General features: G+C 60.7%; 102 protein-coding genes and 1 pseudogene (1 of these 103 only partly in view). 55 read left to right on the top strand and 48 right to left on the bottom strand.

What is annotated here, in order from left to right; all coding sequences use genetic code 11:
* The 5 genes from QCBJ_RS12735 to QCBJ_RS12715 form a co-directional block, all read left to right on the top strand.
* Positions 1-785: the 3' portion of a glutamine synthetase family protein gene (locus tag QCBJ_RS12735; protein ID WP_093547005.1), read on the top strand. The gene continues 586 nt to the left of window position 1, outside the view; 785 of the gene's 1,371 nt are visible here — the last part of the coding sequence; the start codon falls outside the window, past its left edge; the stop codon is at positions 783-785.
* A gap of 101 nt (positions 786-886) precedes the next feature.
* A complete protein-coding gene (locus QCBJ_RS12730) occupies positions 887-1,486 on the top strand; it encodes a class I SAM-dependent methyltransferase (protein WP_046036821.1) in 600 nt (199 codons plus the stop codon).
* A gap of 122 nt (positions 1,487-1,608) precedes the next feature.
* Positions 1,609-2,742, top strand: a complete 1,134-nt coding sequence (rnd, locus tag QCBJ_RS12725) for a ribonuclease D (protein WP_012722809.1) — start codon at positions 1,609-1,611, stop codon at positions 2,740-2,742.
* Positions 2,739-3,032, top strand: coding sequence for a YcgL domain-containing protein (locus QCBJ_RS12720; protein WP_003189597.1), 294 nt, complete (start codon positions 2,739-2,741; stop codon positions 3,030-3,032). The genes rnd and QCBJ_RS12720 overlap by 4 nt, the downstream gene beginning before the upstream one ends.
* A gap of 107 nt (positions 3,033-3,139) precedes the next feature.
* On the top strand, positions 3,140-4,072 hold the full coding sequence (locus QCBJ_RS12715; protein WP_012722810.1) for a D-2-hydroxyacid dehydrogenase: 933 nt from the start codon (positions 3,140-3,142) through the stop codon (positions 4,070-4,072).
* A gap of 125 nt (positions 4,073-4,197) precedes the next feature.
* Here the strand turns inward: QCBJ_RS12715 and QCBJ_RS12710 are convergent, their stop codons facing one another.
* Entirely contained in the window at positions 4,198-4,782 is a 585-nt protein-coding gene (locus tag QCBJ_RS12710; protein ID WP_012722811.1) for a nitroreductase family protein, read from the bottom strand.
* Positions 4,783-4,935: 153 nt separating this feature from the next.
* On the opposite strand from QCBJ_RS12710, the gene QCBJ_RS12705 reads away from it, so the two are divergent.
* Together QCBJ_RS12705 and QCBJ_RS12700 are read left to right on the top strand one after the other, a co-directional pair.
* Positions 4,936-5,385, top strand: a complete 450-nt coding sequence (locus tag QCBJ_RS12705) for a YcgN family cysteine cluster protein (protein WP_003172524.1) — start codon at positions 4,936-4,938, stop codon at positions 5,383-5,385.
* A 13-nt stretch (positions 5,386-5,398) separates the two neighbouring features.
* Positions 5,399-6,619, top strand: a complete 1,221-nt coding sequence (locus QCBJ_RS12700) for a hypothetical protein (protein ID WP_102060941.1) — start codon at positions 5,399-5,401, stop codon at positions 6,617-6,619.
* Between the two features lie 69 nt (positions 6,620-6,688).
* Here QCBJ_RS12700 and QCBJ_RS12695 read toward each other — a convergent pair whose 3' ends face one another.
* From QCBJ_RS12695 to QCBJ_RS12685, 3 genes are all read right to left on the bottom strand, one after another.
* Positions 6,689-7,039, bottom strand: a complete 351-nt coding sequence (locus QCBJ_RS12695; RefSeq protein ID WP_012722814.1) for a DUF2892 domain-containing protein — start codon at positions 7,037-7,039, stop codon at positions 6,689-6,691.
* 68 nt (positions 7,040-7,107) lie between these two features.
* Positions 7,108-7,575, bottom strand: a complete 468-nt coding sequence (locus QCBJ_RS12690; RefSeq protein ID WP_003189607.1) for an RNA methyltransferase — start codon at positions 7,573-7,575, stop codon at positions 7,108-7,110.
* Between the two features lie 167 nt (positions 7,576-7,742).
* Positions 7,743-8,117 (bottom strand): YajD family HNH nuclease, encoded by a 375-nt coding sequence (locus tag QCBJ_RS12685; RefSeq protein WP_003210675.1) that lies wholly within the window; start codon positions 8,115-8,117, stop codon positions 7,743-7,745.
* Between the two features lie 98 nt (positions 8,118-8,215).
* Here QCBJ_RS12685 and QCBJ_RS12680 point away from each other — a divergent pair, with 98 nt between their 5' ends.
* Complete coding sequence (locus tag QCBJ_RS12680) at positions 8,216-9,136, top strand: ParB/Srx family N-terminal domain-containing protein (protein WP_093546993.1); 921 nt, start codon at positions 8,216-8,218, stop codon at positions 9,134-9,136.
* 677 nt (positions 9,137-9,813) lie between these two features.
* Here the strand turns inward: QCBJ_RS12680 and QCBJ_RS12675 are convergent.
* The gene (locus QCBJ_RS12675) at positions 9,814-10,500 is read right to left on the bottom strand and encodes a spermidine synthase (RefSeq protein ID WP_046035159.1); all 687 of its coding nucleotides are present in this window, start codon (positions 10,498-10,500) and stop codon (positions 9,814-9,816) included.
* 78 nt (positions 10,501-10,578) lie between these two features.
* Between QCBJ_RS12675 and QCBJ_RS12670 the strand changes: the two genes are divergently transcribed.
* Positions 10,579-10,857 carry a hypothetical protein gene (locus tag QCBJ_RS12670; protein ID WP_025858461.1) on the top strand — a complete coding sequence of 93 codons (279 nt, stop codon included), beginning with the start codon at positions 10,579-10,581 and terminating at the stop codon, positions 10,855-10,857.
* Here QCBJ_RS12670 and QCBJ_RS12665 read toward each other — a convergent pair.
* Positions 10,854-11,327: a cyclic nucleotide-binding domain-containing protein gene (locus tag QCBJ_RS12665; protein WP_012722819.1), complete on the bottom strand. Its 474-nt coding sequence runs from the start codon at positions 11,325-11,327 to the stop codon at positions 10,854-10,856. The genes QCBJ_RS12670 and QCBJ_RS12665 overlap by 4 nt on opposite strands.
* Positions 11,328-11,397: 70 nt before the next feature.
* Positions 11,398-13,440 (bottom strand): S9 family peptidase, encoded by a 2,043-nt coding sequence (locus QCBJ_RS12660; RefSeq protein WP_102060940.1) that lies wholly within the window; start codon positions 13,438-13,440, stop codon positions 11,398-11,400.
* Positions 13,441-13,464: 24 nt separating this feature from the next.
* On the opposite strand from QCBJ_RS12660, the gene QCBJ_RS12655 reads away from it, so the two are divergent.
* Genes QCBJ_RS12655 through QCBJ_RS12645 form a run of 3 tightly spaced genes read left to right on the top strand, consistent with a single transcriptional unit; the run spans position 13,465 to position 15,362 of the window.
* Positions 13,465-14,001, top strand: a complete 537-nt coding sequence (locus tag QCBJ_RS12655; protein ID WP_102060939.1) for an MFS transporter — start codon at positions 13,465-13,467, stop codon at positions 13,999-14,001.
* 30 nt (positions 14,002-14,031) lie between these two features.
* Positions 14,032-14,808, top strand: coding sequence for a class II glutamine amidotransferase (locus QCBJ_RS12650; protein ID WP_012722822.1), 777 nt, complete (start codon positions 14,032-14,034; stop codon positions 14,806-14,808).
* 11 nt (positions 14,809-14,819) lie between these two features.
* Positions 14,820-15,362, top strand: coding sequence for a DUF2937 family protein (locus QCBJ_RS12645; RefSeq protein WP_012722823.1), 543 nt, complete (start codon positions 14,820-14,822; stop codon positions 15,360-15,362).
* Between the two features lie 124 nt (positions 15,363-15,486).
* On the opposite strand, the gene QCBJ_RS12640 is transcribed toward QCBJ_RS12645, so the two are convergent.
* On the bottom strand, positions 15,487-16,410 hold the full coding sequence (locus QCBJ_RS12640; RefSeq protein ID WP_012722824.1) for a LysR family transcriptional regulator: 924 nt from the start codon (positions 16,408-16,410) through the stop codon (positions 15,487-15,489).
* Between the two features lie 176 nt (positions 16,411-16,586).
* Here QCBJ_RS12640 and QCBJ_RS12635 point away from each other — a divergent pair, with 176 nt between their 5' ends.
* The 3 genes from QCBJ_RS12635 to QCBJ_RS12625 are packed head-to-tail and all read left to right on the top strand — an operon-like array spanning position 16,587 to position 18,933.
* Entirely contained in the window at positions 16,587-17,327 is a 741-nt protein-coding gene (locus tag QCBJ_RS12635; RefSeq protein ID WP_012722825.1) for a 5-oxoprolinase subunit PxpA, read from the top strand.
* Positions 17,324-18,028 carry an allophanate hydrolase subunit 1 gene (locus QCBJ_RS12630; protein WP_102060938.1) on the top strand — a complete coding sequence of 235 codons (705 nt, stop codon included), beginning with the start codon at positions 17,324-17,326 and terminating at the stop codon, positions 18,026-18,028. The genes QCBJ_RS12635 and QCBJ_RS12630 overlap by 4 nt, the downstream gene beginning before the upstream one ends.
* Positions 18,025-18,933: a biotin-dependent carboxyltransferase family protein gene (locus tag QCBJ_RS12625; RefSeq protein WP_102060937.1), complete on the top strand. Its 909-nt coding sequence runs from the start codon at positions 18,025-18,027 to the stop codon at positions 18,931-18,933. Before QCBJ_RS12630 ends, QCBJ_RS12625 begins: the two co-directional genes overlap by 4 nt.
* Before the next feature lie 72 nt (positions 18,934-19,005).
* On the opposite strand, the gene QCBJ_RS12620 is transcribed toward QCBJ_RS12625, so the two are convergent.
* From QCBJ_RS12620 to QCBJ_RS12610, 3 genes are all read right to left on the bottom strand, one after another.
* On the bottom strand, positions 19,006-20,184 hold the full coding sequence (locus QCBJ_RS12620) for a VWA domain-containing protein (RefSeq protein ID WP_012722828.1): 1,179 nt from the start codon (positions 20,182-20,184) through the stop codon (positions 19,006-19,008).
* Positions 20,184-21,029, bottom strand: coding sequence for a MoxR family ATPase (locus QCBJ_RS12615; protein ID WP_012722829.1), 846 nt, complete (start codon positions 21,027-21,029; stop codon positions 20,184-20,186). The genes QCBJ_RS12620 and QCBJ_RS12615 overlap by 1 nt, the downstream gene beginning before the upstream one ends.
* 99 nt (positions 21,030-21,128) lie before the next feature.
* Complete coding sequence (locus tag QCBJ_RS12610) at positions 21,129-22,205, bottom strand: DUF748 domain-containing protein (RefSeq protein WP_012722830.1); 1,077 nt, start codon at positions 22,203-22,205, stop codon at positions 21,129-21,131.
* Between the two features lie 126 nt (positions 22,206-22,331).
* Here QCBJ_RS12610 and cysK point away from each other — a divergent pair, with 126 nt between their 5' ends.
* Both cysK and QCBJ_RS12600 read left to right on the top strand, forming a co-directional pair.
* Positions 22,332-23,306 carry a cysteine synthase A gene (gene cysK, locus QCBJ_RS12605; protein ID WP_012722831.1) on the top strand — a complete coding sequence of 325 codons (975 nt, stop codon included), beginning with the start codon at positions 22,332-22,334 and terminating at the stop codon, positions 23,304-23,306.
* Between the two features lie 391 nt (positions 23,307-23,697).
* Entirely contained in the window at positions 23,698-24,636 is a 939-nt protein-coding gene (locus QCBJ_RS12600) for an aspartyl/asparaginyl beta-hydroxylase domain-containing protein (protein ID WP_012722832.1), read from the top strand.
* Between the two features lie 69 nt (positions 24,637-24,705).
* Here the strand turns inward: QCBJ_RS12600 and acnA are convergent, their stop codons facing one another.
* Positions 24,706-27,447 (bottom strand): aconitate hydratase AcnA, encoded by a 2,742-nt coding sequence (gene acnA / locus QCBJ_RS12595; protein ID WP_102060936.1) that lies wholly within the window; start codon positions 27,445-27,447, stop codon positions 24,706-24,708.
* A gap of 190 nt (positions 27,448-27,637) precedes the next feature.
* Between acnA and rlmM the strand changes: the two genes are divergently transcribed.
* Together rlmM and tusA are read left to right on the top strand one after the other, a co-directional pair.
* Positions 27,638-28,714: a 23S rRNA (cytidine(2498)-2'-O)-methyltransferase RlmM gene (gene rlmM / locus QCBJ_RS12590; RefSeq protein WP_012722834.1), complete on the top strand. Its 1,077-nt coding sequence runs from the start codon at positions 27,638-27,640 to the stop codon at positions 28,712-28,714.
* A gap of 160 nt (positions 28,715-28,874) precedes the next feature.
* Positions 28,875-29,108 (top strand): sulfurtransferase TusA, encoded by a 234-nt coding sequence (gene tusA, locus QCBJ_RS12585; protein WP_320400769.1) that lies wholly within the window; start codon positions 28,875-28,877, stop codon positions 29,106-29,108.
* Here tusA and QCBJ_RS12580 read toward each other — a convergent pair.
* Positions 29,105-30,499, bottom strand: a complete 1,395-nt coding sequence (locus QCBJ_RS12580; RefSeq protein ID WP_012722836.1) for an MATE family efflux transporter — start codon at positions 30,497-30,499, stop codon at positions 29,105-29,107. The two genes, tusA and QCBJ_RS12580, sit on opposite strands and share 4 nt — an antisense overlap.
* A gap of 140 nt (positions 30,500-30,639) precedes the next feature.
* Here QCBJ_RS12580 and pdxB point away from each other — a divergent pair, with 140 nt between their 5' ends.
* A complete protein-coding gene (gene pdxB / locus QCBJ_RS12575; RefSeq protein WP_102060935.1) occupies positions 30,640-31,782 on the top strand; it encodes a 4-phosphoerythronate dehydrogenase PdxB in 1,143 nt (380 codons plus the stop codon).
* Positions 31,783-31,833: 51 nt separating this feature from the next.
* On the opposite strand, the gene QCBJ_RS30195 is transcribed toward pdxB, so the two are convergent.
* On the bottom strand, positions 31,834-32,007 hold the full coding sequence (locus QCBJ_RS30195; protein WP_043204960.1) for a PA1571 family protein: 174 nt from the start codon (positions 32,005-32,007) through the stop codon (positions 31,834-31,836).
* 245 nt (positions 32,008-32,252) lie between these two features.
* Here QCBJ_RS30195 and QCBJ_RS12570 point away from each other — a divergent pair, with 245 nt between their 5' ends.
* Positions 32,253-34,040 carry an ABC transporter ATP-binding protein/permease gene (locus QCBJ_RS12570; RefSeq protein WP_177410660.1) on the top strand — a complete coding sequence of 596 codons (1,788 nt, stop codon included), beginning with the start codon at positions 32,253-32,255 and terminating at the stop codon, positions 34,038-34,040.
* A 249-nt stretch (positions 34,041-34,289) separates the two neighbouring features.
* Here the strand turns inward: QCBJ_RS12570 and QCBJ_RS12565 are convergent, their stop codons facing one another.
* Positions 34,290-36,218 carry a transglycosylase SLT domain-containing protein gene (locus tag QCBJ_RS12565; RefSeq protein WP_102060933.1) on the bottom strand — a complete coding sequence of 643 codons (1,929 nt, stop codon included), beginning with the start codon at positions 36,216-36,218 and terminating at the stop codon, positions 34,290-34,292.
* Between the two features lie 213 nt (positions 36,219-36,431).
* Here QCBJ_RS12565 and QCBJ_RS12560 point away from each other — a divergent pair, with 213 nt between their 5' ends.
* Positions 36,432-38,351 (top strand): ATP-binding cassette domain-containing protein, encoded by a 1,920-nt coding sequence (locus QCBJ_RS12560; protein WP_012722841.1) that lies wholly within the window; start codon positions 36,432-36,434, stop codon positions 38,349-38,351.
* 183 nt (positions 38,352-38,534) lie between these two features.
* Here the strand turns inward: QCBJ_RS12560 and QCBJ_RS12555 are convergent, their stop codons facing one another.
* Entirely contained in the window at positions 38,535-38,975 is a 441-nt protein-coding gene (locus QCBJ_RS12555) for a universal stress protein (RefSeq protein ID WP_093545994.1), read from the bottom strand.
* Positions 38,976-39,080: 105 nt separating this feature from the next.
* Here QCBJ_RS12555 and QCBJ_RS12550 point away from each other — a divergent pair, with 105 nt between their 5' ends.
* The 7 genes from QCBJ_RS12550 to QCBJ_RS12520 all read left to right on the top strand — a co-directional run bounded on the left by QCBJ_RS12550 (position 39,081) and on the right by QCBJ_RS12520 (position 47,494).
* Positions 39,081-39,518, top strand: coding sequence for a hypothetical protein (locus tag QCBJ_RS12550; protein ID WP_046035153.1), 438 nt, complete (start codon positions 39,081-39,083; stop codon positions 39,516-39,518).
* 481 nt (positions 39,519-39,999) lie between these two features.
* Positions 40,000-42,147, top strand: coding sequence for a fatty acid oxidation complex subunit alpha FadB (gene fadB, locus QCBJ_RS12545; protein ID WP_012722844.1), 2,148 nt, complete (start codon positions 40,000-40,002; stop codon positions 42,145-42,147).
* 29 nt (positions 42,148-42,176) lie between these two features.
* A complete protein-coding gene (gene fadA, locus QCBJ_RS12540) occupies positions 42,177-43,352 on the top strand; it encodes an acetyl-CoA C-acyltransferase FadA (protein WP_012722845.1) in 1,176 nt (391 codons plus the stop codon).
* 97 nt (positions 43,353-43,449) lie between these two features.
* Positions 43,450-43,686, top strand: a complete 237-nt coding sequence (locus QCBJ_RS12535) for a DUF1653 domain-containing protein (protein ID WP_010212074.1) — start codon at positions 43,450-43,452, stop codon at positions 43,684-43,686.
* A 114-nt stretch (positions 43,687-43,800) separates the two neighbouring features.
* On the top strand, positions 43,801-46,422 hold the full coding sequence (topA, locus tag QCBJ_RS12530) for a type I DNA topoisomerase (RefSeq protein ID WP_012722846.1): 2,622 nt from the start codon (positions 43,801-43,803) through the stop codon (positions 46,420-46,422).
* 198 nt (positions 46,423-46,620) lie between these two features.
* Positions 46,621-47,142, top strand: coding sequence for a DUF6586 family protein (locus QCBJ_RS12525; RefSeq protein WP_102060932.1), 522 nt, complete (start codon positions 46,621-46,623; stop codon positions 47,140-47,142).
* Between the two features lie 118 nt (positions 47,143-47,260).
* A complete protein-coding gene (locus QCBJ_RS12520; protein ID WP_010212068.1) occupies positions 47,261-47,494 on the top strand; it encodes a hypothetical protein in 234 nt (77 codons plus the stop codon).
* 371 nt (positions 47,495-47,865) lie between these two features.
* On the opposite strand, the gene sulA is transcribed toward QCBJ_RS12520, so the two are convergent.
* Both sulA and lexA read right to left on the bottom strand, forming a co-directional pair.
* Positions 47,866-48,339: an SOS-induced cell division inhibitor SulA gene (gene sulA, locus QCBJ_RS12510; RefSeq protein ID WP_012722849.1), complete on the bottom strand. Its 474-nt coding sequence runs from the start codon at positions 48,337-48,339 to the stop codon at positions 47,866-47,868.
* 10 nt (positions 48,340-48,349) lie between these two features.
* Entirely contained in the window at positions 48,350-48,958 is a 609-nt protein-coding gene (gene lexA, locus QCBJ_RS12505) for a transcriptional repressor LexA (RefSeq protein WP_003172575.1), read from the bottom strand.
* 263 nt (positions 48,959-49,221) lie between these two features.
* Between lexA and QCBJ_RS12500 the strand changes: the two genes are divergently transcribed.
* Together QCBJ_RS12500 and nagZ are read left to right on the top strand one after the other, a co-directional pair.
* Positions 49,222-49,929: a TetR/AcrR family transcriptional regulator gene (locus QCBJ_RS12500; protein ID WP_012722850.1), complete on the top strand. Its 708-nt coding sequence runs from the start codon at positions 49,222-49,224 to the stop codon at positions 49,927-49,929.
* Positions 49,930-50,065: 136 nt separating this feature from the next.
* On the top strand, positions 50,066-51,076 hold the full coding sequence (gene nagZ / locus QCBJ_RS12495; RefSeq protein WP_012722851.1) for a beta-N-acetylhexosaminidase: 1,011 nt from the start codon (positions 50,066-50,068) through the stop codon (positions 51,074-51,076).
* Positions 51,077-51,188: 112 nt separating this feature from the next.
* On the opposite strand, the gene QCBJ_RS12490 is transcribed toward nagZ, so the two are convergent.
* Genes QCBJ_RS12490 through mfd form a run of 3 tightly spaced genes read right to left on the bottom strand, consistent with a single transcriptional unit; the run spans position 51,189 to position 57,919 of the window.
* Positions 51,189-53,882, bottom strand: coding sequence for a DEAD/DEAH box helicase (locus tag QCBJ_RS12490; protein ID WP_102060930.1), 2,694 nt, complete (start codon positions 53,880-53,882; stop codon positions 51,189-51,191).
* A gap of 9 nt (positions 53,883-53,891) precedes the next feature.
* A complete protein-coding gene (locus tag QCBJ_RS12485) occupies positions 53,892-54,458 on the bottom strand; it encodes a CsiV family protein (protein WP_046035149.1) in 567 nt (188 codons plus the stop codon).
* Positions 54,459-54,469: 11 nt separating this feature from the next.
* Entirely contained in the window at positions 54,470-57,919 is a 3,450-nt protein-coding gene (gene mfd / locus QCBJ_RS12480) for a transcription-repair coupling factor (RefSeq protein ID WP_012722854.1), read from the bottom strand.
* A 340-nt stretch (positions 57,920-58,259) separates the two neighbouring features.
* On the opposite strand from mfd, the gene QCBJ_RS12475 reads away from it, so the two are divergent.
* Positions 58,260-59,723, top strand: coding sequence for a glyceraldehyde-3-phosphate dehydrogenase (locus QCBJ_RS12475; RefSeq protein WP_012722855.1), 1,464 nt, complete (start codon positions 58,260-58,262; stop codon positions 59,721-59,723).
* Positions 59,724-60,245: 522 nt separating this feature from the next.
* Here the strand turns inward: QCBJ_RS12475 and QCBJ_RS12470 are convergent.
* Positions 60,246-60,779, bottom strand: a complete 534-nt coding sequence (locus QCBJ_RS12470) for a chalcone isomerase family protein (RefSeq protein ID WP_102060929.1) — start codon at positions 60,777-60,779, stop codon at positions 60,246-60,248.
* 260 nt (positions 60,780-61,039) lie between these two features.
* On the opposite strand from QCBJ_RS12470, the gene sthA reads away from it, so the two are divergent.
* Positions 61,040-62,434 carry a Si-specific NAD(P)(+) transhydrogenase gene (sthA, locus tag QCBJ_RS12465; RefSeq protein WP_012722857.1) on the top strand — a complete coding sequence of 465 codons (1,395 nt, stop codon included), beginning with the start codon at positions 61,040-61,042 and terminating at the stop codon, positions 62,432-62,434.
* Between the two features lie 42 nt (positions 62,435-62,476).
* Here the strand turns inward: sthA and QCBJ_RS12460 are convergent, their stop codons facing one another.
* Positions 62,477-63,199, bottom strand: coding sequence for a glycerophosphodiester phosphodiesterase (locus QCBJ_RS12460; RefSeq protein WP_012722858.1), 723 nt, complete (start codon positions 63,197-63,199; stop codon positions 62,477-62,479).
* A 46-nt stretch (positions 63,200-63,245) separates the two neighbouring features.
* Complete coding sequence (locus QCBJ_RS12455; RefSeq protein WP_102060928.1) at positions 63,246-63,830, bottom strand: PilZ domain-containing protein; 585 nt, start codon at positions 63,828-63,830, stop codon at positions 63,246-63,248.
* A gap of 94 nt (positions 63,831-63,924) precedes the next feature.
* Between QCBJ_RS12455 and QCBJ_RS12450 the strand changes: the two genes are divergently transcribed.
* The 3 genes from QCBJ_RS12450 to QCBJ_RS12440 all read left to right on the top strand — a co-directional run bounded on the left by QCBJ_RS12450 (position 63,925) and on the right by QCBJ_RS12440 (position 67,172).
* A complete protein-coding gene (locus QCBJ_RS12450; protein ID WP_012722860.1) occupies positions 63,925-65,175 on the top strand; it encodes a lipoprotein-releasing ABC transporter permease subunit in 1,251 nt (416 codons plus the stop codon).
* Between the two features lie 7 nt (positions 65,176-65,182).
* Positions 65,183-65,866 (top strand): lipoprotein-releasing ABC transporter ATP-binding protein LolD, encoded by a 684-nt coding sequence (gene lolD / locus QCBJ_RS12445; protein ID WP_012722861.1) that lies wholly within the window; start codon positions 65,183-65,185, stop codon positions 65,864-65,866.
* Positions 65,867-65,927: 61 nt separating this feature from the next.
* Complete coding sequence (locus QCBJ_RS12440) at positions 65,928-67,172, top strand: lipoprotein-releasing ABC transporter permease subunit (protein WP_012722862.1); 1,245 nt, start codon at positions 65,928-65,930, stop codon at positions 67,170-67,172.
* A gap of 106 nt (positions 67,173-67,278) precedes the next feature.
* Here the strand turns inward: QCBJ_RS12440 and QCBJ_RS12435 are convergent, their stop codons facing one another.
* Positions 67,279-68,625 (bottom strand): heavy metal sensor histidine kinase, encoded by a 1,347-nt coding sequence (locus QCBJ_RS12435; protein ID WP_102060927.1) that lies wholly within the window; start codon positions 68,623-68,625, stop codon positions 67,279-67,281.
* On the bottom strand, positions 68,622-69,302 hold the full coding sequence (locus tag QCBJ_RS12430; protein WP_102060926.1) for a heavy metal response regulator transcription factor: 681 nt from the start codon (positions 69,300-69,302) through the stop codon (positions 68,622-68,624). The genes QCBJ_RS12435 and QCBJ_RS12430 overlap by 4 nt, the downstream gene beginning before the upstream one ends.
* Before the next feature lie 154 nt (positions 69,303-69,456).
* On the opposite strand from QCBJ_RS12430, the gene QCBJ_RS12425 reads away from it, so the two are divergent.
* Together QCBJ_RS12425 and queF are read left to right on the top strand one after the other, a co-directional pair.
* The gene (locus QCBJ_RS12425; protein ID WP_043204967.1) at positions 69,457-69,969 is read left to right on the top strand and encodes a plastocyanin/azurin family copper-binding protein; all 513 of its coding nucleotides are present in this window, start codon (positions 69,457-69,459) and stop codon (positions 69,967-69,969) included.
* Between the two features lie 69 nt (positions 69,970-70,038).
* Entirely contained in the window at positions 70,039-70,869 is an 831-nt protein-coding gene (gene queF / locus QCBJ_RS12420; RefSeq protein ID WP_102060925.1) for an NADPH-dependent 7-cyano-7-deazaguanine reductase QueF, read from the top strand.
* Between the two features lie 62 nt (positions 70,870-70,931).
* Here queF and QCBJ_RS12415 read toward each other — a convergent pair whose 3' ends face one another.
* Positions 70,932-71,198 (bottom strand): DUF4404 family protein, encoded by a 267-nt coding sequence (locus QCBJ_RS12415; protein WP_012722867.1) that lies wholly within the window; start codon positions 71,196-71,198, stop codon positions 70,932-70,934.
* A 110-nt stretch (positions 71,199-71,308) separates the two neighbouring features.
* Entirely contained in the window at positions 71,309-71,917 is a 609-nt protein-coding gene (locus QCBJ_RS12410) for a hypothetical protein (protein WP_012722868.1), read from the bottom strand.
* A gap of 195 nt (positions 71,918-72,112) precedes the next feature.
* Between QCBJ_RS12410 and QCBJ_RS12405 the strand changes: the two genes are divergently transcribed.
* Positions 72,113-72,802, top strand: a complete 690-nt coding sequence (locus QCBJ_RS12405; RefSeq protein WP_102060924.1) for a VacJ family lipoprotein — start codon at positions 72,113-72,115, stop codon at positions 72,800-72,802.
* 63 nt (positions 72,803-72,865) lie between these two features.
* On the opposite strand, the gene QCBJ_RS12400 is transcribed toward QCBJ_RS12405, so the two are convergent.
* Entirely contained in the window at positions 72,866-73,162 is a 297-nt protein-coding gene (locus tag QCBJ_RS12400) for a PilZ domain-containing protein (protein WP_012722870.1), read from the bottom strand.
* A gap of 276 nt (positions 73,163-73,438) precedes the next feature.
* Here QCBJ_RS12400 and rssB point away from each other — a divergent pair, with 276 nt between their 5' ends.
* Both rssB and rssC read left to right on the top strand, forming a co-directional pair.
* Positions 73,439-74,620, top strand: coding sequence for a two-component system response regulator RssB (rssB, locus tag QCBJ_RS12390; protein ID WP_012722871.1), 1,182 nt, complete (start codon positions 73,439-73,441; stop codon positions 74,618-74,620).
* Positions 74,620-75,102: an anti-sigma factor antagonist RssC gene (gene rssC / locus QCBJ_RS12385; protein WP_003172602.1), complete on the top strand. Its 483-nt coding sequence runs from the start codon at positions 74,620-74,622 to the stop codon at positions 75,100-75,102. The genes rssB and rssC overlap by 1 nt, the downstream gene beginning before the upstream one ends.
* Positions 75,103-75,302: 200 nt before the next feature.
* On the opposite strand, the gene tal is transcribed toward rssC, so the two are convergent.
* Positions 75,303-76,229, bottom strand: coding sequence for a transaldolase (gene tal / locus QCBJ_RS12380; RefSeq protein WP_012722872.1), 927 nt, complete (start codon positions 76,227-76,229; stop codon positions 75,303-75,305).
* Positions 76,230-76,482: 253 nt separating this feature from the next.
* Entirely contained in the window at positions 76,483-77,478 is a 996-nt protein-coding gene (dusA, locus tag QCBJ_RS12375; RefSeq protein ID WP_102060923.1) for a tRNA dihydrouridine(20/20a) synthase DusA, read from the bottom strand.
* Between the two features lie 722 nt (positions 77,479-78,200).
* Here dusA and QCBJ_RS12370 point away from each other — a divergent pair.
* The 4 genes from QCBJ_RS12370 to QCBJ_RS12350 all read left to right on the top strand — a co-directional run bounded on the left by QCBJ_RS12370 (position 78,201) and on the right by QCBJ_RS12350 (position 81,206).
* Positions 78,201-79,847 (top strand): S-type pyocin domain-containing protein, encoded by a 1,647-nt coding sequence (locus QCBJ_RS12370; protein ID WP_102060922.1) that lies wholly within the window; start codon positions 78,201-78,203, stop codon positions 79,845-79,847.
* Position 79,848: 1 nt separating this feature from the next.
* Positions 79,849-80,118: a hypothetical protein gene (locus QCBJ_RS12365; protein ID WP_102060921.1), complete on the top strand. Its 270-nt coding sequence runs from the start codon at positions 79,849-79,851 to the stop codon at positions 80,116-80,118.
* Positions 80,119-80,480: 362 nt separating this feature from the next.
* A complete protein-coding gene (locus QCBJ_RS12355) occupies positions 80,481-80,840 on the top strand; it encodes a DUF6124 family protein (RefSeq protein ID WP_102060920.1) in 360 nt (119 codons plus the stop codon).
* Positions 80,841-80,984: 144 nt separating this feature from the next.
* Entirely contained in the window at positions 80,985-81,206 is a 222-nt protein-coding gene (locus QCBJ_RS12350) for a hypothetical protein (protein WP_102060919.1), read from the top strand.
* A 374-nt stretch (positions 81,207-81,580) separates the two neighbouring features.
* Here QCBJ_RS12350 and QCBJ_RS12345 read toward each other — a convergent pair whose 3' ends face one another.
* Both QCBJ_RS12345 and QCBJ_RS12340 read right to left on the bottom strand, forming a co-directional pair.
* Positions 81,581-82,237 (bottom strand): Wzz/FepE/Etk N-terminal domain-containing protein, encoded by a 657-nt coding sequence (locus QCBJ_RS12345; protein WP_102060918.1) that lies wholly within the window; start codon positions 82,235-82,237, stop codon positions 81,581-81,583.
* 193 nt (positions 82,238-82,430) lie between these two features.
* Entirely contained in the window at positions 82,431-83,618 is a 1,188-nt protein-coding gene (locus QCBJ_RS12340) for an MFS transporter (protein WP_102060917.1), read from the bottom strand.
* A 156-nt stretch (positions 83,619-83,774) separates the two neighbouring features.
* On the opposite strand from QCBJ_RS12340, the gene QCBJ_RS12335 reads away from it, so the two are divergent.
* The 4 genes from QCBJ_RS12335 to QCBJ_RS12320 all read left to right on the top strand — a co-directional run bounded on the left by QCBJ_RS12335 (position 83,775) and on the right by QCBJ_RS12320 (position 91,480).
* Positions 83,775-86,597, top strand: coding sequence for an ATP-binding protein (locus QCBJ_RS12335; RefSeq protein WP_102060916.1), 2,823 nt, complete (start codon positions 83,775-83,777; stop codon positions 86,595-86,597).
* Positions 86,594-87,793 carry an EAL domain-containing protein gene (locus QCBJ_RS12330; protein ID WP_064052312.1) on the top strand — a complete coding sequence of 400 codons (1,200 nt, stop codon included), beginning with the start codon at positions 86,594-86,596 and terminating at the stop codon, positions 87,791-87,793. The genes QCBJ_RS12335 and QCBJ_RS12330 overlap by 4 nt, the downstream gene beginning before the upstream one ends.
* Before the next feature lie 124 nt (positions 87,794-87,917).
* A complete protein-coding gene (locus tag QCBJ_RS12325; protein WP_102060915.1) occupies positions 87,918-90,833 on the top strand; it encodes a hybrid sensor histidine kinase/response regulator in 2,916 nt (971 codons plus the stop codon).
* Entirely contained in the window at positions 90,833-91,480 is a 648-nt protein-coding gene (locus QCBJ_RS12320; protein ID WP_102060914.1) for a response regulator, read from the top strand. The genes QCBJ_RS12325 and QCBJ_RS12320 overlap by 1 nt, the downstream gene beginning before the upstream one ends.
* Here QCBJ_RS12320 and QCBJ_RS12315 read toward each other — a convergent pair whose 3' ends face one another.
* From QCBJ_RS12315 to QCBJ_RS12290, 6 genes are read right to left on the bottom strand one after another with little or no spacing between them, the layout of a single operon-like run.
* A complete protein-coding gene (locus tag QCBJ_RS12315; RefSeq protein WP_102060913.1) occupies positions 91,481-91,969 on the bottom strand; it encodes a fimbrial protein in 489 nt (162 codons plus the stop codon). It lies immediately after the preceding gene.
* Entirely contained in the window at positions 91,966-92,433 is a 468-nt protein-coding gene (locus QCBJ_RS12310) for a fimbrial protein (protein ID WP_102060912.1), read from the bottom strand. Before QCBJ_RS12310 ends, QCBJ_RS12315 begins: the two co-directional genes overlap by 4 nt.
* A gap of 10 nt (positions 92,434-92,443) precedes the next feature.
* Entirely contained in the window at positions 92,444-93,337 is an 894-nt protein-coding gene (locus tag QCBJ_RS12305; RefSeq protein WP_256581502.1) for a fimbrial protein, read from the bottom strand.
* A gap of 2 nt (positions 93,338-93,339) precedes the next feature.
* Positions 93,340-95,916, bottom strand: a complete 2,577-nt coding sequence (locus tag QCBJ_RS12300) for a fimbria/pilus outer membrane usher protein (protein WP_102060911.1) — start codon at positions 95,914-95,916, stop codon at positions 93,340-93,342.
* A gap of 30 nt (positions 95,917-95,946) precedes the next feature.
* Positions 95,947-96,645: a molecular chaperone gene (locus tag QCBJ_RS12295; RefSeq protein WP_046035086.1), complete on the bottom strand. Its 699-nt coding sequence runs from the start codon at positions 96,643-96,645 to the stop codon at positions 95,947-95,949.
* Positions 96,646-96,703: 58 nt separating this feature from the next.
* Complete coding sequence (locus tag QCBJ_RS12290) at positions 96,704-97,276, bottom strand: fimbrial protein (protein ID WP_046035085.1); 573 nt, start codon at positions 97,274-97,276, stop codon at positions 96,704-96,706.
* Positions 97,277-97,657: 381 nt separating this feature from the next.
* On the opposite strand from QCBJ_RS12290, the gene mqo reads away from it, so the two are divergent.
* Positions 97,658-99,304 carry a malate dehydrogenase (quinone) gene (gene mqo, locus QCBJ_RS12285; protein ID WP_012722900.1) on the top strand — a complete coding sequence of 549 codons (1,647 nt, stop codon included), beginning with the start codon at positions 97,658-97,660 and terminating at the stop codon, positions 99,302-99,304.
* Positions 99,305-99,389: 85 nt separating this feature from the next.
* Here the strand turns inward: mqo and QCBJ_RS12280 are convergent, their stop codons facing one another.
* On the bottom strand, positions 99,390-100,055 hold the full coding sequence (locus tag QCBJ_RS12280) for an NADPH-dependent F420 reductase (RefSeq protein WP_102060910.1): 666 nt from the start codon (positions 100,053-100,055) through the stop codon (positions 99,390-99,392).
* A 100-nt stretch (positions 100,056-100,155) separates the two neighbouring features.
* Here QCBJ_RS12280 and QCBJ_RS12275 point away from each other — a divergent pair, with 100 nt between their 5' ends.
* The gene (locus QCBJ_RS12275; protein WP_102060909.1) at positions 100,156-101,052 is read left to right on the top strand and encodes a LysR family transcriptional regulator; all 897 of its coding nucleotides are present in this window, start codon (positions 100,156-100,158) and stop codon (positions 101,050-101,052) included.
* A 176-nt stretch (positions 101,053-101,228) separates the two neighbouring features.
* Entirely contained in the window at positions 101,229-101,558 is a 330-nt protein-coding gene (locus QCBJ_RS12270; RefSeq protein ID WP_043204977.1) for a YXWGXW repeat-containing protein, read from the top strand.
* A 7-nt stretch (positions 101,559-101,565) separates the two neighbouring features.
* On the opposite strand, the gene QCBJ_RS12265 is transcribed toward QCBJ_RS12270, so the two are convergent.
* The 4 genes and pseudogenes from QCBJ_RS12265 to QCBJ_RS12250 form a co-directional block, all read right to left on the bottom strand.
* Complete coding sequence (locus tag QCBJ_RS12265; RefSeq protein ID WP_046035083.1) at positions 101,566-101,940, bottom strand: hypothetical protein; 375 nt, start codon at positions 101,938-101,940, stop codon at positions 101,566-101,568.
* Positions 101,941-102,139: 199 nt separating this feature from the next.
* Positions 102,140-102,250: pseudogene (locus tag QCBJ_RS30375) on the bottom strand (AbrB family transcriptional regulator); the annotation flags it as partial.
* Positions 102,251-102,403: 153 nt separating this feature from the next.
* Positions 102,404-103,777, bottom strand: a complete 1,374-nt coding sequence (ppnN, locus tag QCBJ_RS12255) for a nucleotide 5'-monophosphate nucleosidase PpnN (RefSeq protein WP_025856956.1) — start codon at positions 103,775-103,777, stop codon at positions 102,404-102,406.
* A 149-nt stretch (positions 103,778-103,926) separates the two neighbouring features.
* A complete protein-coding gene (locus QCBJ_RS12250) occupies positions 103,927-104,751 on the bottom strand; it encodes an aspartyl/asparaginyl beta-hydroxylase domain-containing protein (RefSeq protein WP_102060908.1) in 825 nt (274 codons plus the stop codon).
* 310 nt (positions 104,752-105,061) lie between these two features.
* Between QCBJ_RS12250 and fabV the strand changes: the two genes are divergently transcribed.
* Positions 105,062-106,255, top strand: coding sequence for an enoyl-ACP reductase FabV (gene fabV, locus QCBJ_RS12245; protein ID WP_012722908.1), 1,194 nt, complete (start codon positions 105,062-105,064; stop codon positions 106,253-106,255).
* 78 nt (positions 106,256-106,333) lie between these two features.
* On the opposite strand, the gene QCBJ_RS12240 is transcribed toward fabV, so the two are convergent.
* Entirely contained in the window at positions 106,334-107,563 is a 1,230-nt protein-coding gene (locus QCBJ_RS12240) for a CyaA/EF/ExoY family adenylyl cyclase toxin (RefSeq protein ID WP_256577224.1), read from the bottom strand.
* A gap of 275 nt (positions 107,564-107,838) precedes the next feature.
* A complete protein-coding gene (locus QCBJ_RS12235) occupies positions 107,839-108,744 on the bottom strand; it encodes a LysR family transcriptional regulator (protein WP_012722910.1) in 906 nt (301 codons plus the stop codon).
* A 102-nt stretch (positions 108,745-108,846) separates the two neighbouring features.
* Between QCBJ_RS12235 and QCBJ_RS12230 the strand changes: the two genes are divergently transcribed.
* A complete protein-coding gene (locus QCBJ_RS12230) occupies positions 108,847-110,016 on the top strand; it encodes an aspartate aminotransferase family protein (protein WP_012722911.1) in 1,170 nt (389 codons plus the stop codon).
* Positions 110,017-110,137: 121 nt separating this feature from the next.
* Here the strand turns inward: QCBJ_RS12230 and punR are convergent, their stop codons facing one another.
* Complete coding sequence (gene punR, locus QCBJ_RS12225) at positions 110,138-111,052, bottom strand: DNA-binding transcriptional activator PunR (protein ID WP_102060907.1); 915 nt, start codon at positions 111,050-111,052, stop codon at positions 110,138-110,140.
* 122 nt (positions 111,053-111,174) lie between these two features.
* Here punR and punC point away from each other — a divergent pair, with 122 nt between their 5' ends.
* Positions 111,175-112,359 carry a purine nucleoside transporter PunC gene (gene punC, locus QCBJ_RS12220; protein WP_046035080.1) on the top strand — a complete coding sequence of 395 codons (1,185 nt, stop codon included), beginning with the start codon at positions 111,175-111,177 and terminating at the stop codon, positions 112,357-112,359.
* A 129-nt stretch (positions 112,360-112,488) separates the two neighbouring features.
* Here punC and QCBJ_RS12215 read toward each other — a convergent pair whose 3' ends face one another.
* The gene (locus QCBJ_RS12215) at positions 112,489-113,322 is read right to left on the bottom strand and encodes a nucleoside-binding protein (RefSeq protein ID WP_102060906.1); all 834 of its coding nucleotides are present in this window, start codon (positions 113,320-113,322) and stop codon (positions 112,489-112,491) included.
* Positions 113,323-113,357: the final 35 nt, after the last annotated feature.

Raw genomic sequence — 113,357 nt, 5'->3', positions numbered from 1 at the left:
GCAAACTGCAGGGCATTCCTGCGCGCACGGCGATTTCCGAATACGCGCCGGGCCAAGTGGAAATCACCCTGGAGCATCGCACCGACGCCCTGCAAGCCATGGACGAAGCCGTGCGCTACAAACGCCTGGTCAAGGGCGTGGCACATAAACACGGGATGACCGCCTGCTTCATGGCCAAGCCGTTCGACGACCTTGCCGGCACCGGCATGCACATGCACGTGAGCCTGGCGGATGCCGAGGGCAACAACCTGTTCGCCAGCGAAGCCACCGACGGCACGCCGCTGTTGCGCCAGGCGGTGGGCGGCATGCTCAGCACCTTGCTCGATTCGCTATTGATGTTCTGCCCCAACGCCAACTCCTACCGCCGCTTCCAGGCCAACAGCTACGCGCCGCTGGCCGCCACTTGGGGCGTGGACAACCGCACTGTCAGCCTGCGCGTACCGGGCGGGCCGGCCCACTCCCGGCATATCGAACACCGTATCTGCGGCGCCGACGCCAACCCTTACCTGGCCGCGGCGGCGATCCTGGCCGGCATCCATCGCGGCATCCGTGAACAACGCGACCCCGGCGCCCCGGTAGAAGGCAACGGTTACGCCCAGGCCAAGGAATTGCTGCCCACCGACTGGTTGACCACCCTGCGTGCCCTTGAAGATTCACGCTGGGCGCGAGAGGCATTCGGCAGTGAATTCCTCGGCGTGTACCTGGCGGTAAAACGCGCCGAATACCGCCAGTTCATGGGCGAAGTGGGCGAGCAGGATTGGCGTTGGTACCTGCACCCGGCGTGATCAGGTTTACGGCAGTGAAGGCTTCGACCTTTTTTTGACATTGCAGTGGTTAAGCTACGAATCAAGGTCGTTCACTACCGTTCAACCCACATGAGCCCGCGATGTCGCCACAATCACCTTCCTCCATCGAGATCGAATACGCCGAGCGTTGCGACCGTGAGCACGCCAGGGTCTGCGGCGAAACACATCCGCCCGGGCTGCGACAGCGCCTGGCGTCGTGGCGCGACGAATGGATGGTGCGCCAGGCGCTGAAAGTCGCCGGTGAACCCGGGCTGTTGCTGGACCTGGCCTGCGGCTCGGGGCGCTTCTGGCCGGTGCTGGCCGAACACGTCAACCGGGTGATCCTGGCCTCGGACAATTCCCAGGACATGCTCGACCACGCTCGCACCCACCACCCCGTGTCGTTGCTCAAGCGCGTCAAGACGTTCCAGGGCTCGGCGTTTTCCATCGGGTTGTCGGCGAATGCGGTGGACTGCATTTTCTGCCTGGAATTGTTTCGCCATGTACCCAGCAGCGAAGGGCGACTGGCGTTGCTGCGCGAGTTTCACCGGGTCAGCCGCGACACGGTGATTGTCTCCGTGCCTTCTCGTACCGCCGTAGAGGACGAGTTTCGCCAGTCCGGCTTCAAGGTTCTGCATCATCAGGAATTCATGCCGGGCTCAAGCCTGTGGCGGGTCTATGTGTTACGTAAGAGAGGATAAGTCCCGCCTGTCGGACTATTCTTCACCTCCTGTCTGAGTTTTCATGGTCGCCTGTGCACTGCGAATGCTCGCAAGTCCCTTTCGCGATATATACTGCGCGCCATTCTTCAAGGGAGAGCCGTGTGGCCATCGATATTCACTGGATCTGCGACAACGATAGCCTCGGCCAGCACTGCGCCGAATGGCAGCAGTTGCCATTCGTCGCCCTCGACACCGAATTCATGCGGGTCGACACCTTTTATCCCATTGCCGGGCTGATCCAGATCGGTGATGGCGTACGCGCTTACCTGATCGACCCCCTGACCATCGACAACTGGCAACCCCTGGCCGCCTTGCTGGAAAACCCGGCGGTGATCAAGGTGGTGCACGCGTGCAGTGAAGACCTCGAAGTGCTGCTGCGCTTGACCGGCAGCCTGCCGGTGCCGTTGTTCGACACCCAATTGGCGGCGGCTTACCTGAACCTCGGTTTTTCCATGGGCTATTCGCGCCTGGTGCAAGCCGTGCTGGATATCGAGCTGCCCAAGGGCGAGACCCGCTCGGACTGGCTGCAGCGGCCGCTGTCCGAGACGCAGATCAGCTACGCCGCCGAAGACGCGGTGCACCTGGCCGAGGTTTACACGCGTTTGCGTCCACGACTGTCGGACGAAAAGTACGCCTGGGTGCTGGACGACGGTGCCGAACTGGTCGCCAACCTGCGCCGCGAAGTCGACCCGTACGAGGTGTACCGCGACGCCAAGCTGGCGTGGAAACTGTCGCGTGCCCAACTCGCCGTGCTGCGTGAACTGTGCGCGTGGCGCGAGCAGCAGGCCCGTGCGCGTGACCTGCCGCGTAACCGCATCATTCGTGAACACTCGTTGTGGCCCCTGGCCAAATCCCAGCCGGATAACCTCGCCGCCCTGGGCAAGATCGAAGACATGCACCCGCGCACCGTGCGTCAGGACGGCCAGTTCCTGCTGGACCTGATCAAGCGGGCCGGCAGCGTGCCGATGGACCAATGGCCGCCCGCCGTCGCCGAACCGTTGCCGGTGGATGCCGCCGCTCTGATCAAGCAACTGCGCGCCTTGGGCCAAACGTTCGCCGAGCGCCTGGACATGGCGCCGGAACTGATGCTGCGCAAGAAAACCCTGGAGGCCCTGGTCAAAAGTGGCTACCCCGACGGGCCTTATAAATTGCCAGACTCGCTGCGTGGCTGGCGCCGCGAGTTGATGGGCCAGGCGCTGCTCGACAGCCTGGCCACTGCCGGAGAACAGCCTTGAAACGTATTTGCTCCATCTATCGCAGCAAGAAAAAAGACGGGATGTACCTCTACGTGCTGAAAAGCGATGCCCTGGAGCGGGTGCCTGAACCGTTGATGGAGGCCTTCGGCAAGGCCCATCACGCGTTCGACATGGTGCTGACGCCCGAGCGCAAACTGTCCCGCGAGGACATCGCTGTGGTCCTGGAAAACCTCGACAAGCAGGGCTACCACCTGCAAATGCCGCCGGCCGAGGACGAGTACATCGAACACTTGCCCGAAGAGCTGCTGCGCCGTAACGACCCGATGTGATCGATCCGTGCCCCGTTCGGGGTACTTGCTTTAATGGAATCGTATAAGTGAGCGGTGGCCGTAAGGATGCGGGCGGCCGCTCGTACTGTTTTTGAAAGGTTTTAAGCATGCGTGTTCTGATTGCTGAACAGGATCACCCGCTCTACGCCCAATTACTGGGAGAGGCGGCACCGGACCTGGAAGTGCTGACCAGCGGCGACTCGGCCGAGCTGTCACGCCTGGCCGCCGATTGCCCGGTATGGCTGGGCCAGCCGGACCTGCTGGCGACGTTATTGCGTCAAGGCCATCATCCGCAATGGCTGCAATCGACCTGGGCCGGCATCACCCCGTTGCTGGCCGAAGGCCTGCCCCGCGATTACCGCCTGACCCGTGCAGTCGGCATCTTTGGCCAGGTCATGGCCGAGTTTGTCCTCACCTACATGCTCGGGCACGAGCGCGAAGTGTTGGCGCGTTTGGTCAGCCAGGTCGAACGTAAATGGGACAACCGCATGGGCCAGAGCCTGGCGGGGCGCAAGGCGCTGATCGTCGGCACCGGCGATATCGGTCAGCGTGTTGCCGATTTCCTGCTGCCATTTGGCGTGAAGCTGTACGGCATCGCCAGCACCGCACGCGAACAGGCGCCGTTTATCGAAGTGGCCGGGCTCGACCAACTGGGCCGGCTGGTGGGGGAGGTGGACTACGTGATCAACCTGCTGCCCAACACGCCGAGTACCCATGACCTGTACGACGCGGCGCTGTTCAAGCAATTCAAGTCGACCGGCTTGTTCATCAACGTCGGGCGCGGAGTGGCGGTGGTCGATGCCGACCTGGTCGAGGCGTTGAAAGAGGGCCATTTGGCGGGCGCGGTGATCGACGTCTGCCGGCAGGAGCCGTTGCCGCAGCGTCATCCGTTCTGGACCGCTTGGGGGCTGCTGCTGACCGGGCACAGCTCGGCGCCGACGTCGCCGGAGTTGATGGTGGAGCTGTTTGTGCAAAACCTGCGGGCGTATGAGGCCAAGGAAGCGCTGCGCGGCGAAGTGGATTTCGAGCGCGGTTACTGACACAACGCAACTCCAAATGTGGGAGGGGGCTTGCTCCCGATAGCGGAGTGACAGTCACTAATTGCTTTGACTGATCCACTGCAATCGGGAGCAAGCCCCCTCCCACATTTCGGATTGCGTCAGGCTTAGAGGCTGAAATCACCCTCGGACACCAGCTCGCTCAGCGGCTTGCGCGGGCTGGGTGTTTCGCGGCCTTGCAGGTATTCAGGCAATGTCGACTTATCGCCCAACTTGCCCACGGCCACGGCGGCATGCAGTGCATAACCTTCCGGGATTTTCAGCTCTTTGCGGGTCAGTTCCTGATCGAAGCCGGCCATGCCGTGGGTGTGCCAGCCGCTGAGGCTGGCTTGCAGCGCCAGGTGGCCCCACGCGGAACCGGTGTCGAAGGTGTGCCACAGGGCCGGGGTTTCTTCCGTGGCGCCGGGGGCGATGAAGTCGGTTTTCGAGGCAATGATCACCAGGGCCGACGCATGCTGGGCCCAGCCACGGTTGAATTCATTCAGCAAACCGAGGAAACGCTCCCAGTCCGGCGTGTCGCGGCGCGCGTAGAGGAAGCGCCACGGCTGCGAGTTGTAGGCGGAAGGTGCCCAGCGTGCGGCTTCGAAAAAGCTCAGGAGGGTTTCCTGGGAGATGCTCTCGCCCGTGAAGGCACGAGGCGACCAGCGGTCGGTGAACTGGGTGTGGATCGGATAGTCGGCAACACGGGTCATGAGCAGTTCCTGATCGTCAATTCGGCGCTCAAAGCTACTGCGCGGCCACTAGACTGACAAGTGTTGTTACACCGCCAGTCGCTAGCGCTTGGTTCCAGGCGCCGTGGGCACTAGACTGGCGGCCTTTTCACCTACCGATACTGATGTAGAGCCATGGCCGCCAAAGTCGAACCTTTCTGGATACGCAAAACCCTTGAACACCTCGACCAGGAGGAGTGGGAGTCGTTGTGCGACGGCTGTGGCCTGTGCTGCCTGCAGAAGCTTGAGGACGAAGACGACAACAGCGTTTATTACACGCGTATCGCCTGCAAGCTGCTCGACCTGAAAACCTGCCAGTGCACCGACTACCCCAACCGCCGTGCGTCGGTGCCGGACTGCATCCAACTCACCCCGGGCCAGGCCGACCAGTTCAAATGGCTGCCGCCGACCTGCGGCTACCGGCTGGTCAGCGAACGCAAGGACCTGCCGCTGTGGCACCACCTGGTCTGCGGCGACCGCGACGCCGTGCACCATGAACGTATTTCCCAGTCCGGGCGCATGCTCAGCGAAGGCAGCGTGCCCGAGGATGACTGGGAGGATTACCTGATTTTCCGCGCGGGCTGAACAAGGAGTGGGTATGAGGGGGGGATTCAAGCGGGCGGTACCTGTGGTGCTGCTGGCGCTGAGCACGCCGGCGTGGTGCGCAAAGAAAGTCGACCTGGATTATCACGTCAAACTGTTGCCCCAGAGCGATCAGGCCGAGGTACGTGTAAGCCTGTCCCAGGGCTCGGCGGTACGCAGCCTGAACTTCGACCTGGGCCGCGATGGCGACTACAGCGACTTCAAGGCCGACGGCCAGTGGAGCATCAACGAGCACCGTGGCCTCTGGCAGCCCGGCGCCAGCAAAGCCAGCCTGACCTACCGCGTGCGCCTTACCCACGCGCGCAAACCGGGTATCTATGAAGCGCGCATGACGCCGAGCTGGGCGCTGTTTCGCGGTGAAGACCTGGTGCCAACCGCACGGCTTGACCAGCAGGATGGCGTCGAGTTGGTCTCGCGCCTGGTGTTCGAGCTGCCGGCCGGCTGGAAAAGTGTCGAGACCGCCTGGCCGCGCATCGGCAAGAACACGTTCCGTATCGACAACGTCTCACGCCTGTTTGACCGGCCCACCGGCTGGATGCTTGCCGGCAACCTCGGCAGCCGCCGCGTGCGCCTGGGCGAGACGGAAGTCACCGTGGCCTCGCCCAAGGGCCAGGCGATGCGCCGTATGGATGTACTGACGTTGCTGACCTTCGTCTGGCCTCAGGTGGAAGCCGCGTTCCCGCGGCATCCGGCCAAGCTGCTGGTGGTGGGCGCCAGCGACCCGATGCGCCGCGGGGCGTTCTCGGCACGCGACTCGATCTACCTCAACAGCCGCACGCCGCTGGTCAGCGAAAACGGCAGCAGCCCGTTGGTGCGTGAGGTGGTGCAGGCGATTGGCCGCTTCAATGACCACGACACCAGTGACTGGATCAGCGAAGGCCTGGCCGACTACTACGCCATTGAACTGGTGCGCCGAGCCGGGGGCATCACCGATGAGCGGTATCAGGCGATACAGGCGCGCCTGGCCAAGGAAGGCAAGGACGTGACCAGCCTGCGTGGCGAACACGTCAGCGGCGCGACGGTGTCACGGGCGGTGGTGGTGCTGCAGGAGCTGGACCGCGAGATCCGCGTGAAGACTCACAACAAGCGCTCACTGGATGATCTCGCGCAAGCGGTGATGCGGGCAAACAGCATCACCACTGCGGAGTTCGTGCAACTGGCCGAGAGCATCATCGGCGAGTCGTCAGTGGTGCTGGATTCCAAATTATTGCATTGACGCAAAACCACGGTGGGAGGTGGCAAGCCCCCTCCCACCGTGGGATCTTCAATCTCTTTGAGCGTGGCGTCAGCCAGCGGTTTTGGTGGCTTTCTCAACCGCCACTTCGGCTTTGGTCTTCAAGTTCTTCAACTCTTCCCCGGCTCGTTCGATCTTCGTGCGCACCGTGTTCATTTCATGGCGGCCCTGTTCCAGCTTGTCTTTGAGCGAACTGTGCCCAGTGAAGCCACGTGCCAGCGCCACGCCGCCGATCGCTATCTGGATCAAGCCGAAAAGCCCGCCACGGCGCAGGCCTTTGCCGACCATGATCACGCCACCGGCCACCGAGCCGATACGTTCCCAACCGTGCACGTTTTGCGTGGGCTGAGGTTCAAACGGGGTGTGCTCGATGATAGGGCGCAAGGTTTTGCTGTCGCTCATGGTCTGTCTCCAACAAGGGCTAGTGATAAATAGCTGACTGCCCGCAGGCGCCGGATGTTCCCAAAAAATCAGTACTTGGGGCCCGAGCGGGTGTTGTTGCCCTTGGCCAGGCGGTCATAGAGCACCACGTTGACGGTGGCGGCGAGGTTCATGCAGCCGGTGGTCGGGATGTACACAACGTCTTCACACCAGTCGCGGATCTCTTTGTCGAGGGAGCCGTCTTCCGGGCCGAAAATGTACAGCGCGCGGTCGGGGTGGGTGTATTCCGGCAGCGGGCGGGCGCCTTCCACCAGTTCCACGGCAACGGGAATGCAGCCCAGCGGCAGGATCTTTTTCAGGTCATCGATGCCGATCAGCGGAATGTCGTGGTGGACTTTCTTGGTGTCGGTGATGAAGTCCCGGGCGCGCTCGTAACGCACGCCGGTGTAGAACACCGAGGCCACGCCGTAGCAGCCGGCGGCGCGCATGACCGAGCCGACGTTTTCGGGGGATTTGGGGTTATACAGACCGATGCAGCTGTAGCGTTTATTGCCCACGGGGAAGGGTGCCTTGGAGAAAAACGGCGATTATACGGGGATTGGCCTAAACAATGTGGTGAGCGGGCTTGCCGCGCGCTGGGGCGCGAAGCGGCCCCAACGCCAATTACCGCCTGTTTAGCTGGCTTTATTGGGGCTGTTGCGCAGCGCTAGCCCGCTGACCCCATTCAGTCGTCTTTCTTCATCAACCCCGCCAACGCCGCAAACGGGTTATGCGTGGCCTTGGCAATCGTCGGGCTGCTGGTGGAGCCTTCGCCGAAATACTGCTGGTCGGTATAACGCGAGTGCTCGTTGTCGTGGCAATACAGGCACAACAACTCCCAGTTGGAACCGTCCTGGGGATTGTCATCATGATTGTGGTTACGGTGGTGTACGGTCAGTTCACTCAAGCGTTTGCCGGCAAACTCACGCGCGCAGCGGCCGCACACGTGGGGGTACATCTTCAAGGCTTTGTCGCGGTAGCCCATTTCCCGGTCGCGCTGGGCATCGGCGAGGATGCGGTCCAGCTTGGCGGTGTGGGAGGGCGGGTTGGTTGAGCTCATCATGGCTCCTGGCTATTTGATGGTTCACGGATAGGGTTGATTCTAGCCGCTCGCGTTGTAAATAACCGCTTCACTTTATCGATAAGGATTTGAAACTCATGCGTCTGCATTCATGGACTGTTGCATTGTTGCTGTGTGGGATGGCTGCCCACGCCCAGGCATTCTCTACACCTCAGCCTGGGCAGGTGATCGAGGTGGCCCTCGAACAATTACACCCGACCCAGGCCGTGGTGGGTTTTGACCAGATTTACTACAGCCTCGGGCTGTTTGCCGACAAACCTGCCAAGGTCTTTGATGAATACTGTGAAACCAATGGCCAGGGCGAGGCGGATAAAGTCCCCAAGGGCGCCGACCTGCATAAGCCTGCCAGCTTTACCTGCAAGGACCCGGTGGGCAGCCATCCCGAGGACATGAAAACCGTGGTGGTCGGCCCCGGTGGCCAGTTGTACCTGACCGACGGTCACCACAGCTTCACCACCTTGTGGGAAGTGCCCGGTGGCGGCCCCCGCTTGAAAATGTGGGTCAAGGTTACGGATGACTTCAGCAACAGCCCGGACATGCAGCGTTTCTGGCAGCGCATGCAGGCCGCGCGCAAAGTCTGGCTCAAGGACAATCAAGGCCAGGCCCTGCCGCCTGAGCAGTTGCCGGCTCACCTGGGGTTCAAGCATCTGCAGGACGACACCTTTCGCAGCCTGGTGTATTTCACTCGTAAGGCTGCTTATGGCAAGCCTGATGCTGGCGAAGTTGCGCCGGAGTTCCTGGAGTTTTACTGGGGGAACTGGTTGCGCACGCAGATCGACCTGGGGGCTTTCAATCTGAACAAGAAGGGCGGCTATAGCGACGCCATTGAGGCGGTGGCCAAGCGGATGGTCAGCTTGGCGCCGGGGGCGCAGGTCGGTGACAGCGGGTTTACTGCCCATCAGTTGGGCGGTATGACCAAGCTGGACCGCGATGAGCTGGAGAAGACTTTCGACAAAAAAGTGCCGTATGTGATTGATTACCGTAAATCTCGAAACTGATGCGGGACGAAATGTGGGGGCTGGTTTGGCTGTGATTTGGGCACCTGGGTGTATGAGGTTCACCGTATAGGTATGGGGCTGGACCTATGGCGAGGGAGCTTGCTCCCGCTGGCGGCCTAACGGCCGACCACCATCTAATTGTTAGGCTGCGATCCAAATGTGGGAGGGGGCTTGCCCCCGATGGCGGTGTGTCAGTCGATTCATCAGGTGACTGATTCAGCGCCATCGGGGCCTCGGTATCTACACAATTCTGGGTATGGCGCAGGACCTGTGGCGAGGGAGCTTGCTCCCGTGGCGGCCTGACGGCTGACCTGGATGTTGGATCAGACAGGGTACATATCCGTTATTTAGGTAACGGCCACTATGGGTTCCGCTTTTACAGCGGCTCACTTTTGAAGAGCGCAAAAGTAAGCAAAACGCTCTTGCCCCAACACTCGGCACCTCGCTCACGCTCGGTGTGCCCGTAATCCGACAGGTATTTGGGGGGCCGCCGCCACGCGCCATCCATGGCGTGGGGCGGCTAAACCGGCATCCCTGCCGGTTTACCCCCCAAATCCCTGTCGAATTCCGGCCAGCGTGTTTGACGGGGCGCCTAAGATCAAAAGCTAGATCAAGATCAGGATCAAGAGCGGCTCGCTTCGCATCGTGGTTAGCTTTGGGGGGCTCCCACAGTGCGTTCAGCCTTTGAGCTTCTCGGCAATCCAGATGGTATGCCGCGTGCCCTTGTTGCCGTGGGCAAACACTTGCACTTCTTCGGCCTTGAATCCGGCTTTGCGCAGTTTGTCGCTGAACAGTTTATCGGCGCTGGCCGACCACACGGCCAGTACGCCTTTGGGGCGCAGGGCTTTGGCGCATGCCGCCAGGCCGCCGGCGGAGTAGAGCCAGCTGTTGGCTTTTTGGGTGAGGCCTTCGGGGCCGTTGTCCACATCCAGCATGATCGCGTCAAAGCCCTGGGGCTCGGCTTGCAGCACCTTGGCCACGTCTTCCAGGCGGATCACCGTGCGCGGGTCCAGCAACGGGCGGCCGGATTTTTCTCCCAGTGGTCCGCGGTTCCATTCCACGACGCCGGGCACCAGCTCGGCGACGACTACTTCGGCGGTCTTGCCTAAATGCTTGAGTGCCGAGGCCAGGGTAAAACCCATGCCCAAGCCACCAATCAACACCCGCGAACCGGGGCGGCCGGCGACTTTGCGGCAGGGGATTTCCGCCAGGGCGTCTTCGGAGCCGTGCATGCGCGTGTTCATCAATTGGCCGCCGTCACCGCCCTGGATCTTGATGACGAAATCTTCACCGTATTCGAACAGGCACAAGGCACCGCCGTTGTCGGGGATCGGGGTGGTGTCCAGCAGAACGAAACGTTTCATGGAAATCTCATTGGGAAGGGCATTCTTGCGCGGTTGGGAGTAGCCTTACGACATTCCGGTCAGGCCATGGAGCCATCGATGAAGTGCAGCATTCTAACGGTCATTGTGTTGAGCGCGCTCGCCTTGGGTGCGGCGCAGGCTCAGGAGTTGCAAACCGTACCGGTCGCGCCAGCCCCAACGCCAGGCGCACCGGGCACCCCGACGCCGACGCTGTACCCGCAAGTGACCCCGCCTGCCGTGCCCAAGACGAACGGTTCGCCACCCTTGGTGCCCATCGTGCTGCCAACGCCGCCGAAGGACCAGACCGTGCCCGGCCTGCAGCAAAACGACAGCAAGCCGAAGACGCCCGGCGGTTAAAACTGTTGCGAGAGTAATTGGCCGTCGGCCATGCGCAGGCGTTTGGACAGGGCAATGGCGATCGCTCGGATGATCTTGGCGGCCACCCTGGGCGCTTCGTTGAGCATCTTTTCCAGAGCGTCCTTACCCAGGTTCAACAGCACACAGTCACTCGCCGCCACGCAACTGGCCGAGCGTCGTTCGCCGTCGAGTACCGCCATTTCGCCAAAAGCCCGGCCACTGCGCAGGGTGGCGATCGTCAGGCGCTGGCCATCGTGATGGGTTTTCTGCACCGCCACCTGGCCGCTGTGGAGGATGCACATGAACGTGCCGGCATCGCCCTCGAGAAAAATCACCTCGTCACGGGCAATGCTGCTGATATTGAAGTAGCCGGCGGCGATGTGAAAATCCTCCGGCAACAGCGGGTCGAACAAGCCGCAGTCCATGAGCATGTCACGGATCTCGGTATTCATATGTGTCGGTAGTGCCATGGCTGCAATCTTGGTCCATCAATCATGTAGGGCGGTCCTGTGTTCAGACAGAACCGCCCGGCTAAGTTCCTTAAACCAGCCCCAACGCCTTGAACACAAATCCATATTCGAGCGCTACGTCACGTAATCCCTGGTAACGACCGCTCATGCCACCGTGGCCGGCGCCCAGTTCGGTCTTGAGCAACAGCAGGTTGTCGTCGGTCTTGGTGTCACGCAACTTGGCGACCCACTTGGCGGCTTCCCAATATTGCACGCGGCTGTCGTTGTAGCCGGCGATCACCAGCATGTGCGGGTAGGCCTGGGGGCTGACATTTTCGTACGGCGCGTAGGCCTTGATGCGTGCATACACCTCGGGCTCCTGCGGGTTACCCCACTCGTCGTACTCGGTGATGGTCAGGGGCAGTTCCGGGTCGAGCATGGTGTTGAGCACGTCGACGAACGGCACTTCGGCAATCGCCGCCTGGAACAGTGCCGGGCGCTGGTTCAGTACCGCGCCGATCAGCAGGCCGCCGGCACTGCCGCCGCTGATCGCCAGTTGCTTGGCGGTGGTCAGGCCCTGGGCGATCAGGTGTTCGGCGCAGGCGATAAAGTCGCTGAAGGTGTTCTGCTTGTGTTCCTGCTTGCCCGCGCGGTACCAGGCTTCGCCCAGCTCGCCGCCGCCGCGCACATGCGCAATGGCGAAGGCCACGCCACGGTCCAGCAGGCTCAAGCGGGCATGGGAGAACCACGGGTCGAGGCTTGAACCGTAGGCGCCGTAGCCGTACAGGTACAAAGGCACAGGTTTACCGAGGTGGTCGCGCTTGACCACCAGGCTGATCGGCACTTGGGTGCCATCCGCCGAGGTGGCCCACAGGCGTTGGCTCACATAGTCATCGGCGTTGAACACGCCCAGTACCGGCGTTTCCTTGAGCACCTGCTGCGCACCGCTGGCCAGTTCCAGTTGGCGGACCTGGGCCGGTCGGTTCAACGCTTCGTAGCGCAGACGGATCTTGTTGCTGGAAAACTCCAGGCTGTTCTGTACGTAGAGGCTGTAGGCGGCGTCAGGCAATTCCACGCGATAGGCCGGCAGGCCTTCCGGGTGCACTTCGATCACCGGCAGGCCACCCATGCGCAGGCTCAGGGTCATGGCACTGGTATTCAGGCTCACGCCGTCGAGCATCACCTCGTCGCTGTGGGGGATGAGGTTTTGCCACTCATCCTCGGTCGGCATGTCGCCGATGTCGGTTGCCACGAACAGTGCGTAGTTGATGCCCTCCCGGTTGCTGCGGATAAACCAGGTCCACGCGCCATTCAGCTGGCCGTGGTCGACATCGTATTCGTGGTCCTCGACCCGCGGCGCCAGGCAGGTGAAGTCCAGGTGCGGCTGGTTGGCGTCCAGCGCCCAGACCTCGCTGGTGGTCTTGCTGCCCAGCGACAGCAGCAACTGGCGCTCGGAGCTGGAACGGTAGCAATGCAGGAAAAATCGGCCGTCCGGCTCATGGAACACTTCCTGCGCGGCCGTGCCATCCAGGCGGTAGCGATACAGTTTGTGCGGACGGTGGGTGTCGTCCAGTTCGCCGAAGAACAGCGTCAGGCTGTCGTTGGCCCAGGTCATGCTGCCGTCGCAGTCCTGGAATTCCAGTTCGCTGACCTTGCCGGTCGCCAATTCCTTCACGTACAGGGTGTAGATCTCTTCACCGCTGGTGTCGAGGCTGTAGGCCAGGCGCTGGTGGTCGGGGCTGATGCTGAACGCGCCGAGGGAGAAGAAACCGCCATTGGCCAGCACGTTCGGGTCCAGCAACAACTCCTCGCTGCTGTCATCCACCTGGTTGCTGTCGTCGGCCGGGCGACGGCAGCGGTAGTGACGGGCGTACTCGTCACCGGCGGTGGTGCGGGTGTAGTAGAGGTACGGGCCCCAGGGCGAGGGCAGGGACAGATCGGTTTCGAGAATGCGGCCCTTGATCTCCTCAAACAGGGTTTCGCGCAGCGCCTGCTGGTCGGCGAGCTGGGCTTCCTGCCAGGCGTTTTCGGCCTTGAGGTAGTCGAGCACCTCAGCGCTGTCACGCTCCTGCAGCCAGGCGTACGGATCTGGGCCTGGGGCCTTGCGGGCAATCGGGGGGAGCGATATAGGCATGGATTATTCTCTATCTGGCGGACGGTGGCAGGCATTGCAGCCGCGACACGCAAAAGCCGTTATCATAGCCGCCTGTTTGCCTACCTTGCCATGGACACCATGACCGAGAACGACTATCTGACCGCTTGGGGCCTTTACGCCTTCGCCGCTTTGGGCTGCCTGTTGGTGTGGTGGCGCATGACCCGCTGGATCTGGCGCTGGCTGCGCGAGCCGCTGCAATTGCTGATGGCGGTGCTGTTGTTCAGCCCGACCATCGTCGACCCGGTCAAGACTCAGTTCGCCCCGGCCGTGGCCATCACCGCCCTGGACCTGGTGCTCAAGGTCGGCAACAACGCCTGGCGGGCCATCTCCGATCTGTTCATGTACACCATGATCGCCTTTGGCGTGTACATCGTGTTTGTGCTGATCCGCTGGCCCATCGAGCGCGCCGCCAACGCCCGCCGTGAGCGCAAGGCCGCCGCCGATGCGGCCCTGGCCGCCGAACCGGATGAAGATGAAGACGACGTGTCTTTCCGCCGTCCTGCACCTGTGAGCGGTATGCGCGTAGAACCGCGCCTTTAACGTCGTCCGCCCTGCAGCGAGAGCCCTGGCATGTGTGAATTATTGGGCATGAGTGCCAACGTCCCCACCGACATCGTGTTCAGCTTTACCGGGCTGATGCAACGCGGTGGGCGCACCGGCCCCCACCGTGACGGTTGGGGCATCGCGTTTTACGAGGGCCGTGGCCTGCGTCTGTTCCAGGACCCGGCTGCCAGCAGTGAATCGGAAGTCGCGCTGCTGGTGCAGCGTTACCCGATCAAAAGTGAAGTGGTGATTGGCCATATCCGCCAGGCGAATGTCGGCAAGGTCAGCCTGGCCAATACCCACCCGTTCGTGCGCGAACTGTGGGGCCGCAACTGGTGCTTCGCACACAACGGCCAGCTGGCGGACTTCAAGCCCCGCGCCACCTTTTACCGCCCGGTGGGCGACACCGACAGCGAAGCGGCCTTCTGCGACCTGCTTAACCGCGTGCGCGAGGCCTTCCCTGAACCGGTGGACCTTGAACAGGTGCTGCCGGACCTGATCGCAGCCTGCTCCGAATACCGCAGCAAAGGCGTGTTCAACTGCCTGCTCAGTGATGGCGACTGGCTGTTTTGCTACTGTTCGACCAAATTGGCGCAGATCACCCGCCGCGCACCCTTCGGCCCTGCACGCCTGAAAGATGTCGACGTGATCGTCGATTTTCAGGCCGAAACCACGCCCAATGATGTCGTGACGGTGATCGCCACCGAGCCTTTGACCGACAACGAAAACTGGACCCGCTACGAACCGGGCCAATGGAGCCTGTGGCGACGCGGTGAATGCGTCAGCCAGGGCATCACCGAGTAAGGATATCGCCCATGTTGCTCAGTTATCTGCGGTTGGTGCTGTTTGCCATTGGCCTGTTGGTCGGCGTGCAAGTGCCCGGGTTTATCAACGACTACGCCAAGCGCGTCGAAGCCCACTTGATCGAGGCCCAGACCGGCCTCAGTGGGTTTGAAACCACCGCACGGCAGTTCTTCAACGGTGACTTGAAGGCGTTGGTGGCGCATTACCGTGCCAGTGACGACCCGGTGTTCCAGAGCGACGCCAACAGCCTCGGCGCGATGCTTGACCGCCAGGTGGCGTTGGACAAGCAATTCCAGGCCATGCAAGGCCCGTGGTACATCCGCGCCCTGCAAGTGGCGGTGGCGGCCGACCCCGATATTCGCCAGGAAACCTGGAAGGGCTACAGCTATCAGATTCTGCTGACCCCCGAAGCCATGGGCTGGGGATTGGGCGGGGCGATGCTGTTGTCGTTCGGCATCGAGTGCCTGTTCCGCCTGATCGATTGGGTGGTACTGGGCGGCAAGCGCCTGCGCCAGAGCCGGCCGATCGAAGAGCGAGATCTCAAGGGCCTCTAAAGGTTCAACTCGGGGAAAATGTGGGAGGGGGCTTGCCCCCGATAGGGGAGTGTCAGTCAATAGATCAGTGACTGAACCACCGCCATCGGGGGCAAGCCCCCTCCCACAGTTTTATCCAGTGTCTTCAGTGAGGTTGTGCACTAAGCACCATCCGCTCCGCACCGACCTCCTCGGCATACCGCGCCACCACCTTGTGGCACAACCCCACAATCTCCTCCACCAACTCCACCCCCACGCGCCACGACACCACCACCTGCAAATTCGGCAGTTTCTGCGCCATCGGCAACATCACCAATTCCCCGCGCGCCAGTTCTTCGCGCACCAGCACCGGCGGCAGCGCGCCAATGCCAAAACCATCGCGCAACAACCGCGTAATCGCCGACACCGAATTCACGCAGTTCATCCGTGGCGCGGCCACGCCGTTGGCCTGCATCAGGCTGATAACGTCCTGGTGCGGGTGGGAGTTTTTCGAATACGTGATGATGCGCTCCTGGGCCAGTTCGGCCAGGGAGGCGTAGTCACGGTTGTAGATCGACTGGCTGGCGACGATCCAGGCCATGGGGTGGCTGGCCAGTTCCAGGCTGCGCACGGTTTCGAGGCGCAGCAGGTCGGTTTGCAGGATCAGGTCGAGGAAGCCTTTTTGCAGCTGATCGCTGAGGTTCAGCGCGGTATCGGCGACCAATTCGATTTCCACCAACGGGAAATGGTCCATCAGTTCCGCCACCAGTGGGCTGAGCCAGGTGTGGATCACCGTGTCCATGGCGCCGATCCGAATGCGTCCGACCTTGCTGCTGGTGGTCTCCAGGGACTGCTTCAAGCCCTGCATGGTCACCATCATCTGCTCGGCGTAGTCGAGCACCTTCAAGCCTTCCGGGGTCAGGCTCACGCCACGCGAATCGCGCAGAAACAGCTTCACCCCCAGCTCGCTTTCCAGCACCGCGATGCGGCTGGAGATCGACGCCTGGGTGGTGAACAACTTCTCGGCGGTCAGGCGGAAACTCTTGAGCTTGGCCACCCAGACGAAGGTTTCGAGGAACTTCAAATTCATGGGATCAACTTTTTCTTATGCATGGATCGGTTTTTATTAGTTGGACGCCGTACCGGGCCAGCGCCAAAAATCGAGCCATTCCACGATAAGCGCCGTTGGGGTGTCAGGACAAGTTGCGAGTTCTGTGTAAAAAATCCCACACTACAAAAAAATAAAGCCTACAGGAGCGACAGACCGTGAGCCGACTTTTACTGAATTGCGACATCGGCGAAAGCTTTGGTAACTGGACCATGGGTCTGGACGCCGAGGTCATGCCGTTCATTGATTGCGCCAACGTGGCCTGTGGCTTTCACGCCGGCGACCCGAGCATCATGCGCAAGACCGTCAGCCTGGCGCTCAAGCATGGCGTGCAAGTCGGCGCGCACCCGGCGTATCAGGATCTGCAAGGTTTCGGTCGCCGCTCCATGGCCTACACACCCCAGGAAATCCAGGACCTGTTGCACTACCAGATAGGTGCGCTCGACGGTATTTGCCGGGCCCAAGGTGGGTGTGTCAGCTACGTCAAACCCCACGGCGCGATGTACAACGACATGATGGCCAACCCGGCCCAATTGCGCGCGGTGATCCAGGCCGTGGCGGCCTACGGCGAACTGCCGCTGATGCTGCTCGCCACCCGCGACAACAGCGCGGCCCAGGCCCTGGGCGACGAATACGGTGTAACCCTGTGGTTCGAAGCCTTCGCCGACCGCGCCTACGACAACAAGGGGCACTTGGTCTCGCGTCAACTACCCGGTGCCGTGCACCACGATTCCGACACCATCGTGCAGCAAGCCCTGACCATTTCACGCGGCGAAGCGCTGATCGCCAGCGACGGCAGCCCCCTGGTGCTGCAGGCCAATACGCTGTGCGTACACGGTGACAACGCCAGCTCGGTCGCGGCGGTGCAGCGCATCCGCGAGGCATTGAAGCCAGCATGAAGCCACGGATTGAAGTGGTGGCCATCGACTGCCTGATGGTGCGCCTGTTTGATGCAATCGCCGAAACCAACATGCCGTGGATGCTGGCCGCGACCCAACGCCTGCGCAGCGGTTTTGGCGTCGCATTGGTCGACTTGGTGCCGTCCTACACCACCTTGATGGTGCATTACGACCTCAGCGCAGTGAGCCCGGCCCAGGCACGGGAGCTGATCGACCTGGCCCTCACCGACCTGCAGCCGCAGGCCCAGGGCAGCGGCCAATGTCATGTGCTGCCGGTGTGGTACGACCTGAGCGTCGGCCCGGAATTGACCTTGCTCAGCCAGCGCAGCGGCCTGGCCATCGACGAGGTGATTCGCCGTCACAGTGCCCACGAATACCAGGTGTTTGCCCTCGGCTTCGCCCCCGGCTTTGCCTTTATGGGCCTGGTGGATGAAATTCTTGCCACCCCGCGCCTCAACACCCCTCGCAAACGCGTGGCGGCCGGCAGCGTCGGCATTGCCGAACGGCAAACCGCCGCCTACCCGGTGGTGTCGCCAGGCGGCTGGAACCTGATCGGGCGCACGCCGGCCAAACTCTTCGACCGCGAGCGCGAGGGCTACAGCCTGATGCAGCCGGGCGACACCGTGCGCTTCGAGGCGGTCGACCGCGCTGAATTCATCACATTGGGTGGCGACGACACGCCGTTGGAGGCGCAGGCATGAGCCGCTTGATCATCGAGGCCAGCACGCCGCTGTGCCTGTTGCAGGACGCCGGTCGCTTTGGCGTGCGCCATTTGGGCGTGACCCAGGGCGGGGCGCTGGATTGGGTGTCGATGTCCTGGGCCAACTGGCTGCTGGGCAACGCGCTGGACGCGCCAGTGGTGGAAATCACCTTGGGCGGCTTTACCGTGCAGGCCGAGGAGTATTGCCTGCTGGCCCTGGCCGGTGCGGACCTGGGCGCCTATATCGACGAACGCGCCATCAGCCCCGGCCGCAGTTTTATCCTGCAAAAGGGCCAACGCTTGCGTTTCACCCAGCCGTTCAGCGGCGCGCGTGCCTACCTGGCGGCGCCCGGCGGGTTTGATGCGCCGGAGGTGCTCGGCAGTTGCGCCACCGTTGTGCGTGAGGAACTGGGCGGGCTGGACGGTTTCGGCAAGGCGCTGGCCGAAGGCGGGCGGTTGGCCTATTCCGGTACCGGCGGTGCGATGAAGGTGCTGAGCGCGCAGACGTTGCCGGCCAAGGCGCCGCTGGACGTGATCGTCGGCGCACAGATCGGCCAGTTCAGCGGCCAGAGCCTGTTCGATGCGTTCAACACTGAATGGGCCCTCGACAGCCGCGCCGACCGCATGGGCATGCGCTTGCTCGGCACGCCGTTGCAGTACCAGGGGCCGTCGCTGATTTCCGAGGGGATTCCGTTGGGCGCGATCCAGGTGCCGCCGGATGGGCAGCCGATTGTGTTGCTCAATGACCGGCAGACCATTGGCGGCTATCCGCGCCTGGGGGCGTTGACGCCGTTGTCGCTGGCACGGCTGGCGCAGTGTCTGCCGGGGGAGAAGGTGAGGTTGGCGCCAGTGGTGCAGGAGACGGCGCATCGGCAGCACATCGAGTATTTACGCCGATTTGCATAACACCGCATTTAAAATGTGGGAGGGGGCAAGCCCCCTCCCACATTAGATTTCCTGCATTATTGCGGGCGCCGCCTATTTGGAGAGAAAGCGCATCCCTTCTTCCAGCCCGCGCAATGTCAGCGGATACATCTGATCCTCCACCAACTCCCGCACAATCCCCGTCGACGCCGTATACCCCCACGTGTCCTTCGGGTACGGGTTAATCCAGATGAGCTTCTTGTACTTGGCCATGAAGCGCTGCATCCAGACATATCCCGGCTCTTCATTCCAGTGCTCGACACTGCCGCCCGCCTGGGTGATTTCATACGGCGCCATCGACGCATCGCCGATAAAGATCACTTTGTAGTCGGCGCCGTACTTGTGCAGCAGGTCCTGGGTCGAGGTGCGTTCCGAGGTGCGGCGCTGGTTGTTCTTCCACACCGACTCGTACACGAAGTTATGGAAGTAGAAGTACTCCAGGTGCTTGAACTCGGTCTTGCACGCGGAGAACAGCTCTTCGCAGATCTTCACGTGGGCATCCATCGAGCCGCCGATATCGAACAGCAACAGCAGCTTGATGGTGTTGCGCCGCTCCGGGCGCATCTGGATATTCAGCAAACCGGCGTCGCGGGCGGTGTGGTCGATGGTGCCGTCGATATCCAGCTCTTCCGCCGCACCCTGGCGCGCAAACTTGCGCAGGCGGCGCAGGGCGATCTTGATATTGCGCGTGCCCAGTTCGACCTGATCGTCGAGGTTCTTGTACTCGCGCTGGTCCCAGACCTTCACGGCCTTGCCCTGGCGCTTGCCGGCATCGCCGACGCGGATGCCTTCCGGGTTGTAACCCCCGGAGCCAAACGGGCTGGTGCCGCCGGTGCCAATCCACTTGTTGCCGCCGGCGTGGCGCTCCTTCTGTTCTTCCAGGCGTTTCTTGAATTCCTCGATCAGCTTGTCCAGGCCGCCGAGGGACTGGATCTGCGCGCGCTCCTCATCGGTCAGCGAGCGTTCGAACTCTTTGCGCAGCCAGTCCTCGGGAATCAGCGCCTGCAAGTGGTCGTCGAGTTTTTCCAGGCCGTTGAAGTAGGCGCCAAAGGCCCGGTCGAACTTGTCGTAGTGCCGTTCGTCCTTGACCAGGATCGCCCGGGACAAGTAGTAGAACTCGTCCATGTCGGCGAAGGTCACGCGTTGCTTGAGCGCGTTGATCAAGTCGAGCAGCTCGCGCACCGACACCGGCACCTTGGCGGCCCGCATTTCATTGAACAGGTTGAGCAACATCAGCGATTACCGCGACGGCTCATGAACGCCAGACGCTCCAGCAACTGCACGTCTTGCTCGTTCTTCACCAAGGCACCGGCCAGCGGCGGGATGGCCTTGGTGGGGTCGCGCTCGCGCAGCACGGCTTCGCCGATATTGTCGGCCATCAGCAGCTTGAGCCAGTCGACCAGTTCGGAAGTGGAGGGCTTTTTCTTCAGGCCCGGCACCTTGCGTACGTCGAAGAACACGTCGAGGGCTTCGCTGACCAGGTCTTTCTTGATGTCGGGGTAGTGCACATCCACGATCTTTTGCAGGGTGGCGCGGTCGGGGAAGGCGATGTAGTGGAAGAAGCAGCGGCGCAGGAACGCGTCCGGCAGCTCTTTTTCGTTGTTGGAGGTAATGATGATGATCGGGCGTTTCTTGGCCTTGATGGTCTCGTCGATTTCGTAGACGTAGAACTCCATCTTGTCGAGTTCTTGCAGCAGGTCATTGGGGAACTCGATGTCGGCCTTGTCGATTTCATCGATCAGCAGGATCACCCGCTCCTCGGACTCGAAGGCCTCCCAGAGCTTGCCCTTTTTCAGGTAATTGCGCACGTCGTGCACCTTATCCACGCCCAGCTGCGAGTCGCGCAGGCGGCTGACCGCGTCGTACTCGTACAGGCCCTGATGCGCCTTGGTGGTGGACTTGATGTGCCAGGTGATCAGCCTGGCGCCGAAGGATTCGGCCAGTTGCTCGGCGAGCATGGTCTTGCCGGTGCCGGGCTCGCCCTTGACCAGCAGTGGCCGCTCCAGGGTGATGGCGGCGTTGACGGCCAGTTTCAGGTCATCAGTGGCAACGTAGGCCTGGGTGCCTTCGAACTTCATCGGTCATTCCTCGAATTCATCAATGCCCGGACTATACCGCGCGGCCCCGGCGACTGTGAACGCAGGCGGATTATTCAGTCTCTGAATGACCGGTCACCTTCAATCCGCCGAGGGCTTGGGTTGTTCATAACGCGCATTGAAGGCCTGGATAAACCCGTTGCGCAAAATCGCCAAAAACGCCGAGAACGCGCTGACATTTTGCTGATGCACGCTGCCACTCAGCTCCACGCGGGTGGCGAACTGGTTTTTGCTCTGGTTTTTCAGCACGGTCTCACTGGCGCCGACCACGGCCTCCCAGATGGAGCGGAAGATGTTCTTGTCTTTGTTTTCCACGTCTTGTTTCCAGTCGAACACTTCTACATCCCGCAGCAACGGCTTGATGTAGCCGGTCAACTGACCTTTTTCGGCCTGGGCTTCAATGACCACGTCGCCCGTGCCGGCTTTGAAATCGAACTTGCCGTAGGCCGAGGCGAAGTCATTCATGCGCTTTAACTGCAAGTCTTTGGCGCGGAAACGGAATTCGAACTCTTCGAAGTCGCTCAACGGGTCAAAGGTGGCGGTGGCTTCCAGCGGCGCCTGGCCTTGCAGCAACGCCTTGCCTTCAAAGCGCGCGTCACGCTTGCCTTTGACGTCGACCACATTGGTCAGGTTGAAGAAGCTCGCGTTGACGTCCGTGGCGTTGATGTTGACCTGGGGCTTGGAACTGAAGTTATGAAAGGCGATCTTGCCCTCTTCGATACGCACCTCGTTCAAGGTGATCGGCAGCAGTTTGCTCAGTTGTTCCTGCCAGTCGGTGCCTTTACCGGTCTGGGACGCCTGTTTGTTGGCCCCGCCGTCGACGAAGTTGATCTCCGGTCTTACAAAGTGCCCCTCGGCCACCACCGCATGGTCGTACCACAGCGAATGCCAGCTCACGGCGAACTCGATCAGCGGCGCCTTGACGAACGGGACGGGCACCTTGCCGTCCACTTTGACGATTTGCAGGCCGTTGATCCGGTAGGCGCCGCGCCATAGGGCCAGGTCCACATCGGCCACCTGGCCGCGGTAATCGCCCATGTCGGCGAGCTTTTCATTCAGGTAATTGCGCACCAGATAGGGCAGTGCAATGTTCACGGCAACCAGCACCACCACCAGCCCGGCGACGGTCCATAGCGGCCAACTGTAGCGACGTTTCATGGGGAGGGTCCTCTGTCCGTATAGGGCATGGACTGCCGGGAGCGCCGCAACGTTCCGCCGACTGGACGCCTCTGAGCCTGAGGCATACCCTTGGGGCCTTCCGGAAATCGAGCAATAGGACCCGTCATGAGCCGTATCTTTGCAGACAACGCGCACTCCATCGGTAACACGCCCCTGGTGCAGATCAACCGTATCGCACCGCGCGGCGTGACCATCCTGGCCAAGATCGAAGGGCGCAACCCGGGCTATTCGGTGAAGTGCCGCATTGGCGCAAACATGATCTGGGACGCCGAAAGCACCGGCAAACTCAAGCCCGGCATGACCATTGTCGAACCCACTTCCGGTAACACCGGCATCGGCCTGGCGTTTGTCGCTGCGGCCCGTGGCTACAAGCTGCTGTTGACCATGCCGGCGTCCATGAGCATCGAGCGGCGCAAGGTCCTCAAGGCCCTTGGCGCCGAGCTGGTGCTGACCGAGCCGGCCAAGGGCATGCCCGGTGCCATCGCCAAGGCCGCTGAAATTGTTGCTGGCGACCCGGCGACCTATTTTATGCCGGGCCAGTTCGAAAACCCGGCCAACCCGGCGATCCACGAGAAAACCACCGGCCCGGAAATCTGGAACGACACCGATGGCGCCGTGGACGTGCTGGTCGCGGGCGTGGGGACCGGCGGTACCATTACCGGCGTATCGCGCTATATCAAGAACATCGCGGGCAAGCCGATCCTGTCGGTGGCCGTCGAGCCGGTTGTCTCGCCGGTGATCACCCAGGCGCTGGCGGGCGAAGAGATCAAGCCCAGCCCGCACAAGATCCAGGGCATTGGCGCCGGTTTCGTGCCGAAGAACCTGGACTTGTCGATGGTCGACCGCGTTGAATTGGTGACCGACGACGAATCCAAGGCCATGGCCCTGCGCCTGATGCAGGAAGAGGGGATTTTGTGCGGTATTTCCTGCGGCGCCGCCATGGCCGTGGCAGTGCGCCTGGCCGAGAAGCCGGAAATGCAAGGCAAGACCATCGTGGTGATCCTGCCGGACTCCGGTGAGCGCTACCTGTCCAGCATGCTGTTCAGCGATTTGTTCACCGAGCAAGAGAACCAGGCTTGATGCATGTCCTGTGGTGATTAGGCTTACTGTGGTGAGCGGGCTTGTTGTGGTGAGTGGGCTTGTTGTGGTGAGTGGGCCTGTTGTGGTGAGCGGGCTTGTTGTGGTGAGCGGGCTTGTTGTGGTGAGCGGGCTTGCCCCGCGCTGGGCTGCGAAGCAGCCCCAATAAGGCCACCGCATTTCTCCAGCGATAAACGCGGTGACGGGTGTGAGGGCCGCTTCGCAGCCCAGCGCGGGGCAAGCCCGCTCACTACAACGAAGCCGCTCACCACAGTCATCGGTTGATGTGAATCAGCGTTGCTAAGCTAGGCCTTCTGCATAATGGCCCAACTGTTTATCATGGCCGGCTGCTACGTCTGCTGTTGGCCAGGCGATTATTTCCAGGAGTTGCTGCATGACCTTTTCTTTGGCCGCCAAGCTGTCGGTACTGGCGTTGTTTATCGGCAGCACGCTGTATGTGCACCTGCGCGGCAAGGCGCGTTTGCCGATGTTGCGCCAGTTCGTCAACCATTCGGCGCTGTTCGCCCCGTATAACGCCTTGATGTACCTGTTTTCGGCCGTGCCGTCCAAGCCGTACCTGGACCGCAGCAAGTTCCCGGAACTGGATGTGCTCAAGGACAACTGGGAAGTGATCCGCGAAGAGGCCATGCACCTGTTCGACGAGGGTTACATCCGCGCGGCGGAAAAGAACAACGATGCCGGCTTCGGTTCGTTCTTCAAGAAGGGCTGGAAGCGTTTCTACCTCAAGTGGTACGACAAACCCCTGCCATCGGCCGAGGCCCTGTGCCCGAAAACCGTGGCGCTGGTGAGCAGCATTCCCAACGTCAAGGGCGCGATGTTCGCGCTGTTGCCGGGCGGCAGCCACCTGAACCCGCATCGCGATCCGTTTGCCGGTTCCCTGCGGTACCACCTGGGCCTGTCCACGCCGAACTCCGACGACTGTCGCATTTTCGTCGACGGCCAGGTGTATGCCTGGCGCGACGGTGAGGACGTGATGTTCGACGAGACCTACGTGCACTGGGTCAAGAACGAAACCGAGCAGACCCGTGTGATTCTGTTCTGTGACATTGAACGGCCGCTGAGCAATCGCGTGATGACCCGTATCAACCGTTGGGTCAGCAAGCAATTGGGCCGCGCGACGGCACCGCAGAACCTGGATGACGAGCGCGTTGGCGGGATCAACCAGGCGTATGCCTGGAGCAAGACCTTCAGCGACAAGTTCAGTGGTGTGGTCAAGCAGTGGAAGCGCAAGCACCCGAAGGCCTACCGCATTGCGCGGCCGGTGCTGGCTGTGGTTGTCTTGGTACTGCTGTGGAAGTGGCTGTTCGGCTGATCTGAAAGGTTAAACGCGGTCAAAATGTGGGAGGGGCTTGCCCCCTCCCACATTGGTTTTGCGGTGCTCTTAAGATGCGATCAGTTGGCGCAGCACATAGTGCAGAATCCCGCCCGCCTTGAAGTACTCCACTTCATTCAGCGTATCGATCCGGCACAGCACCTCGACTTTCTCGTTGCTGCCATCCTCCCGTGTAATCACCAGCGTCAGGTTCATGCGCGGGGTGATCTCTACGTCGGTCAGGCCGAGAATGTCGATCCTCTCCTTGCCGGTCAGCTTGAGCGACGTGCGGTTCTGATCCAGCTTGAACTGCAACGGCAGCACGCCCATGCCTACCAGGTTGGAGCGGTGAATCCGCTCGAAACTCTCGGCGATCACCGCCTTGACGCCCAGCAAGTTGGTGCCCTTGGCCGCCCAGTCACGGCTTGAGCCGGTGCCGTATTCCTGGCCGGCAATCACCACCAGCGGCGTGCCCGAAGCCTGGTATTTCATCGCCGCATCGTAGATCGGCATTTTCTCGCCGGTGGGGATATACAGCGTATTACCGCCTTCTTCGCCGCCGAGCATTTCATTGCGGATACGGATATTGGCAAAGGTGCCGCGCATCATCACTTCATGGTTACCACGGCGCGAGCCGTAGGAGTTGAAGTCGCGTGGCTCCACGCCTTGCTCGCGCAGGTAGCGGCCGGCGGGGCTGTCGGTCTTGATATTGCCGGCGGGGGAGATGTGGTCGGTGGTGACCGAATCGCCCAGCAGGGCGAGCACGTTGGCGCCTCGGACGTCCTTGATGACCGGCAAGGGACCTGCGATGTCATCGAAGAATGGCGGGTGCTGGATGTAGGTGGAGTCCTTCTGCCACACGTAGGTGGCGGCCTGTGGCACTTCAATGGCTTGCCACTGTTCGTCACCGGCAAACACCTCGGCGTATTCCTTGTGGAACATGCCGGTGCTGACTTGGGCCACCGCGTCGGCGATCTCTTTGCTGCTCGGCCAGATGTCCTTGAGGTACACCGGGTTGCCGTCCTGATCGTTACCCAGCGGCTCGCTGCTGATATCGATGCGTACGGTGCCCGCCAACGCGTAAGCCACCACCAGCGGCGGCGAAGCCAGCCAGTTGGTTTTCACCAGCGGGTGCACGCGGCCTTCGAAGTTGCGGTTGCCGGACAGCACCGACGCCACGGCAAGGTCGGCTTTCTGGATGGCCTTTTCGATCGGCTCGGGCAACGGCCCGGAGTTGCCGATACAGGTGGTGCAGCCATAACCCACGAGGTCGAAGCCAAGTTTGTCCAGGTACTGGGTGAGGCCCGCGGCCTTGTAGTAGTCGGTGACCACTTTGGAACCGGGTGCCAATGAGGTTTTCACCCAGGGCTTGCGGGTCAGGCCCTTTTCCACGGCCTTTTTCGCCACCAGCCCGGCCGCCATCATCACGCTGGGGTTGGAGGTGTTGGTGCAGGAAGTGATCGCGGCGATCACCACCGCGCCGTTTTTCAGGCGATAGGTCTGGCCGTCGTATTCGTAGTCGGTTTCGCCCACCAGGTCGGCATTGCCCACGGCAACCCCGCCGCCGCCTTCGCTTTCGAGGCGACCTTCCTCCTTGTTGGCGGGTTTGAATTGCAGGTCGAGGAAGTCGCTGAACGCTTGGCCGACATTCGGCAGGGACACACGGTCCTGCGGGCGTTTCGGCCCGGCAAGGCTGGCTTCGACACTGCCCATGTCGAGGGCCAGGCTGTCGGTGAACACCGGTTCTTGGCCGGCGTTGCGCCACAGGCCTTGGGCCTTGGTGTAAGCCTCCACCAACTTCACGGTTTCTGCCGGACGGCCGGACAGGCGCAGGTAGTCCAACGTCACTTCATCCACTGGGAAAAAACCGCAGGTGGCGCCATATTCCGGGGCCATGTTGGCGATGGTGGCACGGTCGGCCAGCGGCAGGTCCGCGAGGCCGTCGCCGTAGAATTCGACGAACTTGCCCACCACGCCTTTTTTACGCAGCATCTGGGTCACGGTCAGCACCAGGTCGGTGGCGGTGATGCCTTCTTTCAATTTGCCGGTGAGCTTGAAACCGATCACTTCCGGGATCAGCATCGACACGGGCTGGCCGAGCATCGCCGCCTCGGCCTCGATACCGCCCACGCCCCAGCCGAGTACGCCGAGGCCGTTGATCATGGTGGTGTGGGAGTCGGTGCCGACCAGGGTGTCCGGGAAGGCATAGGTGCGGCCGTCTTCGTCCTTGGTCCAGACCGTGCGGCCGAGGTATTCGAGGTTGACCTGGTGGCAAATGCCGGTGCCCGGCGGCACCACGCTGAAGTTGTCGAAGGCGCTCTGGCCCCAACGCAGGAAGGCGTAGCGTTCGCCGTTGCGCTGCATCTCGATGTCGACGTTTTGCTCGAAGGCATCGGCGTTGCCGAATTTGTCGACCATCACCGAGTGGTCGATCACCAAGTCCACGGGGGAGAGCGGGTTGATGCGCTGCGGGTCGCCCCCGGCCTTGGCCACGGCGGCGCGCATGGCGGCCAGGTCGACCACGGCGGGAACGCCGGTAAAGTCTTGCATCAATACCCGGGCCGGGCGGTACTGGATCTCGCGGTCGGACTGGCGCTCTTTGAGCCAGGCGGCAATGGCCTTGAGGTCGGCGCCGGTGACGGTCTTGTCGTCTTCCCAGCGCAGCAGGTTTTCCAGCAGCACCTTGAGGGACATCGGCAGTTTATCCAGGTCACCCAGGCTCTTGGCGGCTTCGGGCAAGCTGAAGTAGTGATAGGTCTTGTCGTCGATTTGCAGGGTTTTAAGGGTTCTCAGGCTATCAAGGGATGACATTACATGACTCCTTATGGTCCGCACGGCTACGGACCTGACGGGACGAACAGAGCTTTCAAACTAGCCCTGTTTTCAGTAGCTGGCTAATTACTGGACTCTATGGACAGAACCAAGGTTCCGAACTCAGCTATCATGCGCGCGTTTTCATGACAGGCTTTGCGATAGCGCAAGCCAGTTGCCAGGAGATTCAATGAACACCCTTTTTATGCACTGCCGCCCAGGTTTTGAAGGCGAAGTCTGTTCCGAGATCGCGGAACACGCCGCGCGCCTGAACGTTTCCGGCTACGCCAAGGCCAAGACCGGCAGCGCCTGCGCCGAATTTGTCTGCACCGAAGAAGACGGCGCCCAGCGCCTGATGCACGGCCAGCGTTTTGCCGAGCTGATCTTCCCGCGGCAATGGGCGCGCGGGGTATTCATCGACCTGCCGGAAACCGACCGCATCAGCGTGATCCTCGCCCACCTGCGCGAATTCCCGGTGTGCGGCAGCCTGTGGCTGGAGATGGTCGACACCAACGACGGCAAGGAACTGTCGAACTTCTGCAAGAAGTTCGAAGTGCACCTGCGCAAAGCCTTGCTGAACGCCGGCAAGCTGGTCGATGACCCGAGCAAGCCGCGCCTGCTGCTGACCTTCAAGAGCGGCCGCGAAGTGTTCATGGGGCTGGCCGAGTCGAACAACTCGGCCATGTGGCCGATGGGCATCCCGCGCCTGAAATTCCCACGGGATGCGCCCAGCCGTTCTACCCTCAAGCTGGAAGAGGCCTGGCACCACTTCATTCCCCGCGACCAGTGGGACGAGCGCCTGCACGGCGACATGACCGGCGTCGACCTCGGCGCAGCGCCGGGCGGTTGGACCTGGCAACTGGTCAACCGTGGCATGCTGGTAACCGCCATCGACAACGGCCCCATGGCCGAAAGCCTGATGGACACCGGCCTGGTCCAACACTTGATGGCCGACGGCTTCACCTTCGTGCCCAAGCAGCCGGTGGACTGGATGGTTTGCGATATTGTCGAGAAACCGGCGCGTAACGCCGCACTGCTGGAAACCTGGATCGGCGAGGGGCATTGCCGCGAGGCGGTGGTGAACCTCAAGTTGCCGATGAAACAGCGTTACGCCGAAGTGAAGCGCTTGCTGGAGCGTATCGAAGAGGGCTTCAAGGCGCGTGGTATTCGTGTGGAGATCGGCTGCAAGCAGCTGTATCACGACCGTGAGGAAGTGACTTGCCATTTGCGTCGGCTGGAAACAGCGAAGAAAACCAAGGCCCGCTGAGTCTAGGGCGGTCACCGCTCAAATGTGGGCGCTGGCTGGCCTGCGATAGCGGTATAACGGTCGATATCTATGATGAATGTGCCCCCGTCATCGCGGGCAAGCCCGCTCCCACAGTAGAGCGGGTCTGTTTCAGGAGTGAAGTATGAGTCATCCAGAAGAAATGCCTGTAGACGGCACCCTCGACGCCACCGGCCTCAACTGCCCGGAACCGGTCATGATGCTGCACCAGCACATCCGCGACCTGCCGCCCGGTGGCTTGCTCAAGGTGATCGCGACCGACCCGTCCACGCGTCGCGATATTCCCAAGTTCTGCGTGTTCTTGGACCACGAACTGGTGGATCAGCAGGAGCAGGCCGGTACGTACCTGTACTGGATCCGCAAGAACTCCGTTTAACCCAACGCCTTGTCTGCGCGAATGCGCCGGCGTGCACTGCGCGCCAGGCGCACCAGCAACATCCCCGCCGCGCAGCTCAGGCCTACGATCAGCCCTTGCCACAAGCCGCTTGGGCCGCTGGGTTCGCCCAGCCAGTCGGTCAGGCCCAAGGCATAACCCACCGGCAGGCCCACGCCCCAATACGCGAACAAGGTCAGCACCATGGTCACGCGCGTGTCTTGGTAGCCACGCAATGCGCCCGCCGCCGTGACCTGGATGGAGTCGGAGAACTGGAACAGCGCTGAGAACACGATCAACATCGACGCCAAGTGAATCACCACCGGGTCCGGGGTGTAGATCGCCGCAATCTGCTCGCGAAACACCAGCATCAGGCTGCAAGACAAGCAGGCATACGCCAGCGCAGTGCCCATGCCGACACCGGCGGCGAAGCGCGCTTCACGCGGTTCGCCACGGCCCAGCGCCTGGCCGACGCGCACGGTGACGGCCATGCTCAAGGAGTAGGGGATCATGAACACCAGCGAGCTGACGTTCAGGGCGATCTGATGGCCGGACACTACCGTGGCCCCCAGGCTACCGAGCAGCAAGGCGATTACCGCGAAAATGCTCGATTCGGCAAAAATCGCGATGCCAATCGGTAGGCCAATCCCCAGTACACGCTTGATCACCGCCCATTGCGGCCAGTCGAAGCGCTTGAACAATTCGCTGCTCTGATAGGCCGGGCCCCAGCGGGTCCAGCCGGCCAGGCCGAGCATCATCACCCACATCGCAATGGCCGTGGCCCAGCCACACCCCACGCCACCCATGGCTGGCAGGCCGAGGTGACCGTAGATGAAGATGTAGTTCAGCGGAATGTTCAGCGCCAGGCCACACAGGCCCATCACCATGCTCGGCCGCGTGCGGCCCAGGCCGTCGCTGAAACAGCGCAACACGTAATACAGCGCAATGGCCGGCATACCGGCGGCAATGCCATGCAGGTAGCCCATGGACGGCGCGATCAGGTCGGGCTCGACCTTCATCGCACGCAGGATCGGTTCGGCGCAGAGCAACAGCAGCGCGCCCGTGATACCGACCACCACGGCCAGCCACAAGGACTGTCGCACCAGCGGCCCGATCTCGCTGAACTGGCCCGCGCCGTAGCGCTGAGCAACTTTCGGCGTAGTGGCCAGCAGCGTGCCGGTCATCAGCAGGTACACCGGGATCCAGATCGAATTGCCCAGGCCTACGGCCGCCAGGTCCTGGGGGCTGACGCGCCCGGCCATGACCGCATCGACAAAGCTCATCGCCGTAGTGGCCAGTTGGCCGATGATGATCGGCAAGGCGAGCGTCAACAGGCCGCGCACTTCCCGGCTGATGCGGGCGGGGCGGGTGAGGGTGGCGGTGGCAGTGTTCACGTACAGGTGTCCAGTAAAAGGCAGCGCAAGGACGGCGGATTCTACGCCTTGACGCATCGGTCAGGAAAAAACCTGTGTTAGCGATTTGTAAGCGAGGGCTGCGATCCCTGTACACTGCGGGTCCGCCAAAGGAGCCTGCCATGCTGATTGTTGCCGACGAAAATATTCCGCTGCTCGATGCATTTTTCCAAGGATTTGGCGAGATTCGCCGCGTGCCCGGCCGTTCCCTCGACCGCGCTACGGTCGAGCAGGCTGATGTGTTGTTGGTGCGCTCGGTGACCAACGTCAACCGTGCATTGCTGGAGGGCAGCAAGGTTCGCTTCGTCGGCACCTGCACCATTGGCACCGACCATCTGGACCTCGATTACTTCAAGCAGGCCGGCATCCAGTGGTCCAGCGCCCCCGGCTGCAACGCGCGTGGCGTGGTGGACTATGTGCTGGGCAGCCTGCAGACCCTGGCCGAGATCGAAGGCGCCGACCTCAATCAGCGTACTTACGGTGTGGTGGGCGCGGGTGAAGTGGGCGGGCGGCTGGTCAAGGTGCTCAAGGGCCTGGGCTGGAACGTGCTGGTGTGCGACCCGCCACGGCAGATCGCCGAGGACGGCGACTACGTCAGCTTGGCGCAGATCATCGAGCAATGCGACGTGATCAGCCTGCACACGCCGCTGACCAAGTCCGGCAACGGTTCCACCTGGCACCTGTTCGACCGCCAGCGCCTCGAGCAGCTCAAGCCCGGCACCTGGCTGATCAACGCCAGCCGTGGCCCGGTGGTGGACAACGCCGCGCTGCGTGAGGTGTTGCTGGCGCGTGAAGACCTGCAAGCGGTGCTGGACGTGTGGGAAGGCGAACCCGAAGTGGACGTCGACCTGGCTGATTTGTGCGTGCTGGCCACGCCGCATATCGCCGGCTACAGCCTGGAGGGCAGGCAGCGCGGCACGGCGCAGATCTATCAGGCGTTCTGTGCGCACCTGGGTCAGGCGCCGAGCATCCTGTTGAGTGATCTGCTGCCGCCACCGTGGTTGGCCGAGGTGCACTTGAATGCATCGACTGACCCGGCCTGGGCATTGGCGACCCTGTGCCGCAGCGTGTACGACCCGCGTCGCGATGATGCGGATTTCCGTCGTAGCCTTGTGGGAACGGTGGATGAGCAGCGTAAGGCGTTTGACCTGCTGCGCAAGCATTATCCCGCACGCCGCGAGATCGAGGGTTTGAAGGTGCGTATCAATGGGGAGTCGACGGCCCTGGCCAGTATCGTGTCCGCATTGGGCGCGCAGGCAATTTAAACGCCAATAAAAACCCGGCCACCTGGGCCGGGTTTGAAAGAGCGTGGCGTTTCAGCCTTGCTGGGCAGGCTTGACCAATTTTTCTTCCAGTTCGCTGCAGGCTTGCTGGATCATCTCTTCGGTGATCTGCACTTCACGGCCCTGAGCGTCGATGTACGAGCAAGGCAGCTGCTGCGGCTGGCGGATCACTTCAATCTTGGCATCGCTGCTATTTTGCAAGGTCATGGCCTGTCTCCTCATCAGGTTGTGTACCCACTTTAAGACCCCCGCGTGACCACGCTGTTACAACTCCCTGCGGGATCACCGGTTCGAACACCCAGTCCACCAGAAACCGATACAAATTTCCAGCCAGGGGTTAGACCGATAGCCTCTAGGGATCAGCGTCGGCGGGCATAATTAACCTGACTCATTGCTATTTGCCCAAGTTCCCCCAATGTTGGGTGTAGATACTTATCTCCCCTGCGCAGGTGATGCCCTCCATGTTCTCAGTCCGTCAACGCCGTGCGATCCGCCTGGCCAGCCGCTTCATTGCGCCTTACCGCTGGCACGCACTCGGCGCCCTGTTGGCGCTCATCGTTACCGCCGGCATTACTTTGTCCATGGGGCAGGGCATCCGCCTGCTGGTGGACCAGGGTTTCATGACCCAGTCGCCGCACCTGCTCAACCAGTCCATCGGCCTGTTCATGGTGCTGGTGCTGGGCTTGGCGGTGGGCACGTTTGCACGGTTTTACCTGGTGTCGTGGATCGGCGAACGGGTGGTGGCCGATATCCGTCGGCAAGTGTTCAACCATCTTATTTACCTGCACCCGGGCTTCTACGAGAACAACCGCAGTTCGGAAATCCAGTCGCGGCTGACCACCGACACCACCTTGCTGCAATCGGTGATCGGCTCCTCGCTGTCGCTGTTCCTGCGCAATGCGTTGATGGTCATCGGTGGCATCGTGCTGCTGTTTGTCACCAACCCCAAGCTCACCAGTATCGTGGTGGTGGCGCTGCCGCTGGTGCTGGCGCCGATCCTGATTTTCGGCCGGCGCGTGCGCAGCCTGTCGCGACAAAGCCAGGACCGCATCGCTGATGTGGGCAGCTATGTGTCCGAGACCCTCGGTCAGATCAAGACCGTGCAGGCGTACAACCACCAGGTGCAGGACGAACAGCGCTTCGCCGTGACGGTGGAAGACGCCTTTACCACCGCGCGCAAACGCATCACCCAGCGTGCCTGGTTGATTACCCTGGTGATCATGCTGGTGCTGGGCGCCGTGGGGGTGATGCTGTGGGTGGGTGGCATGGACGTCATCAGCGGGCGGATTTCCGGCGGTGAGCTGGCGGCGTTTGTGTTCTACAGCCTGATCGTCGGCAGCGCGGTCGGCACCCTGAGTGAAGTGCTCGGCGAACTGCAACGCGCTGCCGGTGCCGCCGAGCGCATTGGCGAGTTATTGCAGTCGAACAATGACATCCAGGCGCCCGCCGACGGCACCGTCCAACTGCCGGAGCGGGTCAGCGGCCGCATGGAACTGCAAGACCTGCGCTTTTCCTACCCTTCACGTCCCGACAGCTACGCCATCGACGGCCTGAACCTGACCATCAACCCCGGAGAAACCCTGGCGCTGGTAGGCCCATCCGGTGCCGGTAAATCGACCATTTTCGACCTGCTGCTGCGCTTCTACGACCCCCAGCAAGGCCGCATCCTGCTCGAAGGCCACCCGCTGACCGAACTCGACCCCATGGACCTGCGCCGCCACTTCGCCTTGGTCTCCCAGAGCCCGGCGCTGTTTTTCGGCAGCGTCGAAGAGAACATCCGCTACGGCAACCCGACGGCCACCACCGAACAGGTCGAAGCCGCCGCGCGCATTGCCCATGCTCATGACTTCATCCTGCAAATGCCCGACGGCTACCAGACCCACCTCGGCGACGGCGGCATGGGCCTCTCCGGCGGCCAACGTCAGCGCCTGGCCATCGCCCGTGCGCTGCTGGTGGACGCGCCGATACTGCTGCTCGACGAAGCCACCAGCGCCCTCGATGCCCAGAGTGAACACCTGATCCAGCAAGCACTGCCGCAATTGATGCAGGGTCGCACCACGCTGGTGATCGCCCATCGATTGGCCACGGTGAAGAACGCTGACCGCATTGCGGTGATGGACCAGGGCAAGCTGGTGGCGGTGGGTACGCATCAACAGTTGATTGCGAGCAATCCGCTGTATGCGCGGTTGGCGGCGTTGCAGTTCAGTAATGGTGCTGAGGGTGCGGAAAGCGAGGACTAGGCGGTCGATGTAGTGAGCGGGCTTGCCCCGCGCTGGGCTGCGTAGCAGCCCTAACACGGACGATGCGGTGTATCAGTCACCCCTACACCCTACACTCACCCCTACACTGCGGCCACTGGATTGGGAGTGCTTCGCCCTCCAGCGCGGGGCAAGCCCGCTCACCACAAAAATCTAGGGTCACCCCCGTTTTACAAGCCCGCTCGACATCCGGCAGGAATCGTCAACAGTGTGGCAGCCTCTGCCTAGGCCTTACTGATCATCAAAATACCGCTCATGCCAATCCACCAACGGCTGGGGGGAGTTGAGCTTCTGCCCGTAGATCACCGAATAAGACAGCACGTTCTGCACATACTGGCGGGTTTCGTCGAACGGGATGCTTTCCACCCATACGTCGAAACTCAGGTGATCGGCGCCGCGCAGCCACTGGCGCACACGGCCGGGGCCGGCGTTGTAGGCGGCGGAGGCGAGCACGCGGTTGCCGTTGAACTGGCTGTGCACCTGGCTCAGGTAGGCGGCGCCGAGCTGGATGTTTTTGTCCGGGTCCAGCACCTGGGCCGGGGAGGCCAGGGGGATACTGAACTTGCGCGCCGTTTCCTTGGCGGTGCCGGGCATCAGTTGCATCAGGCCGCTGGCGCCGACGCCGGAGCGGGCGTCGTCCATGAAGGCGCTTTCCTGGCGGGTGATCGCGAATATCCAGCTGGAGTGCAGGCCGCGCACCTTGGCTTCCCGCACCAGGGTGTCGCGGTGGGCCATCGGGAAGCGGATGTCCAGGTCGTCCCAGTACTGCGCCTGGCTGATGGTGCGGATGGCGGGGAAGTACCACTTCATGTCGTAGGCCAGCTTGGCCTGGGCGACCATCTCGTCGCGGTTGAAGTGACGGCTGACGTGGTACCACTCACGGCGGCCATCCACGATCTGGCCACGCGCATAGAACTCCAGCGCACGGCGTACGCCGGGGGTGTTGCGTACTTTGTTGACCAGCGCCTGGCTCATCAGCAAGGGCTTGTTCTTCAGTTGGTACGGCGCCTTTGAGCGATCCGCCGCGAGGAAACCATAGAAGTCGCGTTCTTGCGCCAGGTGCTTGTACAGGACCAGCGCTTGCGGGTTGTTAGGCTCGGCCAGTTCGAGGCTGCGGGCTTGCCAGTAGCGCCAGCGGCTGGTGGTGGCGAGGTCTTGTGGGAGCTTGCGGGTCAGTTGGTAGGCATCTTCCCAGCGCGCCAGGCGCAACAGCAGGCGCAGGCGCCATTCCGAGACGGTGTTATCGCGCAACTCGGGGTCGTACTTGGTCATCACCTCGAGGGCGCGCGGGTCGTAGCGCTTGGCCAGGGTCAGGCCGATTTCACGGGCGATCGACACTTTTTCGTCACGCGAGAAGTGCATGCTGCTGGCGTAGCCATCGAGCAGGGCCATGGCCTTGTCCGGATCCTGGCGTGCCAGGCGGCGCAAGCCCAGGCCCACGGCGTCGGACATGGCCTCGGTCGCCGGCAGGAAACGTGACGGGTCGCTGAGCATGTCGGGCTTTTGCGCCACGTCGACCATCAAGCGACCTTGGGCGCCGAGGGTGGGCAGGGTTTTCACCAGGCTGTTGGCCAGCGCGTAGTTGCGCGCTTCGGCGGCGAGTTTGGCGCGATCCCAGATTTTCTGTTCGGTGAGTTGGCCGTCAGCCGCCCATTGGCCGAAGGTGACATCGCAGGCCGCCGGTTGGGACTTGCCGGTCATCCAGAGTTTTTCGGCGGTCTTGTAGCCTTCGGCTTTCAGGTTGTGCGTGAGCTGGAACTGGCCGTGCAGGCAGTCCAGTTCGACGAAATTGAGTTTGGCGTCGTAGTACTTTTCAAAGGTCTGCCAGTCGCCGCGTTCGGCCAGCCAGCGCAACCAGCGCAGTTTCATCCAGTTGGCTTGGGGCAGGTCGCCGTTTTTGGCAAGGAACTGCTCGATTTCCTGGTTGCTCGCGGTTTTCAGGCGGGCGGTCAGTTCGTCGTAGGCCAGGTACGGCGTCAGCGGGTAGTCGGCCAGGGCCTGGCTGTATTGCATGTACGGGCCGGTATCGCCCTTGGCCAGGGCCCGTTTGGCTTCATCGTAATATTGACGTTGGGTGGTGAGGTCCACGGCCTGGGCGGATTGAACGGCGGTGGCGGAAAGAAGCAGACAAGATAAAAAGTTGAAAAGGCGACTGCGCATGAGACGTCCGTGCAGAGAAATCACGACTAGCACCGGCACCGCCGACACTGATTGCCCCTAGCTTAGCCTTTTGCCCGCAGCCGTTGAAAGCTTTGCCGGGCGGTTCGTTCAAGTTCGTTGGAAATGTCCTACAGAACGTGTCGGCAGCGAAAATGCCGGCCGCATCCCACCGTCAACTCAGGTAGAATGCGCGCCCAGTTTTTGGAGAAGCGTATGACCCTGCTCAAATTCAGCGATGTGTCCCTTGCTTTCGGCGCTATGCCGTTGTTGGACAAGGTGTCCTGGCAGATCGCCCGTGGTGAGCGGGTGTGTATCATCGGCCGCAATGGCACCGGCAAGTCCAGCATGATGAAGCTGGTCAAGGGCGACCAGAAGCCCGATGAAGGCTCCGTATGGCGCGCTCCGGGCCTCAAGATTGGCGAATTGCCGCAAGAATTGCCGGTGGCCGACGGACGGACTGTGTTCGACGTGGTTGCCGAAGGCCTGGATGGCGTGGGCGAGTTGCTCGCGCAATACCATCACCTGGCGCAGAACTGTGTCACCGAAGAAGACCTGGACAAGCTGATGCACGTCCAGCAAGACCTCGAAGCCCGTGACGGCTGGCGCCTGCAGCAACTGGTCGACAGCACCTTGAGCCGCCTGCAACTGCCGGCCGACAAGACCCTCGCCGAATTGTCCGGCGGCTGGCGTCGTCGTGTGCTGCTGGCCCAGGCCCTGGTCTCCGAGCCCGACCTGCTGTTGCTCGACGAGCCCACCAACCACCTGGACATCGGCGCCATCGCCTGGCTGGAAGAAGCCATCAAGGATTTCCAGGGCGCCGTGCTGTTTATCACGCACGACCGTGCCTTCCTGCAGAGCTTGGCCACGCGCATCCTCGAACTGGACCGTGGCGGCCTGATCGACTGGAACGGCGACTACGCCAGCTTCCTGGTGCACAAAGAGGCCGCGCTGTCCGCTGAAGAGACCGCCAACGCGTTGTTCGACAAGAAACTGGCTCAGGAAGAAGTCTGGATCCGCCAAGGCATCAAGGCGCGCCGCACCCGTAACGAAGGTCGTGTACGTGCACTGAAAGCCCTGCGCGTTGAGCGCAGCGAGCGTCGTGAGCGCACCGGCAAGGCCAACATCCAGCTGGACACCGCCGACAAGTCGGGCAAGCAGGTGATGGTTCTCGAGAACGTGAGCTTCGCGCACCCGGGCGGCCCGTTCCTGATCAAGGACTTCTCGATGGTCCTGGCGCGCGGCGACCGTATCGGTCTGCTCGGCGCCAACGGTACCGGCAAGACCACCTTGCTCAAGCTGATGCTCAATGGTCTGCAGCCGACCAGCGGCACCGTGGAAGAGGGCACGCGCATCGACGTGGCCTACTTCGACCAACTGCGCCACCAGTTGGACCTGGAGAAAACCGTGATCGACAACGTCGCCGAAGGCCGCGACTTTATCGACATCGACGGCCAGAGCCGCCACGTGCTCAGCTACCTCGGCGACTTCCTGTTCAGCCCTCAACGTGCGCGTACGCCGGTTAAAGCCTTGTCCGGTGGTGAGCGTGCGCGCCTGCTGCTGGCCAAGCTGTTCAGCAAGCCGGCCAACCTGCTGGTACTCGACGAACCGACCAACGACCTCGATGTGGAAACCCTCGAACTGTTGGAAGAAGTGCTGCTGACCTTCAACGGCACCGTGCTGATGGTCAGTCACGACCGGGCATTCCTCGACAACGTGGTCACCAGCACCCTGGTCTTCGAAGGTGAAGGCAAGGTGCGTGAATACGTCGGTGGCTATCAGGACTGGCTGCGCCAGGGCGGCTCGCCGCGTTTGCTGGGCGTGACTGAGAGCAAGTCCGGCAAGGCCGACCTGACCTCCGCTGTGGTTGCCCCCGTGGAAGCTGCTGCGCCGGCCCAGGAAGCTGCACCAGCGGCCAAGAAGAAACTCAGCTACAAGCTGCAGCGTGAGCTGGAGGCCTTGCCGGGCGATATCGACGCCAAGGAACAGCAGATCGCTGCGGTCGAAGCGGAAATGGCTGACGCAGGTTTCTACCTGCGCCCGGCGGCCGAAACTGCCAAGGTGATTGCCTCTCTGGAGACGTTGAACCACGAGCTGGAAGTGTTGGTTGAGCGTTGGGCCGAGCTGGATGCCTGATTGATTGCAGTGCATTAAAAAACCCGGTGTTCATTGGCATGAGCACCGGGTTTTTCATATGAAATGCAGTCCAAAATGTGGGAGGGGGCTTGCTCCCGCTAGCAGTTTGTCAGCTGATGCAGCGGGTGACTGAAACACCGTTATCGGGAGCAAGCCCCCACCCACATTTGATCTTCAAGGAGCTTACGAGGATTTGACCAGCTTCACCGCCAGCACATCGCACGGCGCACCGTGCAATACATCATTGGCGGTAGAGCCCAGTAGCAGCGCCAAGCCGTGACGGCCATGGCTGCCGACCACGATCAGGTCGCAAGCCTTTTCCTTGGCCAAGTGGTGGATTTCCTGGCGCGGTTGGCCGTATGTCAGGTGGCAGTCGTCCTTTTTCAAGTGCGGGTATTTCAGAATCAAACGGTCGAGGCGCTCTTTGGCCTGGTCGAATTGTTGTTGCTGCAACTGGGAAAGGTCCATCGGCACGTCGCCACCAAAGGCCATGGCCATGGGCTCGACGATATGCACCAGCGACAGTTTGGCGCCATTGGCGATTGCAGATTCCTGCGCGCGCTTGATCACTGGATCGCACTCTTCGGTCAGATCGACAGCGACCAGAATATGTTGGTAGGGCATGAGGCGTTCCTCCAGGGGACTGCAATAAGTTCAGTATGGCTGCTTTCAAGCGGATCGGGTTGCGTCAGGTCAAATCCGCTCATCTAGAAATTCGGGAGTACACATATGACGGTCTGGATAGTGGTGTCAATCCTTGTGGTGGTTCTGAGCCCTCTGGCATGGCTGCGCCCGTCGCGCCATCAGAGCGGGCGCATGGCCCTGCGCATGGAAGCGCGCCGCATCGGCCTGGCCATGCAGCTGGCCCCTCAGGAGTGGCCGCACTGGCTCAAGCAGGAGCCGCCGAGCCCGTGCGCGCAGTACTGCCGGCCACGGCGTGGCAGCACCCCGGCGATCTGGAGTTACTGGCAGTTGGAACCAGGGGTGTGGGTCAATCAGTGGCGCGAAGTGTGCGTCGATGAGAAGTTGTTGCCGCATTTTGCAACGCTGCCGGCCAACGTCTACAAAGTCGAGGCTGACAAGCAAATGATCGCCTTGTATTGGGGCGAGAAGGGCGAGGCCAGTGTGTTGAAAGATATCGATGCGTTGCTCAAGGCGCTCGCTTAACGGCCACGCAATAAAAAGCCCGACATCATCATCGGGCTGGAGTTGGCCAGGCAGGCCGGTAAATCGAGGGTTCCCGCGTCGGATGTTCATCCAGGCGCGTTACGGTTGTCGCTAGCCTAGCGGCAGATCCCGTTCTGTACAGCCTTTTTACTCATATTTTCTGTTATTGATTTCGTGAATATTTGAATATTGACGGGGCGAGTGCTTGCCGTTGGGGTTCTGAAATGACTGGAAAGTCGCGTTTTTCCTAGCCTTTCGAGCGATTGACAATTGCCCGGAATTGGATGAAGGTGGCGTACCCAAATCAAACGGGCGTATGAATTGAGCGTTTGTCTGTCAGACGACTCATACAGAATCCCGACTATCGCATTGGCGGGTGTGCCTGGCGGATTGGCATGAGCATTGACGCAACTGTCAGTGTCCAACCAGAGGCCAGCGTCCAATGTGTACTGTTCAGCTTCCATATCGTGGAGATCAGTTGATGATTTACGAAGGTAAAGCCATCACGGTTAAGGCTCTTGAAAGTGGCATCGTCGAACTGAAATTCGACCTCAAGGGTGAGTCCGTCAACAAGTTCAACCGTCTAACCCTGAACGAGCTGCGTCAGGCCGTAGACACCATCAAGGCTGATGCATCGATCAAAGGCGTGATCGTCTCCAGCGGCAAGGACGTGTTCATCGTCGGCGCTGACATCACCGAATTCGTCGACAACTTCAAGCTGCCCGATGCCGAGCTGGTGGCTGGCAACCTCGAAGCCAACAAGATTTTCAGCGATTTCGAAGACCTCAACGTACCGACCGTCGCCGCGATCAACGGCATCGCGTTGGGCGGCGGCCTGGAAATGTGCCTGGCGGCAGACTTCCGCGTCATGTCGGCCACGGCCAAGATCGGCCTGCCTGAAGTCAAGTTGGGCATCTACCCAGGGTTTGGCGGCACCGTGCGCCTGCCGCGCCTGATCGGTGCCGACAACGCCATCGAGTGGATCGCCGCCGGCAAGGAAAACCGTGCCGAAGACGCGCTGAAAGTCGGTGCCGTCGATGCTGTGGTTGCCCCGGACAAACTCGCCGAAGCCGCACTGAACCTGATCAAAGGCGCCATCAGCGGCGAATTTGACTACAAGGCCAAGCGTCAGCCGAAGCTGGAAAAACTCAAGCTCAATGCCATCGAACAAATGATGTCGTTCGAAACCGCCAAGGGTTTCGTGGCTGGCCAGGCCGGGCCGAACTACCCGGCGCCGGTTGAAGCGATCAAGACCATCCAGAAAGCCGCGAACTTCGGTCGCGACAAAGCCCTGGAAGTGGAAGCGGCAGGTTTCGTCAAACTGGCGAAAACCTCGGCGGCCCAGAGCTTGATCGGCCTGTTCCTGAACGATCAGGAGCTGAAGAAAAAGGCCAAGGCCTACGACGAGATCGCCCGCGACGTGAAACAGGCGGCCGTACTCGGCGCCGGTATCATGGGCGGCGGTATCGCCTATCAGTCGGCGTCCAAGGGCACGCCGATCCTGATGAAAGACATCAACGAGCACGGTATCGAGCAAGGCCTGGCAGAAGCCGCCAAGCTGCTGGTGGGTCGTGTGGATAAAGGTCGCATGACCGCAGCGAAGATGGCTGAAGTGCTTAACGGCATTCGTCCTACGCTGTCCTACGGTGATTTCGGGCATGTCGACCTGGTGGTCGAAGCCGTAGTCGAGAACCCGAAGGTCAAGCAGGCCGTGCTGGCCGAAGTCGAAGCCCAGGTCAAAGACGACACTATCCTGGCCTCCAACACCTCGACCATTTCCATCTCGCTGCTGGCCAAGGCCCTCAAGCGTCCGGAAAACTTCGTCGGCATGCACTTCTTCAACCCGGTGCACATGATGCCGCTGGTCGAAGTGATCCGTGGCGAGAAGTCCAGCGAGCTGGCCGTGGCCACCACCGTTGCCTACGCCAAGAAAATGGGCAAGAACCCGATCGTGGTCAATGACTGCCCGGGCTTCCTGGTCAACCGCGTGCTGTTCCCGTACTTCGGCGGCTTCGCCAAGCTGGTCAGCGCCGGTGTGGACTTCGTGCGCATCGACAAGGTCATGGAAAAATTCGGCTGGCCGATGGGCCCGGCGTACCTGATGGACGTGGTCGGCATCGACACCGGCCACCACGGCCGCGACGTGATGGCTGAAGGCTTCCCGGACCGCATGAAAGACGACCGCCGTTCGGCGATCGACGCGCTGTACGAGGCCAAGCGCCTGGGCCAGAAGAACGGCAAGGGTTTCTACGCCTACGAGGCCGACAAGAAGGGCAAGCAGAAGAAAGTGGCCGATCCGTCGGTGCACGAAGTGCTGGCTCCGGTCATCTACGAACAGCGTGAGGTGTCCGACGAAGACATCATCAACTGGATGATGATCGCCCTGTGCCTGGAAACCGTGCGTTGCCTGGAAGACGGCATCGTCGAGACCGCCGCCGAAGCCGATATGGGCCTGGTGTACGGTATTGGTTTCCCTCCATTCCGTGGTGGTGCGCTGCGTTACATCGATTCGATCGGTGTGGCTGAGTTCGTTGCCCTGGCTGACAAATACGCTGATTTGGGCCCGCTGTACCACCCGACCGCGAAGCTGCGTGAAATGGCCAAGAATGGCCAGAGCTTCTTCGGTTAAGCGCCCAGACGACTAGAGCGAGAATATTTATGAGCTTGAATCCAAGAGACGTGGTGATTGTCGACTTCGGTCGCACACCGATGGGCCGCTCCAAGGGCGGCATGCACCGCAACACCCGTGCCGAAGACATGTCGGCACACCTGATCAGCAAGTTGCTGGAGCGCAACGTCAAGGTCGACCCGAACGAAGTCGAAGACGTGATCTGGGGCTGCGTCAACCAGACCCTGGAGCAGGGCTGGAACATCGCGCGCATGGCGTCGCTGATGACTCAGATCCCGCACACCGCCGCCGGCCAGACCGTGAGCCGCCTGTGCGGTTCGTCGATGAGCGCGCTGCACACTGCCGCCCAGGCAATCATGACCGGCAACGGTGATGTGTTCGTGGTCGGCGGTGTGGAGCACATGGGCCACGTCAGCATGATGCACGGCGTCGATCCTAACCCGCACATGTCGCTGTACGCGGCAAAAGCCTCGGGCATGATGGGCCTGACCGCGGAAATGCTCGGCAAAATGCACGGCATTACCCGTGAAGCCCAGGATGCGTTTGGCCTGCGTTCGCATCAGCTCGCCCACAAGGCGACCGTGGAAGGCAAGTTCAAGGATGAAATCATCCCGATGAACGGTTATGACGAGAACGGTTTCCTCAAACTGTTCGATTACGACGAAACCATTCGTCCGGATACCACCCTGGAAAGCCTGGCGGCTCTGAAGCCGGCGTTCAATCCAAAGGGCGGCACCGTGACCGCCGGTACTTCGTCGCAAATCACCGACGGTGCCTCGTGCATGATCGTGATGTCGGCGCAGCGTGCCCAGGACCTGGGTATCCAGCCGCTGGCCGTGATCCGTTCGATGGCAGTGGCGGGTGTGGACCCGGCGATCATGGGCTATGGTCCAGTACCGGCCACACAAAAAGCCTTGAAGCGCGCGGGCCTGACCATCTCGGATATCGACTTCTTCGAGCTCAATGAAGCTTTCGCCGCACAGGCCCTGCCCGTGCTGAAAGATTTGAAAGTGCTCGACAAGATGAATGAGAAGGTTAACCTGCACGGCGGCGCAATTGCCCTGGGCCACCCATTTGGTTGCTCCGGTGCGCGTATCTCCGGCACTTTGCTTAACGTGATGAAGCAAAATGGCGGCAACCTCGGGGTAGCCACCATGTGCATTGGTCTCGGCCAAGGCATTTCCACCGTCTTCGAACGCATCTAAGCGTTGGGTTGACGGAAGCCGGGGCCCAGTGCCCCGGTTTTTGTTTTTTGGCGGTTTTGTATTTTTTTTTTAACAAATTTTGTAAGAGGGCCAGAGCATGAAAGTCGAACCAGGGCTCTACCAGCATTATAAAGGTCCGCAGTACCGCGTTTTCAGTGTGGCGCGGCACTCCGAGACCGAAGAAGAAGTGGTGTTCTACCAAGCACTGTATGGCGATTACGGCTTTTGGGTGCGCCCATTGAGCATGTTCCTGGAGACCGTCGAAGTTGACGGCGAACAGGTCCCACGCTTTGCTTTGGTGCAGGCCGAACCCAGTCTTTTTTCAGGGCAATAACGGCAGGCCGCGCAGAATACTGCGCTTGACCTCACCTTGTTGCCACTATATATAGCGTTGCCGCGTCAGGCGCCAACTGCCTTTCACTTCTCGAATTCAGGAATTTTCCGATCCATGGGCAAATCGCTGGTCATTGTGGAATCCCCGGCTAAGGCCAAGACCATCAACAAGTACTTGGGCAACGAGTACGTGGTGAAGTCGAGTATCGGCCATATCCGAGACCTGCCCACCAGCGGTTCGGCTAGCGCCAGCAAGGAGCCTGCCGCCAAGCGCGGCAAGGCCGCCGCGGGCGAAGGTCCGGTACTCACGCCTAAAGAGAAAGCGCGCAAGCAGCTGGTCTCACGCATGGGTGTGGACCCGGATCATGGCTGGAAGGCCAAGTACGAAATCCTTCCGGGCAAGGAAAAGGTCATCGAAGAGCTGCGCCGGCTCGCCAAAGATGCCGACACCATCTATCTCGCAACGGACTTGGACCGCGAAGGGGAAGCCATTGCCTGGCACCTGCGGGAAGCCATTGGCGGCGACGACAGCCGCTACAAGCGTGTGGTGTTCAACGAAATCACCAAGAAAGCCATCCAGGAAGCCTTCTCCAAGCCGGGCGAACTGGACATCGACCGTGTCAACGCCCAGCAGGCGCGTCGTTTCCTCGACCGCGTCGTGGGTTACATGGTCTCGCCACTGTTGTGGGCCAAGATCGCCCGTGGCCTGTCCGCCGGCCGTGTGCAATCGGTCGCGGTAAAGCTGGTGGTGGAGCGTGAGCGCGAGATCCGTGCGTTCAACCCCGAAGAGTATTGGGAAGTCCACGCCGACCTCGGCACCGCCAAGGGCGCCAATGTGCGCTTTGAAGTGGCCCGCGAGAAAGGTGAGGCCTTCAAGCCGCTGAACGAAGCCCAGGCCATGGCTGCGCTGGAAAAGCTCAAGGCGTCCAGCTACAGCATCGTCAAGCGTGAAGACAAACCCACCAGCAGCAAGCCATCGGCACCGTTCATCACCTCCACCCTGCAACAGGCCGCGAGTAACCGCCTGGGCTTCGGGGTAAAGAAAACCATGATGATGGCCCAGCGTCTGTACGAAGCCGGCTACATCACCTATATGCGTACCGACTCCACCAACTTGTCGGTGGACGCGGTCGCGATGGCGCGTACCTACATTGAAAGCGAGTTCGGCAAGAAATACCTGCCGGAGAAGCCGAACGTCTACAGCAGCAAGGAAGGCGCACAGGAGGCTCACGAAGCGATTCGTCCTTCGGACGCCAACACCGAGCCAAGCAAGCTCAGTGGCATGGAGCGCGACGCCGAGCGCCTCTACGAGCTGATCTGGCGCCAGTTCCTGGCCTGCCAGATGCTGCCGGCGCAATACCTGTCCACCACGGTCAGTGTGGGGGCTGGGGACTTCGAGCTGCGTGCCAAGGGCCGTATCCTCAAGTTCGACGGTTACACCCGCGTGATGCCGCAAATCGCCAAGCCAGGCGATGATGATGTGCTGCCGGACATGGCCCAGGGCGATACGTTGAAGCTGATCAAGCTCGACCCGTCCCAGCACTTCACCAAGCCACCGGCGCGTTACTCGGAAGCCAGCCTGGTAAAAGAGATGGAAAAACGCGGTATCGGTCGTCCTTCGACCTACGCGGCGATCATCTCCACCATCCAGGATCGCGGCTACGTGGCGTTGCACAACCGTCGTTTCTATTCGGAAAAGATGGGCGACATCGTCACCGAGCGCCTGTCCGAGAGCTTCTCCAACCTGATGGACTACGGCTTTACCGCCGGTATGGAAGAGAACCTCGATGACGTCGCCCAGGGCGAGCGCGACTGGAAAAACGTGCTGGACGAGTTCTACGGCGACTTCAAGAAAAAGCTCGAAGTGGCCGAAAGCCCTGAGAGCGGCATGCGTGCCAACCAGCCGGTGATGACCGACATCCCGTGCCTGACCTGCGGCCGCCCGATGCAGATTCGTACGGCGTCCACCGGCGTTTTCCTCGGTTGCTCGGGCTACAGCCTGCCGCCGAAAGAGCGCTGCAAGGCCACCGTCAACCTGGTGCCGGGCGATGAAATCGCGGCTGACGATGAGGGTGAATCCGAGTCGCTGGTACTGCGTGGCAAGCACCGTTGCCCGATCTGCAGCACGGCGATGGACGCTTACCTGCTGGACGAGAAGCACAAGCTGCACATCTGCGGTAACAACCCGGATTGCAACGGCTACGAGATCGAAGAAGGCACCTACCGCATCAAGGGCTATGAAGGTCCGAGCCTGGAATGCGACAAGTGCGGCAGCGAGATGCAGCTCAAGACCGGTCGTTTCGGCAAGTTCTTCGGTTGCACCAACCCGACGTGCAAGAACACCCGCAAACTGCTGAAAAGCGGTGACGCGGCGCCGCCTAAGATGGACCCGGTGAAGATGCCCGAACTCAAGTGCGAGAAGGTCAACGACACCTACATCCTGCGTGACGGCGCTTCCGGCCTGTTCCTGGCGGCCAGCCAGTTCCCGAAAAACCGCGAGACCCGTGCACCGTTGGTGCTGGAGATCGTGCCGCACAAGGATGAGATCGATCCGAAGTACCACTTCCTGTGTGAAGCGCCGAAGAAGGATCCCGACGGTCGTCCGGCCGTGATCCGCTACAGCCGCAAGACCAAGGAGCAATACGTGCAGTCCGAAGTGGACGGCAAGCCTACCGGCTGGAAAGCGTTCTACGACGGTGGTAAGTGGAAGGTCGAGGACAAGCGTCAGGGCGCTTGATCCGTCGGATGCGCTGAAGATCCAATGTGGGAAGGGGCAAGTCGAATCGTCGTCGCCCCTCCCACATTGGATCTTTTTGGTTCTGAACGTCGAGTTTTGACCCGCCTAAGCAGCGGTTTATTGCACTTGCAGTAGGTTCGGCTGATCCGTGACACTGTTCAGCGAGCATCACGCTTATTCGTTGTGGAGATTGCCGTCATGGCCAACGAACTCTATACCCGTACCAACCAGAAAATTTACTTCGCGGGTTTGTCCCTGGAAGCCCTTGGCCGTGCCGAGGAAGGGAAGGAGATGAATGCGATTGCGCTGGTTCAGGCTGGGCGTGAAGCCGCGTTGTTCCACCTGTATGGTGCGTTACTGGGCTTGTGTCATGAGATCGCCGGGTTCTACCGCTTGCCCCAGGCCGGTTCGCCCCGTGCGGAAATGATCATGAGTCGTGAAGTGCTGGAAAGCATGGCGATCCCTGAGCTGGCCGAGTTGGTGGAAATGGCCCAGAGCCCTGACAGCTGGGTCGCGCGTCTGCTTAAGGCCCATGCGGATATGTTTCAGCCGCCCCGTGTTCCCCATGTGCCCAAGGGCGATGTGACCCAGCCCCTGATCGTGGCGGTTGCGTTGGAAGAGGAAGAGCCCAAGCCTCTGAGTCGCGAAGAGTTGGAAGGCTGGCGTCAGGATCTGAAAAAGATGGCGTTGCGCTTTCGTGAAGGTTTAAACGAGTGCTGAACGTTGGTCGGATTCATATGGCGCCGTTCATCAAGCCGTAAAGAAACCTCTTCAGAACCTCAACGAAGCCGGGCGGATGACTGATATAATCCCGGGCTTTCGTGGAGAACAGACTTTTATGCCGACGTCCTTTCTGGAAATTGTTGAGTTGCCCGACGGCCGAATCGAGCTGCGCCGGGCTGAGGACGAAGGTTCTCTGGTTATTCTGGATTTTTCCGAGGACGCCAAAGTGTTCCTGCAGGGCCAGCACGTGGAAGTGGCAAAAGCCATGTTGAGCGTGGGTGTGCAGATGGCAGGTCGCCTTGCAGAAGGCGAGCCGGAGAAAGAAGACGGGCCACGCGTTCTTCACTGAGGTCTGCGACGAGCGTGCAAGTTTTGGTCAGCGGGGCTGTTGTGGTGAGTGGGCTTGTGGTTGTGAGCTGGGCTGTTGTGGTGAGCGGGCTTGCCCCGCGCTGGGCTGCGAAGCGGCCCTAAATAGATTCAATGCGGTACATCAGATATTCCACGGTGCTTGGTTTTGGGGCCGCTTCGCAGCCCAGCGCGGGGCAAGCCCGCTCACCACAACAAGCCTGCTCACCACAACAAGCCTGCTCACCATAAGAAGCCTGCTCACCACAACAAGCCCGGTCACCATAAGAAGCCTGCAAACCACAGTAAGCCCGGTCACCATAACAAGCCTGCAAACCACAGTAAGCCTGCACACCACACGCAAAGTCCGTACTTTTATCCCAATCGAATATTCAAGCTCTGAGCATCGCCCGTGCGTGCGGCGCTGATCAGCTGTTGCTTGGCCGCAGCATTCAGAGGGTTCAGCCAGCTCACCACGGTGTGGCTACGGCCCAGGCGCAAGGCTTCGCAGGTCAACTGCTGGGCGCTTTGCGCGCCGCGCGGTTGCAGCAGCAGGATGCGTTCGCGGTTGAGGCCGGCGTCCCGCAGCCAGGCCTGGGTCAGGCTGGCGGGCGGGGCGATCAGCGTCAGCCAGCGGGCGTCCTGCTCTTCGCTCAATTCGCGAAGGATCGGCGCCAACAGGCTCAGGCAGCTCCCAGCTGCACCGCGCAACGACAATTCACTGAACGCCTCAGGCTCGGCGCTCCAGGGCGCCTCGATCGTTTCCTTGAGGATGGGCGCAAGGGGTTGGGCCATGAAGGCCTCGAACAGCGACAGTTGTGTGTGTTGTGGGGTGTGCACGAGCTGCATGATGCCTCCTTTAGCGGCGAATGACGCCGACGCTCAAGCCTTCGATCACCAGGTCCTGATCTTTCAGGTTCACTTCAATCGGGGCGAACTCAGGGTTCTCGGCCAACAGCCAGACCTTGCTGCCTTCGCGCTTGAAGCGTTTGACGGTGACTTCGTCGCCGATACGGGCGACGACGATCTGGCCATTACGGGCTTCGCGTGTAGTGTGGACGGCCAGCAGGTCACCGTCGAAGATGCCCACGTCCTTCATGCTCATGCCATGGACCCGCAACAGGTAGTCGGCGCGAGGATGGAAGAAGGTCGGGTTGATGTTGCAGGATTCCTCGACGTGCTGCTGCGCCAGGATCGGCGCACCGGCAGCGACACGGCCGATGATCGGCAGGGTCGATTCGTCGGCCTTGGCTTCGAAGCCAGGGATGCGAATGCCGCGCGAGGCACCGGGGGTCATCTCGATGGCGCCTTTGCGCGCGAGGGCCTTGAGGTGTTCTTCGGCGGCGTTGGGGGACTTGAACCCCAGTTCCAGCGCAATTTCCGCTCGTGTCGGCGGGTAGCCGTTGTCATCGAGGCAGCGCTTGATAAAAGCCAGAATCTCAGCTTGGCGTGGCGTCAGTTTTAGCATGTTGATCGCTCTGTCTTTTTATACAGTGACTGGGATTATATACAGTGAACTGCGCTTGGCAATCATCCTTTTTGGCCACTCCGCTGGACGGTCATCGGGGACACGTCCTACAAGGCAGGGATAGCGCTGCCTACAGACCGCCAAGGATGTGATTAAATAGCGATGAAATACATGACTGCCCGGCCGGAAAGCGAACCCGCAGGCTTGACAAGACACGACCTGAAACGTATGTTTCAAACAAGTGTTTGTCAGGCGGAGTAGCCATGGCCCAGTCGGAAACCGTTGAACGCATTCTCGATGCTGCCGAGCAATTGTTCGCGGAAAAAGGATTCGCTGAAACTTCATTGCGGCTGATTACCAGCAAGGCTGGCGTCAACCTCGCGGCAGTGAATTACCATTTCGGCTCGAAAAAAGCGCTTATCCAAGCCGTGTTCTCGCGCTTCCTGGGGCCGTTCTGCGCCAGTCTTGACCGTGAACTCGAGCGTCGCCAGGCAAAGGCTGAGCACAAGCCCACCTTGGAAGAGCTGTTGGAAATCCTCGTTGAACAAGCCCTGGTGGTTCAGCCCCGCAGCGGCAACGACCTGTCGATCTTCATGCGCCTGTTGGGCTTGGCGTTCAGTCAAAGCCAGGGCCACCTGCGGCGTTACTTGGAAGACATGTACGGCAAGGTTTTCCGCCGCTACATGTTGCTGGTCAACGAGGCCGCCCCGCGTATTCCGCCGATCGAGCTGTTCTGGCGTGTGCACTTCATGTTGGGTGCTGCCGCGTTCAGCATGTCCGGGATCAAGGCGTTGCGGGCCATTGCCGAAACCGATTTCGGTGTGAATACCTCTATCGAGCAGGTCATGCGCCTGATGGTGCCGTTCCTTGCCGCCGGCATGCGCGCCGAAACCGGCGTGAGCGACCCGGACATGGCCGCCGCCCAGCTGCGCCCACGCAGCAAATCCGCGCCGGCCCCCGCCAAGGTTTGACCCGTCCGGGTGTGCGCAGCCGCTTGCATCCGCTAAGCTAGCGGCCCATGCCGAATTCAGCTATTTACTCGCAACCCGTTGTTCTCACTGTGCCTGGTGAGAGCAACGGGTTGTGTGCGTTCTATAAGGAAGGTTTATGACTGCTGCCCTGCAAGGTTCTTTGATGGTCGACGTTGCCGGTACCTGGCTGACGGCCGAGGATCGCCACCTGTTGCGCCAGCCTGAAGTGGGCGGCCTGATCATTTTTGCGCGCAATATCGAGCATCCACGCCAGGTGCGGGAGTTGAGCGCGGCGATTCGTGCCGTGCGCCCGGACCTGTTGCTGGCGGTTGACCAGGAAGGCGGTCGCGTACAGCGCCTGCGCCAGGGCTTTGTGCGCCTGCCGGCTATGCGTGCGCTGGCGGACAACCCCAATGCTGAACACCTGGCCGAGCAATGCGGCTGGATCATGGCGACTGAAGTGCTGGCCGTGGGCCTGGACCTGAGTTTCGCCCCCGTCCTCGATCTGGACTATCAACGCAGCGCCGTGGTCGGCACCCGATCCTTCGAGGGCGACCCCGAACGCGCTGCCGTGCTCGCCGGTGCCTTTATCCGTGGGATGAACAGCGCGGGCATGGCCGCGACCGGTAAACACTTCCCGGGCCATGGTTGGGCGGAGGCCGATTCCCACGTCGCGATTCCCAATGATGAACGCAGCCTGGAGCAGATTCGCGCCAATGACCTGGTGCCTTTCGCACGCTTGAGCAAGCAACTGGCGGCGGTGATGCCCGCTCACGTCATCTACCCGCAGGTTGATAACCAACCTGCAGGTTTCTCGCGCCGCTGGTTGCAGGACATCCTGCGCGGCGAGTTGCAGTTCGATGGGGTGATTTTCAGTGATGACTTGTCGATGGCGGGGGCCCATGTGGTGGGCGATGCGGCCAGCCGCATTGAAGCGGCGCTGACGGCCGGTTGCGACATGGGCCTGGTGTGCAATGATCGCGCGGCTGCCGAGTTGGCGTTGACCGCCGCCCAGCGCATGAAGGTCAAACCATCGGCCCGAATCGCACGCATGCGCGGACAGGCGATTGCGTCGACGGACTACAAGCAGGATCCGCGTTGGTTGGCGGCAGTTACCGCGCTGCGTGAAGCGCAGTTGATCGGCTGAAAACCGCGGTGCGCCCATCGCAGGCAAGCCAGCTCCCACATTCGACCGCAGTTATCTTGAAGAAACGCGGTCACCTGTGGGAGCTGGCTTGCCTGCGATAGCGATCTGACAGTCAGCGCTTTTCCTGTTTGTGGGGCAACGGCGCAAACAGCGCTTCAATATCCTCGTTGCCCAGCTGCCAGTCTCCGGTAGTACGCCCATCCAGCACGCCCGCTGCCAGATCGGACTTTTCCTTCTGCAGGTGCTGGATTTTCTCCTCCACCGTGCCCCTGGCAATCATCTTGTAGACGAACACCGGCTTCTCCTGACCAATGCGATAGGCACGGTCGGTGGCCTGGTTTTCCGTGGCCGGGTTCCACCATGGGTCGTAGTGGATCACCGTGTCGGCTTCAGTCAGGTTCAGGCCTACACCGCCGGCCTTCAGGCTGATCAGAAAAATCTGCAGCTTGCCGCTCTGGAAGTCCTTCACCGGCGTGCGCCGATCGCGGGTCTGGCCGGTCAACAAGGCGTAGGCAACGCCGCGCTTTTTAAGCTCGACTTCGATCAGGCTCAGCATCGAGGTGAACTGGGAAAACAGCAGGATCCGCCGGCCTTCTTCAAACAGCTCCTCGAGCATCGTCATCAAACTGTCGAGCTTGCCCGAGCTGCTGCCACGGGCGGGCAGGGTGGCGTCGTTGACCAGGCGCAGGTCGCAGCACACTTGGCGCAGCTTCAGCAGCGCCTCAAGAATGATGATTTGGCTGCGTGCCACACCCTTGCGGGTGATCTCGTCACGCACCTTCTTGTCCATGGCCAGGCGCATGGTTTCGTACACGTCGCGCTGGGCCTCATTGAGGTCGACCCAGTGGATGATCTCAGTCTTGGGCGGCAACTCCGTGGCCACTTGTTCCTTGGTACGGCGCAGCAGGAAGGGTTTTATCCGGCCGTTGAGGTGCTGCAGTCGTACATCGCTGGCGCGCTTTTCGATGGGCACGCGGTAATCGCGGTTGAAGCTTTTCACGTCGCCCAGCCAGCCCGGCAGGAGGAAATGAAACAACGACCACAGCTCACCCAAGTGGTTTTCCAGTGGCGTGCCGCTGAGGCACAAGCGTTGCCGCGCATTCAACTCGCGCGCCGCCTGGGCCGCTTTGCTGGAAGGGTTCTTGATGTACTGCGCTTCATCCAGGATCAGCACATGCAGGGGCAGCGCCGCGAGCTGTTCGATGTCCTTGGGCAGCAGCGCGTAGGTGGTCAGCAGCAGGTCGTAGTCGTTCAGGTTGGCAAAATGTTTCTTACGTGTCGCGCCATACAGCGCCAGTACCTTGAGCTGTGGGGTGAAGTGCGCCGCCTCATCGAGCCAATTGGGAATCAAGCTGGTGGGCATCACCACCATGCAGGGCCGATCCAGGCGCCCGGCGATTTTTTCACTGAGAATATGCGCCAAGGTTTGCAGGGTTTTACCCAGGCCCATGTCATCCGCAAGTATCCCGCCTACATCGAGCTGGCGCAGTGACTGCATCCAGCTCAAGCCTTCCAGCTGGTACGGGCGTAACGTCGCGTTCAACCCTTCCGGTGCTACGCAGGTGAAATCCTTGATATCCCGCAGGCGCTGGGCGAAGTTGCGGATCTTCTCGCCACCTTCCCATTGCAGCGGCAGGTCTTCGAGCGGGTTCAAGCGAATCGCATCGGCCTTGGCCAGGCGCAGCGTGGTGGTGCCGGCTTCCTGCAAGTAGAACTCGCCGAGGGTTGCCAGTACCGGTTTCAGCCGGCCGTAAGGCAGCGCCACTTGCAGCGGGCCATGGCCACCGTTGGGCAGGCCGGGAATGTTTACCAGGATCAGTTCTTCATCGCGACGGCGTGCGAGTTTTTCCGGGTTGAGGATCTCGGTGTGGGAGCGCATCAGGTTCAGCAGGATCGGCAGCAGGCTCAGCCGCTCGCCATTGACGATAATGCCGAGCTCCAAGTCGAACCAATCGCGCTCCGGCCCGTCATCGACGGTGGCGTACCAGTCATCGACGGTGCTCAGGTCGAAGCCGAAGTCCTCATCGATCTGCAGCTCCCAGCCCTCGGCCCGTAAGGTGGGTGATGCGTTGAGGGTGAAGTTGAGCCAGGCGCTGTCATTGACCATCTCGAACAGCTCGCCAGCGCTTTCCGGCAAGGCTTTGCTCTGGCGTGTGGCGATCTTGAAGCCGAGCAGCCGCAGTTGTTCGCGGTACGGCTGTTCCAGCTCCGGATGCCGCTTGATCCGCAGGCTCTGGGTGTCCTGGCGCACGATGATGTCGGCGTTTTTCTGCCCGCTGACATAGTTGCCCAAGTAGTTGAATGACAGCGCCGCACGGTGCTGGATGTAGCGCTGCATCTTGCCATTGCGCGGTTCAAAGGCACTGAACTCGACACTGGCCAGCCACAAGCGCGGCACGGGCACTACATCCTCCATGACCACCTGCGGCAACGCCACGCGGTTTTCCAGTACGGCCTGGAGTTTTTCCAGCAGCTCGGCATCCTGTGCAGCGGCCGGATAGGCCAGGGTTTCCTGGACTTTGAGCAGCACCGCCGCGATGTGTTTGCAGTTGGTGTGCACCGGGCAGGTACAGCGGCTGTCCACCAGGATCAGCGTGCCCTTGGCCGACTCGCGCAGTGAGATGGTCTGCCGATAAACGTTGCCGCCCGAGCCTTCGCAACTGGCGACGATGGTGCTGTCGCCGCATTCGACGATGCGCACCCGGTTCTCCAGGGCATAACGGCGCCCGCGCTCCAGGCTTTGCTCTTTGAAGCGATTGGCCCATGAAGGGGCCAGGGGTTTGGTCAGCGACGACGTCAGGGGCATGGCGCTGGATCAGTCCTGGATATCGGGCGGTGGTGCGCTGGGTGGCTTGGCGGTCAACGAGGTGATCTTGATCAACAGCGCCAAGTGGCCGCCGTCCAGGTAGTTGAGCTGGTTGTTCTTGGTGCGCACGTCCTTCTGGGCGAGGTGTTCGCTGGCGATCACGCTGCCATTACTGTCGAAGGTGTTGATCCAAAAGTCCGCGTCGATGTCCGTGAAGCGACCCAGTTGCAGGCTCAAAACACCCTCGATGGGAAACTGGCCAAACTGCTCCTGGCCGTCGGTGATCGCGATGTTGACCGGCTGCTCACCCAGGTTCTGTTCCCAGGCCTTGTGCGCCAACACGGTGTAGCTGTTATCGGCGCGCAGCTTTTCGACGATGTTGCTCAGGCGCGGTGGGCTCAGCTTGTCGCCCAGGCGCACGGCCCCGGCATCCCAGTTTTCCGGCGCGGCGCGGCTGTTGATCACCGGCTCGGCGTTCTGGCGCACCAGGATCATTTCCACCTGGTACGGGCTGTCGGCAAACGCCGTAGGTGCCACGACCACCAACAACAGGCTCAAAATGCGGAACAGGCGCATTGGGGCGTCCTTCAAGCAGATTTCGGGATGAGGCGTTCGAACAACGCCTCCAATGTATTAAAGCGTTCTTCGGCACGTTCCATCGGTACCATGAACTTGAACAGCGTAGCCCCTTCGAACTTGTAGCGGTTGGGCTGGCCCTGGATCAGCCTGATCAGCACCAACGGGTCCACCGGCGTCTGCGCTTCGAACTCGATGCGCCCACCCTGCGGCCCGGCATCGACCTTCTTGATCCCCAATTGCTCAGCCTGCAATTTGAGCAGGGTCAGGCGCACCAGGTTCTTGGTCGGTTCCGGCAGCAGGCCGAAGCGGTCGATCATCTCCACTTGCAGGTCCTTGAGGCCTTCTTCGTCGGTGGCCGAGGCGATGCGTTTGTACAGGATCAGCCGCGCATGCACGTCCGGCAGGTAGTCTTCGGGGATCAGCGCCGGCAAGCGCAGGTTGATTTCCGGACCGCCGCCCAGCGGTTGATCAAGATTCGGTTGCTCGCCCTTGCGGATCGCTTTCACCGCGCGTTCAAGCATTTCCATATACAGGGTGAAACCGACCGCCTGGATCTGCCCGCTCTGGCCGTCGCCCAGCAGTTCGCCGGCACCACGGATTTCCAGGTCGTTGGTGGCCAGCACAAAACCGGCGCCCAGGTCCTGGGTGTTGGCGATGGCTTCCAGGCGCTTTTCCGCGTCGGAAGTGATCTGCTGGCGCGGTGGCGTGAGCAAATACGCATACGCCTGGTGGTGACTGCGCCCGACCCGGCCGCGCAACTGGTGCAGCTGCGCCAGGCCAAACTTGTCGGCGCGCTCGATGATGATGGTGTTGGCGCTCGGCACGTCGATGCCGGTCTCGATGATGGTCGAGGCGATCAGCACATTGAAGCGCTTGTGGTAGAAGTCGCTCATCACCTGTTCGAGATCGCGCTCGCGCATCTGTCCGTGGCCGATGGCAATGCGCGCTTCCGGTACCAGTTCGGCGAGGTCGGCGGCGCACTTCTCGATGGTCTTCACGTCGTTGTGCAGGTAGTACACCTGCCCGCCGCGCAGCAGTTCTCGCAGCAGCGCTTCTTTCACCGTGCTTTTGTTTTGCTCCATCACGAAGGTGCGCACCGACAAGCGACGCGCCGGTGGCGTGGCGATGATCGACAGGTCGCGCATGCCCGACACCGCCATGTTCAGTGTGCGCGGAATCGGCGTGGCAGTGAGGGTCAGAATGTCGACCTCGCTGCGCAGGGCCTTGAGTTGTTCCTTCTGGCGCACGCCAAAACGGTGTTCTTCGTCGATGATCACCAGGCCCAGGTTCTTGATCTTCACATCGTCCGACAGCAGCTTGTGCGTGCCGATCACGATGTCGATCTTGCCTTCGGCCAAATCGGCGATGGCTGCATTCACTTCCTTGGCCGACTTGAAGCGGCTCATCACTTCCACGGTCACCGGCCAGTCGGCAAAGCGGTCGCGGAAGCTGTTGTAGTGCTGCTGGGCGAGCAGGGTGGTGGGCACCAGGATCGCCACTTGCTTGCCGCCATGCACTGCAATGAAAGCCGCACGCATCGCCACTTCGGTCTTGCCGAAGCCGACGTCGCCGCATACCAGGCGGTCCATCGGCTTGGGCGCGAGCATGTCGGCGCGCACCGCTTCGATGGTGGTTTGCTGGTCGGGAGTTTCTTCGAAGGCGAAACCGGCGCTGAAGGTCGCGTAGTCGGCTTTCGGGTCGGCGAACGCATAACCTTCGCGCGCGGCGCGGCGTGCATAGATGTCGAGCAATTCGGCGGCAACGTCGCGCACCTGTTCGGCGGCTTTGCGCTTGGCTTTCTGCCAAGTCTCGGAGCCCAGGCGGTGCAGCGGTGCCAGGGCATCGTCGCTGCCGGTGTAACGGGCGATCAGGTGCAGGCTGGCCACCGGCACGTAGAGCTTGGCGCCCTCGGCGTATTCCATGGTGAGGAATTCGGCGGCCTGGTTATCGATCTCCAGGGTCTGCAGGCCCAGGTAGCGTCCGACGCCGTGGTCGATATGCACCACCGGCGCGCCTTCGCGCAATTCGGTGAGGTTCTTGATCACCGCGTCGTTGTTGGCGTCGGCGCGTTTTTCGCGGCGACGGCGTTGCATCACGCGCTGCCCGAACAGCGGGCTCTCGGCGATCAGCGCCAGCGCCGGGTCGTCCAGCAGCAGGCCTTCATCCAGCGGCGCGATGGTGATCGCCAAGCGTTCTTTGCTCTTGACGAAGTCCGGCCAGCTGTCGACGGTTTTCGGTCGCAGCTTCAGGCGTTCGAGCAGCTCCAGCAGCACTTCGCGGCGCCCGGCGGACTCGGCGGTAAACAGCACGCGGCCAGGGAAGTCGCCGAGGAAGTTGGACAGCGCTTCCAGCGGTTGCGTGGCTTTGGCCTGGATTGCCAGGTCCGGCAGTGTGCCCGCCGGGAAGCGCTCGCGGCCGCTGCCGGCGTCCACATCCTGTTGGCTGGCGACCACGCGGGGCCAGTTTTTAAGACGGGCAAAGCAGTCCTCCACCGGCAGGAACAACTCGGCGGGCGGTAATAACGGACGGGATGGATCGACGCGGCGTTCTTCGTAACGGTTACGCACGTCGTTCCAGAAGTTTTCCGCTGCTTGCTCGATACCCGGCAGCGAGAACACTTGGGTGTCCTGTGGCAGGTAGTCGAACAGGGTGGAGGTTTCGTCGAAGAACAGCGGCAGGTAGTACTCGATACCGGCCGGTGTAATCCCACTGCTCAAGTCCTGGAAGATCGGACAGCGACGGAAGTCGACGTCGAAGCGCTCACGGAAGCGCGCCTTGAAGCGCGTGACCGCATCTTTCTGTAATGGAAATTCCCGCGCAGGCAGCAGCTTGATCGAGTCGACTTTGTCGATGGATCGCTGGTTTTCTGGATCGAAGGTGCGCAGGGTCTCGATTTCGTCATCGAACAGGTCGATGCGGTACGGCAGTTTGCTGCCCATCGGGAACAGGTCGATCAGGGCCCCGCGCACTGCGAACTCACCGTGTTCGTACACGGTGTCGACGCAGCGGTAGCCGCTGGCTTCCAGGCGCGTGCGCATCTGCTCGACGTCGAGCTTCTGGCCGATATCCAAGACCAGGCTGCTGCCCAGCAGGAACTTGGTCGGCGCCAGGCGATGCAACGCGGTGGTGATCGGCACCACCAGCACGCCGTGGGCCAGTTCCGGCAGGCGGTACAGGCTGGCGATGCGCTGGGAAATGATGTCCTGGTGCGGCGAGAACAGGTCGTAGGGCAGGGTTTCCCAGTCGGGGAAATGCAGCACCGGCAAATCGGGGGCGAAGAAGCTCAGCTCCTGCTCCAACCGTTCGGCGCTTTGGCTGTCGGCGGTGAGCAGCAGGGTAAAGCGCTTGGCTGCGCTGGCAGCCTCGGCGATAGCCAGGCTCAGGGCGGCACCGGGCAGGTTGCCCCAGTGCTGTTTACCTGCCGCGGCAGGGAGAAGCGGTAGACGCAGAACGGGCACGGAAGGTTGAGCTCCAAGCGTTGCGACAAAGTCGGTAATTGTAACGGCCCAAGGTGCCGCCTGTCAGTTTCTGACTGAGCCTATTACGGTTTGTAGGAAATGTAGTGGCTAAGACAAACAATGGCGTGTTTTGACTCAATATGTAGTGCCGAAATGCGCGATTGTTTAGGAGGGTTACGGACAAGTTGGTCTGCGTCCCCAATGAGTGGCCTTCTGGAACCCGCGTATTTACTGGGCTGCAGCGCGGCGGTATTTTTTGGCAAGGGGTTTTTGTTGTAGGACGCGCATTGCTCCGAGGACGGTCGGGCGGCATAATGTAGCCCCTTTTTTCAGCCCCTACATGTGGAAGGTTCCCGTGACTCAGAAGCCCGACCAGTGTCTTGGTGAATGGATCGACCGTGAAGCACTCGCAGAAGCGATGATCCCGCTTATCGGTCAGCTGTACCGCAATAACAATGTGGTGAGCTCGATCTATGGCCGCAGCCTGATCAACCAGTCTGTCATCGCGATTCTCAAAGCCCACCGCTTTGCGCGTCACCGTTCCGCCGACGACAGCGAACTCTCCGTCCACGAAACATTCCCACTGCTCAAAGCCATGAGCGAGCTCAAGCTCGGCGCGGCCTCGGTAGACCTGGGCAAGCTGGCCTACAAATTCCGCAAAGAAGGCGCCGGCCGTACCGCTGAGCAGTTCGTGCGTGAAGAGATGGCCGATGTGGTTGGCCAGCAAAACGCCGCGGCCCGTAAAGGCACCGACGTTGTGCTGTACGGCTTCGGTCGTATCGGTCGCCTGCTGGCGCGCATCCTGATCGAAAAAACCGGTGGCGGCGACGGCCTGCGCCTGCGTGCCATCGTGGTGCGCAAAGGCGCCGAGAACGACCTGACCAAGCGTGCCAGCCTGCTGCGCCGCGATTCGGTACACGGTCCGTTCAACGGCACCATCGTCATCGACGAAGAAAACAACACCATTACCGCCAACGGTAACCTGATCCAGGTGATCTACGCGAAGAACCCGTCCGAGGTGGATTACACCCAGTACGGCATCAAGGACGCCTTGCTGGTGGATAACACCGGCGTATGGCGTGACGCCGAAGGCCTGGGCCAGCACTTGGCCTGCCCGGGTGTCGATCGCGTTGTCCTCACCGCGCCTGGCAAAGGCAAGCTGAAGAACATCGTTCACGGCATCAACCACGCTGAAATCACTGCTGACGACAAGATCGTGTCCGCCGCTTCCTGCACCACCAACGCCATCGTGCCGGTGCTGAAGGCAGTGAATGACAAGTTCGGCATCGTCAACGGCCACGTCGAAACCGTTCACTCGTACACCAACGACCAGAACCTGATCGACAACTTCCACAAGGGCGATCGTCGTGGCCGTAGCGCCGCGTTGAACATGGTGATCACCGAGACCGGTGCTGCCACCGCTGCTGCCAAGGCCCTGCCTGAGCTGGCCGGCAAGCTGACCGGTAACGCGATCCGTGTACCGACGCCGAACGTGTCGATGGCCATCCTCAACCTGAACCTTGAGAAAGCCGCCACCCGCGAAGAGATGAACGAGTACCTGCGCTACATGGCGCTGCACTCCGATCTGCACAAGCAAATCGACTTCGTCAATTCCCAGGAAGTGGTTTCCACCGACTTCGTTGGCTCGCGCCACGCCGGTGTGGTGGACGCGGAAGCGACCATCAGCCAAGACAACCGCGTTGTCCTGTACGTGTGGTACGACAACGAGTTCGGCTACAGCTGCCAGGTGGTTCGCGTGATGGAAGACATGGCTGGGGTCAACCCGCCTGCGTTCCCGCGCTAAGCATCAGCAATAAATGAAAAAGCCCCGACTGGTTCGGGGCTTTTTTATGGCTGGGGATTTTGTGCAGGCTGGCAGGGCCTCATCGGGGGCAAGCCCCCTCCCACAGTTGATCGCATTTCAATGTGGGAGGGGGCTTGCCCCCGATGGGCATAATTATCTGCACAACACTGTAGCAACCACGGTAACCAAGGTAACCACGATGCGAAGCGAGCCGCTGTTGATCTTGATCCTGCTTTTGATCTCAGGCGGCCCCCCAAATCCCTGTCGGATTACGGGCACACCGAGCGTGAGCGAGGTGCCGAGTGTTGGGGCAAGAGCGTTTTGCTTACTTTTGGGCTCCTTTCAAAAGTGACCCGCCGTAAGGGCGGAACCCATAGTGGCCGTTACCTAAATAACGGATATGTACCCAGTCTGATCCAACATCCTGGTCGTCTGCCAGGCCGCCAGCGGGACCAAGCTCCCTCGCCACAGGTCCCGCGCCATAGCCAGAATTGTGTAGATACCGATGCCCCGATGGGGCCCTCAGTCCACAAGCTTGCTGCGCAGGCTGTCGGACAACCCCTTGGGCGCCAACCAGATACCCAGGTAGGCCCTTGCCAGCGCGTCATTGCGGCTGCTGAACACCACTTGGCCATTGATCTCCAAATTCAGGCCACGGCCGGGACGAAAATCCAGGGCATATCGATCTCCGGCTTGGATATCACGAAAGCGGGTGTGTAGTTTTTCGATCTCTGGCTTCAGGCTTGCGCTGGTTTGCTGGCGCTCCAGGATGGCCGTGGCCGCCTTGATCACATCGCTGCGGTCGATATCGCGAAAGTAATACAACACAAGGCGCAGCGTCTTTTGCTGGTCCCACGCCTGCTTCGCACTCAGGTCCGCCGGGGCATACAGCGCGGCCGCGTACACATCCGCCCAGAGGTAAGTGAGCACCGCCTGGTTTTTCAGCACCAATGCCTGGGACTGTGCCGGGAAGTCGGCTTGCTTGAGCCGATCCGCCTCATTGGCGTGTGCGGTGATCGACAACATCAGCATTAAACAGAAAACTAGATGCCGCATAATGGCCCGTCCCGAAAAGATCCGTGGCTACAGGTTAATTCATTTTCCGGCAGCGGCAGGGTTCAGGGATAATCTGCGCTGTGTAGTAAAGGCAAGACTGGCCTACGACGCGACCAAGGGTTAATGTGCGCGGCGTTGCGCCTTATATAGACTGTGCCCCGGTTCACACACTTGAGCCAAATTGTCCTTCATGACCGCTGGCCGCGGCATGATTTAGCCCGGCGTCCAACCGTACGCCTGGCCTGTTCTGAGGAGTACGCATGGCTGTCTACAACTACGACGTGGTGGTACTGGGTTCCGGCCCGGCTGGAGAAGGTGCGGCGATGAACGCCGCGAAAGCAGGGCGCAAGGTGGCGATGGTCGATAGCCGTCGCCAGGTCGGCGGTAACTGCACCCACCTGGGCACCATCCCGTCCAAGGCCTTGCGTCACTCGGTGCGCCAGATCATGCAGTTCAATACCAACCCGATGTTCCGGGCCATTGGTGAGCCCCGCTGGTTCTCGTTCCCGGACGTGCTCAAAAGCGCCGAGAAAGTCATCTCCAAGCAGGTTGCTTCGCGTACCGGCTACTACGCCCGTAACCGCGTCGACCTGTTCTTCGGCACCGGCAGCTTCGCCGACGAGCAAACCGTCGAGGTGGTCTGCGCCAACGGCGTGGTCGAGAAGCTGGTGGCCAAGCACATCATCATCGCCACCGGTTCGCGCCCGTATCGCCCGGCGGACATCGATTTCCACCACCCGCGTATCTACGATAGCGACACCATCCTGAGCCTGGGCCACACCCCGCGTAAACTGATCATCTACGGCGCCGGTGTGATCGGCTGTGAATACGCCTCGATCTTCAGCGGCCTGGGTGTGCTGGTGGAGCTGGTGGATAACCGCGACCAGTTGCTGAGCTTCCTCGACTCGGAAATTTCCCAGGCGTTGAGCTACCACTTCAGCAACAACAACATCACCGTGCGCCACAACGAAGAGTACGAGCGGGTCGAAGGCCTGGACAACGGGGTGATCCTGCACCTCAAGTCCGGCAAGAAGATCAAGGCCGACGCCTTGTTGTGGTGCAACGGCCGTACCGGCAACACCGACAAGCTGGGCATGGAAAACATCGGGGTCAAGGTCAACAGCCGTGGCCAGATCGAGGTGGACGAGAACTACCGCACCTGCGTGACCAACATCTACGGCGCCGGTGACGTGATCGGCTGGCCGAGCCTGGCCAGTGCCGCGCACGACCAGGGCCGTTCGGCCGCTGGCAGCATCGTCGACAATGGCAGCTGGCGCTACGTGAACGACGTGCCGACCGGGATCTACACCATTCCGGAGATCAGCTCGATCGGCAAGAACGAGCACGAACTGACCAAGGCCAAGGTGCCTTACGAAGTGGGCAAGGCGTTCTTCAAGAGCATGGCGCGTGCGCAGATCGCCGGCGAGCCGCAAGGCATGCTGAAGATCCTGTTCCACCGTGAAACCCTGGAAGTCCTCGGCGTGCATTGCTTCGGCTACCAAGCCTCGGAAATCGTGCACATCGGCCAGGCGATCATGAGCCAGCCGGGTGAGCAAAATACCCTCAAGTATTTTGTGAACACCACGTTCAACTACCCGACCATGGCGGAAGCCTATCGGGTCGCGGCCTACGACGGCCTCAACCGGCTTTTTTGAGCGGCTCCGGCCGGTGGCCTGAGCCGGCCGGGGAGACCGATTTCAGTAATTCCCGAGAGTGGCAGTGGCCAAACCGGGAAAGTCTGTAATCAGGCTATCTACGCCGAAGTCGGCGAGCCTGCGCATCAGCGCGGGTTCGTTGACTGTCCACACGGACACGTGCAAGCCCTGGCGCTGGGCTTTTTCCAGACGCTCGGGGGTGCACAATGTCCAGTTCAACGCCAGATACTCACAGCCATAGTTCTGCGCGACCTTCAACGGGTCGAGCCAGGCATATTCGGCGACCAGGCCGCGTGACAGGTCTGGGGTGAGTTCAACCGCCGCTTTCAGCACTTCCCGCGAGCTTGAGGTCACGGTGACCTTGTCCATCAGACCGAAACGTACGGCCATCTCACGGATCGCCAGCACGGTGGTGGCGGCGCGGGTGCGCGAAGCGCTTTTGACTTCCAGTTGCCAATGATCGAAGTCGCACTGTTCGAACAGTTCTTCCAGGCGCGGGATCGGGCAGGGCTTGACCCAGCCCGGGCCGCCTTTGCGCGCGTCCATCTTCACCAGGTCTGCCGCCGAATACTCGACGACTTTGCCGCGCCGGTCGGCGGTGCGCTTGAGGGTCGGGTCGTGGATGACCATCAGCTCGCCGTCCATGGACAGGTGCAAATCCAGTTCGCAGCGGCGTACACCGTGCTTGAGGCACTCCTGGAAGCTGGTCAGGGTGTTTTCCGGTGCTTCGCCTTTGGCACCGCGGTGGCCGTAGATCAGGGTCACAGTTGCTCCTTTACGCCAGGTCGTCCGGCGGGGTGAATTCGAGAGTTCAGGTGTCTTGGGCGTCGCTTTGTTCCCGCGCCAGGCGCCGTTCCTGGGCCTGTTTCTGCAAGATGTAGCGCGCCAGCAGTTGGCGCTGGGCGTCGGTCATGGCTTCGAATTCCGTGCCGACGTCAAAGCCTGTGCCTTTGGGATCGCAATGGGTGACCCGCGCGCGCAGCAGCAGGCCGAGTGCCTGGGGCATCAGCACCAGCTTGAACGCCAAGTGGGCGCCGGCCGGCAGGGGCGTGGGGTGTTGGAAGTCGATGCCACCTTCGGAAATGATCACCGGCTGCGGAGCGCCGACCTCATCCAGCAAGCCGCGCGCCATGATCTGGCTGAGCAGGTCGACACGTTTGTTCTGCACACGCAGGAAGGCCGCGAGGGTGCGATCCTTCTCGCTGAGCTGGCGTAGCAGGTGCTGGGCCTCGAATTCACTCAGGTGCAGCTCGCTGAGCAGATTGAAGAGCGGCGAATCATCCAGCAACACTTCCTTGCTCGCTGCTTCGGGGGCAGACAGGCTTTTGATTTGGAGTGCGATCATGTCGTCGATACGGTAGTATTCGCGGCGCTCTTCTTCATCTAATGTCGACATGGCGAACCCCAGGTAACGGTAATGGTCTGAGTGTAAAGCTGCTTACCAGACCCCGCCACCGGGACGTCTTCTTTTCCTCCGAACAAGCCCCGACATGTTCAGACCTCTCTTCGTATTTATCGGCACGCGTTATACCCGTGCAAAGCGCCGCAATCATTTTGTGTCGTTCATTTCCCTCACCTCGATGATCGGGCTCGCCTTGGGCGTGGTCGTGATGATCGTGGTGCTGTCGGTGATGAACGGCTTCGATCATGAGATGCGCACCCGCGTGCTGGGCATGGTGCCCCACGCGACCATCGAGGGCGATGCGCCCATCAGCGACTGGCAAAGCCTGGCGGCCAAGGTCAAGCAGAACCCCAAGGTGCTGGCGGTTGCGCCCTTCACCCAGATGCAGGGGTTGCTGACCAACGACGGCAAGGTGCAGAAGATCCTGCTCAATGCCATCGACCCGGCCCAGGAACGCAACGTCTCGATCATCGACAAGTTCATGTTGCAGGGCAAGCTCGACGACCTGGCGCCCGGCAGCTTCGGCATCGTGATCGGCGACAAGGCGGCGGCCAAGCTCGGCGTGGGCCTCGGCGACAAGCTGACCTTCGTCGCGCCGGAAGTCACCGTGACCCCGGCCGGCATGTTCCCGCGCATGAAGCGCTTTACCGTGGTCGGCACCTTCCACGTTGGCGCCGGCGAGATCGACGGCTACCTCGGTCTGACCAACCTCACTGACCTGGCGCGCCTGCATCGCTGGCAGCCGGACCAAGTGCAGGGCCTGCGCCTGAAGTTCAACGACCTGTTCGACGCACCGCGCGGCGCCTGGGAAATCGCCCAGCACTTGGGTGAAAACCAGTACTACGCCCGCGACTGGACCCGTACCCACGGCAACCTGTACCAGGCCATCCGCATGGAAAAAGCCATGATCGGCCTGCTGTTGCTGCTGATCGTCGCCGTGGCGGCCTTCAACATCATCTCCACGCTGGTGATGGTGGTGAACGACAAGAAGGGCGATATCGCCATCCTGCGTACTCTCGGCGCCACGCCGGGGCAGATCATGGCGATCTTCATGGTGCAGGGCACCGTGATCGGCGTGGTCGGCACGTTGATCGGTACGGCCGTCGGCATTCTGGCTGCGTTGAACGTGAGTGCCGCCATCGCCGGCCTCGAAACCCTGATCGGCCACAAGTTTCTCAACGCCGACGTTTACTTCATCGACTACTTGCCGTCCCAGGTTCAGGCCCAGGACGTGTTGATGGTGGGCGGCGCTGCGTTGGTCCTGAGTTTCCTTGCCACCCTGTATCCAGCCTGGCGCGCGGCACGTACCCAGCCAGCACAGGCCTTACGTTATGAGTGAATCGGGCATGAGTGAAAAAGCAATCCTGAGCTGCCGCAACCTGGGCAAATCCTATGAGGAAGGCCCGGAATCGGTGGTGGTGTTGTCCAACCTGCAACTTGAGCTGCACCCTGGCGAACGCGTGGCGATCGTCGGCAGTTCCGGCTCCGGCAAAAGTACCTTGCTGAACCTGCTGGGCGGCCTTGATACGCCGTCCCAGGGCAGCGTGTGGCTGGCCGGTGAAGAGCTGTCGGCCCTCGGTGAGAAGGCTCGTGGGCAACTGCGCAACCGTTCGTTGGGCTTTGTGTACCAGTTCCACCATTTACTGCCGGAATTCACCGCCCTGGAAAACGTGTGCATGCCGCTGTTGATCGGCAAGACCGCGATCCCGCAAGCCCGCCAGCGTGCCCAGGCCCTGCTGGAGCGTGTCGGCCTCGGCCATCGCCTGGAGCACAAGCCGGCGGAGCTGTCCGGCGGCGAGCGTCAGCGTGTGGCGATTGCCCGTGCCCTGGTCAACAACCCAGGCCTGGTGATGCTCGATGAGCCCACCGGCAACCTCGACTCCCACACCGCCCAGGGCATCAAGGACTTGATGCTGGAACTGAGCACCCAGATGCGCACCGCGTTCCTGGTGGTGACCCATGACATGAGCATGGCCCGGCAGATGGACCGCGTGTTGCATCTGCAGGAAGGTCATCTGGTCGCCATCTGACCCGTTTCAAGCCCGGCGCCTTAAGCGCTGGGCTTTTTCATTTTTTCAACGGTGCCCGCGAATGTTCAGACCGTTATCGATTTTCATCGGCACGCGCTATACCCGCGCCAAGCGCCGCAACCGTTTTGTCTCGTTTATCTCGATGACCTCGATGATCGGCCTCGCCCTGGGCGTGCTGGCGATGATCGTGGTGCTGTCGGTGATGAACGGCTTCCAGCGCGAAATGAGCTCGCGCATCCTTGGCATGGTGCCCCACGCGACCATCGTCGGCGTGAACCCGATCAACGATTGGCAGCCCGTGGCCGCCGCCGCGATGAAGAACCCGGAAGTGACCGCGGCAGTGCCCTTCACGCAGATGGACGGCATGTTCTCCTACAAGGGCGCCATGCAGCCGATCGAGATCAGCGGCATCGACCCGGCACAGGAAGGCAAGGTGTCGATCGTGGCCCAGCATATCGTGCGCGGCAAACTGGATGACCTGAAGCCTGGCGAGTTCGGCGTGGTGGTCGGCGAAATCACCGCCCGGCGCTTCCGCCTCAACGTGGGCGACAAGTTGACCCTGATCGTGCCGGAAATCAGCACCGCACCGGGGGGCATCACCCCGCGCATGCAGCGCTTGAACGTGGTGGGGATCTTCAAGGTCGGCGCCGAACTGGACGGCTCCATGGCCATGATCCACATGGCCGACGCCGCAGAGATCCAGCATTGGCAGCCGAACCAGGTGCAAAGCGTGCGCCTGGCGGTGAAAGACCTGTATGCGGCGCCCAAGGTCTCGGCGGACATCGCCGCCAGCCTGGGCGCCGGCTACAAGCCGGATGACTGGACCCACACCCAGGGCAGCCTGTTCAGCGCAATGAAAATGGAAAAGACCATGATCGGCTTGCTGTTGCTGATGATCGTCGCCGTGGCTGCGTTCAACATCATTGCTACGCTGATTATGGTGGTAAACGACAAGGGCGCGGACATCGCGATCCTGCGTACCATCGGCGCGACGCCGCGGCAGATCATGGCGATCTTCATGGTGCAGGGCACCGTGATCGGTGTCGTCGGTACCTTGATCGGCGGCATCCTGGGTGTGATTGCGGCGCTGAATGTGAGTGAGCTGGTGGGCTGGCTGGAACGGGTTACCGGGCAGCATATCTTCAGTTCGGATGTGTATTTTGTCAGCAATCTGCCTTCGGAGCTGCAAGGCGGGGATGTGCTGCTGATCTGCACGGCCGGGTTTGTGTTGAGCTTTTTGGCGACGATTTATCCGGCGTATCGGGCGGCGAAGATTGAGCCGGCGCATGCCTTGAGATATTCGTAAGATTCAAGACCGCTATCGGGGGCAAGCCCCCTCCCACATTGTGAAGCGTGAATATATTCAAACTGTGGGAGGGGGCTTGCCCCCGATAGGGCCGGTACCGCTTGCATCAATCTCCGGCGGGCAACTCAATCACAAACCGCGTCCACCCCGCCCCAGACTCACAATAAATCCTCCCTCCATGCGCCCGCACAATCGACTGGGTAATCGCCAACCCCAGCCCCGCATGCTCGCTGCTGCCTTCATGCCGCGCCGGGTCCGCCCGGTAGAACCGATCAAACAACCTCGGTAACAACTGTGCTGGAATGCCTGCTCCGGTGTTTTCAACCGTGAGCGTCACGCCGTCCACCATGCGCACCCGCACTTCGCCGCCCGCTGGAGTAAACCGCAGGGCGTTATCGAGCAGGTTCGACAGCGCCCGGCGCAACATGCCGCGATCACCCATCGTGTGCGCTGTGCCTTCGCGCACCAGGCTGACGTGGGCGTCTTCGGCCAGCAACGCGAAAAACTCCAGCAACGCCTCCACTTCATCTGCCAGCGCCAGAGGCTCGCGCTTAGGCACCAGCAATCCATGATCCGCCTTGGCCAGGTACAACATGTCATTGACCAACTGCGCCATCCATTGCAGCTCTTCCAGGTTGCTGTGCAACGCCTCGCGGTAATCCTCCAGCGGCCGTGGCTGAGTGAGGATGACCTGGGTCTGGGTCAGCAGGTTCGATAACGGCGTGCGCAGTTCGTGGGCGATGTCGGCGGAGAACGCCGAAAGACGCTGGAACGCATCGTCCAGGCGGCCGAGCATGGCGTTGAAGGTTTGAGCCAGTTCGGCCAGTTCCACCGGCATGTGCTGCTGGGGCAGGCGCTGCGTCAGGGAGTGGGCAGACACACTCGCGGCCACTTCCCCCATGCGTCGTAACGGTCGCAGGCCACTGCGGGCGGCCCATGCACCGAGCAGGGCGGTCGCCAGGGCTGACAGGCCGACGGTGAGCCAGATCAGATGCTGCATGCGTTGCAGGAAATGCTGGTGGTGAGTGATATCGAGCACCAGCGTCAACTGTGGCGAGTCGGGTTGGTTTGCCCGCAACGGTGTGTTGTAGACGCGGTAGTCGGTGCCGGCGTTTTGCAGGCTGTGCAGGCCGGGGCCGGTGGGCAGATTGACGCCGGGCGCAGCGTCAAACCAGCGCTGGCCTTGGGCGGTGACGCGCAGCGCCAGCTCGGGTTGGCGATTGAGCTCGGCGCGCAGTTGGGCTTCACGTTGCGCGAACAATTCTGGCGAGTCGACACCCTGCAACGTGCTGCGCAGCGCCACCAACTGGCTGTCGAGCTGTTGCTGGTCCAGCTCAATGAAGTGCGCCTCGCTGGCGCGGTTGAACAGCACGCCCGCGATCAGCGACACCACCGCCGTGCAGGCCGCGAACAGCAGCGCCAGGCGACTGGCCAGGGACAGGCGCTTGATCAATTGACGCGCTCCTCCAGCACATAACCCATGCCGCGCACGGTGTGGATCAATTTATTCGGGAAGTTATCGTCGACTTTCAGGCGCAGGCGGCGGATTGCCACTTCGATAATGTTGGTGTCGCTGTCGAAGTTCATGTCCCACACCTGGGAGGCGATCAGCGATTTGGGCAGCACTTCGCCCTGGCGGCGCAGCAGCAGTTCGAGCAGGGAAAACTCCTTGGCCGTCAGGTCGATGCGCTGGCCGTCCCGCTCGACGCGACGGCGGATCAGGTCCAGGCGCAAATCGGCCAGTTGCAAGGCGGTTTCCTGCGGCGTGCTACCGCCACGGCGCAACAGGCTGCGCACGCGCGCCAGCAGTTCGGAGAAGGCGAAGGGTTTGACCAAGTAATCGTCGGCACCCAGTTCCAGGCCGTGCACGCGGTCTTCCACGGCGTCGCGGGCGGTCAGGAACAGTACCGGGATGTCCAGGCCTGCCGTGCGCACGGCCTGGAGGATCTGCCAGCCATCACGGCCCGGCAGCATCACATCGAGGATCAACAGGTCGTAGGCTCCGGTCAGTGCCAGGTGCTGACCGCTGGTACCGTCGGCCACCAGTTCGGTGGTAAACCCCGCCTCCGTCAGGCCCTGGCGCAGGTACTGGCCGGTTTTGGGTTGGTCTTCGACGATCAGCAGTTTCATGGGCGGCTCTTGGCAACGGGTGACGACGGCTTTATACCCTGGGGGCCAGGGCAGGGGGGTAACCTGACAAAGTTGTAATCTAGCAGTCAGTTGGCTGGCAGCGGCGCACGCTTAGAGTGTGCCTCAGATGAGTCAGATATTTTGGAGAAGACAGATGGCATTGCGTAAACCCCTGTTGTTGGCGACGTGCCTGCTGGCGTTGAGTGTTGAGGCGATGGCTGATGCCGCCCATACCTATGCGTTCGGCGAGGCTGCGCCCGCGAGCAAGGCCACGCGTACCGTGGAAGTGACGCTGCAGGACATTTCCTTTTCGCCCAAGTCCATTGACGTAAAAGCCGGTGAGACGGTGCGCTTTGTACTGGTCAACAAGGGCCAGTTGCTGCACGAATTCAACCTGGGCGATGCGGCAATGCACGCCGAGCATCAGAAGGAAATGTTGCAGATGCAGGCCAGTGGCATGCTCACTTCCACGGGCATGGGCAAGATGGATCATAGCGCCATGGGCCATGGTGATATGAAACACGACGATCCCAATAGCGTATTGGTCGAGCCCGGCAAAACCGCCGAGCTGACCTGGACCTTCACCAAGGCCACGGGCCTGGAGTTTGCCTGCAACCTGCCGGGGCATTACCAGGCGGGCATGGTCGGCACGCTCAACGTCGATTGATCCGCTGGCGCTTAGGCGCGGGGGCAAAGGCTGGTAGACTGGCGCGGTTTATTTAGCCAGGTTTCCGCCATGCATCCCGCAGCCGAACATTCGCCGCTGGGCAAGTCCAGTGAATACATCTCCACCTACACACCTTCGTTGTTGTTCCCGATCCCGCGTGCGGCCAAATGGGCCGAACTGGGCCTGAGCGCCGAGACCCTGCCTTACAAGGGCGTGGATTTCTGGAACTGCTTCGAACTGTCCTGGCTGCTGCCGTCGGGCAAGCCGGTGGTGGCCATCGGTGAATTCAGCATCCCGGCCGACTCGCCGAACATCATCGAGTCCAAGTCGTTCAAGCTCTACCTCAACTCGCTCAACCAGACCGCGTTTGCCGATACGGCAAGCCTGGAAGCCACCCTGCGCATCGACCTCAGCGCCGCTGCCGGCAAGCCTGTGACCGTGCGTATTCGCACCTTGGCTGAAAGTGAAGCTGAAGGCGTAATGGCGTTGCCCGGCGTGTGCATCGATGATTTGGATATCAGTGTCAGCAACTACGAGCACCCACGCCCGGAACTGCTGCGTTGCGATGATGCGCGCGTTGTCGAGGAGAGCGTGCACAGCCACCTGCTCAAATCCAACTGCCCGGTGACCAGCCAGCCTGACTGGGGCAGCGTCGTGGTGGAATACCGTGGTCATGCGCTGGATCACGCCAGCCTGCTGGAATACATCGTGAGCTTTCGCCAGCACTCGGACTTCCATGAACAGTGCGTGGAGCGCATCTTCCTGGACTTGCAGCGCTTGCTGAAGCCGGAGAAGTTGACGGTGTATGCGCGGTATGTGCGGCGGGGTGGGCTGGATATCAACCCGTATCGCAGTACTGAGGATGTCGCGTTCCAGAACGTGCGCCTGGCTCGCCAGTAAACAACTGTGGGAGTGGGCTTGCCCCCTCCCACATTGGGATCTGCGCTGGGCTGGCGCGCAGATTAAATTCCCATGCTGCCCAGCGTGTTCATGATATTGCGCAATGTCCCGGAAATCACCGGGTGCTCGGCGTCGAACTCTATGGCTGCTTGATTCACATCATCGGAAATACTGGGTGTCTGAGTCGCCGGTTCAAGTTCAAGTTGTAACTCAAACTTGGCAATCAAAGCCTCCAGTGCTTCACGCTTCTCTTCCGACAGCGGCGGATCCTGTTCCAATTGCCCGCGCAGGATCTCGACCTGTTCTTCCAGTTTTTTGCGATCAGGCATGACATGTTTCCTTTTATCGATAGTCACTGGCATAGACCGCGGCACGCCGAGAAAGGTCTACGGGCTGACCTGTAGATTAATCCACTGGCGTCGACTGTGCATGATCCGTGTCAGGGCTTCTCGCCTTTGTGCTGGCGCAGCCTGATGTCGGCCAGGCAGGTGCCGAGTTCGCCCAGGTGATCGATCACCGAGTGCACGCCCAGCCCGTACAGCGCGAGGGTGGCCTTGCCGCGCTTGAGCTCGCGTTCCGGTTCGCTCAATGCCAGCCATTGCTCGGGCGCCATCCCGCACAATGAGCCGCAGGAGGCCAGGCCGATGGTCCACAGCCCGGCATTGAGCCCGGATTGCAGCAGGCGCGGTTCGCCGCTGACCAACACGCAGCCTTCCAGGCGCTCGATATTCAGCTCCATCAAGGCTTGCCAGCAGGCATGGGGCGCGGGCCAGCGAATGGCGGAGGGCGATGCCGCCTTGACCCAGTCGGGCAGCGTGGCGGCCAGGGGCGTGGTGACGGCGGGGGGGAGTTCATCCAGCCAGGCGCAGGGAACACCCTGTTCCTTGAGGCTGCGCAGGATTTTCAGCGCACCCGGTGTGGCTTGGGAGTCGGGGGAGGGTGAATCGGTGCGCGCCCGGGAACCGAAATCCACCAGGCAGCCACTCAGGCCAAACAGAACGGCAGTCAAGGCGGGGGCGCTGGCGATGGCAATCTCGGGTTGAGGCATGTCGACATCCCTGAAATAGCGCTAACGCTATCAAGGCAGGATGACAAGTCGATGACAGGATTGTTAATTGTAGGAATTTTGTCCATTTAATGTCAGGCGCTTCCTTGTTGCTGCCTAAATGGCGACTTCCGTCATATACTGACGGCCTTATTCAGGGCATAGCGCCCATGACAGACCATTCAAGGAGCAAAAGCTATGCGCTGGAGCCACTATTTCGCTCAGCTGTCGGTGTGTGCCACTGTACTGCTGGCGCCGTTTGCCGCACACGCAGCGTCGGAAGACGATCCGTGGGAAAGCATCAACCGCCCGATCTTCAGCTTCAACGACACCGTTGATACCTACGCCCTGAAGCCGTTGGCCCAAGGCTATGAGTGGATTACCCCGCAGTTTGTCGAAGACGGTATCCACAACTTCTTCCGCAACATCGGCGATGTGGGCAACCTGGCCAACAACGTGCTGCAACTCAAACCGCATAACGCCGGTGTCGACACCGCCCGTTTGCTGGTCAACACCACGTTCGGCGTGCTGGGCTTTATCGATGTCGGCACCAAAATGGGGCTGCAACGCAGCGATGAAGACTTCGGCCAGACCCTCGGTTATTGGGGCGTGGGCAGTGGTCCTTACGTGATGATCCCGCTGCTGGGCCCAAGCACACTGCGTGATGCGCCGTCCAAGTACGTGGACAGCTACACCCAACCGTACCGCTATATGAACGATATCGGCTGGCGCAACAGCACCATGGGCCTGAACATTGTCGACACCCGTGCCAGCCTGCTCGACAGTGAGAAGCTGATCACCGGCGATAAGTACACCTTTATCCGCAACGCCTACCTGCAGAACCGCGAGTTCAAGGTCAAGGATGGCAAGGTGGTTGACGATTTTTAAGCTGTGATGTTTTGAAATGAAAAAAAAGGCGACCCTGGGGGTCGCCTTTTTTGTGCGCGGGTTTCAGCGCATTTTCAAGATCTTAAGCCCCAGCTGTTGCTCTTCGCCTGCCGTCTTGGTCCATACCACTTCGGTATCCGCCTCCAGGCCGGCAAGGGCGGCATGCTCCGAATCGATGCGTACGGTCAATTCATCTCCCACGTTGAACTGGCGGGGTGCCTGCACCTGCATCCCGGAGCTGGAAAGGTCCACGCATACCCCGGCAATCTCCTGGCCGGCATGGATCAAAGCCACATCGGCATCCACACGCATGCGGATGAAATCGCGTTTTTCGGCATAGTCGCGCTCGTGTTCGCTCATAGGTTCCATCCTTACTTTGTGTTGTGGTCGTGCCTGTTCTTATAACTCCCGGTGATTTGCGATGTAAAGACGCCCGGCGACCATCGGCATGAGCTTGAAACCCCTCACGGATGGGAGTACCGTCTGCGCCTTAGAAGGGCACCTCTGCTTTACCTTTGTGCATGGGCGAAATCCCAATGCTTTGTAGGACAGAGAGGCTAGAAAGCGAATCCAGTACGTGAGTCCGGCCATTGCCGAGCCGCCTACGCCAACCTAATTCTGGCGCCGTTTGCCCACATGCAAAAAACCAGTGCCACGCTGCTGATAATCGATGACGACGAAGTAGTGCGCGCGAGCCTCGCGGCCTATTTGGAAGACAGTGGCTTCAGCGTCCTGCAGGCCAGTAATGGCCAACAGGGTCTCCAGGTATTCGAGCGCGACCAGCCCGACCTCGTGATCTGCGACCTGCGCATGCCCCAGATGGGCGGCCTCGAGCTGATTCGCCAGGTGACCGAGCGCGCGCCGCAGACCCCGGTGATTGTCGTGTCCGGCGCGGGCGTGATGAACGATGCCGTCGAGGCCCTGCGCCTGGGCGCTGCCGATTACCTGATCAAGCCCCTGGAAGACCTGGCGGTGCTGGAGCATTCGGTGCGCCGCGCCCTGGACCGTGCCCGCCTGCTGGTGGAGAACCAGCGCTATCGCGAGAAGCTCGAAACCGCCAACCGCGAACTCGAAGCCAGCCTCAACCTGCTCCAGGAAGACCAGAACGCCGGTCGCCAGGTGCAAATGAACATGCTGCCGGTCAGCCCCTGGACCATCGACGAATTTCAGTTTGCGCACCAGATCATCCCGTCGCTGTACCTCTCGGGTGATTTTGTCGACTACTTCCGCGTTGACGAACGGCGTGTCGCGTTCTACCTGGCCGATGTATCCGGCCATGGTGCTTCCTCTGCTTTTGTCACCGTGTTGTTGAAGTTCATGACCACACGGTTGCTGTTCGAATCCAAACGCAATGGCACCTTGCCGGAGTTCACTCCCTCCCAGGTGCTGGGCCACATCAACCGGGGCTTGATCAGCTGCAAGCTGGGCAAGCACGTGACGATGGTCGGCGGCGTGATTGATGAAGAAACCGGTCTTTTGACCTACAGCATCGGCGGTCACCTGCCGATGCCGGTTTTGTACACTCCTGACAGTGTGCGTTACCTGGAAGGGCGTGGTTTGCCGGTGGGCTTGTTCAATGAAGCCACCTATGAAGACCACATTCTGGAGTTACCGCCGACGTTCAGCCTTACGCTGATGTCCGACGGTATCCTGGACCTTCTTCCAGAGCCTACACTCAAAGAGAAAGAAGCCGCCTTGCCCCAAAAGGTCAAGTCGGCGGGCGGCAGCCTGGATGGCCTGCGGCAGGTTTTTGGATTGGCCACGCTAGGGGAGATGCCGGATGATATCGCCCTATTGGTGTTGAGCAGGAATCTTTGATGAGTACCGGAAGAATCCAATTCGCCGAGCAAGACGGGACCTTTGTCCTGAAATTTGTCGGTGAAGTGCGCCTGACCTTGTGTTCGGCGCTGGATGCGACGATTGAGCGGATCTTCACAGCGCTGAACTTCTCGGCGATCGTGATCGATCTGACCGAAACCCGCAGCATCGATAGCACCACCCTGGGTCTCTTGGCCAAGTTGTCCATTCTGTCTCGGCAGAAGGTTGGCTTGTTGCCGACGGTCGTCACCACCCACGAAGACATCACCCGTCTGCTGCAGTCCATGGGCTTCGACCAGGTGTTCAACATCGTTGACCGCCCGATCCCCTGTCCGGAATGCCTGACCGACCTGCCGTCCCAGGACCAGTCCGAGGAAGTGGTGCGGGTCAAGGTGCTGGAAGCGCACAAGATCCTGATGGGCTTGAACGAGTCCAACCGTGAAGCCTTCCACGACCTCGTCAACGCGCTGGAACGCCACTGATCCAAATCCTGGAACACGGTCAACTGTGGGAGGGGGCTTGCTCCCGATGGCGGTGGGTCAGTTATGAATTTATTGACTGTCACTCCGCTATCGGGGGCAAGCCCCCTCCCACCTTTGAACGCTGCTCGGCTTGAGACCGGCAAAAGGCAAAAAAAGGGCGGTACCCGCGAAGGTACCGCCCTTTTTGCCGCCTACGCTTTTTACAGCTTGGCCGACAACAGCGCTTCCAGCTTCTCCTGGTCCCGAGCAAACTGACGAATCCCCTCCGCCAGCTTCTCAGTCGCCATCGCATCCTCGTTGGACTCCCAACGGAACTGCGCTTCAGTCAGATGCACCCGCGCTTCACCGGCATGGCCTGGCGACAACTTACGCTCCAGCTTGCCTTCATCCGCCGCCAGCTTCTCCAGCAGATCCGGGCTGATGGTCAGGCGATCACAGCCAGCCAACTCTTCGATCTGGCTGAGGTTGCGGAAGCTCGCACCCATCACCACGGTCTTGTAGCCGTTGGCCTTGTAGTAGTTGTAGATGCGCGTCACCGACTGCACACCCGGGTCTTCAGCACCGGTGTAGTCGTTGCCGTTGGCCTTTTTGTACCAATCGTAGATACGGCCCACGAAAGGTGAGATCAGGAACACGCCAGCCTCAGCACAGGCTACCGCCTGGGCGAAGGAGAACAGCAGCGTCAGGTTGGTCTGGATACCTTCTTTTTCCAGCTGCTCGGCGGCGCGGATGCCTTCCCAGGTGGAGGCGATCTTGATCAGCACACGGTCGCGGCCAACGCCGGCTTTGTCGTACAGGTCGATCAGACGGTGCGCACGCTTGAGTACGGCGTCAGTGTCGAACGACAGGCGGGCATCCACCTCGGTGGAAATACGGCCCGGCACCACTTTGAGAATCTCTTGACCCACCGCCACCGCAAAACGGTCGCTGGCCAGGCCTACATCACCATTGCAGTCCTGTACGCACTCATCGAGCAGCTTGGCATAGCCTGGGATCGACGCAGCCTTGAGCAGCAGGGAAGGGTTGGTGGTGGCGTCTTGCGGCTTGAGCTTGGCGAGGGTAGAAAAATCGCCGGTATCGGCTACGACGGTGGTGAATTGCTTGAGTTGTTCCAGCTTGGAAGTCATGGGCGTGCTCTGTCCTGTGGGTCTGATGACATTACCCGAGCGCCGACAGGCGCTCAAGGGCGCAAATGCGTTCGATCGTTTGCGAGGGCAACAACCTGAAAACAGCCGTTTGAATGACCGGCCGTGCTGCAAGATAGGAGGGCAAAACGGTCGGCAGGTTCAACCCAATTACCGCATGACCACCACAATCCAAATGTGAGAGGGGGCTTGCCCCGATAGCGGCAGGACAGTCACCCCGGACCTGAACAGACACTCACCGCCCTTCCAGCAAAGCCCCGGCCTGATCCAGCAACGCCAACGGATCACTCGCCTTATGAATATCCACCGACAACAACTGCCTGAACTTGCGCGCCCCTGGAAAACCAGTGCCCAACCCCAGAATATGCCGAGTGATATGGTGCATCGAGCCACCGGTCGCCAAATGCTCAGCAATATAAGGCCGCAACTGCACCAGCGCCTCAGCCCGGCTGATCACCGGCGTGTCACTGCCAAACAACTGCTGATCCACCTCCGCCAACACATACGGATTGTGATAAGCCTCGCGCCCCAGCATCACCCCATCAAATGTCTGCAGATGCTCATGGCACTGCTCCAGCGTCTTGATGCCGCCGTTGAGCACAATCTCCAACTCAGGAAAGTCCTGCTTCAACTGCGCCGCCACGTCGTAGCGCAAAGGAGGAATGTCACGGTTCTCCTTCGGTGACAGCCCTTCCAGGATCGCAATCCGCGCATGCACGGTAAAACTGGTGCAGCCAGCGTCCTTCACCGTCCCGACAAAATCACACAACTGGGCATAACTGTCCCGCCCGTTGATCCCGATACGGTGCTTCACCGTCACGGGAATCGACACCGCATCACGCATCGCCTTCACACACTCCGCCACCAACGCCGGATGCGCCATCAAGATCGCGCCGATCATATTGTTCTGCACCCGATCACTGGGGCAGCCGACGTTCAGGTTTACTTCGTCGTAGCCTGCGGCTTCGGCCATGCGTGCGCAGGCCGCCAGGTCGGCGGGCACGCTACCCCCCAATTGCAGTGCAAGCGGGTGCTCGGCTTCGTTGTGGCGCAGGAAACGGTCGTGATCGCCGTGGAGGATAGCGCCGGTGGTGACCATCTCGGTGTAGAGCAGCGCGTGCTTGGAGAGCAGGCGCAGGAAGAACCGGCAGTGGCGGTCGGTCCAGTCCATCATCGGGGCGACGGAGAAGCGGCGGGAGAGGGCTTGCGGTGGAGCTTTTTCTGAGGGCATTGGGATCTGGGGGGGTGAATGCGAAGGGTGAGCAGTTTATCAGGAATGGGCTAGAGCGGCCGGGTGTTGATCGTGCGATGCGGAGTCGATGTTAAATAGATCTGTCCCATTTTTGGTCGTCAGTCGATCCGTTCTCCCGCAGAAATGGCTAATACGAAGTAGTACCATTTGTCAGTTTTATGCATAAATGCATATAATTAGTTGCTCATGATGACTGTATGAATATACAGTTCATCTGCGACGTGCTGTAAGAAGGTAGAGAGTGGCGTTTTTGGTACAAATCACGAGGGTGACCCGTCAACCCAAGGAAGGAACCGCTCGTGAGGGCGTATCAGGTTGTGAAGAACCAGATGCCCATTTCATACAAATTAGTGCTGCATTACTACAATATCGGTTCCTCTGGATGTAGCCTGATTAGAACAAGCAGAGGGACCACAAAAACAAGGAGAGTTTTTATGTCTAATCCTGGCAGTTACCTAGGCCCTGGGTTTGTGCAGACAGGCCCAGGATCGTACGAGTTGCCATCTATTAACGTTGGCGCCGTAAACTATGAACCTCAGGTGTTTGGAAGTGGGGGGCGAGATGACAGTGATTTTTCTCACAGTCATACCGGGCAGCTAATTAACGTAGCAACACGTACTTATATTCTTAATACATTCCCCCCTGTCATTGCTCAGAATGTTAAGGACCAGGAGGCGAGTTTTGCAGCAAGTCTTCAGTCTATGCCCACGTCTATCGCACAAAGCATTTACTCAATAGAACAGGCTGAAGGAAACGCCGAGAACGAAGTCGCGCAAATTGAAAAACATATTCGTTCGATAGACACCCTTATCGCTCAAAAAGCACAGGCGTACACGGCTCAGCAAAAAATTGCTGATAAGTATTACTATGGTCATGATTTTTTTAGCCATCCCACCAGTCAGTTTATCAGTGATGCGATCAGCGGCAGTAAGACGAATTACCCTCCAGATAAAAACTATAAAGAATGGTACGCTTCACTTGAGGCTGCGTATGCTGCGAAATATAGCAATCTTGAAATCGATTATTTAAATGCTCTGAAGCAGAATCTTCAACAACAGGCTAACCAAGCACGTGCAGACGCCGAGGCCAAACGTATTACCGATGAGGCGGCGGCGATGGCTGCAAGAATTGCTGCGGAGACCGCAGAACAAGCGCGACTTGCTGCTGAGGAAGAGGCGCAACGTGTGGCCGCTGAAGCTGCTGCTGACGCGGCTAGGGTGGCTGCTAGGGTAGCCGCTGAAGCCGCAGCGATTAAAGCCGCTCGTACGTTCAGGCTTCCCGCAGCTGGTGCAACGCAACTGAGTACTGCGGCAGGTTCTATTGTTATTACGACAGGGTCAGGCATTACACTTGAAGCCGCGATTCAAGCAGCTAAGGTCGCACTGGGTACAGTTGTTGGTGCAGCCACAGCAGTCGGTATTGGGGCGTTGACGTATTCAGAATCCCTTGGCAACGGGGAGTTGCCCACGACAATGCTGGACCTGCCAGCTAAGGACTTGGCACCTAACCTACCTGCTGATTTGCTCAATGTCGCGGCGGTAGGTGGGACGGTCGATGTGCCCTATCGGATTTATGGCGACCAATCGAAGTATTCGGTACTAGTTACGCAAGCTACCGGCGGGTTAACGTCAGCGGTGCCGGTAATGGCTTTGGTACTTGATCCTGTAGCCAACGCCTATACGTTCACCACAACAGACACACCGCCGATCACCCTGACATTCCCGATCGCGGTACCTGGTGACAGTTCAACGGCGACTCCAGCGCAGCCCACAGAAACTCCGGTATACGCCGGAATCACGCTGAGCCCAGTTGAAATCAAAGTAGAGTCGTTTCCGATTGCTGGCCAGTTGAATATCCGAGACGGTATTTACGTTTACCCCGCAGATTCGGGTTTGCCGCCGATTTATGCGGTGTTTAGTAGTCCGTATGAAGGCGCAACCACCAAAGGTGAACACAGCGGTCGCATGTACAATCCCGACGAAGCGGGAGGCCCCACTCAAGACCTGGACTGGACAACGGCATCGGTGTCTGAGGAAGGTATTGATCTAGTTAAATTGCATACCCGCCGTTTTGCCCCATCGGATGCTAATAAAATTATGATCGATCGGCTAGAAAAGATCTTAAGTGGTCAGATCACTATTACTGATGTTGACAAACGTTTTTACACACACGAAATACGAGAGTTAGAGCGTTACAGGGCGCTCGGGGTAGCTGATGGGGTAGAAGGGAAAGTTTGGAATAATGCTCATGCTGCAACCTTGGAAGATTACAAACTGAGGGACGCCGACGATTTATTCTATACCCCGGAAGCCATAGCTGCAGAAATTAAACAAGTATATGGAGAGTAGGATGAGTAATATTAATGATGTTGTAGTCGCTGAAGCGCCAAGGGATGTTGTTCTTTTTATTATAAGAAACAAGCCAGTTTCGTATCCGATGCTGGATCGACTATACAATAGGAATGGATGGGTCAATATTTCAAATAACCTAGAGCTTCTGAAGCTTGTTGGCAATATGGAACTCGAAGGGTTAATTGAAAATGTTGATGGAGGGATAAGGAAAGGTCCTAATTGGAAAGAGCCAACATTCATGGCTGAGAATAAGTACTCGTTTGAGTAATATGTAGCTCTGCAAAAGAAAACCCAGCATTCGCAGGGTTTTCTTTTTCTTAATTCGTGAAAAGTTGCTCCGATCTGCATGCGGGGAACTCATGGTGCGTGTATTTTTTAGGTATACGTAAAAAGCCGCATCATGAGCTTCACCATTCTAGGTCTCATCGCTGAGGTCGGCGCGAAGTTGTATTCGTTCCAGGTCCCGGCCGGATTTCCCTCGCGTTTCTAGGAAATATCTCACACCTTCCTCAAATTGCCTCTCAGACCTTCCGTAGCTAACCTCCTCAAGCCACTGCAAACTAGCGGCCGGAGGTGGAAGTCCGTATTGCTAAGGCGTTTTTACTCCCGAAAATATTTGGAGCGGCGCCCATGCCTAACAAATCACGCAATGCTTATGTTGATCACAACACTACGCCCAGCGATGCCAAGCTTCACGGAGCAGGCCAGAGAGCTATTCATCATTATCTGCCCCCATCTGACAACGCTGCCTCAGCTGACCAACCAACCGGCCACCTATTACGCGTCAGCCCTAACATAGGCACCGAAACCCTCCTCGCCAACGCCGCCGAAAACCTCGCCTCCGCCAACCAAATGGCCGCCACACTGGCGTTCGACCTCGAAGACCCGCACCGTGCCATCGTCCTGGGCATCCAGCAGCTAATCGACCTAATCGCTCTGCTCATCGACCGAGCCCAGGAGCAAGTTGCGCCTGCATCCAGCGCAGCCTGACATCGACCCCGCCGCCTTACCCAAGGCGGCAACCTGAACCCATCCTGTCACCCCGCCAAGTTTCATCATTCCCGGCGCCGCGGAGGTCTACGATCCTCTTCAAGAGAGGACGCCCGCACCTCCAGTCCACAGGGAACTGAAAACATGATCTCAACCCTTGCCAAAGCCATGATGATCGCCGGCACATTGCTCTTGGGCGCTTGCTCGTCGAGTTCGTCGAACGTGAACAGCGACCCCTGCTTTTCGGGCGGATGCCAGGCGTTTGGTGACCATAGCCCCAGCAAAGGCGCCAAGATGAATTTTGGCGGCAGTGGGCTTGGCAGTAGTTATGGTGAGTATGGTTCGGGGTTACTGCACGACGATTGAGGTCGCGATGGGGTTACTGCGCAGCCCAGCGGGAGCAAGCTCCCTCGCCACAGGGGGCTGGTTTAAGCGGTGACGACAGTGCCTTTATGAAGAATCTCGCGTCGGGCACGGGGTTGGGGGATTTTTCCTTCAGTCGAGGAGTGGATGCTGGTGCTCCCTAGCTCGGGAGAGGGACGTGTGTTGCTTTCAGCAAAAATCACCGTGAAAAAAGCCAGACACGGTGCAATAATGGCGCTAGGCCATTATTTTACTTTCTTAAAGTACCCTTGATGAAAACAACATTTTCCGCGAAATTGTTTATTGTTGTTATTGTTTCCCTGCTGGTCTGCATTGTTTGTTTCCTGACTGAAGAACTCCTATAGCGTCGCGGGTGCTCAGTTCGACTGTTTGTATTGTCGAATGAAGAACCTGCCGAGTACAAAAATACTGCCGAGCACCAACCCTAAAAAGGCACCTAGAAAAGCGAATTTTTTGATGGTTTTTTGGGTGGAGGTTTGTATTTCATCAAGGGTGTTAAATGCTTTTAACGTATTCCCTGCAGCCAATGCCGGTAAGTTAAGCGCAATAGCTTCGGTATTGGCTGTCTCCATTGCGGATTTCAGCTGGGCAGACGCCAATGCTGCCGTCGTCGCGGTGGTTGAGGCTATATAAAGTACCGGCTCACTCCCGCCCGATTTAGGGGGGGCGTCTTTGAGGGCAACGGATTTAGCGGCCATGATACCCATGGCGGAATAGAAAATATCATTCTGTATGGTGCTGTACAGCTTGGTTTCCAATGACAGTGGGCTCGCCTTGGCGGGCGCGTCCTTTTCATTGATTTCTTTATATAAGCTGTAGAGGGATGGCTTAGTGATGTAAGTGCTGGCAGTCCATTGTTCAGGCGAGGTCGCAGAGAGCGTCAATGCGGCAACCGCGCCCACCACGGTGGTTGCAATAATCGTTATCTTGCTATTCCACAGTGTCTGAATAAGCGGAATCAAATCTATTTCATCATCATGGGGACGGGCGTTTGAATTCGTTGGACTGCTCACGAAAAATTCCTTTATTTGCGTTCCCAAATTGTAGAGAAAAAAACACAATGCGCCACGTAAAAGTACGCTTCGTATTAGATGCGAATAGTTCTTGTATAGTGTGTTCGGCGGGCCTCTACACTCAGAGTCGCGCCGACTCAGTACGCCAGTCTTAGGATCATTTCTACGGCACAATCGTTCATAGGCCAGTAGCTCATTGCCCGCCGTGCATCCGACGAGCGATGAGGTAAACCCCGAGCCCGACCAGCGCCGTGACCGCACCGATATAACCGGTACTCGTCCATCCCAACCCCGCCGTAATCGCCATCCCGCCAAACCACGGCCCCAACGCATTCGCCAGGTTAAACGCCGCATGGTTGGACGCCGCCGCCAGGCTCGGTGCTTCGTGGGCAATATCCATCAGGCGGATTTGCAACGGCGCAGCCAACGACACCATGGTGCCGACCAGGCCCATGCTCAGCAGCACGCCCCATAGCGAGGACGCGGCGAAGGGGAAGAACAGCAACACGGCGATCGACCACACCAATATCAGGCCCACCGCGCGAAACTGCAGGCGATCAAACAGTTTGCCGCCCGCGATGTTGCCGATAATCCCACCCACGCCAAACGCGGCCAGGCCAAACGGAATCCATTGCGGCGATACCTTGGTCACTTCGAGCATGGTCGGCGCCAGGTAGCTGAACACGCAGAACATCCCGGCAAACCCAATCGCACCGATCGACAATGCCATCCACACCTGAGGCTTGGTGAAGGCGCGCAGTTCTTTGCGCGGGTCGCTGCGTTGTTCGTCGTGGCGGTGCGGCACGAACTGCCAGACCAGGGCGATGGTGCACAGGGCGATCACGCTGACCAACGCAAACGCCGAGCGCCAGCCCAGGTGTTGGCCGAGGAAGGTGGCGATGGGGTTGCCCAGCAGCATGGCCAGGGTAAGGCCCAGCATGACGCGGGCCACGGCGCCGGCGCGTTTGTCGTTGGGCACCATGCTGGACGCCACTACCGCGGCAATCCCGAAATAAGCACCGTGGGGCAGGCCGCTGATAAAGCGGAAGGCCACCAGCGAACCAAAGGTGGGGGTAAACGCGGTCGCCAGGTTACCCAGGGCATACAGCCCCATGAGCAACAGCAGCATGTGTTTGCGCAGTAGCTTGGCGCCAAGGATGGCCAGCAACGGCGCGCCGACCATCACGCCGAGGGCGTAGGCGCTGATGGCGTGGCCGACCTGGGGTTCGCTTAGAGCCAGGTTCTGGGCGATGTCGGGCATCAGGCCCATGATGGCGAATTCGCCAGTACCGATAGCGAAAGCGCCCACGGCCATGGCCGCTTCCATTTTGGCGGCACTGCGCGCGGGCAGCACGTGCCCGGGAGTTTGGTGGATAGACATGGATCGCTCTGTTGGGATGAATAACACGAAAGACCGCCGCGGATGCTACGCACGCCGCGGCGAACCTGTCTAGAACAGCGTTTAGCGGCAGAGTTCAATGGCGCTTTGAGATCCGTCTTATTCTCCCGCCCCCTTGTGCTCCGTACGCTTGCGGTGATGAAACTCAAACATTTCCTGCAACCCCTCGACGCCACCTTCTCCACGCCCAAGGCCGCCCGCAAGCTGCTGCGCCTGTTCGCCCTGGCGTTGGTGTTGGGTGTGTATGCGGGCGCCTACAGCTATTTGCGCGCTGCGTTCAGCGAGGAGATTTCGTTGCGGCGCAGTTATATGAATGAGGCGATTTCCGATGCGCAGAGTTTTTTTGTCAGCCGCCAGACGCTGTTGAAAAGCCTCGGCCTGTCCACCGTGCGGCATGTGACGCCGCCCGTGGGCAACCTCAATAACGTGCCCGCCGAGGAAGTGCATATCACCCTGGGGGAGGCGGGCAATATCTGGAGCCTGTGGCTGACCCGACGTCTGCTCGACTACTTGGAGGCGAACCAGGTCAACCTGATTTATGTGGCCCAGCGTGCCGAGCCTGGCGTGGAGCGCCTGTTCACCGTCGGCCCGGCACCGGAGGCGGTGCCGGAGACGGTGTTGCAGCGGCTGATGGCGGTCGATACCGGCAAGGTCTCGGTCAGCGACGAGCTGTGGCTCACCGAGCAAAGCCGGCTGGATTCGCCGCTGTATATTTTTACCCGCCTGGATGACCGCAGCCCCACCTCGGGTTGGCTCGGCCTGGAGGTCGGTGGGCCGGACCTGATCAACGCCCTGCAGCATGAAAAGGCTGGCGACTTCATGTTGCTCGACGCCGCAGGCCAGCTGATTTTCAGCAGCACGCCCGATCAACCCGCGGCGGCGCAGGTGCTGCGCCAGTATCATTCCACGGCCAGTTTCGGCTGGGAGGGCAGTCGCTGGTTGCCGGACCGCTTGGCCATCCGCAAACACCTGGGCTATTCCCAATGGCAGATCGTTTACAGCCTGGAGCTGAGTTCGTTGCTGCCCAGCCTGGCGTTGCCGCTGCTGGTGTGCCTGCTGCTGTGCGCACTGGCGAGCCTGTTGATGATGCGGCTGGTGCGACGTATCGATCAGCGGCTGATCATCCCGGCGGCCAATCGCATCGAAGCCTTGGTAGAAAGCGAGGCGTTCAGCAGCGCGGTCATTCGTATCGCGCCGGTGGCCTTGTGCGTATTGCGCCGCAGTGACGGCGAAGTGGTGCTGGAGAATCCCTTGTCGCGCCAATGGCTGGGCAACGGGCAGGAGCGCCAGCAGTTGTGCCACGACTGGATTCGCCGGGCCTTTCACGCCTGCGAGCAAAGCAACACCGACGAGCTGCAAATAGCCGACGGTCGCCACTTGTTCCTGAGCTTCGCACCCATCCGTTATCAACGTGAAGAAGTGTTGATCTGCGCGTTCAGCGATATCACCGAACGCAAACAGGTGGAGCTGGCGTTGCAGCAGGCGCGTACCTTGGCGGATGCGGCCAATGAGGCCAAGACGTTGTTCCTGGCGACCATGAGCCATGAAATCCGCACCCCCCTTTACGGGGTGTTGGGCACCCTGGAATTGCTCGCCCGCACCGACCTCAACAGCCAGCAGCGCGGCTACCTGAATGCCATCGAAGGCTCGTCGGCGAACTTGCTGCAACTGATCTGTGATGTGCTGGATGTGTCGAAAATCGAAGCAGGGCAACTGTCCCTCGAACTCAGCGTATTTTCCCCGCTGGAGCTGGTGCAGGAGGTGATTCAAGGCTACGCGGGCGCCGCCCAGAGCAAGGGCTTGCAGCTGTTTGCCTGCCTCGACCCGCAACTGCCCGACCAGGTGCGCGGCGATGTCACGCGTATCCGCCAGATCCTCAATAACCTGCTCAACAATGCGCTCAAGTTCACCGAGAGCGGGCGCATCGTATTGCGCTTGCGCCTGGAGAGCCGCGAAGGCGAACGCGCCCTGTTGCAGTGGCAAGTGGTCGATACCGGCAAGGGGATTGCGGCGCACGATCAGCCGTATTTGTTCGAGCCGTTTTTCCAGGCCAGCGGCAATGCCAATGTGGTGGCGGGCACCGGGCTTGGGTTGTCGATCTGCAAGCGCCTGGTGCACCTCATGAACGGCACGCTGCGGCTGGTCAGCGAGCCGGGGCTGGGCAGCAGTTTTACCTTCACCTTGCCGTTGGAGCAGGTTGACGAATACGCGCATGAGCCGTGGGCGTTGCCCTTGCTGGGCGAACGCGTCTATGTAGTGTCGCCGGTACGCGAGCTGGCCGAAAGCATTGGCGGCTGGTTGCGGCGTTGGGGCGCGCGGGCGCAATTGGGCCTGCCGCACTCGGTCGAGGCCGACCCCGGCGCGGTGCTGGTGGAGCTGTATCCCGGCCCGGTCGACCCCGGCCAACGGCTGCGCTGGTCCGGGCCTCGGGTGATGGCCGCCGCCGATGAGCATGGTGTCCATCAAGGGCCGGGTGCCTGCTGGCAGATCGGCCTGAACCAACTGCAGGCGCTCAATCGCGCGGTCAGCCGCGCCCAGGGTATCGAGGAACACCCGTCGCCAACGCCTTGTGAGGTGCCGGCCGAGATCAACCTCAACCTGCGCCTGCTGGTGGCCGAAGACAACCTGATCAACCAGTTGATCCTGCGTGATCAACTCGAAGAGCTCGGCTGCACCGTGGTGCTCGCGGGCGACGGCATTGAAGCGCTGTCGCTGTGGGGCGAAACCGCGTTCGACTTGATTCTCACCGACGTCAACATGCCGCGCATGAATGGCTACGAACTCACCGAGCAATTGCGGCGCCTGGGCTGCGCCTTGCCGATCATCGGTGCCACCGCCAACGCCATGCTCGATGAAGCCGAGCGCTGCCTCAACGCGGGCATGGACCACTGCCTGGTCAAGCCCTTCACGTTGCGCGTGCTTCACCAGTGCTTGCAGCCTTATCAGAGGAGCGTGCTTTGAGTGCCTATCGCGTGCTCATTGTGGAAGACCATCCTTTTCAGCATGAGTACCTGATCAACGTGTTCCAGGGCATCGGCGGCTTTGACGTCGACGTGGTCTGGGACGGCGCGAGCGCGTTGCAGCGCCTGGCCCGCCAGCGCTATGACCTGTTGCTCAGCGACTTGATGATGCCGGGCATGGACGGCGTGCAGTTGATCCAGCAATTGGCGCACCTGCAGGCGCCACCGGCCTTGGCACTGATGAGCGTGGCCTCGCGGCGCATGCTGGTGGGCGCGGGCCAGGTGGCGGATAACCTGGGCCTCACTGTCGCGGGGTTGATCTCCAAACCGGTGCGCGAGCCCCAGGTGCGCACCCTGCGCGATTGCCTCGACAAACTCGCCGAACAGGCCCGCACACCCTGCTGCCATCGCGGTGTCGGTCTGGCCCGGGAGGACCTGGTGCGCGCCTTGGCCAACGGTGAAATCCAGGCCTGGTTCCAGCCCAAGAAGTCCCTGCATGACGGGCGCATCGTCGGCGCCGAAGCGTTGGCACGCTGGGTCCATCCGGTGGAGGGGTTGTTGCTGCCCAGTGAGTTCCTCGGTGAAATCGAGCGGCTGGGCCTGGAAACCCAACTGCTGACCTGCATCCTCACCCAGTCCCTGACCGCCCAGGCCCAGTGGGCGCAGCTCGGCTACCGGTTGCCGGTGTCGATCAACCTGCCCACGCACTTGCTTGACCAATGCGACCTGGTCGACCGCCTGCTGGCCCAGGTTCAGCAGCGCGATGCCGAGCCTCGGCAAATCACCTTCGAATTGATGGAAAGCTCCACCACACGGTTGCCCAGTAGCTACTACGCTGGAGCATGCCGCCTGCGCATGATGGGCTTTGGCTTGGCGCAGGACGATTTTGGCAAGGGGTTCAGCTCTTACTTCAACCTGGTTTCCACGCCGTTCAACGAAGTGAAGATCGACCGCTCGCTGGTGCACGGCTGTGCCGAGAATGAAAGCCTGGCGTCGGCCCTGCAAAGCATTGTCGAACTGGGCCGCAAGCTGGGGCTGACCACCACTGCCGAAGGCGCTGAAACACAGGCGGAGCTGGCGGTACTGCGGCGTATTCGCTGTGACCAGGTGCAAGGTTTCCTGATCTCCCAGGGCGTGACGGCGGATAAATTCAGCGCGTTGTTGATCGAAGATGGCCCTGCGCCAGCACTTATCTGAGCGGCCAGGGTCACACAGTCAAGAAGCCCGAAGGAAGGGTCGCCCGGTTCGCCGGGCGTTATTGGCCAATGCCGGGATCACGCATAGGCTCCACGTCCTGATTCAGGCTTCTGCGGTACTGACGATGAAACATGCAAGCTTGCGCCTGGATAAACTCGCGCAAAGTTCCCAGCGCCTGAACAAAGCCCTGTTGTTGCTCACCGGGCTCGCCTTGTTGCTGTCCAGCAGTTGCTACTGGGCGGTGTCGAGGTTGCTCGATGCCGAACAGGAAAAAGTCGAGTTTCACTTCGCCCGCGTGGTGGAAATCATCCATGAGCATGAGGCGTTCCTGCGCAACGTTGCGGTCGGCTATAGCCGCAGCAATGCGCCGCCACTGCCGGCGGTGCAATCCACCCAGGTCGTGCAATTGCAGCACGACGCCGGGCAGGTCGTGGTGCAGGCCAAGGGCTTCGCGCTGTCGTTGCCGTTCACGTTGTCTTACGGTGCGGATTTCACGGCGGATGACACGCGCCGCGCGCTGGCGTTTGGCGTGCAATTGACCGACTACTACGGCGGCTATTGGGCCAGCTCGTTCTACGCCTCACCGCAGTTGTTCGTGTTTACCCCCAATGACGTCGCCAGCCTGGCCGTCCCTGGCATCGGCGGCCTGCGCCAGCATCAGCCGTTGTTGCGCGAGCACTACCGCGACGTGGTGAGCCGTTTGCACCAGTTGCAGCAGAGCCAAAACCTGTTGCTCACTGACAGGCGCGTGCGCTGGATGCGTGCACCCTTGCAGCTGTATCCAAACACCCGCAGCCTCGTCGCGATGATCGGCCTCGATGCGCCCGCCGCCGTATTGCCGGCCAACCAACCTCAGGGTCTGCTGACGTTAGCGGCGGTTGTCGATACGTCTCAGGTCGATGAGTTCGAGCGGGTGCTGCAACTGTCGGTCTACAACCAGTTCACGCTGATCTCGCCTCAGGGCGATGTATTGCTCGGCAGCCTTGGCGATGAACACCTGGCGCCACTTGGGCTGAGCTTTAACAGCCAGGGCCTGCGCTTCAAGATGATCAGTGAGGGCGGCGAGCACTGGACCGGCTTGTACGCCATCAGCTACCAGGATTTCCTGCGCTACGCCAAATGGCCGCTGCTGGGCCTGGGCCTTACATTTCTGGCGGCGGTGCTGCTGGGCTGGTGGATCAACCATTGGTACAAGACCCGCATCGTCAGCCCGGCCCAGCGTGCCCAAGAGCGTCTGTTCGAGAGCGAAGCGTTCAACCGCATCATGTTGCACAACGCCCCGGCCGGCCTGTGCGTGGTGCGGCGCAGCGACTGCCAATTGCTGCTGGAAAACCAGCGTGCCCTGCAGCTGGGCGGCACCGCGCCGTTGGTGGACGTACTCCGCGCCAATAATGGGCCGGACACCCCCGGCGAGATGTGCCTGGCCGTACAGGGGCGTTACCTGCAGGTGGTGGTGGTTGCCGCGCGCTACGAGGGCGAAGACGTGTTTCTGTGCGGCTGCAACGACATCACCCGGCATGTGGACGAAACGCTGCTGCTCGACCAGGCGCGTCAGGAAGCCACCGCCGCCAACGAAGCCAAGACCGTGTTCCTGGCCACCATGAGTCACGAAATCCGCACACCGCTGTATGGCGTGCTCGGCAACCTGGAACTGATGGCCCTGACCGCCATGAGCGAGCGCCAGCGCCAGTACCTGGAAATCATCCAGGGCTCTTCCACCGTGCTGTTCCAACTGATCAGCAATATTCTGGACGTGTCGAAGATCGAGTCCGGGCAAATGGCCGTGGAAGCGGCGCCCTTCAACCCGCAGCAATTGGTCGAGGAAGCGGTGCTGGGCTTTACCGCCACGGCGCGCAACAAGGGCTTGCAGATTGATGCGGAGATCGACCCCCAAGTGCCATGCCAATTGCTCGGCGACGCGGGGCGTATCCGGCAGATCCTGCATAACCTGCTGGGCAATGCGATCAAGTTCACTGAGTCGGGGCGCGTGCGTTTGCGGTTGACCGTACAGGCGCTGTTCGCGGATGAAGTCGCCCTGCAATGGCAGGTCACCGACACCGGCGTGGGGATTCCGGAAAAAGCCCTGGACCAGTTGTTCAAGCCGTTCTACCAAGTGGCCAACGGCCAGGATGGCAACGGCGCAGGCCTGGGCCTGTCGATCTGCTCGCGCCTGAGCGAGCTGATGGGCGGTAGCATGCGCGTGGTCAGTGAGCCTGGGCTGGGCAGCAGCTTTTCGCTGTTCATCACCTTGCCGATTGTTGACAGCGCCCCTTCAGTGGCCAGCCCTGAGTTTGCACCGCCGTGTCTTGACGCGCCGTGCTTGAACGTACGGGTGCTGGTGGCCGAAGACAACCCGGTCAGCCAGGCCGTGCTGCAGGAACAGCTCGAAGCGCTCGGCGCCCAAGCCACCGTGGCGCGCGACGGTGAACACGCCCTGCAAATCTGGGGCTCGCAGCCGTTCGACCTGGTGATCACCGACATCAACATGCCGCGCCTCAACGGCTACGACCTGGCCCGCGCCCTGCGTGAACAGGGCGTGCAAGTGCCGATTATCGGCGTCACCGCCAACGCCCTGCGCGAGGAGGGCGAGCGTTGCTTGGCGGTGGGCATGAACGCCTGGGTGGTCAAACCGTTGAGCATGAGCATGCTGCGCCAGGCCTTGATGGCGCACTGTCGCCGCGCAAATGCCTTGGCGGTGCCCCCGTCGGACCGCGACCGTGACGGCTGGATCGAGTTGTCCCCGGCCATGCGCCAATTGATGGGCGACACCTTGCTGGCGGACGTGCAGCACATCGAGCAGGGCCTGGCCGTCGGCGATTCCGAGCGGGTGCGCCAGCGCCTGCACAGCCTCAACGGTGCGCTGGCCAGTGTGCGCGCCGGGGTTTTATCCGGTGCGTGTCAGGCATGGGAAAACGCGCTGTACGAAGCCCCTCTGGATGACCACGCCGCCACGCAGATCCGCGGGTTGTGCGCGCGGCTGACGGCGGTGGCGCAGTGCTTGCTTGCAGAACTTTCTGCCCAGAACAAGGAAGCTGAATAATGCGAGACATGAACGTTGTGATCGCCGACGACCACCCGATCGTACTGGTGGGCGTGCGCGAGATTGTGCAGCGCGATTCACGTTATCGCCTGGTGGGCGAGGCCGTCAGTTCCAGCCAGTTGATCGACCTGTTGCGCGCGCATCGGCCGCAAGTGCTGATCACGGATTTCAACATGCCGGGTGATGACACCTACGGCGATGGCCTGAAACTGATCGAGTACATCCTGCGCCACTTTCCCGACACCCAGGTGCTGGTGCTGACCATGATTTCCAACAGCCTGATTCTTACCCGCTTGCAAGAACTGGGCGTGGCCGGCGTGATCCAGAAAAACCACCTGCACGACGAAATCGAAAAAGCCTTGGGCGCCATCAGTGCCCAGCGCAATTACCAGGCGCCTATGCCTGCGGCGACGTCGGTGGTGGGCAATGCGTACCCGGTGCAGGAGCGCTTCCAGAGCCTGTCGCCGCGGGAAATGGAAGTGCTGCGTTTATTTGTGACGGGCATGAGCGTCAGCGATATCGCGCGGCAACTGAGCCGCAGCAACAAGACCGTCAGCGCGCAGAAAATCTCCGCCATGCGCAAGCTGGACGTGGACAGTGACCAGGCGTTGCTGACCTATTGCATCGAGGCGCGGCAGTTCCAGTAGTCAGCGGTAGGTGATGTGCATCAACAGCATTGCGCTGTAGCTGCCCGCGTCGGGCAGTTCACCCACGGACACGGGCTTGACGCGCAGGGTCAGTTCCAGCGGTCCGTCGGTTACCGGCCAGGTGCCGGTTTCCCCCAGGCTGAAATCAGCCTTCACGCCTTTATTCAGCAAGCCAAGCTGCAAGCCCAGGGCCGGGCGGCTGGTGAGCAGGGTGTGGCTGTCAACGCTGCCCACGCCCGCCGTGAGGGTTAGGCTGACTTGGCTGTTGGCCTGGCAATCGAACACCAACGGCACGTCGGTGACGCTGGCACTGGCGTCGGCCAACTGGTTGAGGTTCACGTTGCCCAGGTCCACCTGTTGCGTACTGGGAAAACGCGCTGAGCAAGGGGGGGCGATCAGCTTGCCGGTGACGTCGATCTGCGCGTCATCCGCCGATTGCGCGAGGGCGGTGCCGGCCACCGCCAGCAGTATCCAGGTGAGCGCTTTCATAGGTAATTGAGGGTCATGACCATCGACGAGGTAAATGCGCCAGGCACCAGCGTGCCGCGCTCCACCAGCTTGGCCTTGAGGCTGATATCCACGGTGCCGCTGAGGTTGCTGTACGTCTTGGTGGTGCCGTTGAGGCTCGCCGCCGTGTCGTCCGCCCACAGTAACGAGACGCCGAGGTTGTCGGCGGTGGTCTTGGCCACGGTGGCGGTGTAGGTACCGTTGTTGGCGGTGAAGCTGACGTTCAGCGATGAACCTGTCGGGCACGTCATGCGTACCGGCAACGCGACGGTTTCGGTGGCCGCCACTTGGTCGGTGCGCACATTGCCGAACGCAGCGGTGAGGGTGGTGCCGGTGTTCAGCACACAGGGTGGGCGGGTGAGGGTGCCGCTGACGGTGATGTTTACCGTGTCGGCGGCCTGGGCGGTGGCGCTGAGCAGCGCCAGGGCGAACAGCGAAGTTTTCATGGCAAGGGCCTCAGCGGTAATCGATGGTCAGGGTGTATTGGCTCTGGAAGGCACCGGTGGGCGACTGGCCGGCGACCGGTTGCGGTTTGAAACTGAGATTGACGTTGTTGCTGCCGGTCCTCAGTTGCAGGTTGCGCACACTGCTGAAATCCACCGGGTTATAGGAGTCGGTCCAGATCGCCTGCATGTTCAGGCCGGCCAGTGTGGTGCGCGATACCCCGGTGGTGGCGCTGACCACTGCCTGGCTCGGCCTCAGGGTGGCCGTGGCTTGCACGGCGGTCGCACACGTGACCGACACCGTGGTGGATTGCACTTGGCTGCTGAGGTCGGCGTTGCTGATGGTGCCGAAGCGCAGGTTGACTGCACTGGGCGAGCTCAGCGTGCACGCCGGCGTGTAGACGGTGTACATAAAAGGCATATCCAGGAACCACTCGGCCCATGCCAGGTAGTTAAGGGAGGTCACGCCAATGCGTACCTGCACATTGCGCGTGCCGGTGGTTCTGGGCGCGGTGCCCACCAGGTTGTAGCGGTAGCGCACCACCGTGTTGATGGGCAATCGCTGGCACGTACCCCCCAGGCAGATACCACTGAATTGGCCAATATCAAGTAGCGGCATAACGGTCCAGCTGGAGGGGTCTACAAACTGCAGGGCGGCATGGTTGTAACCGGTTCCGTAGGTGATGCTGGTGTTCACGCCTGCGGCATAGGGAAAGGCACGGCGAATCGTGCATGTGCCGCTGTACTCGATATTGATCGCTTCGCCCGGCTGGAAACGGTAGCCATAGGTCGGATAGCCCGGCGTTCCGCACTCGACGTTGCCGCCGATCAGCGCCTGCGCCTGGAACGACAGGCAGCAAAGCACGCCGGCCCACAGCGCCAGCGTCATGCGCTTGCGTATGTTCATGATCACGAATCCTTGGCGCCCGACTCACCGGCCGCGCGCTCACATTGAATGTTCAGTTGAGTAATCCCACCCTCGGCAGGACCGTCGTCTTGCAGTTTCAATTCGCGGCTGCACCACGGTTGCCCGTCCACGCTGATCAACAGGCGTGCCTCGGGCGGCACGCCGGTCAGGAACGCGCGGCCCTTGTCCGCCACCAGGGTGTTGCCCAGCGAACGGCCGTCTGCCGCGAAGAGTTCGGCGCGGGCGGCAAAGGGCGCGGCTTCGCCTTGGGTGTCGCGGATGCGGAACAGAATGCGTTTGCCGCGCCGGGTGTCGAAGTCCGCCAGCACGAAGGCGCCGCGATTGGGCGTGACTTCCTGCACCGGCTCGGCGATGTCGACGTCGGCGGACATCGACTGGGTGTCCAGCGACACACGGTTCTTGCGATAGGGCAGGGCGGACGGCACCACCGTGTAGCCATTGGCATTGGTGCGCACCCCGCGCTTGTTGGTGACCGCCACGTCGGCGGCCCCCGGCGTGGCGACGATCACATTGGTTTCGCCCAGCGGCTGGCTGAACATCAGGTTGCTGCCGTACGCCACCACCGAACCTTCCACGCCCAGGTCCAGTTGGCGATTGCCGGTGGACTCGTTGTAGGCACCGCGCACAATCGCGCTCGGCGCGTCGTACTGGGCGGCGAACGTGCCGCCCGCCTGGCGTTGGGCGCCGTTGACTTGCTGTGACACACCCGCGCTGTAGGCCAGGGTGTCGTCTTCAAATGCGTTGCCGCTGAGGGTCGCGGTGCGTGACGCCGAGCCGCGCGCGCTCTGGTTCATGTTGGCGGTGACCCGCTGGTTGCGCGTACCGCCCAGGGGCATGCTGATGCTCAGGGACAGGCTGCGATCGTGACTGTCGGCGCCTTTGTTCAGGCCCAGCCCGAGGGAGTAGGAAATGCTCCCGGAACTCACGCTGTAACCCAACTGGATCGAGGTGTCGGCCTGGCCCTTGTCCCAATACGCGGTTTTCGACACGTTGGCGTACACCCCGCCGTAGCCGCCCAGTTGTTGGGACACGTTGGCGGTGAAGTTGCTTTTCATATGGCCGCTGCGGTACGTGTCCAGGGTTTGCCCGGCATTGCGGCTGTTGAGCGCCTCGTTGAACGAGTAGTAGCCGCCGGTGGAGTAGCGGTAGCCGATCAAGCTGAAATTGGTGTCGGTGGCTGCCAGGGATTTGGAATAGCGGAAGCGGAACGACTGGCCGCTGGCGCTGGTTTTCTCATGGCCCATGGCGTCGCTGCGGGCGTGGGTCACGTCCACTGAAATCGCGCCGAAGCCGGCGAAATCGTGGGCGAAACCCAGCAGGCCGGCGTTGTATTGATCACTGAGCAGGCTGGCGCCGAACAGCGTGGTACTGCCGCTCAAGCCTCGGCGTAGCGAGGCCTGGATGAAGGTCGGGGTCTCTTGCACAAACGCTGACTGCGCCGGGCGGTATTGGCCGGCGAAGACGGAGTAGCTCTGTTGCCCCTCGCGCAGCATGTAGGGCACCGACGAAAACGACTGGGTGTAGACCTGGCGCTGGCCGTCCGGGCCTTCCACCGTGACCTCGATGTCGCCGTTGCTGGCGGTGGGATAAAGATCGGTCAAGGCAAACGGCCCTGAGGGCACCCATTGCTCATGGATCACGTAGCCGCGCTGGCGGATGATCACCCGCGAGCGGCCATTGGCAATGCCGCGAACCACCGGCGCGAATTCACGGGACTGGTCGGGCAGCATGTCCAGGTCCGAGGCGATGCCCAGGCCGCGATAGGGAATCGCGTCGAACAGGTCGCCTTCGGTGGTGGCGTCGCCCAGGGTGGCAATCGCCATCATGTTGCCCATGTCCCGCTGGGCGTAGGTTTCCATCGACTCCCAGCGCCCGGCGTCGCCCGTGCCTTTCTGCCAGGTCGAGAAATTGCGCAGGCGCCAGGCCCCGGCATTGATGCCGCTGCGCAGGCTGCCGAACTGGTTCTGGCGGCGGCCGCTGTCGGACTCTGCCGTGCTGCCGCTGAAGCTGTAGTTGGTGAACGCCACGTTCTCACCGTCGCTCCACTGTCGACGGCGCACCTCAAACGGAATGCTGCCCAGGTACGCTTGGGGAATCTCGATCGACAGCAATTGGTGGTTGAAGTCGTAGTCGTAGACCACCCCGGCCAGGCCCTGGTCGAAGGCAATGCAGGTGGTGTCGGCGTCGCTTCTGTTGTGCAGGGCGGTGTCGGCCACTCCCTGGGCGCGGAAAAACTCGACATCCAGGCACGGAAACAGCCCGGTGGCCGAGCGGTCCGCGGTGCCGGTGGCGCGTACGAAACGCACATCGCGTTGCTCGACCGCGTGCTGGTTGACCCGCACATCCACCCGATAAATGCCCGGCAACTGGCCTTCGCTCATGGCGCTGACCTGTTGTTTTACCGCCGCCGAACTCTGCCCGCCGCCGATCTCGAGGAACGACGCATCGAACTCGTAGCCGGCATGTGCGGGGGCCAAGTGCAAGGCCACGGCCGCCGCGAGCGGGCAGCCGAAAGCCTTCACGGCGCGACGGCGCGTGAATCGGAATGAACGGGGCATGGGCGTTCCTGGTGGGGGCGTGCGCGTGTATCAGTGAATGCGGATAAGAGGGGCAGTCACGATGCTGCCGTAGTCGTCGATATAGCTGAGCGACACTTCATCGCCCGCCTTGGCCTGGATCGGCAGTTCGCGCTGTTCCCCGGGGCGCAGCACATCCGGCGCCTGGGTGATCGGCAGGCCGTTGAGCGTGAGTTCGCTGACCACCACGTGAAGCTTGGAGCCGTTATTGAAATGCAATGCCCCCGCCTTGGACGTCCAGCCCACCTGGGCCACCGCGTCCTTGAGCGAGCCTTTGACGCCGGCCGGGCGGTAGAACAGCTTGATGGTGGTCTTGAGGGCAATCTGCAGTACGTTCTTGCCTTTCTGGTCGTCGCTCATGGCCGGGATTGCCTTGACGTTCATCAGGAACAGGCTTTCGCGGTCTTGGGGCACATCGGTGCCGCCGGTAAAAATGACGCGCAGGATGTTTTCCTTGTTGGCATCCAGTCGGAACAGCGGCGGGGTGACGATAAAGCTGTCGACGCTTTCTTCATTGCCGCCGCCAAAGCGGCTGACCCAGGACTGCACCAGGTAGGGCGAGGTGTCTTCGCGATTGCTGACCGTGAGGTTGGCTTCGCTGGAAGCGCCGTCGTAGATCAGCCGCGTGGCGCCGACCGTGACGGCGGCGTTGGCTGCCGCGCTGTGCCAGAGCGGGAACAGGGCCAGCAAAAAGTACACTTTAAAACGCATGATGAGGTACCTTTGGAAGTCCGCGGGCCGGCGAACGGCCCACGGTATTGACGAGCAATTACTTGTAGGTAACGTCGAAGCTGGCCAGGGCGTGCACCTGACCGGTGCCGATACCGGACGTGGTCTTGGCGGTATCGCCTTCGCCGGTGGTCGTGTCGGCAACGGTGCGCACGTAGGCGGCGGTAAAGTCGAAGGTGTTGGACTGCGCACGCAGGTCGTAATCGGCGGTCGGCGTGTTCAGTGGCAGCTTGTTACCGTTTCGGGCGTCGGCGATCTGGATCGCGATACCGCGCACCTGGTTTTCACCGGTCAGGCCGAGCAGGGTCGAATCGGTGGCGTCCTGCTGACCGCTGAAGGTAATGGCGGCGTTCTTGCGGGTCGCGGTGCTGCAGTTGTCCAGGCTGATGGAGAACGCTTTGGGCTTGGCGGTGGAACCCACGGTGGGCGCGAAGTCGGCGATGCGTACCGCGTCCAGGGTCACGGATTTATTCACGTCGCCAGTGGTGATGGTGCAGGCGTTATCGGTGACGGAACCGGTGAACTCGATCTGCCCATCGGCCGCGTGTGCGGTGCCGGCCAGCAGCCAGCAAGCGCCGCAGGCGAGAGTGAGTTGGCTCAGTTTGTTCAGCATTGCAATGCCCCTTTAGAGAGATGGATGGTTGTCTGCTCACGCTTGAGTGAGCCAATCCATGGTGCATTGCGGCGGTTGTGAGGCACATGAGACGGATCTTAAAAAAATGGCGAAGTAGTGGCGCCATTCGACCGGCGAGCCCATATCCGGCGCTGGCCGTGATATTCTGCGCGCCATCTTGGTCTGGTCGTTCTCTGGTACGTACATCCGTATACGTCCCGGCGGTTGGCTGTCGCCCAGGTAGCTGAAGCCAATAATGATAAGAAGTCAGCGCAGAAGGGACATAAAAGTGAGGTCGATACATCGGCCTTGTGTGCTCACCCTGCGGCCTTGAGAGTCAGGGGCGGTGGGGCGGATGGCGTTTTATCATAGGTGCTACTGATGTTTAAAAAAGTAAACACTGCCCTGCTGGGGCTGGCTTTGTCGCTGGGGATCACGTCCGTTCAAGCGGAAGAGGCAAAGAAAGTCGATGTGCTGCTGATCGGCGGCGGCATCATGAGTGCGACCCTGGGTGTATGGCTCAATGAGCTGGAACCGAGCTGGTCGATGGAAATGGTCGAGCGCCTCGATGGCGTGGCCGAAGAAAGCTCCAACGGCTGGAACAACGCCGGTACCGGTCACTCGGCCCTGGCTGAGCTGAACTACACTCCGGAAGACAAGAACGGCAACGTTGAGATCCCGAAAGCGGTCGAGATCAACGAAGCGTTCCAGATCTCCCGTCAGTTCTGGTCCTGGCAGGTCCAGCAGGGCGTGCTGAAGAACCCGCGTTCGTTCATCAACTCCACACCGCACATGAGCTTTGTGTGGGGCGATGACAACATCAAGTTCCTGAAAAAACGCTACGAAGCCCTGCAAGCGAGCCCGCTGTTCGCCGGCATGCAGTACTCCGAAGACCCGGCGCAGATCGCCAAGTGGGTTCCGCTGATGATGGAAGGGCGTGACCCGAACCAGAAAATCGCGGCCACCTGGAGCCCGCTGGGGACCGACATGAACTTCGGCGAGATCACCCGCCAGTTCGTCGCTCACCTGCAAACCACCCCTAAGTTCGACCTGAAACTGTCGAGCGAAGTGCAGGACATCACCAAGAACGCCGACGGTTCGTGGCGTGTCAGCTACAAAAACCTCAAAGACGGCACCAAGACTGAAACCGACGCCAAGTTCGTGTTCATCGGCGCCGGTGGCGGTGCACTGCACTTGCTGCAAAAGTCGGGCATTCCTGAAGCCAAGGAATACGCAGGCTTCCCTGTGGGCGGCTCGTTCCTGGTGACCGATAACCCAACCGTCGCCGAGCAGCACCTGGCCAAGGCCTACGGTAAAGCGTCGGTTGGCGCGCCACCGATGTCGGTTCCGCACCTGGACACCCGCGTACTGGATGGCAAGCGCGTTATCCTGTTTGGCCCATTCGCGACTTTCTCGACCAAGTTCCTGAAAGAAGGCTCGTACCTGGACCTGCTGACCAGCACCACCACCCACAACATCTGGCCAATGACCAAAGTCGGTATTCGTGAATACCCACTGGTCGAGTACCTCGCCGGCCAACTGATGCTGTCGGATGACGACCGCTTCAAGGCGCTGCAAGAGTACTTCCCGAACGCCAAGCAATCCGACTGGCGCCTGTGGCAGGCCGGTCAGCGCGTGCAGATCATCAAGCGTGACGAAGAGCAGGGCGGCGTCCTGAAACTCGGCACCGAAGTGGTCAGCTCCGCCGACAACACCATCGCCGGCCTGTTGGGTGCATCGCCAGGCGCGTCCACCGCGGCTCCGATCATGCTGACCGTGCTGCAGAAAGTGTTCAAGGACAAGGTAGCGACCCCTGAGTGGCAGTCCAAGCTGCACCAGATCGTACCGAGCTACGGCACCAAGCTGAACGACAGCCCTGAGGCCGTTGCCAAGGAATGGGCCTACACCGCCAATATCCTGCAACTGCCAACACCGCCTGTGATTCCGCAAAAGGCCGCTGTGAAGGCGCCTGAGGCTGCCAAGCCTGCGGCTGAGCCGAGCAAGCCGGCATCTGACCTGGCGTTGTAAGCCGCTGGCGAGGTTCTGAGATCAGGATCTCACCGGTCACGAAAAAACCGCTGAACCGGTAACGGTCAGCGGTTTTTTTGTGTTTTTAAATACGGGAGCGCTCGACAGGCGGCAGTTCAACCGTGCGCTCGGCGGCCGCCAGCGCTGCCTTCAAGCCCGCTTTGTCCAGCGGGACGCAATACGCAGGCTTGCCCCGTTCCAGTCGCCAGCTTTCATCCAGGCCTCCGGCGTCCACGGCGTCGAACCCCAGTTCGTCGAGTAACGTGATGACCTGTGCCTTCGCTGCCGCGTCGTCCGCGGCCACCGGTAATGCTCGACGCTCGGGTGCGCCGTGTGGGCGGGCGTCCTGCGTCAGGTCGGGGGCGAAGATTGCATTGAACACTTTCACCACGTGCGAATGCGGCAAATGCTCGGCAAGCAGTCGGCTGGTGGTGGTTTCAAAGCGATCCAGGGCCGGGATATGCCCGTCGCGGTTCGGGTAGTAATTATTGGCGTCCATCACGGTCTTGCCCTCCAGCCATTGCGCCGGGACGCTGCGGTAATGTTCCAAGGGGATTGCCACGAGCACCACGTCGCCGAACTTGGCGGCGTCTTCGGCGCTGCCCACTTGCACGCCGAGTATGCCGCTGACCACGCTGCTCATGGTGTGCGGGCCGCGGGAATTGCTCAACATCACCTCATGCCCGGCCGCCAGTGCCAGTTGGGCCACGGCGCGCCCGATAAAACCTGCTCCAATAACACCGATCCTCATCGCCTTGCTCCTGTTGAAAGGGGGGAGTCGCTATGATGATTGGCAACTGTTTGGCGATAAATGATCGCTCTGGCGTTGCTGTTATTACTGGGAGTGGGGAATGATGGACCGTCTATCCAGCATGAGTGCCTTCGTGATGGCCGCTGAACTGGGCTCCTACGCCCGCGCCGCCGAGCGTTTGAACCTGTCACCGCAGATGGTGGCTAAGCATGTCAGTGCGTTGGAGCAACGCCTCGGCGCGCGCTTGCTCAACCGCACCACGCGTCGCCAAAGCCTGACGGAGTTGGGTAGCGCGTACTACGAGCGCTGCAAACACATCCTGACGGAGGCCGAGGCCGCCGATTCCCTGGCGCAGATCATGAATGACACCCCGAGTGGCAAGTTGAAAATTACTGCCCCGGTGACCTTCGGTTCCTACAGCCTGATGCCATTGATTACCGAATTTCTGCGTGATAACCCCGAGGTGGAAATCGACCTGCACCTGACAGATCGTTTCGTCGACCTAGTGGACGAGGGTTATGAAGCGGCGTTTCGCATCGGTCCCTTGGCTACTAACAGCCTGACGGCTCGGCCCCTGGCACCTTATCGCTTGGTCGTCTGCGCCTCGCCTGCGTACCTGGCGGCGCGTGGCACGCCGCAGGTGCCGGCCGATCTTATGCATCACGAATGCCTGGGCTACGCCTTCTGGTCGCGCCCGGCAGATCGTGAATGGGTGCTCTACCAAGGCCCGACACCTTACCGCGTGCAGGTTGCCAGCCGACTGCAAATCAACGAAAGCAGGGCGTTGATGTCGGCTGCGCTGGAGGGCTTCGGTATTGTCCTGGGGCCCGAAGACTTCCTGCGCCCGGCGCTGTTAAGGGGTGAGTTGGTGCAAGTGCTGGCGAACTTCGAGGCCCCGAGCCGGCCGATGCATTTGCTCTATACCGCAAATCGCCAGCGCACTGCCAAGTTACGACGGTTTGTGGCGGCGGTGCTGGAGCGTTTCGGGCCCGCTTGAGTGGGCCAATGCTGACGGTGCCTTTCATCAGCGTTCCTGAGTGCAACGCCCTCAGGTTCAGCAACCCGACAGACACTACCTGTTAAAAAAGACCCATGGCCGATCAGGAGAGCGGCTGCAACACGGGGGCATTTTTTGCAGTGTAAGTGGTGGGCGTCAGCGCCCGAGGGGTTTGTATGTGGCTACGTTATGCAGCATTGGCGGCCATGGTCGTCGCGGCATCCGGGTGTGTGCAAGAGCGCGTCGTGCATGAGCGCAGGCCGGTGCAACGGGAGTATGTAGAAGTCGTCGCGCCGCAACCGCCGCCGGTGCAGGTGATTGAAGTCGAGCCACCGGTGCGCTACGGCTACATATGGTCACGCGGTTACTGGCGCTGGGAAGGCGGGCGCTATGTCGCGGTGCACGGCCATTGGGAGCCGGTGCGCGAGGGCTATCGCTATGTGCATCCGCATTGGGTGCAGCGTAATGATGGGTACCACTGGCAGGGTGGCGGTTGGGTTCGCTGAGTCTCGGCTAAATCGGCTTCTGGGTGCCCAGGAGTCGAACCTCCCGCAGCAGCGCGGCACCGAGCTGATCGGTGCCCAGTTCCCTGTAGCCCACTGCCTTGACCTCGCCGTTCTCCTCCGCCTGGATGAGGATCACCGGGGTTTCCTTGCCGGTGGTTTCGTCGATGTGCAGGGCGTACTGCGGAATATCCAGCTTGATCGGCGTGCCGGCGGCCTTGCCTTTTACATTGATCAGGAACGCCGCACAGCCAGCGTCGACGTCCGTGCTGGTGGCAGAGCGACCACTGACAAAGCAGGTTTCCGGCAGGTCGGGCCAGGCGATGGTGTCTGCCTGGGCGAGGGTGGGGGCGATGGCCAGCGCTGCGAGTAGAAACGTGCGCACGTAGTCTTTCTCTCGATCAAGGTGATAAGCCGTTTTTACCAAAGCCCGCCCGCTGCCGCAACGCTGTGGTTCAGGCCAGCCGCTTCATGCCCGTTGTCTTGATCGCGTTGAGGTCGAAGGTGGCCGTGTACTCGCAACCGGCGGCGAACGGGATCATCCTGGGTGACGTAGCGTACCAGCACATTGGTATCCAGCCCGATCATCCGGCGTTTGCTCCCTGCGCTGCGATGGCTTGGTTCATCTGTTCGATGGAGACGGCCTTGGCAGGTTTGCGGATCAGCCCCTTGAGGTCCTGAACCGTCTTGCTCGCCCCCCTTCCACCGGGTTTAAAGCGATACAAACCATGACCAACCGCCACCCCATTATCCGCCTTCCCTGCACGCCATTGTCGAGCCCGCCGGCGACGTGATCGCGGTCAAAGTCGGCAAGACTTCGTGCTGTGCAGGGTCGGTTGAGCGCTAATTCATTGAACCACGCGGTAGCACGGCACATAGGCCGCGCCGCCCGGCAACTTCATGCGGTGCTGAGCGACGAAGGCCTGTAGCAGTTCGTCCAGCGGTTTCATGATGGCCGGGTCACCGTGGATTTCATACGGGCCGTTCTGCTCGATCAGGCGAATGCCCTTGTCCTTCACGTTACCCGCCACGATCCCCGAGAACGCACGGCGCAGGTTGGCGGCCAGTTCGTGCGGCGGCAGTGCGTGGCTCAACTGCAGGCTGGCCATGTTTTCGTGGGTCGGGTCGAACGGGCGCTGGAAGCCTTCGTCGATCTTCAGCAGCCAGTTGAAGTGGAACGCGTCGTTGCGCTCGCGGCGGAACTGCTTTACCGCCTTGAGCCCCGCGGTCATCTGGCGCGCCACTTCGGCCGGGTCATCAATGATGATCTGGTAGTGCGCTTGCGCTGCCTCACCCAGGGTGGCGCCGACGAAGGCGTGCAGTTGTTGCAGGTAGGGCGCGGCGTGTTTGGGCCCGGTGAGGATGACCGGGAACGGCAGGTCGCGGTTATCCGGGTGCATCAGGATGCCCAGCAGGTACAGGAACTCTTCTGCCGTACCGGCGCCGCCGGGGAAGATGATGATGCCATGGCCGACGCGCACGAAGGCTTCCAGGCGTTTCTCGATATCCGGCAGGATAACCAGCTCATTGACGATCGGGTTCGGCGCTTCGGCGGCAATGATGCCCGGCTCGGTCAGGCCCAGGTAGCGCCCGCCGGTAATGCGTTGCTTGGCGTGGGAAATGGTCGCGCCCTTCATCGGGCCTTTCATCACGCCAGGGCCGCAGCCGGTGCACACATCCAGGCTGCGCAGGCCCAGTTCGTGGCCGACTTTCTTGGTGTACTTGTATTCTTCGGTATTGATCGAGTGCCCGCCCCAGCACACCACGATCTTCGGCTCGACACCGGGGCGCAGCGTACGAGCGTTGCGCAGCAGGTGGAACACGTAGTCGGTGATGCCCTGGGAATTGCTCAGGTCGATACGCTGGCTGTCCAGCTCGTTCTCGGTGTAGACGATGTCACGCAGGGCGCTGAAGAGCATTTCGCGGGTGCTGGCGATCATTTCGCCATCGACGAAGGCATCGGCGGGGGCGTTCAACAGCTCCAGGCGCACGCCGCGGTCCTGCTGGTGGATGCGCACTTCAAAGTCTTTATAAGCGTCGAGGATGGTCTTGGCGTTGTCGATATGCGCGCCCGTGTTGAGAATGGCCAGGGCGCACTGGCGGAACAGGGTGTAGATGCTGCCGGTACCGGCTTCGCTCAGTTGCTGCACTTCACGTTGGGACAGGGTTTCGAGGCTGCCCTTGGGGCTGACGGAGGCGTTGATGACTTGACGTTGGGGCATTCTGATTCCTTGAAAGCGCAGCCACCGCACCCGCGAGGGGCTGCGATGGCTTGAGAATGATGGGCGCCGAATTCGGACGCACGAGACGGTATTTAACTCAGGCGCAAGGCCGAGTGCAAACACCGTCCAGCACCATCATGCCGCAGAACTCACTGAATCAGCTTCCAGTTTTTGTAGAAAACCCGACGCAGGGTAAAGGCCATGCCGGCAAACCCAGCGATCACGGCGTTAAGAACCCGGGGTACCGGGGTCGGCCGCACGATATCGATAAACAGACAGTAACGCTTGGCATCGTTTTTGTTGAAAGACGCATGCATCAACGTGTCATCGAAGATGAACAGCGGGTCGTCGTGCCAGTAATGCTTGTGCTTGCCCACCTGGATGTAGACGCCCTCGTGATGGGGCGCCGGGGCCATGTTGTAGAGCACGCGGAACATCATGCGCAGGGGGCCGAAGTGAAACGAGGTCGAGCGGTTCTCATTGAACACCGACACACCAATGGTTTTCACGAACGGGAGTTTTTTGCGCAGTTGCGGAATGTCCAGGGTGGTCTCGATGGGGTGGCCATACCACTGGAAAAACAGCATGCCGCGCTTCTTCTCGGCCATGCGTTCGTCCAGGTAGCCGATGATTTCGTCCTTGTGGGCCATAGCGTCATCGATCACCCGTTGCAGGTCTTCGCGCCAGGCGGGTGGCAGGTCCTGCATCGTGTAGACATGGCGGTTATGCGAGCTCACCAGGTCGAACAGGGTATTGAACGGCGCCAGCAGCCAGGTGTTGCGGCCACTGCCGATAAAGTATTTCTTGATCGTGGGCGCGTCATACAGGCCATTGCGCAGGAAGTCGTAGATGCCGCAGACCACCACCAGGCCAAGAAAGACCAGGGTGGTCTCGGGGAACACATCAATGATCAGCAACACGCCGATTACCCAGGCGACCGATACCGCTTTTTTACGCAAGGCAGGCATATTCATGTAACTCAGCTCCAGCAGGACGCCATTCGACAGGTCCGGATCCGTGGCCGCGAGTGGTTAGGTTTTGAAACATGTTGAAACAACTACCGCATAATAAGGCGTTCTGCGCGGGATTGGCGTTTTAAATAGTGCGAAATTGTGAAGGCCTTACACGGTTTTTAACCCCTCGATGCGTTGATTGGATTGGATTTTGTAAACGGAAGATTTACGACTATCGTGACGCTTCGGTTTTTCGGACGTCATAGACCGGTACGATTGAAGTTGAGTGGCCACCACTGGCCTTCGACACCTTGGAAGAGGCAGAAATTTTATGATCATCAAACCGCGGGTTCGTGGCTTTATCTGTGTGACCGCTCACCCTGTTGGCTGTGAAGCGAACGTCAAGGAACAGATCGACTACGTGACTCAACACGGCGTCATCGAAGGTGGCCCGAAAAAGGTGCTGGTCCTCGGTGCTTCCACCGGTTACGGCCTGGCCGCGCGCATCAGTGCCGCGTTTGGCTGCGGTGCCGACACCCTGGGCGTGTTTTTTGAGAAAGAAGGCGAAGAAGGCAAGTTGAGCTCCGCCGGCTGGTACAACAGCGCTGCGTTCGAGAAGTTTGCCGTCGAAAAAGGCCTGTACGCCAAGAGCATCAACGGCGACGCGTTCTCCGACGAGATCAAGCGCCTGACCATCGAAACCATCAAGAAAGACCTGGGCAAGATCGACCTGGTCGTCTACAGCCTGGCCGCGCCACGCCGTACCGACCCACAAGGCGTGGTGCACACCTCCACCCTCAAGCCGATCGGCAAGGCCGTGACCCTGCGCGGTATCAACACCGACAAAGGCGTTGTGGTCGACACCACCCTTGAGCCGGCTACCCAGGAAGAAATCGACGGCACCGTGAAAGTCATGGGTGGCGAAGACTGGCAGCTGTGGATCGACGCCCTGCGTGACGCCGACGTCCTCGCCGAAGGCGCCAAGACCACCGCGTTCACCTACCTCGGTGAAAAGCTGACCCAGGACATCTACTGGAACGGCTCCATCGGCGAAGCCAAGAAAGACCTCGACAAGAAAGTCCTGACCCTGCGCGACAACCTCGCTGCACTCAAGGGCGACGCCCGTGTGTCGGTGCTCAAGGCGGTGGTCACCCAGGCCAGCTCGGCCATCCCGATCATGCCGCTGTACCTGTCGCTGCTGTTCAAAGTGATGAAAGAGCAGGGCACCCACGAAGGTTGCATCGAGCAGGTCTACGGCCTGTTCAAGGACAGCCTGTACGGCAGCGAGCCTAAACTCGACGCCGACGGCCGCCTGCGTGCCGACCTGGCCGAGCTGGAACCGAAAGTCCAGGACGCCGTGGCGGCGCTGTGGAACCAGGTCACCGACGACAACGTCAACGAGATCAGTGATTTCGCCGGTTACAAGGCGGAGTTCCTGCGTTTGTTCGGCTTTGAAATCGACGGCGTGGACTACGACGCTGACGTGAATCCTACCGTGAAGATCAACGGTCTGATCTCGGCATAAATGCGGGCCCGACAGCAGCCTCGATAACCCTGTTATCAGGCTGCTGTTTTTGTGTGCGCCAGGCGTTCAACCTTGACGCTAGGCTGACGCCAGCCGCTCTTGTGCATGGGTAAAGCCGGTGCGCTTGATACTGACCACTTCGCTCTCCCAGAGCGGATTCAGCGGCACGTGATAACCACTGTCTTTGGCTGTTCTGATCAGTTCCGCCATTTCTTTGCTGTCGTTGATGATGCAGATTTCGTCGAAACGCCCCAATTTGGTGGGCAAGAAGAAAGTCGCCGGATAGTTGGCGCTCACATCTGTTACGTAGCTGCCGGAGTCTGCATTGTGGTGTACCACCCGCTCTTCACTGGGGGGAGTCACCAGCCGGTCATTGATCAGTCTGATCATTTGCTCTATTCGCGGTGTGGCATTGCCCAGATCGGGATTTTCCTTTTGATAGAAATGTTCGGCGCTTTCATAGTCTGCGCGTAACGCTTCCGGCACCAGGAAAGCCCTGGGGTCTGGTTGTTGCTGTCTGTAGTGATCGACACGTGTGGTGAAAACACTGTGTGCAATATCGGGTACTGGAAGCCTGTCCTGGGGGCCCAGGTCGCTGATGTGGGGCGCCACCATGTGCAGGTCATAGTCGGCCGTAATTGCGTCTTTTCCTACGTGTTTCGCCAGGACATCAACCGGCTTGCCCTGATGGCTAATGAAATAACTGTCTTCTAAAGGCGATGTGCGTCTACCTTCGAAGGCGTACAGATGCTGACTTGGCCCTTGGGCAGTGAAACTCAGTGTGCCGCCGTGCTCTTTCGTTGCCAGCTCATTGATCAGGCCGAGTTTCATCAATTCGTCGAGACGGCTGCGCGGGACCTTCAGGGGCGTCGCAACTGCATGCCCGTCGCTGATGCACGCCTGGATTTGCTTATTCGCGTTGGTCACTTTTTCGGGGGCATCGTCCTTGAACTTTTCAAGCTTGCTGAAAGCCTGGTCAGTACAGATCAGTCCGGCTTGCGGTCCCCAGTTGGCGCTTTTTCCCTTGATATGAAAGTCCTTGGTGGGATGGCCCGCTTCGATCAACCCGGTTGCGACGTTTTCTACTGGGCGTATGCCGATGATGGAGTTGGTCTGCGCCGCGACTTTCTGTAACGGAAGAAGGTGGCTCGAGACTATTCCTGTGTTTTCTCTTGCGCGCTCAAATGCGGCGATTACCGGATCATTCGTCTCTTGGGTGGCGTCGTTCGGTTGATCAGCTGAGGAGCGCTGTAACGTGTTCAAGCTGAGCGCGGAAGGTGAAATAGCGGGGGTGAGTAAGTTTGTCATTGAATGTCTCCAAGGCATGGTTTACCGATACGTCGGATGATTTCGTCCTGACCGAAGCATTCCTTCGGTTACGCAGGAAACACTAGAGAAGTCTCTGTTTGCCTGGGAGGGAAATGTATGACTGGTTGTATGAGACAAAGTTGGAGAAAGAACGCTCAAGGTCGAATAAGCGGGGGAGGTTAGGTTTGTTGTGTGCACATCGGAAATTTATCAGAACAGTCCTACGCGCATTGACTCGTGGCGATGTCACCGATGTAGCGATTGCCACACGGTATCTAGCGCGCCCATTTCTCCATGGCGAAATCCACAAAGGCGCGTAGCTTGGGCAGGCGATAACGGTCCTGGCCGTAGAGCAGGTGCATGGGGCGGCTGGGCAGTTTATAGGTGGTGAGCAAGGCCACCAACTTGCCGCTCTCCAGGTCCGGTTGCACCAGGGCATCGGCCAGCATGATGATGCCCATGCCGTTTACGGCCGCCTGGCGCAAGCCTTGCGAGCTGTTGATGGTCAATGAGCCGGACACCGGAACCTCCAGCTCGCCTCCATCACCGGTCATGCGCCACAGTTTTTCGGTATCGCGCCAGTTGTCATTCGCCGGGTAGGCGAACGCCAGGCAGTCGTGCTGCTGCAGTTCTGCTGGGCTCGAAGGCGTGCCGCGTCGCGCCAGGTAGGCTGGCGACGCGCAGAGGGTGAGGGTGTAGTCCTGCATGGGCCTGGCGATCAGGCTGGAGGTTTCCAGTTCGCCAAGACGGATGGCCACGTCGAAGCCGCTGTCGACCAAGTCCATCCGCTCATTACTTAGCACCACATACAGGTTGATCTGCGGGTAGCGCCGGGAAAATTCGCTCAAGGCCGGTGTAAGGCGTTCGGTGCCGAACACGGGGGGCGCAGTGATCCGCAGGGTGCCTTTGGGGATGTCGCTGTGGGCTTGCTCGGCAAGCTGCTCGGAGTCGGCCACCAGCCCCAGCACCTCAAGGCAGCGCTGGTAATACTGCCCGCCAAATTCCGTGAGGCTTTGCTTGCGCGTGGTGCGCTTGAGCAGGCTGACGCCCAATCGTTGCTCCAAGGCGCGCAGGTGGTTGCCGACCATGGTCGTGGACATGCCGCAGGCTTGGGCTGCCGCCGTCATGCTGCCGGCCTCGACCACTTTCACGTACACCGACATTGCCTGGAACAGGTCCATTATCAAGCCCTGATTTAAAGTCATTGCAGGAATGCGCAGTTTATCCAGCTCAGGTGGTTAACGATACTGCTCCCATCACTACGATGCACTGGAGCCCGCACCATGACTGCCGCCTGCCTGATGACCACGTACCAACCCTTGGCCCTGAGTTTTACCCGTGGCCTGGGCACGCGCCTGTGGGACCAGCAAGGTCGCGAATACCTGGATGCGGTGGCCGGCGTGGCGGTGACCAATGTCGGTCATTCGCACCCCAGGCTGGTGACGGCGATCAGCGAGCAGGCGGGTTTGCTGTTGCATACCTCCAACCTCTACAGCATCGATTGGCAACAACGGCTGGCCCAGCGCCTGGCCCAGCTGTCCGGCCTGGACCGCGCTTTCTTCAACAATTCCGGTGCCGAAGCCAACGAAACAGCGCTGAAACTGGCGCGGCTGCATGGCTGGAAAAAGGGCATCGAAGCACCGCTGGTCGTTGTGATGGAAAACGCCTTTCATGGCCGCACACTGGGCACGATGGCCGCGAGCGATGGGCCATCGGTGCGCCTGGGCTTCCAACGTTTGCCGGGGGATTTTCTCAAGGTGGGCTTTGGTGATATCGCCGCGATAGAAGCCATCACACAAGCATTTGGCACGCGTATCGCGGCGGTGCTGTTGGAGCCGATCCAAGGTGAAAGTGGCGTACTGCCGGCGCCGCCGGGCTATCTGCAAGCCGTGCGTGATCACTGCACGCGCCACGGTTGGCTGATGATGCTCGACGAAATCCAGACCGGCATCGGCCGCACCGGCGCCTGGTTTGCCTTCCAGCATGAAGGCATCGTCCCGGACGTGATGACCCTGGCCAAAGGCCTCGGCAACGGTGTACCGATCGGCGCCTGCCTGGCCCGCGCCGCCGTGGCTCAGTTGTTTACACCGGGCAGCCACGGCAGCACCTTCGGCGGCAACCCGTTGGCGTGTCGGGTCGGGTGCACCGTGCTGGACATCATCGAAGAACAAGGCTTGCTGCAGAACGCGGCGCAGCAGGGTGAGCGCTTGCTGGCGCGGTTGCGGGTGGAGTTGAGTGAGCACCCGCAGGTGCTGGCGATTCGGGGGCAGGGGTTGATGATCGGTATCGAGCTGGCCAATCCCTATCGTGACCTGGCCCAGCGTGCCGCACAGGAGCACGGTTTGCTGATCAACGTGACGCGGGGCAAGGTCATTCGCCTGCTGCCACCGCTGACCCTGGATGCCAAGGAAGTCGAGATGATCGTGCGCGCCATCACCCGTCTATTGGATTGAAATGACGTCCACCCTGTGGGAGCGGGCTTGCCCGCGATAGCGGTGTATCAGTCGAAATATTGGCAAACTGACACTCCGCCATCGCGGGCAAGCGCGCTCCCACAGGGGATCTCCATGATTGTCAGGGATCGTTTCCGTTCAGCCACTCCTGGTTCATCGTCTCGGTATCCCCCAAATACTCCAACAACCACGCCATGGCCGGCGACAGCTTGCTCTGCGCCCAGGCCACACACGACGGGCTGGCCGGAAACGGTCGGCTGAGCTGCAGCGCCACCAGTTCACCGCGTGCGATCCACGGCAACACCTGATGCGCGGGGGCCATGCCGACACACAGGCCGTCACGCAGGCAATCGATGGCCGAGGACCAATTGGGCACCACCAGCCGCCGCTGGTTATCCAGGGTCCAGGTGTCGCGCTTGGGCAGGTTGCGCGAGGTGTCGGTCATGCACAGTGACGCGAAAGGGCGCAGTTGATCGTCACTCAGCAACCCGTCGATGTTCGCCAGTGGGTGCCGCGCGCTGACCACGCACAGCCAGTTCAACAAGCCCATATCGCGAAAGGTGAAGTGACTGGCCACCGGCACCGCGCTGGTGGCGCCGATCACAATATCGGTGCGCTCGTCTGCCAGGGCATCCCATACACCGTTGTACACCTCGTACTCCAGCAGCAATTCCACCTCGGGAAACTGTCGATAGAAATCCAGCACCAGTTGCCGACAACGCTGAGGTTTGACGATGGAATCCACCGCGACCTTCAACTGGCCACTCCAGCCATTCGCCACTTGCTGGCACAAACGCCGCGTGCCGAGCATTTTTTTCATCACGCCACGGGCTTCGTCGATAAACAGCCGACCTGCGGGCGTCAGCTCTACGTCGCGGTGTCGGCGCACAAACAACGGCACTGCCAACCATTCCTCAAGCTGACGCACGGTATAGCTGATAGCGGACGGCACACGGTGCAATTCCTGGGCGGCGGCGCTGAAGCTGCCATGACGCGCCACGGCGTCGACCACGTCCAGGGAGTATTCGGACCACATGGCGAGTGCCTTCAAAAATATTGATAAGAGTGTCCAATTATTATCGCTTCACACACATACTGTCAGCTTCATAATGGGCGCCAGTCAGCAAATAGTTTGATGGCAGGTTAAGCAAGGCTTCAATGAAAAATTCTTTTGGTTTCACCTGGTACCTGGCGGGGCTGAGCATGCTCGGTTACCTGGCCATGGACATGTACTTACCGGCGTTCGGCGCCATGGGCGAGCACCTGCACATTGGCGCGGGCGCGGTAGGCGCCAGCTTGAGTATTTTCCTCGCCGGCTTTGCACTGGGCCAACTGGTGTGGGGGCCGTTGTCCGACCGCCTGGGGCGCAAACCGGTGCTGCTCGCCGGCCTGAGCCTGTTTGTGCTGGGCTGCGCGGGGATGTTCTGGGTCGAGACGACGCCGCAACTGCTGGCGCTGCGCTTTATGCAGGCAATTGGCGTGTGTGCCGCCGCCGTAAGCTGGCAGGCTTTGGTCATCGACCGCTACCCGGCCGACAAGGCGCACCGTGTGTTCGCCAGCATCATGCCACTGATGTCATTGTCGCCAGCGCTGGCGCCGTTGTTGGGTGCAATGGTACTGAACCACTTCGGTTGGCAGGCGATCTTCGGTGTATTGCTGGGCGTGTCGCTGCTGTTACTGCTGCCGACGTTGTTCCTGCGTACGCCGCCGAAACCTCGGGCGCAGGAGGGCGCACCTTCGCGCCTGGGCTATGGCCAGTTGTTCACCTCGCGCGTGTTTACCGGCAACGTCATGATCTTCGCCGCGTGCTCTGCCAGCTTTTTCGCGTGGTTGACGGCGTCCCCCTTCATCCTCGGTGGCATGGGCTACAGCCCGAATGACATTGGCCTGAGCTACGTGCTGCCGACCTTGGCGTTTCTGGTCGGTGGCTACAGTTGCCGCAGCGCCCTGCAGCACGTTCAGGGCAAGACGCTGCTGCCCTGGTTGCTGCTGGCGTACTGCATCAGCATGGTGGCGTTATACCTGGTCGCCACGTTGACGGTACCGACCCTCACTACCTTGCTGATTCCGTTCTGCCTGATGGCGCTGTGCAACGGCGCGAGTTACCCCATCGTGGTGGCGAATGCGCTGATGCCCTTTGCGGAAAATTCCGGCAAGGCAGCAGCCCTGCAAAACACCCTGCAACTGGGGCTGTGCTTTCTCGCGAGCCTGATAGTGTCGTGGATGATCGATGAGCCGCTGCTGATTACGGTGATCGTGATGTTGGCGACCGCGCCGTTGGCGGTGTTGGGTTACTGGCTGGCGCGGCCCAAAAAGGGTAATTCGGCACTGGCACAAGCCTGAAGTGACAATCCGATCCAAGTGTGGGAGCTGGCTTGCCTGCGATGGCATCGCCCCGGTGCAACTGACACATCGAGTCGCCGGCATCGCAGGCAAGCCAGCTCCCACACTTGGATCGGATTCCTTCAGGTATTAGAAGGTGACCTCAAGGTTCACCGTCGGCGTTGAGGTGCGGCTACCCCGGCCGCCATCCACGCCGAACTTGTTATGCCAGTACTCGTAACCCACCCCCAGGTACAGGTTCGGCTTGACGCTTTTGCCCGGTCGCACCGCCACCATCAGCGCGGTGCGCATCAGGGTTTCCGGCGCGGTGTCGCGGCCGTGGTAGTCCTCGCCTTTTTCGCCGACGTAATTGATAAAACCCTGGAATTTCGCCGCGTGGTTGGCGATTTCGAACGGGCGCATCCACGTCAGGTTGAGCAAGTAGGTGTCGTCGAAGGTGTGGTTCGACTCTTTTGCACCGGGAATGCCGGTGTGGTTCCTTTCCTTGTAGTACATCAGGCTCAGGTCCAGCACGCCGACGGTGTTGAACTTCAAGGTCGGGCCGATCACCAGCGCGCGCTTCTTGGCTGAGGCGAAGTTGTTGTTGCGGTTGGCATCGAAGCCCAGGGTCAGCGCGTAATCCTTGATCAGCCCGGTGCCCAGCGGCACGTCGAATACCCGCGACGCATACAACTGGTGGCGATACACCGCGTACACCTCACTCCCACCATGGTCGGTGCCCTTGCGCGGGTCGCGGCTGTCGGACAGGAACACATCAAGGTTGAGGAAATTGCTGCCGTACCGGTAGCCGCTGGCGTGGGTAAAGCTGTAGATGCGCTTGCTGAACTCGTCGGGGTTATTCGGGTTGGTGAACTGCTGGCCGTAGCGAAATCCTACGCTGTTGTTCATCCATTCCAGCGCGACGGCCTCCCCACCGCCGAGGAGCGTGAGTGCAACGGTGGCGCCCTGTAATGCCTTTTTCATTGTTCTAGGTCCTTTGGCGTTCTGGCTCATCTCGG

This window comes from Pseudomonas sp. QC2 (assembly GCF_002859085.1).
GTDB lineage: Bacteria > Pseudomonadota > Gammaproteobacteria > Pseudomonadales > Pseudomonadaceae > Aquipseudomonas > Aquipseudomonas petroselini.
This window is presented reverse-complemented; position numbering and strand designations above follow the sequence as displayed.

Excerpts from the sequence above, each read along its gene's own strand:
- fadB (WP_012722844.1), top strand. The coding sequence starts at position 40,000 with ATGATTTACGAAGGTAAAGCCATCACGGTTAAGGCTCTTGAAAGTGGC.
- QCBJ_RS12645 (WP_012722823.1), top strand. The coding sequence starts at position 14,820 with ATGTTGCTCAGTTATCTGCGGTTGGTGCTGTTTGCCATTGGCCTGTTG.
- topA (WP_012722846.1), top strand. The coding sequence starts at position 43,801 with ATGGGCAAATCGCTGGTCATTGTGGAATCCCCGGCTAAGGCCAAGACC.
- QCBJ_RS12630 (WP_102060938.1), top strand. The coding sequence starts at position 17,324 with ATGAAGCCACGGATTGAAGTGGTGGCCATCGACTGCCTGATGGTGCGC.
- QCBJ_RS12240 (WP_256577224.1), bottom strand. The coding sequence starts at position 107,563 with ATGACAAACTTACTCACCCCCGCTATTTCACCTTCCGCGCTCAGCTTG.
- QCBJ_RS12535 (WP_010212074.1), top strand. The coding sequence starts at position 43,450 with ATGAAAGTCGAACCAGGGCTCTACCAGCATTATAAAGGTCCGCAGTAC.
- QCBJ_RS12280 (WP_102060910.1), bottom strand. The coding sequence starts at position 100,055 with ATGAGGATCGGTGTTATTGGAGCAGGTTTTATCGGGCGCGCCGTGGCC.
- punR (WP_102060907.1), bottom strand. The coding sequence starts at position 111,052 with ATGTGGTCCGAATACTCCCTGGACGTGGTCGACGCCGTGGCGCGTCAT.
- QCBJ_RS12700 (WP_102060941.1), top strand. The coding sequence starts at position 5,399 with ATGAGGGGGGGATTCAAGCGGGCGGTACCTGTGGTGCTGCTGGCGCTG.
- QCBJ_RS12715 (WP_012722810.1), top strand. The coding sequence starts at position 3,140 with ATGCGTGTTCTGATTGCTGAACAGGATCACCCGCTCTACGCCCAATTA.
- QCBJ_RS12250 (WP_102060908.1), bottom strand. The coding sequence starts at position 104,751 with ATGAATATGCCTGCCTTGCGTAAAAAAGCGGTATCGGTCGCCTGGGTA.
- mqo (WP_012722900.1), top strand. The coding sequence starts at position 97,658 with ATGTTTAAAAAAGTAAACACTGCCCTGCTGGGGCTGGCTTTGTCGCTG.
- sulA (WP_012722849.1), bottom strand. The coding sequence starts at position 48,339 with ATGCAGCTCGTGCACACCCCACAACACACACAACTGTCGCTGTTCGAG.
- rssB (WP_012722871.1), top strand. The coding sequence starts at position 73,439 with ATGCAAAAAACCAGTGCCACGCTGCTGATAATCGATGACGACGAAGTA.
- rssC (WP_003172602.1), top strand. The coding sequence starts at position 74,620 with ATGAGTACCGGAAGAATCCAATTCGCCGAGCAAGACGGGACCTTTGTC.
- tusA (WP_320400769.1), top strand. The coding sequence starts at position 28,875 with ATGCCTGTAGACGGCACCCTCGACGCCACCGGCCTCAACTGCCCGGAA.
- punC (WP_046035080.1), top strand. The coding sequence starts at position 111,175 with ATGAAAAATTCTTTTGGTTTCACCTGGTACCTGGCGGGGCTGAGCATG.
- QCBJ_RS12350 (WP_102060919.1), top strand. The coding sequence starts at position 80,985 with ATGATCTCAACCCTTGCCAAAGCCATGATGATCGCCGGCACATTGCTC.
- QCBJ_RS12475 (WP_012722855.1), top strand. The coding sequence starts at position 58,260 with ATGTGGAAGGTTCCCGTGACTCAGAAGCCCGACCAGTGTCTTGGTGAA.
- QCBJ_RS12560 (WP_012722841.1), top strand. The coding sequence starts at position 36,432 with ATGACCCTGCTCAAATTCAGCGATGTGTCCCTTGCTTTCGGCGCTATG.
- QCBJ_RS12415 (WP_012722867.1), bottom strand. The coding sequence starts at position 71,198 with ATGCCTGATCGCAAAAAACTGGAAGAACAGGTCGAGATCCTGCGCGGG.
- QCBJ_RS12275 (WP_102060909.1), top strand. The coding sequence starts at position 100,156 with ATGATGGACCGTCTATCCAGCATGAGTGCCTTCGTGATGGCCGCTGAA.
- ppnN (WP_025856956.1), bottom strand. The coding sequence starts at position 103,777 with ATGCCCCAACGTCAAGTCATCAACGCCTCCGTCAGCCCCAAGGGCAGC.
- cysK (WP_012722831.1), top strand. The coding sequence starts at position 22,332 with ATGAGCCGTATCTTTGCAGACAACGCGCACTCCATCGGTAACACGCCC.
- QCBJ_RS12430 (WP_102060926.1), bottom strand. The coding sequence starts at position 69,302 with ATGAAACTGCTGATCGTCGAAGACCAACCCAAAACCGGCCAGTACCTG.
- QCBJ_RS12615 (WP_012722829.1), bottom strand. The coding sequence starts at position 21,029 with ATGAAGTTCGAAGGCACCCAGGCCTACGTTGCCACTGATGACCTGAAA.
- QCBJ_RS12660 (WP_102060940.1), bottom strand. The coding sequence starts at position 13,440 with ATGCCTATATCGCTCCCCCCGATTGCCCGCAAGGCCCCAGGCCCAGAT.
- dusA (WP_102060923.1), bottom strand. The coding sequence starts at position 77,478 with ATGCCCTCAGAAAAAGCTCCACCGCAAGCCCTCTCCCGCCGCTTCTCC.
- QCBJ_RS12355 (WP_102060920.1), top strand. The coding sequence starts at position 80,481 with ATGCCTAACAAATCACGCAATGCTTATGTTGATCACAACACTACGCCC.
- QCBJ_RS12570 (WP_177410660.1), top strand. The coding sequence starts at position 32,253 with ATGCCCTCCATGTTCTCAGTCCGTCAACGCCGTGCGATCCGCCTGGCC.
- QCBJ_RS12485 (WP_046035149.1), bottom strand. The coding sequence starts at position 54,458 with ATGCGCCTGTTCCGCATTTTGAGCCTGTTGTTGGTGGTCGTGGCACCT.
- QCBJ_RS12400 (WP_012722870.1), bottom strand. The coding sequence starts at position 73,162 with ATGAGCGAACACGAGCGCGACTATGCCGAAAAACGCGATTTCATCCGC.
- QCBJ_RS12695 (WP_012722814.1), bottom strand. The coding sequence starts at position 7,039 with ATGAGCGACAGCAAAACCTTGCGCCCTATCATCGAGCACACCCCGTTT.
- QCBJ_RS12235 (WP_012722910.1), bottom strand. The coding sequence starts at position 108,744 with ATGGACCTGTTCCAGGCAATGTCGGTGTACGTGAAAGTGGTCGAGGCC.
- sthA (WP_012722857.1), top strand. The coding sequence starts at position 61,040 with ATGGCTGTCTACAACTACGACGTGGTGGTACTGGGTTCCGGCCCGGCT.
- lolD (WP_012722861.1), top strand. The coding sequence starts at position 65,183 with ATGAGTGAAAAAGCAATCCTGAGCTGCCGCAACCTGGGCAAATCCTAT.
- rlmM (WP_012722834.1), top strand. The coding sequence starts at position 27,638 with ATGAACACCCTTTTTATGCACTGCCGCCCAGGTTTTGAAGGCGAAGTC.
- QCBJ_RS12640 (WP_012722824.1), bottom strand. The coding sequence starts at position 16,410 with ATGAATTTGAAGTTCCTCGAAACCTTCGTCTGGGTGGCCAAGCTCAAG.
- QCBJ_RS12730 (WP_046036821.1), top strand. The coding sequence starts at position 887 with ATGTCGCCACAATCACCTTCCTCCATCGAGATCGAATACGCCGAGCGT.
- QCBJ_RS12525 (WP_102060932.1), top strand. The coding sequence starts at position 46,621 with ATGGCCAACGAACTCTATACCCGTACCAACCAGAAAATTTACTTCGCG.
- QCBJ_RS12565 (WP_102060933.1), bottom strand. The coding sequence starts at position 36,218 with ATGCGCAGTCGCCTTTTCAACTTTTTATCTTGTCTGCTTCTTTCCGCC.
- QCBJ_RS12680 (WP_093546993.1), top strand. The coding sequence starts at position 8,216 with ATGCGTCTGCATTCATGGACTGTTGCATTGTTGCTGTGTGGGATGGCT.
- QCBJ_RS12455 (WP_102060928.1), bottom strand. The coding sequence starts at position 63,830 with ATGTCGACATTAGATGAAGAAGAGCGCCGCGAATACTACCGTATCGAC.
- QCBJ_RS12425 (WP_043204967.1), top strand. The coding sequence starts at position 69,457 with ATGGCATTGCGTAAACCCCTGTTGTTGGCGACGTGCCTGCTGGCGTTG.
- QCBJ_RS12685 (WP_003210675.1), bottom strand. The coding sequence starts at position 8,117 with ATGAGCTCAACCAACCCGCCCTCCCACACCGCCAAGCTGGACCGCATC.
- tal (WP_012722872.1), bottom strand. The coding sequence starts at position 76,229 with ATGACTTCCAAGCTGGAACAACTCAAGCAATTCACCACCGTCGTAGCC.
- QCBJ_RS12290 (WP_046035085.1), bottom strand. The coding sequence starts at position 97,276 with ATGCTGAACAAACTGAGCCAACTCACTCTCGCCTGCGGCGCTTGCTGG.
- QCBJ_RS12705 (WP_003172524.1), top strand. The coding sequence starts at position 4,936 with ATGGCCGCCAAAGTCGAACCTTTCTGGATACGCAAAACCCTTGAACAC.
- QCBJ_RS12370 (WP_102060922.1), top strand. The coding sequence starts at position 78,201 with ATGCCCACGTCTATCGCACAAAGCATTTACTCAATAGAACAGGCTGAA.
- QCBJ_RS12325 (WP_102060915.1), top strand. The coding sequence starts at position 87,918 with ATGAAACATGCAAGCTTGCGCCTGGATAAACTCGCGCAAAGTTCCCAG.
- QCBJ_RS12295 (WP_046035086.1), bottom strand. The coding sequence starts at position 96,645 with ATGCGTTTTAAAGTGTACTTTTTGCTGGCCCTGTTCCCGCTCTGGCAC.
- lexA (WP_003172575.1), bottom strand. The coding sequence starts at position 48,958 with ATGCTAAAACTGACGCCACGCCAAGCTGAGATTCTGGCTTTTATCAAG.
- QCBJ_RS12315 (WP_102060913.1), bottom strand. The coding sequence starts at position 91,969 with ATGAAAGCGCTCACCTGGATACTGCTGGCGGTGGCCGGCACCGCCCTC.
- QCBJ_RS12320 (WP_102060914.1), top strand. The coding sequence starts at position 90,833 with ATGCGAGACATGAACGTTGTGATCGCCGACGACCACCCGATCGTACTG.
- QCBJ_RS12520 (WP_010212068.1), top strand. The coding sequence starts at position 47,261 with ATGCCGACGTCCTTTCTGGAAATTGTTGAGTTGCCCGACGGCCGAATC.
- QCBJ_RS12550 (WP_046035153.1), top strand. The coding sequence starts at position 39,081 with ATGACGGTCTGGATAGTGGTGTCAATCCTTGTGGTGGTTCTGAGCCCT.
- QCBJ_RS12270 (WP_043204977.1), top strand. The coding sequence starts at position 101,229 with ATGTGGCTACGTTATGCAGCATTGGCGGCCATGGTCGTCGCGGCATCC.
- QCBJ_RS12340 (WP_102060917.1), bottom strand. The coding sequence starts at position 83,618 with ATGTCTATCCACCAAACTCCCGGGCACGTGCTGCCCGCGCGCAGTGCC.
- QCBJ_RS12500 (WP_012722850.1), top strand. The coding sequence starts at position 49,222 with ATGGCCCAGTCGGAAACCGTTGAACGCATTCTCGATGCTGCCGAGCAA.
- QCBJ_RS12300 (WP_102060911.1), bottom strand. The coding sequence starts at position 95,916 with ATGCCCCGTTCATTCCGATTCACGCGCCGTCGCGCCGTGAAGGCTTTC.
- QCBJ_RS12440 (WP_012722862.1), top strand. The coding sequence starts at position 65,928 with ATGTTCAGACCGTTATCGATTTTCATCGGCACGCGCTATACCCGCGCC.
- QCBJ_RS12710 (WP_012722811.1), bottom strand. The coding sequence starts at position 4,782 with ATGACCCGTGTTGCCGACTATCCGATCCACACCCAGTTCACCGACCGC.
- QCBJ_RS12305 (WP_256581502.1), bottom strand. The coding sequence starts at position 93,337 with ATGAACATACGCAAGCGCATGACGCTGGCGCTGTGGGCCGGCGTGCTT.
- fadA (WP_012722845.1), top strand. The coding sequence starts at position 42,177 with ATGAGCTTGAATCCAAGAGACGTGGTGATTGTCGACTTCGGTCGCACA.
- QCBJ_RS12625 (WP_102060937.1), top strand. The coding sequence starts at position 18,025 with ATGAGCCGCTTGATCATCGAGGCCAGCACGCCGCTGTGCCTGTTGCAG.
- QCBJ_RS12490 (WP_102060930.1), bottom strand. The coding sequence starts at position 53,882 with ATGCCCCTGACGTCGTCGCTGACCAAACCCCTGGCCCCTTCATGGGCC.
- acnA (WP_102060936.1), bottom strand. The coding sequence starts at position 27,447 with ATGTCATCCCTTGATAGCCTGAGAACCCTTAAAACCCTGCAAATCGAC.
- QCBJ_RS12335 (WP_102060916.1), top strand. The coding sequence starts at position 83,775 with ATGAAACTCAAACATTTCCTGCAACCCCTCGACGCCACCTTCTCCACG.
- QCBJ_RS12665 (WP_012722819.1), bottom strand. The coding sequence starts at position 11,327 with ATGGCACTACCGACACATATGAATACCGAGATCCGTGACATGCTCATG.
- QCBJ_RS12365 (WP_102060921.1), top strand. The coding sequence starts at position 79,849 with ATGAGTAATATTAATGATGTTGTAGTCGCTGAAGCGCCAAGGGATGTT.
- nagZ (WP_012722851.1), top strand. The coding sequence starts at position 50,066 with ATGACTGCTGCCCTGCAAGGTTCTTTGATGGTCGACGTTGCCGGTACC.
- pdxB (WP_102060935.1), top strand. The coding sequence starts at position 30,640 with ATGCTGATTGTTGCCGACGAAAATATTCCGCTGCTCGATGCATTTTTC.
- queF (WP_102060925.1), top strand. The coding sequence starts at position 70,039 with ATGCATCCCGCAGCCGAACATTCGCCGCTGGGCAAGTCCAGTGAATAC.
- QCBJ_RS12470 (WP_102060929.1), bottom strand. The coding sequence starts at position 60,779 with ATGCGGCATCTAGTTTTCTGTTTAATGCTGATGTTGTCGATCACCGCA.
- QCBJ_RS12310 (WP_102060912.1), bottom strand. The coding sequence starts at position 92,433 with ATGAAAACTTCGCTGTTCGCCCTGGCGCTGCTCAGCGCCACCGCCCAG.
- fabV (WP_012722908.1), top strand. The coding sequence starts at position 105,062 with ATGATCATCAAACCGCGGGTTCGTGGCTTTATCTGTGTGACCGCTCAC.
- QCBJ_RS12410 (WP_012722868.1), bottom strand. The coding sequence starts at position 71,917 with ATGCCTCAACCCGAGATTGCCATCGCCAGCGCCCCCGCCTTGACTGCC.
- QCBJ_RS12600 (WP_012722832.1), top strand. The coding sequence starts at position 23,698 with ATGACCTTTTCTTTGGCCGCCAAGCTGTCGGTACTGGCGTTGTTTATC.
- QCBJ_RS12405 (WP_102060924.1), top strand. The coding sequence starts at position 72,113 with ATGCGCTGGAGCCACTATTTCGCTCAGCTGTCGGTGTGTGCCACTGTA.
- QCBJ_RS12555 (WP_093545994.1), bottom strand. The coding sequence starts at position 38,975 with ATGCCCTACCAACATATTCTGGTCGCTGTCGATCTGACCGAAGAGTGC.
- QCBJ_RS12650 (WP_012722822.1), top strand. The coding sequence starts at position 14,032 with ATGTGTGAATTATTGGGCATGAGTGCCAACGTCCCCACCGACATCGTG.
- QCBJ_RS30195 (WP_043204960.1), bottom strand. The coding sequence starts at position 32,007 with ATGACCTTGCAAAATAGCAGCGATGCCAAGATTGAAGTGATCCGCCAG.
- QCBJ_RS12620 (WP_012722828.1), bottom strand. The coding sequence starts at position 20,184 with ATGTTGCTCAACCTGTTCAATGAAATGCGGGCCGCCAAGGTGCCGGTG.
- QCBJ_RS12675 (WP_046035159.1), bottom strand. The coding sequence starts at position 10,500 with ATGAAACGTTTCGTTCTGCTGGACACCACCCCGATCCCCGACAACGGC.
- QCBJ_RS12230 (WP_012722911.1), top strand. The coding sequence starts at position 108,847 with ATGACTGCCGCCTGCCTGATGACCACGTACCAACCCTTGGCCCTGAGT.
- QCBJ_RS12450 (WP_012722860.1), top strand. The coding sequence starts at position 63,925 with ATGTTCAGACCTCTCTTCGTATTTATCGGCACGCGTTATACCCGTGCA.
- QCBJ_RS12610 (WP_012722830.1), bottom strand. The coding sequence starts at position 22,205 with ATGAAACGTCGCTACAGTTGGCCGCTATGGACCGTCGCCGGGCTGGTG.
- QCBJ_RS12215 (WP_102060906.1), bottom strand. The coding sequence starts at position 113,322 with ATGAAAAAGGCATTACAGGGCGCCACCGTTGCACTCACGCTCCTCGGC.
- QCBJ_RS12670 (WP_025858461.1), top strand. The coding sequence starts at position 10,579 with ATGAAGTGCAGCATTCTAACGGTCATTGTGTTGAGCGCGCTCGCCTTG.